The organism is Pseudomonas salicis, from assembly GCF_057128705.1.
This window is the reverse complement of sequence record NZ_JBSKHU010000003.1, coordinates 503331-618673: the sequence shown is the minus strand read 5'-3', so window position 1 is coordinate 618673 and position 115343 is coordinate 503331. Positions and strand designations below refer to the sequence as shown.

Below are 115343 nucleotides of genomic sequence, written 5' to 3'. Positions count from 1 at the left end.
CTGGTTGCCGATGTTGGCCAGCGGTGAGGCCATCGGCTGCTTCTGCCTGACCGAGCCCCAAGCCGGTTCGGAGGCGCACAACCTGCGGACCCGCGCCGAACTGCGCGATGGCCAGTGGGTGCTCAACGGCGCGAAGCAATTCGTCAGCAACGGCAAGCGTGCACAGCTGGCGATTGTGTTCGCCGTCACCGATCCGGAGCTGGGCAAGAAGGGGCTGTCGGCCTTTCTGGTGCCCACCGACAACCCCGGTTTCGTCGTGGACCGCAGCGAACACAAGATGGGCATCAAGGCTTCGGACACCTGCGCCGTGACGCTCAACAACTGCGCGATTCCCGAAGCCAATCTGCTCGGCCCACGGGGCAAAGGGCTGGCCATCGCCCTCTCCAACCTCGAAGGCGGCCGCATCGGCATCGCCGCGCAATCGTTGGGCATCGCCCGCGCCGCCTTCGAAGCAGCCCTCGCCTACGCCCGTGATCGCGTGCAGTTCGGCCAGGCGATCATCCAGCACCAAAGCATCGCCAACCTGCTCGCCGACATGCACACCCAACTCAACGCCGCCCGCCTGCTCATCCTGCACGCGGCACGGTTGAGAAGTGCTGGCGAGCCGTGTTTGACCGAAGCCTCCCAAGCCAAGCTGTTCGCGTCGGAGATGGCCGAGCGGGTGTGCTCCAAAGCCATTCAGATTCATGGGGGCTATGGCTACCTGGAAGACTATCCGGTGGAGAAGTACTACCGCGACGCGAGGATCACCCAGCTGTACGAAGGCACAAGCGAAGTGCAGCGGATGGTGATTGCCAACGCGCTGCAGCACTATGCGCTTTGACCGTGGGGCCTGCCGCCATAAGGGTTAGGGCAATCGAGCTGTGGAGGCTGTATCGCCCCTTCGCGAATGAATTCGCTCCCACAGGAGTGAGTGCCCAAGGCCAACACGTGTCCTCAGCATCGCGGCTACAGAGAGAGCCCGGCACTCACAATCTCGCGTCGTGCCCGTTACCTGTGGAAGCCCGGCGCTACACCTCCGCCTTGTACTGCTTCAACTTCTTGTAGAGCGTCGGCCGGGTGATGCCCAGGGCGGATGCCGTGCGGGTGACGTTGTTGTCGAACGCGCGCAGGGCGCCGACGATGGTGAGGCGTTCGGTTTCGGCGAGGCTGATGACGTTCGCGGCGCTGTCGGGCACAGCGGTCGGGGACACCACCGCGCTTTCATCGCCAAGCCAGCCCACCGGCATCTCCGCCACGTGGTCGCCATCGGTCATGTTGACCAGGCGCTCGATGACGTTCTGCAGTTGCCGCACATTGCCCGGCCAGCTGTAGTTGCGCAGGGTGTGAATCACGGCCGGACCGAGTTCGATCAGCGAGCGATGCAGCAAGGTGCAGGTCCGCTGAACGCATTGGTCGATCAGCATTTCGATGTCGTCGACGCGTTCGCGCAGGGACGGCAGGTCGATGCGCAGCACGTTGAGGCGATAGAACAGGTCATCGCGAAACGCCTTTTTGGCGACCATGTCGGTGAGGTCGCGGTTGGCCGCCGCAATCACCCGTACGTCGAGGGCGATGCTGGTGGCGCCGCCGATCCGGGTCACTTGCCGCTCTTGCAGCACCCGCAGCAACTTGGCCTGAACGTCGAGGGGCATTTCCGAGATTTCATCGAGGAAGATCGTGCCCCCCGCCGCGAGTTCGAACCGGCCCAGTCGTCCGGCTTTATCCGCGCCAGTGAAGCTCCCGGGGCTGTAGCCGAACAGCTCGCTTTCGATCAGGTCCCGGGGCAGTGCCGCGCAGTTCACGGCCACGAAGGACGCCCCCGCCCGCTTGCTCTCGTTGTGAATCGACTGCGCGAACACTTCCTTGCCCGTGCCACTCTCGCCGAACAGCAGGACGTTGGCATCGGAGTTCGCCGCCCGTTTGGCGATGGCCACGGCCTCGGTCAGCTTGGGCGAGCGCCCCGTGATGTCGGTGAAGTGATAACGCGCCAAATCCCCCGCCATACGATTGGAGAGCCGCTTGGCCCGGGCGATTTCGTGGAAGGTGTTGACGATGGAGACCACCGTGCCGTCTTCATCGATGATCGGCACGGCGGTGTCGAGAATGTGCAGATTGAGTCGACTGGAGCGGATCTCCAGCTCGCGGTCGACATAACCTTTTTTGGTGTCAAAAATCGGCGTGATGAAGGGCTCGAAATCGATGACCTTGCGCAGCTCGTGACCGATGCTTTTCTTCGGATCGATCCCCAGCATGCGCCCGCCCGGCGCGTTGAGGTAACGAAGCACCCCAAAACGGTCCAGCACCAGCAGGCCGTCGGACATGTTGTCCATGATCGCTTTCTGTTCGCGGAACAGCTGCTGCGATGCACTGGCCTGCTCCAGCAAATCGACCGTGCGGGCGACGAACCCGGAGCCCATGCGACACAGGCGTACCAGCACGTCTTCAGGCAACGGGTCCGCCGAGCACACCGCGAAAAACAGCGCCGCCTGCCCGGTTGCAGTGGGCATTTTCACCATCGCCAGCGTGCGACCGCTGCACTCGCCGATCACCGGCGTTTCCTCCACCGGACGCCGTGCGGCAGGCACTGCGGACGGAAAGGTGATCAGCCCGGCAGAATTCCGGAGGCGATAGCGGTCGTCGTAAATCGCCACGCTGACCATGGCCTCGGGGAACATCGAGCCGAACAAGTCGCACAGCTCACTGAGGTGGGCTACCAGCGGGTCTGCTTTGGCCATGTCCATTGCTATCGCACTCTCAAGAAATCGTTCGGATCGCTTGCCGTCATTGGCCGCGCCATCATTGCCCGCTCCATGGAATCACGGTGCCGTCATCCCTTCAAGATATGCATTCCGGATCTCCGGTTGCGAGGCCAACACCTCGGCATCACCGGCATGCACCACCCTGCCCGTCTGCAGCACGTAACCCCGGTCGGCAATCGACAACGCCATCGCTGCGTTCTGCTCGACCAGCAACACGGTAATGCCATCTTCCAGATTGATCTTCTGGATCGCATCGAAAATCAGGCGAATCACCAGCGGTGCCAGGCCCAGCGACGGCTCGTCCAGCAACAGCAGTCTGGGTCGCTGCATCAATGCCCGTCCGATGGCCAACATTTGCTGCTCACCACCGGACATCGTGCCCGCCCGCTGCCAACTGCGCTCTTCCAGACGAGGAAACAGCCGGAACACTTTCTTCAGGTCGTCCTGAAAATGCTTCGGATCGCTCAAGAACGCGCCAATCTGCAGGTTCTCCACCACCGTCATTTTGGGCATGATCCGCCGCCCTTCCGGCGAGTGGGCAATGCCCAGGTCCGCGACGTGATGGGACAGCAACCCCTTCAGCGGCTTTCCGCAGAACGCGATCGAACCGGTCTTCACCGCGGGCGCGCCGAAAATGGTCTTGAGCAACGTCGACTTGCCCGCCCCGTTCGCGCCCAGCAGCGTGACGATCTCGCCCTGCCGCACTTCCAGGTCGATGCCATGCAGTACCTGCACCGCGCCATAACTGGCGTGCAGGTTTTCCACCGCCAACACCGGCGGCGAGAACGTGGTCGGCACCCGGCCTTCACGGGGAAAGCGCTTCAACGTGGATGAACTGTCGCTTTGCCCCAGATAGGCCGCGATCACGCCCGGATGTTCCTTGATGTAGTCCGGCGTGCCCTCGGCCAGTTTCTTGCCGTATTCCAGCACGACGATACGGTCCGAGACGTTCATCACCACGCTCATGTCGTGTTCGATCAGCAGCACGCCGACGCCGTTTTCGGTCTTGAGCCGCTGCAAGTCTTCCCCCAGCTCACCTGACTCTCGGGGATTGAGGCCCGCCGCTGGTTCGTCGAGGCACAGGAAGCCGGGATCCAGGCACATCGCCCGGGCAATTTCCAGACGACGCTGCTGGCCGTAAGACAGATTGCCCGCCAGTTCGTCAGCCCGTGACGCGAGGTTCATGCGGCGTAGCCAGGTCATGGCCTTCTCGACGGCCGCTTCTTCCCTGTCGCGATAGGCCTTCAGGCCGAACAACCCGGCGATCTGCAACAGGCCCTTGCCGCTGAGCACGTTGTGCTGGGCCACCATCAGGTTTTCCAACGCGGTCATGCCCCGGAACAGACGGATGTTCTGAAAGGTCCGGGCGATCCCGGCTTGCGTCACGATCTGATGGCCGGACAAATGATCGACGCGAATCTGGCTATCGTTCCCCGCGATGGTGATCTTGCCCGAGGTGGGCCGGTAAAACCCGGTGACGCAGTTGAACGCCGTAGTCTTGCCCGCACCGTTGGGGCCGATGACCGCCGTGATCTCGCCGCTGGCCGCTTTGAAGTCCAGGCTTTCAATGGCCTTGATCCCGCCGAAATGCATGCTCAACCCTTCGACGGACAACAGCCTGGCACTCGTGGGCCGATTCATTGCAGTGACTCCGAAACATGAAGAGGGGGTGATTCAGCGGGCGCCAGAATGGAAGGCTTGCGTCCGGCGATCAGCCCTTGGGGTCGCCAGATCATGATGAACACCATCGCCAGGCCGAACAGCAGCATGCGGTATTCAGCGAACTCCCGCCCCAGCTCCGGCAGGCCCACCAGCACCACCGCAGCGAGGACCACGCCCAATTGGCTGCCCATGCCGCCCAGCACCACAATGGCGAGGATGATCGCGCTCTCGGTGAAGGTGAAACTCTCGGGGCTGATGAAACCTTGCCGAGCAGCGAAGAAACACCCGGCGAACCCGCCAAGCATCGCGCCCAGTGAGAAGGCCGTCAGCTTGACCGACGTCGGGTTGATGCCCACGGCCTGGCAGGCAGTCTCGTCCTCACGCAATGCTTCCCACGACCGGCCAATCGGCAGACGGCGCAGCCGCTCGGTGAACAGCAACGTCAGCGCCGCCAGCCCGAGGATGATGTAGTACAGCCACATGAAGCGGTGATCGGGCGAGAAATCCAGGTGGAAGAAATCCGCGAACGTGGTGGTGCCATCCGGCGCCGACGGGGCGAAGGGGTGACCGAAAAAGCTGGGACGTGAGATCCCCGCGATGCCGTTGGGGCCGCCCGTGATGTCGGTCAGGTTGATGATGAAGATGCGGATGATCTCACCGAACCCGAGGGTGACGATCGCCAGGTAATCCCCCCGCAGACGCAGCACCGGAAAGCCCAGCAGAAGGCCCAACGACGCCGAGACCAGACCGCACAACGGCAACGCCAGCCAGAAACTGACCCCGAAATTCACCGAGAGATAACCGAACGTGTAAGCCCCGGCGGCGTAGAACGCAACGTAGCCCAGGTCGAGCAAACCGGCCATGCCGACCACGATGTTCAGGCCCCAGCCGAGCATGACGTAAATCAGAAACGTGGTTGCCAGGTCCAGCTCGTAGCGGCTGGTGAACGGCAACAGGGGAAACACCAGCGCGACGATCCCGATCATCAGAAACAGGCGTGGCGAAACACCGGCAATGAACGCCGAGGCCCGTGACGGCCGACGTGGCGCAACGGGTCGAGACGGGTTTCGGTCGCGCAACAGCTGCACCAGACAGTGTCCGATGAACACGATCAGCGCGGGCACGATGACCCAAAGGGGCCGGATGTTCAGACCGTTTTTGCCGCCAAGGTCCTGAAGCTGCAGGCCCGCCAGTGGCAACGCCAGCAAGGCCGTTATCAGCGCGGGGAGCAGCGCGCCTTTAAGGGTGTAGGCGATTGTTCTTTTCATGGGCAGCCTCAGACTTTTTCGAGATGCGGACGACCGAAGAGTCCGGTTGGGCGGACCGTCAGCACCAGAATCAGCACGGCGAACACCGAGACATCCTTGTACGCGCCGGACACATAGCCGCCCCAATAAGCCTCGACCAGGCCGATAAGCAGGCCGCCGATCATGGCGCCCGGAATCGACCCGATGCCGCCCAGCACGGCGGCGGTAAAGGCTTTGACGCCCGCGAGAAACCCGATGAAGAAATCCACCGAACCGTAATACAGCGTGGTCATCAGCCCGGCGGCGGCCGCCAGCGCGGCCCCCACCATGAAGGTGATCGAAATGGTCCGGCCGACGTCGATCCCGGCCATCCCCGCCATCTCCATGTCCTGTTCACACGCCCGCTGGGAGCGGCCGAAACGTGTGCGCTCGACGGCATGAAAGAGCAGCGCCATCAGGCAGAAGGTCAGGACCACGATGGCAATCTGAATAATGGTGACCTGCACCGAAAAGCCGTCGGTTTCCCAGAGCGTGAAGCCACCGGACACCTGTTGCGGCAGCGTCCGGGTGCGCGCGCCCTGGAGGATCTGCACGTAGTTCTGCAGAAAGATCGACATGCCGATCGCCGAAATCAGCGGCGCCAGGCGAAACGAGCGACGCAGCGGACGATAAGCGATGCGCTCGACAGCCCAGCCATACATCGCGGTGAACAGCACGGCAATGACCAACACCAGCAGAATGGCCAGCGGCACCCACGTGATGCCCAGCAGACCCAGCACCGTGAACGCGATCAGCGAGATGAACGCGCCGATCATGTACACCTCGCCGTGGGCGAAGTTGATCATCCCGACGATGCCGTAGACCATCGTGTAGCCCAGCGCGACCAGCTCATAGATGGCACCCAGGGTCAGGCCGTTGATGGTTTGTTGCAGAAAATAGCCCATGACAGACTCCCCGATTCAGTTTTCGGAATCGGCCCGTGGCAGCGAGGCCACGAACCGGCGCTCACGGTTTTCTTATTTTTTGAGGGGTTTGTATTTGCCGTCTTCCCAGACGTAAATGATGAAAGGCTCGGTGCTCGGGTCGCCTTTCTTGTCGAACTTCACATCGCCCAACACGGTGTCGAACGTGCCGGTGTGCAGCGCGGTGGCGACTTTCGGGCCGTCTTCCGATTTGGCGTTGTTCGCCGCCGCGGCGAAGGCCTGAATCGCGGCGTAGGTGTACAGCGTGTACCCCTCGGGCTCGTAGCCGCCGTCGCGGAACTGTTTGACGATGCCAGCCGCTTTCGGGTTATCCCGTGGGTCCGGGTAGAACGTCATCAAAAAGCCGTTCGCCGCAGGCCCGGCGATGGTGGCGAATTCCGTCGAGGCAATCCCGTCACCGCCCATGAACGTGGCCTTGAGGCCCTGCTCCCTGGCCTGCCTGACGAGCAGGCCGCCCTCGGCGAAATAACCGCCGAAGAACACCAGGTCAACGTTTGCCTGCTTGAGTTTGGAAATCAGCGTCGAGAAGTCTTTCTCGCCCTGGGTCAGGGTGTCGAACACCACTTCCTGCAGACCGCCCGCATTCAGGCCTTTCTTGACGTTATCCGCCAGGCCCTGCCCGTAGGTGGATTTGTCATGAATGATCGCCACGCGCTTGAAATCCTTGTTAGCGAGGATGGCCTGATAGGCGATCACTGCCGACTTGTCATCCCGACCCGCCGTGCGAAACACGTTCTGCAAACCGCGTTCGGTGAGGGTCGGGTTGCTGGCGGCCGACGCGATCATCGGAATGCCCGAGTCCGCGTACACGTCGGATGCCGGTATCGCCGAGGACGAACAGAAGTGGCCGATCACGCCCGCCACTTTCTTGGCCGCGAGTTTGTTCGCTACCGCCACCGCCTGCTTCGGATCACAGGCGTCGTCTTGTATGTCCAGCACCAGCGTGTCGCCGTTTATCCCTCCCGCCGCGTTGATGGCTTCTGCTGCGGATTTCGCCCCATGGGTGATCTGATCGAAAAAGGATGCGTATTGGCCTGTGGCCGGTCCCGCGACACCCAGCACGACATCCTTGGCCTGGACCAGGGACGTGCTCATTGCCATGAGGACCGTTGACACTGTGAGAATTCGTTGGATTTTCATCTTACTGTTCCCCTTCTATTCGTGATTGCCGTCTATGCATCGTTAGGTTGGGTTCACTTTTTCCGGGTGATGAAACCTGCCACCCGCTCCGCCGCCCCCGGCTGACTGAACGCTTCGATCGTGACCTCCTGCTCCAACTCGACTGCCCGCCACAACGAAGCGCCCAGCCCTTGGTTGATGAGCGTTTTCAGACGGGAAACCGAGAACCGTGACTTCGCCGCAATCTTCTCCGCCAGCCCGAATGCGACGTCGTACGTTTCCTCCAGCGCGACGACCCGGTTCACCAGGCCATTGCGCAACAACTGCTCGGCGGATTGCCGCTCGCCCAGCAACAACAACTCCATGGCCCGCTGATAGCCGATGGACTGCGGCAACAAATGGGTCACGCCGCCCGTGACGAACTGGCCCCAGTCCATCTCGGGAAAAAACGCCACCAGGTTCTCGGCGGCAACGACGAGGTCGCAATTCAACAGCCACTCGAACCCGCCACCGACGGCATAGCCGTGCAGCGCACCGACCACGGGTTTGTCGCAGCCCATCAGCAGGTGGGTGATTTCCTGGATCGCGCTGATGTGCGCCTTGATCGAGGCGTCGTTCTTGCTCTGAATGTCGAACTCTTTGAGGTCATCACCGGAGCAAAACGCGCGGCCTTCGCCGTGCAGCAGAATGACGGCGGCCTCGGCATCGTCGATGGCGGCGTTCAGCGCGGCGGAGAACGCCGACAGCAACTCGCCGCTGATCGCATTCAGGCGCTCGGGACGGTTCAGGGTCACGATGCCAATGGCGCCCTGGCGCTTGTAGAGTGCATAACTCATGCGGGCTTCCTCTCGATCAGGGCGGTTTTGCCATCGGTGCGCGGCAGGCTGTCGATCGGCAAAATGGTCACTTCGGCCGTCGCGCCGGCGAAGGTGCGAATCGCCTCTTCAAGCGACCTGCGGGCGTACTCCCAGGACTCCTCGCCCACGCCCGCCGCCGCCTCGGCCTTGACCCGAATGCGGTCCCAGGGGCCTGCGCCTTCCAGCACGATGCGGAATTGACCGGACGCCAGATCGGGCCGACTGAAAATGGCCTTCTGCACCGCGCTCGGAAAAATGTTGATGCCGCGCACGTTGAACATGTCGTCGGTACGGCCCGTGACACGGAAACGGAACCCGGTGCGGCCGCAGTCGCAGGGCCCGGTGCCGGTCACGGTGATCACATCGCGGGTCTTGAAGCGGATCAGCGGCTGGCATTCTTTCGCCAGGTGGGTGCAGACCAGTTCGCCGGTGGTGCCTTCGCGAATCGGCTGGCTGCGGTTCTGTGCATCGAGGATCTCGATGAACAACGCATCGGCGCCGTGGAAGTGCAGGTCGTGGGTGTGATCGCACTGGCTGGCGAAGTTGCTGAGCACTTCAGACATGCCGTAATTCGCGTTGCGCACGCTGAAGCCCCAGACGTCTTCCATCGATTGACGGAATTCGATGTTGTCGAGCCCCGCTTCGCCACCGAAGAGGCCCACCCGCAACTTGAGGTCCCGTGGGTTCTTGCCTTCCGCGCGCAGGAGTTTTTCCAGCAGCGCCGGGTACGAAGGCGTGCAGGAGATGGCCGTGACGCCGAGGTCCTTGATGGTGTCCAGCAGCAGCCTGGTGTTGCCGACGCCGAACGGAACTACCGCTGCGCCCGCTTCTTCGAGGGTCATGTGGTCGGTGACGCCACCGGTCCACTGGCAGTAATTCAGGCAGTGCACGACGCGGTCGGAAGGTCGCAGGCCCGCGGAATATTGCGCACGGCCGCCGACGACGGAAATCAAGTCCACGTCGCGTCGACTGTTGGCCAGTTGCAATGGCTTGCCGGTGGTGCCGGACGTGCGATGGACGCGCACCACCTTATCGTTGCCACACGCGATGTACGTGCCGAACGGATAACTCAGTTCCTGGCTGCGGCGTACTTCTTCCTTTTCAGTAAACGGCAGACTTTCCAGGTCATCGAGTGTGAACGTGCGATCAACTAACGCGCCCAACTTCTCTTTATAAAAAGCCGAAGTATTGCGCACGTAGTTCCACTGATGTTTCCACAAGCCATCTTGCAAATGGCGAATGGCGTGATCGGGCAACGTTTCAAATTCCGGGTGCAGTAAATCGAGAGGCATGAAAGGCATCCTTATTATTGGATCGTGGAAGCGCCGCGTGCAGCGGCACGTGTTTCGATGGCGGAAAGATCAACGATGGCGCGAGCGTGCCTGCCCCGTCCGACCGGCCCGGCAGGGTCTTCGGACCAGACCTCGAACCAGAACAGTTTCCCTTCCTGCCCGGTGAAACGGGCGTGTGAGCGAAGTTTGGAACCCACGGGAGTCGGGGCCAGGTGTTCGAGGTGGACCGAGACGCCCACTGACACTTTGCCTTCGCCTAACAGCGGCGCCAGCATGTCGGCGGCCACGCGTTCCAGTTCGCTGATCAAAAACGGAGTGCTTAATACAGCGGGATAGTTCTCCCCCGGCCGGGTCGCGAAAGCACGGGCGGTCATGTTCGACGTCACGTGCGTGTCGACGCAGTGGGTCGAATCTTTTTCAATCGGCATGATTCACCTCTCTTGGTAATGTCATTGACAAAGAGCAAGGAGGATGCCAGTTGGTTTTAAGCTTATAACTGATTGAAAGTGCAGGATTATTTTGAGGCGAATGGGAATAGGACAGCAGCGTTTGTATTTATAATTAACGTTAATTTTATTGACAGTGTTTGGATTTTTTACAGCGAAAGTGGGCGGTTTTATTGCCGTATAGAAAATGAGGGCGCGCGAAGGTTGAGAACGCCGTACACGAAACGTGTAGAGCGAATTTATTCGCGAAAAGGGTTATGGCGCCGAGGGTGTAGGGGCTGTACGCCCCTTCGCGAATGAATTCGCTGCCACAGGAATGAGTGCTCGCAGGCGCAAACAGGTGCGTGACCTTAGCGGACTGCTTCAGGGGGAATGCAGCCCGGCACGGCATCATCCCTTACCAATCCCCTGCGAGCACACCTTTCAGCCCGGACAGATCGGAAAACTCATACAACGGCTTCGGCGTGAACTGGCCCAATGGATGGCCGTACCGATTGATCCAGGCCACCTGCATTCCCATCGGCATCGCGCCTTCCAGGTCGGCGAACTGCGACAGCGACACGTGCAGAATCTGATCCGCCGGTACGCCGAGCTTCTGGATTGCCCGCTGAAAAATGAACGCTGACGGCTTGAATGCCTTGGCTTCTTCCGCCGTGGTGACCTGAGCGAATTCGGACCGAAACGGGTTCAGATCGAACAGCCGATTGTCCATGTTGGTGATCGGCATCAGCGGGTATTTCTCTTTCAGCACCGCAATGATCGCAGGCACTTCAGGGTGTGGCCGTGCCTCCCCCGTCATCGTGCTCAGCAGCGTCTCAGTGAGTGCCGCCCAGCGCTCCGGTCCTGCATCGAAACCCAAGGGTTGCAACACGTCTTGCAGCCCCAGCAGTGCAAAGTCGAAATAAGGTCGCCACGTGCCCGACCGATAACGGCGTACGGTTGCATCGTCCCATTTGAAATACAGCTCTTTCGCCGTCATGCCGGGAGTGACGCCGCTTTGGGCAAGCACAGCCGCCACGCCCGCCTCGCCACTGGTGTCCACATCGACCAGCGTTCCCCAGAAGTCGAACGTGATTGCCTTGAATGTTCGCATGTCATTGACCCTTGTTATGAGTGTTCAACCGGATTTGTCATCGACGCCCGGACCCCAGGCGTTGCGTCCGGGCTGCAAGACAGGTGCCATTGCCCTAAGCGTCGAACAATCGCGCCGTAGCGCGCGGCAATCTCGCCACGGAGCGCAAAAATATGAACCCAGAGCCCGACTCAACCGTATTCATTTCTTACAGTGACAATTTTATTAACGTTCATTTTCTGTACAGGGACAGATCACGCCCACGGCGGATCACTGCGCCGCCGCGATGGCCTTGCCGAGCAGGTCCAGCCCCAGATCGATCTCGCTGTCGCTCACAGTCAAGGGCGGCGCAATACGGAACACCCCGCCCATGCCCGGCAGCTGCACGATGTTCATGCTCAACCCCAGCTTCATGCATTCCCGGGTGATGGCCGCGCCGAGGTCGGAGGCCGGCGATTTGCTCGTGCGGTCGCTGACGATTTCCATGCCGAGCAACAGGCCCCGGCCGCGCACGTCGCCTATGCAGTCGAAGCGCTCCTGCAAACGGCGCAGGCCTTTTTCCAGATAGGCGCCAGCCACCTTCGCCCGCTCGACCAGGCCGTCACGCTGCACCACTTCCAGCACTTTCAGGCCCACGGCAGCGGGCAGCGGATCGGAAACGTGGGTGGTGTAGAACAGGAAGCCGCGCTCGTGGCAAAGGTCTTCGATGGCGGGACTGGTAATGACCGCCGACAGTGGCAAACCCGCCCCCAAGGTTTTCGACAGCGTGAGAATGTCCGGCACCACGCCGTCACGCTCGAAGGCGTACATGAGGCCGGTGCGACCCACGCCGGTCTGTGCTTCGTCTAGGATCAGCAGCATGCCGCGCTCTTCGCACTTGCGCTTGAGCGCGGCCAGGTAGCCCAGCGGCAGGTCGATCAGGCCACCAGAGCTGAGGATCGGCTCGGCGATGAACGCGGCGAGGCTGCCGCTGGACTGGCGGTCGATCAGGTCGAAGCCGTAGTCGAGCTCGCCTTGCCAGTCGATCTCGCCATTCTTTTCGAAACGCGGGCGGTACGGGTATGGCGCCGGAATCGCCAGCGACCCCACGGCAGCCGGGCCGTAGCCCTTGCGACCGGCGCTGTAAGTCGCAGAAGCCGCGCCACCGGTCATGCCATGCCAGGATTGCGCGAAACCGACGATTTCATAGTTACCGGTGGCCAGCTTGGCCATTTTGATCGCGGCTTCGTTCGCCTCGCCGCCGGTGCTGAGGAACATGCTACGGGACAGGCTCGGCGGCAAGGTTTCGGACAGCGCGTGGGCCAGATCGACCACTGGACGGGTCAGCATGCCGCTGAACAGGTGGTCAAGGTTGCGGATGTGGTGTTGCACCACGTCGCAGATGTCCGGATGGCCGTGGCCCAGCAGCGAGCTCATCTGCCCTGATGTGAAATCCAGAATCGGCTGTTGGTCGGCGTCGTAGACGAAGCTGCCTTGTGCCCGCTCGATGATCCGCGACTCGAATGTGCCGCCGTAGCGGATCAAATGCCGCTGCGCTTTTTGCCAGAACGCTGTTTCCTGATTCTTCGACATGCCATATCTCCACTGAAATCGGCAGGACGAAGCGCCTGCCGTTGCGATGGAGTGAGTCTAGGAAGTTCGGGGTATCAATAAAAACGAATAGTGCTTATGGCAGCCTTCAGCGGCGCTTATATCAGGCGTAGATGGGTATCAGGCCCGTGCAGCGGCGACCAGTCGGTTGACTTCGGCGCGCACCATGTTGGCGTACTCGGGAGGTGACATGGCGTCGAGTTCGGAACGCACCCACTCCGACCACTTGCCCTTGCGTTTGGCGCGCTCACCCATCAACCGGGCGGCTTCGCCTTTGGCCTTGCCCAGATTGCTCTGCCACAAGTCGAAAAGACGGGATTTTTCGTCCTCGATTTCAGCGCGTTCGGCAAGGGTCTTGTTGGCCAGGTTGAAACTCATGACGGTTACCTCTGTGTTCAAAAACGGGAGCCGGACATTGGCTCAAAAAGCGTCAGCATCTTACACCCGCCACGGCCGGTGCCCGATCACATTCGTCGCACTTTTTGCGCCGCGCCGGAAATACGCTGCAACTTTTTCCGGCCCTCGCGACTCCATTGCTCACTGCCATCATCAACTGAAAGGAAATTTGCCATGGCTCGTAAAACTGCTGCCCAAAACGCCGCCGAACAGATCCAGGATCAAGCATTCAGCGAATTGGCGGCCCTTATTGAAGAGTCCGACAAACTGCTCAAGGACAGCGCTTCGCTGGTCGGCGAAGAGGCAGAAACCGTACGCGCTCAACTGAGCCTGAAACTCAAACAGGCCGTGGATTCCCTCGGCAGCGTTCGTGACAAGACCAAGCCTGCCGTGCAAGCGACCGAGACTTATATCGGTGGCCACCCGTGGCAGACCGTTGCCGTGTCTGCCGGTTTCGGCCTGGTGGTCGGCCTGCTGCTCGGTCGTCGCTAAGCCGCTGCGCAGTTTCGTAGGACGTAAATCGGGAGGGCGTAGACATTCGCCCTCTTCGCGGGCGCCAGATGGCTGGCGTCTGCGGTCAGCTCACGCCATGGAATTCACGGGCGCGTGTTGCAGCCCTCACTCTAACACTTCGACTTCCATGCCCACCTCAACAATACCCGGGCCATCGTTGACCATGTTCTGCCCGAACCACACCTCACCCTCTTTCTCGCGATAAGTCCTGAGCGTGCTCAGCGGCTCGCGGTCTTCGCTGCGCTCACCGGTGGCAGGATCGATGGTGGTCAGGATGCAGCGCGAGCAGCCTTTAAGCAGACGGAATTCCATGTCGCCGATGCGAATGCGCTTCCAGCCGTCTTCAGCAAAAGCCTCAGCGCCTTCCACGACAAGATTGGGACGAAAACGCAGCATTTCCTGCGGACGACCAATCTTGCTCGACAAGTCATCCAGGGACGCCTGACCGATCAGCAGCAGCGGGAAACCGTCGGCGAACCCGACCTTGTCATCGACCGTGCCATAGCCGGACGGCAGCCAGCGGGCGCGCTCCTTGGGAATGTGCACCATGCGTGTCGGCTTGCCGATGAACTCGCTGACCCACCGCGCCGCTTCGTCCCCCGCATCGGGCACGCGCAAGGTGTCGCGCCAGACTGTGACGCCGCGCAAGCTGTCCTCGACGTTGTCCGGCAAGGCGACGTCCAGCGCCTGGACACCCGGCGCTGACAGGGTGACTCCGCCCGCCTCGTTCCACAGCACCGAAAGCTGCGACATGTGCGGCAGCGCACGTTGAGTGAAGAATCGCCCACTGGCTTCGTCCACCAGCATCCAGCGTCGGTCCCCCGTCAGCCCCAATTCGTCGAAACCGGCCTGCTGCAACGGCTCGGCCTTGCAGGATTTGAGGGGGTAACGGTACAGCGCGCTGAGGTGCAGCATAAACGCGTCCTTATGACTGGGCGGGAAAGGCCTCACTTTATACGAGCCATCGCCTGCGCGAACCCTACAGATGCAAAAAAGCCCCTCCATACAGCAAGGGGCTGGAAAAGGGCCGAGACGCCGTCAGTTGTCGAGCATCAGCCGCTCGCGCACGACGTCCACCAGCTTGTCCGGCTGGAATTTGGAGAGGAAGTTGTCGCAGCCGACCTTCTTCACCATCGACTCGTTGAAACTGCCCGACAGCGACGTGTGCAACACGACATACAGGCCGCGCAGGCGCGGGTCGTTGCGGATTTCGGTGGTCAGCCGGTAGCCGTCCATTTCCGGCATTTCGGCGTCGGTGAACACCATCAGCAATTTGTCGGTCATGACCTCGCCAGTGTCCGCCCAGCCTTTGAGCATGTTCAGGGCCTTGAGACCGTCACTGGCGACGTGCATCTTCACACCGAGCTGGCCGAGGGTATCGCGCAACTGGGAGAGCGCGACGTTGGAGTCGTCCACCAGCAAGACTTCACGACCGCGTGCCCGGGCAAGCACCGGGTCTTCGAGCTTGTCGCGGGAGACCTTGGCGTTGTACGGCACGATCTCCGCGAGCACTTTCTCGACGTCGATGATTTCGACCAACTGGTCGTCGACCTTGCTGATGGCGGTCAGGTAATGCTGTCGACCCGCGCTGCTCGGGGGAGGCAGGATGGCTTCCCAGTTCATGTTGACGATGCGATCCACGCCGCCCACCAGAAAGGCCTGAACAGAGCGGTTGTATTCGGTGACGATGATGGTGCTCGATGGCCCCGGCACCAGCGGACGCATGCCGATGGCCTGGGACAGGTCGATCACGGGCAGCGTCTGCCCACGCAGGTTCACCACGCCGCAGACGAAAGGATGGCGCTGCGGCATCAGGGTCAGCTTGGGCAGTTGCAGCACTTCCTGCACCTTGAACACGTTGATCGCGAACAGTTGCCGACCGGCGAGGCGGAACATGAGAATTTCCAGGCGGTTCTCACCCACCAGCTGTGTACGTTGGTCTACCGTGTCGAGAATGCCAGCCATTCAATTGCTCCTGGAGCAGGGTTCAAATAAGTCCGCCTACCTTTTATCGGCAGCACCGAAGCAGACCTTAATCTTCATGTAAATGCCTGCCGACTTCATTGATATCACATTAACATCATGTTTTACTCTCGGGTATCCAGTGCGCTCAAATACTGACAAATAGTGGCTTTATGCCGCCAACCAAGTTAGCGCCTCGTCCTGCATCTAGGGGTATTCCCTAACCGACGTCAGGGCAAACCTGATATTCGCGGTATCTGATTGCCATTATTGTGACGCCATTCTCATTGAATGGAGTCGGTTACGTGGTTGCGCTTGTGGAATCTCTCGATCCCCCTGTCAATCCGGGGCTTGTGGACGTGACTGTCCTGAGCGTCGAATCGGCCCGTGCGCGCGACGCGGTCTCATCGGCGACAAAAAAATCAGAACATTCAGAAACGCCCTACAGACTTCTCATTGCCTTCAACATTAACTTTGCGCCACTCGCCCTGCGCGACCCTGGATCGCTATCCATGAAAAGTGGAGACTTCACATGCTGAATGGCAATGAATGGCAGCAACTGCACAGTGATTTCCTCAGTGATACCCCGCAGCTTCTGAGCCGCGCAGACGAATGTCTCAGCCATCTGGAGCTGATCAGCGACGACAGGGATGCCATTGAATGCCTGCTTGTCACCCTCCAACAGGTCGCCGGCAAAGCCGATAAGGCAGGCGTGTGCGGCGTCGGCAGCTTCGCCCGCCAACTTCGCTATCTGCTGTATTTCGCTGCGGCGTCGGGGCGTTTGCTGCCCAAGGCGCTGGCGTCCTTGCGCCAATGCCTGGCGCTGTTGTCCTGGCAGGTTGAGCTGGTCGACCCTTTCACCGGCGTCCTGTTGCTCGATGAGGACGAGCAACAGGCGTTGCTGGAACAATTCGGCTGCTGCTGCGGCATTGAACAGCCCGAAAGCAGCCCTGCCGAGTCCCTGGAGTGGCCTGCCCCGTTACCCCTCAATCCCCCGGACGTCGCCAGCGTCGACCGCGCTGATCGCCCAGGCACACTCTGACCGCATCCGTCCGGCTTTCTGTGCGGCGGCGGCAACATGCCTGATAACGACGAATCCACGCCCGAATGAGCCGATACTCGCCAAACGCGAGAGCCATGCGCGTTTCCTGTTGCATCGCAACTTGTCGATGGGCAGGCTGAACGTTAATGGGCGTTCTGCCGATAGACGATACAGCGCTGGCTAGCACTATCGTTCCAGAACTAAATCCTGACTAATCAGACAATTGTTGGCGGCACGTTATTTACAGTTAACGCTTAATAAAACCGGCGATTAAGGTAAGATCGTCGCCCGCTAATGATGACTTTAATCGCATTACCCTTATTGAACGTCGAACACTGGTTTCCGTATGCACGTAGAAGGTAGGTCGGCGCACGTCGTCGCGCCTGCTCCCTGACAAGTGACCTGAAAATGAATGTTCAGGTATCCGCAATCATTACTTGATGGCTTCATCCGCTATGCATGGCAGCAACAAGACTTTCAAGTTATGGCCTATGAGCCCGAACAAAGCGTGTGGATGGGTAGCGATATCAGGTCTGGTGATCATCGCGCTGAACACCCTCGTCTGGTGGGTCGACGGCAATGTGCCGTGGGCGCTGGTCAACGCCGCGACATTCCTGGGCTTCGGTTACGCCATGAGCCGCCCCAACCAGACCATCCAGTTTCAACCCCAGGAACTGGCCGACCATATGCTGCAAGTCCAGGAAACCGAACGCCATCGCTTGAGCCGCGAGTTGCACGACGACATCGGCCAGATGCTGACGGCGGCCAAACTGCAAAGCGACTGGCTGCAGCGACGGGCGACTGAAGACCTGCAGGCGCACTGCGTGATGCTCAAGAACATCCTCGATGAAACCCTGGCGAAAGTGCGCGACGTCTCGGCGATTCTCAACCCGCGGCAACTGGCGAGCCTGGGCCTGGAGGCCAGCTTGCGCGCGCATTTGTTGCGAACGCTGGCGGACACCCCTGTCCTCTGGAGCCTGGAATGCCAGCAGCGGCTGGCCGGTATTCCCGAGGAAATGGCGGTGGCGGCCTTTCGCATCACTCAGGAAGCCGTCACCAACATGCTGCGCCATGCTCAGGCGAAGAACCTGCTGATCCGCATCAAGCGCTGCCCCGACGGGCTATGTCTGAAAATCTCCGACGATGGCCAGGGGTTTTCACCTTCCCCCAACCCTGGCGAACAGGGCCAGCGCGGCATGGCCGGCATGGCCGAGCGCGTGGCCTTGCTGGGGGGGCACCTCACCGTTAAAAGCGAACCCGGACACGGCACTGACATCGAGGCCCTGTTCCCTTGGGCACCCCGTGCCCGTGAACGCGCTGACATAAGTAAACATTGATGACCTGCACTCTTCTCCTGGTCGATGACCACGCCTTGATTCGCGCTGGCGTTCGGGCCCTGGTGTCCGACATTCCCGGCTATCAGGTCATTGGCGAAGCCGCCAGTGGCGAGCACTTGCTGGAACTGACCCTTGAACTCAAACCGGACATCATCCTGCTCGACATTTCCATGAAGGACAGCAATGGCCTCGACGCGCTGGAGCGTCTGCACCGTACCCTGCCCGAGAGCAAGGTGCTGATCCTGTCGATGCACACCGATCCGCACATGATCATGCGGGCACTGGAAGGTGGTGCCCATGGCTACCTGCTCAAGGATGCCACCGCAACGGAAATCGAACAGGCGCTGGATGCCCTGCGCAATGGCGAACGCTACCTGAGCCCGGCCATCGCCCATACGGTCATCAACCAGGCTTTGGTCAGTGCCCAGTCCAGCAAAGCCGAACCCGCGGACAACCACAACCTCACCGCTCGACAGCTGGAAATCCTGCGCCTCATCGTGCGCGGAAAGTCCACACGGGAAATCGCGTCGGGGCTGAATCTCAGCGTGAAGACCGTCGAAACCCACCGCTCGCAGATCATGAAACGGCTACAGATCTACGACGTGGCGGGCCTGGTGCTGTTTTGCGTGCGAGAGCACATCATCAGCCTGGATGATTGAAAGAACGAATCTCGCAGCCACTTGTGGGAGCGAATTCATCGCCAAGGCTCGATCGGTCAGAAGACCTCCATGTGGAGCCTGATCCGCCTTCGCGAATAAATTCGCTCCCACAGTTGAGCTCGCGTGTACCGGAAGCTGCGTGGCGCCGCTGAATCCCTGTAGGAGCGAATTCATTCGCGAAGGATGGGCCAGGCGATGTTGATGTGGCGGCTGTACAAGCCCCTCGCGAATAAATTCGCTCCCACCGTTTAGCTCGCGTGTACCCGAAACTGCGTGGCGCCGCCGAATGCCTGAGCTGCTCCCCATCAGCCCCAGCTTTTCGCGGCGCCGCGCGATCCCTGTGGGAGCGAATTCATTCGCGAAGGTGGGTCAGGCGATGCCGATTGGACTGGCCACTCACTCGATCCGCTTCACCCCGCCCAGCAGCGGCGAATGCGCTGGCAGGTGAATATGCAGGGCGCCGGGGCGTGCTTCGAAACGCAGGTTTTCCCCGCGCAGCGGTTCGCCGTCCAGGTTGATGTCCAGCCCCTGCGCCGACTTCAGTTCCACCCACGGCAGTCGTGCCCGAACGAACAGGTTGTCGATGCCGAGCCCGCCTTCCAGCAGGCTTTTGAGGGTGCCGACCACTTCCTGCGGCGCAGGGAGAATGCTGATGTCCAGCAGGCCATCATCCGCCAGCGCATGGGGGCACAAAGGATGACCGCCGCCCGCTTGCCGACCGTTGCCGATTCCAAGCGCGAGCAGATCACCGCGCCAGTGGAAGTCAGGGCCGTTCAATTCGCCATAGGCCGCTTTCAATTCGCTGAAGCGCGACAAGCCGGTAAACAGATAGGCCGCGCCGCCCAGCACTTTTTTCAGGTCTTCGGAGGTGTTGGCCGTCACTTGGCTGCCGAAGCCGCCCGTCGCCATGTTGAGAAACAGCTGACCGTCCACCGAACCCATGTCCACCTTGCGCGCGGGCACGTCCAGCAGGTCCAGTGCCCGCTCGATCTCCAGCGGCACGCCCGCCGAGCGGGCAAAATCGTTGGCGGTGCCCAGTGGCAGAATCGTCAGATGGGCGTCGCTGTGGGCCAGTGCCAGTGCTTCGGCCACATCCCTTAGCGTGCCGTCACCGCCGCCTGCGATGATCTCGCGGTGCCCGGCATCCAGTGCTTCGGTCACCAGACGCTGTGCATCACCGCCCTCCCAGGTCACTCGCACGTCCAGTTCCCATCCATGCTTGCGCTTGCGTTGCACGGCCTGGCGAACGTCCTCGTTGAGCGCCTGTTTGCCGTGAAGAATCAATACTGCTCTGCGCTCCGTCATAAACCTTCCCTCTGTGCGTGCATTTCGTTGCGTGAGATGTTGACCTCAAGCCTGTCGGAAAAAGCCGTGTTGTAAAAAAAATTTTGCCCGCACCCGGAAAGGGCCAAAACCCCGCCGTCATTGGACTCCATGCTGCCTCTCCTCTCACACGATACGGATCCAAGACGCGCTTTTGGCCGATCCGAAGGCCTCATTGCCATGACACAGGTTGTTTCATGGGCTTTACTCTGGTCAGGCACTCGTTTGAGGGATTTGCCGATCCGCATTTGGGAGTAGTCCTACGCCACTTTGAGAATCAATGGGATTTTTTCTCATCGGCGGGATTGAAATGCAGATCGAGAGAGCGCCTAATCGACAAAATATTGGCTAATTTGGAATTATCGGTTCGAAAAGTCAGTATCTTGACTTTTATGGGTGGGACCGGTCAGATAAGCCAGTCATGGATTCACGGATTGAAGATGTGAGGACGTCTTATGCGACTGCAACCGGTCGACAGCCTTCTGCTGACACGCACAAGCCTGATCGAGTATTTCCTGTTCGCCGTCAGGTTGGTACACGGAGTCACATCCGTTCTGCCCGGCATCCTGATTTTTACCTTCTGGAAGACCGATACGCCCACACCACCGGAAAGTTACGTGATGGTGCAGGTGTTCTTTGGCGTAGTCTGCGTGCTGATGTTCCAGGCGCTGGGGGTGTATTCCGAGATCATCTTCAGCAACCGGTCACGCTTCAAAATGATCCTGTTCGTCTGGTCCTCCGCGTTCTGTGTGCTGCTGTTCATGCACAAGGCCATGGACCTGTTCGTCTACATCACTCAAGAGCAACTGATGGTCTGGTTCTTCGCCAGCCTGGTGATGTTTTGCGCCGAACGGTTGCTGCTGCTGATCATCTACAAGCGCCTGATGGCCCGTGGATTCTTCCTGCAAAGCGCCGTAATTCTCGGCGCGACAGAAAACGGCCAGCGGCTCGCCGAGTACATGCTGCAAAACCAGGACATTCGTTCGGGTGTATTGGGCTTCATCGACGACCGCATCGGTCGCCTGCCCAAAACCATGGCTAACCTCCCGCTCTTGGGTAATACCCGCGACCTGGAAACCCTGATTCGCGAAGAGAAAGTCACGCAAGTGCTGGTGGCCCTGCCCTGGTCCGCCGAAAACCGCATGGACTACATCATTCGTGAATTGCGTCGCCTGCCGGTGAATGTGTTGCTGGTGCCCGACATGGTCGCGTTCCGTCACGCCCACAACCGCATCACCGAAGTCGCCAGCCTGCCGATGTTCAACGCCTCGGACGTACCGTTGCGCGGATGGTCGCCCCTGTTCAAACGCATCGAAGACATGGTGCTGTCGAGCGTGGCGATTCTGCTGCTGTCGCCGGTCATGGCCGCCGTTGCCCTCGCCATCAAGCTGAACTCCCGTGGTCCCGTGTTGTTCTGGCAGAAACGCTACGGTTACAACAACCGCCTGATCACGGTGTGCAAATTCCGCTCGATGTACACCCATCAGGCCGACGCCACCGCCGAGCAACAGACCGTCAAGGGCGACGCCAGGGTCACTCGTGTCGGGCGCTTCATCCGCAAGACCAGCCTGGATGAGTTACCGCAACTGTTCAACGTGTTCGCGGGCAGCATGTCCATGGTGGGGCCGCGCCCACATGCCACGGCCACCAAGGCCGCGGGCATTTTGTTCGAGCAAGCTGTCAAGGAGTACACCTCGCGTCATCGAGTCAAGCCGGGCATCACCGGGCTGGCGCAGATCAACGGTTTTCGTGGTGAGACAGATACCGTGGAGAAGATCGAAAAGCGGGTCGAGTTCGATCTTGAATACATCGAAAACTGGTCCGTCTGGTTCGATCTATACATCCTTCTGCGCACTGTTCCGGCAGTGCTTTTCTCTCGCGAGGCTTACTGATGGGCACCCTGATTCCCTGCATTATCGCCGGCGGTGCCGGCACCCGTTTGTGGCCAGTCTCCCGTGAGGCGATGCCCAAACCTTTCATGCGTTTGCCCGACGGCGAAAGCCTGTTGCAAAAGACCTTCAACCGCGCCAGCAATTTGCCCGGCGTGCAGAGCTTACTGACCGTCACCAATCGGGAAGTCTATTTCCGCACCGTCGACGATTATCGGCTGCTGAACGACCATAAGCTGCACCTGGATTTCCTGCTGGAGCCGTTTGGTCGCAACACCGCACCGGCCATCGCAGCGGCGGCATTGCATGTGCAGGAATTGCACGGCGATGACGCACAGCTGTTGATTCTGCCAGCCGATCAATTGATCACCGACATCGCTGCGTTCACCACCGCTGTACAGGACGCGCAAAAACTGGCGGATGACGGCTGGTTGGTGACATTCGGGCTGATTCCGACCCGTGCAGAGACCGGCTACGGTTACATCGAAAAAGGCCAGGCCCTGAACGACAAGGGCTACCAAGTCGCCCGATTCGTGGAAAAACCGGACGCCAGCACTGCTCAGGAGTACCTCAAAGGTGGCTTACACCTGTGGAACGCCGGGATGTTCTGCCTGCGGATCGACGTGCTGCTGCGTGAACTGGAAACCCACGCGCCGGACGTGCTGGCGGCTGTGCGCCATTGCCTGAAGCAATGCAAGAGCAAGGAAGGCAGCAACGAACTGCAAATGGAGCTGGACGCCACCACCTTCGCTCAAGTGCCGGACATTTCCATCGATTACGCCTTGCTGGAACGTTCGCAAAAAGTTGCGGTGGTGCCCTGCGAGCTGGGCTGGAGCGACATCGGTTCGTGGCAAGCGATTCGCGAACTCGTGCCCGCCGACGTCAACGGCAACCAGTACAACGGGCAGGTGGTGCTGCACGACGTGACCAACTGCTACATCGACTCGAAGAAACGTCTGGTCGGCGCCGTGGGCCTGGACAACCTGATCATCATCGACACCCCTGACGCCCTGCTGATTGCCGATGCCGAGCGCACTCAAGAGGTCAAGCTGATCGCTCAGGAGCTCAAGCGCCAGGGCCATCCAGCGTATCTGCTGCACAACACCGTAACCCGCCCGTGGGGCACGTACACGGTGCTGGAGGAAGGCAAACGCTTCAAGATCAAACGCATCGTGGTCAAGCCGCAAGGGTCGCTGTCGCTGCAAATGCACCACCACCGCAGCGAACACTGGATCGTGGTCAGCGGCATGGCGCGGGTCACCAACAATGATCGCGAATTCATGCTCGACACCAACGAATCGACCTTCATCAAGCCAGGACACACCCACCGACTGGTCAATCCGGGGGTCATCGACCTGGTGATGATCGAGGTGCAGAGCGGCGAGTACCTCGGTGAAGACGACATCGTGCGTTTCACCGACATTTATGGCCGCGTGCCAGACGCTCCAAAAGTCTGACCCTCGCGACCACCCGACACAGGCCGCGCCCATCGCGGCCATTACCCCAACGAGACCGAACCCGACCCGACACCCAGCAACACCCGACATTGGACTTGGCAGTATCGCCGACATGATTGTTTTACCCGCAAGGGAGCCGTATTCATGCATGACAGGAGTTTTGGACCAATGAAAAACACGCTGTTGCTCGCCAGCGTCCTACTGCTGTGCGCGTGCAACACGCCGGCACGGATCGGCCTCCCTGAATCCCCCGAGATCAAGGCGGCCGAAGACGCCGGTAAAGCCCTCGCAGGCAAGCCATTGCCGCCGGAACGGATTCACGCCGGTGACACCCTGCGCATCGTGCGCAACACCGGTGAAGCGCCCTCGATTTCGGCGTTCACGGCCAACTCGATCTACGAGCTGACGCTGTTCCCGGTGCTCAATGACGGCACCTTTTCCTACCCCTATATCGGTTCGGTGAAAGCGGCGGGGCTTACGGTTCCGCAGTTGATCGACGTGCTGGAGGCCAAGCTGGCGCCGGTGTATCGGGAAACGGCGTTGACCATCAACATCAGCCAGGCACCCAGCAATGTGGTGTTCGTTGGCGGCGCGGTGCGCAACCCGTCCAACCTGCCGGTGCCCGTCGTGACCAATCTGGAGCAGGCTCTGGTGGGCGCGGGCGGGATCAACCCCGACGCCGACGCGACCAAGGTGGCGCTGCTGCGTCAGGGCGACGACGGCCTCTACAAGACCTATTTTTTCGATTACAGCAAGCTGCTGTACGCGAAGGGTGGCGGTCCAAGTGCGCCGGTGCTGTTGCAGCGCGGCGATGTCGTGTTCGTGCCCAAATCGACGGTGGGCAACCGGATCGATGGCGTAAACACGTATTTCAATCAGTTGATCCCCTTCTCGAAATCGTTGGGCTTCGGCGTGAATTACAACTTGCGCGACAGCAACTAATCGGAAGGGACTGCCGAACATGATCACGATCCGCTCATTCCGCGATCTGCTACGCCTGTTTTTCATCTTTCGGCGTGAAGTCCAGATCACCGTCATCGCGACGTTCGCCATTATCGTGCTGGGCGCGTTTCTGCTGCCCAGCCGTTACGAGTCCACGGCGCTGTTGCTGGTCAAGCCTGGCCGCGATACCAGCACCGTGCCGATCGAGCTGGCCGACCGCCAATCCATCGCCGTGCCCAGCGCCCTGCGTGACCCGCTTCTGGACGAGGAGCGGATGCTCACCGGGCGGCCAATCATCCGCCAGGTCGCCCATGAGTACATGGAGAAAATGGCCAACGCGCGACGCGAGTCAGGCTTCTTCGCCACGCTGAAAAACGCGCCCAACATCGCGTTCGAATGGCTGGTCAATGCGGCGCGCAGCACCCTGGAGTTCGTCGGTCTGGTGGCGGAGCGCTCGCAGGAAGACCGCATCGCCGAAGACATGGAGAAGAACTTCAAGGCCAGTCACGATCCGGGCTCTTCGGTCATGGAACTGACCTTCACCTGGGGCGATCCCGAGGTGGCTCAGGAAATCCTCAGAACCTGGGTCGACCGCTTCGAGGATGAGCGCACCCGTACACTGGGCCGCGTCAGCCTGTATGCGTTCTACGAGCAGGAAGTGAAGGACACCCAGGCCAATATTCTCGACCACAAACACCAGATTCAGACCCTGCTCAACAAGCTGGGCGCCGTCAGCATCAACCAGCGCCTGGCCGATGTTTCCCAAGGGCTTAACGACCTGCGCACCGAGCGCAACAACACCCTGCGCTCGATTGCAGCGACCAAGGCCGGGATCGACAAGATACAGGAGCAGATCAACAAGCAGACCCGGCTCATCAGCTCCGGCAAGGAACTGGCGCTGAACCCGACTCGCCAGGACCTGGAAAGCCGCATCAACGGCAAGGAAGTCGAACGGCAGGAACTGCTGCGCTCCTACAAGGAAAGCGCGCCGCCGGTCATTGCGCTGGATAACGAAATCAATAACCTCAAGGCGCTGTGGAAGAGCCACAGCACCACGGTTCAGCGCACCGAAAACATCGCCCCCAACCCGCTGTTCACCCGCTTGCAGAACATCCTGAATGACCAGCAGGCCAGCTACACCCGCCTGCTGGTGCAGCTCAAGCAACTGGATGCGCAGCTGGAGCAACTGGAGAAAGACCGGCAGGAAGCGCTGGACCTGGAACCGCAATTCGCGCGCCTGCAAAGCGAGCTGGAAGCCGAGGACAAGAACTACGCGCTGTACACCGTCAGCCTGGAGAAAGCGCGCATCGACCGCGAACTGGACAACAAACGCATCAGCAACATCGCCGTCATCGAACAGGCCACGCTCAACCCGAGCAAGGTCTTCCCGAAAAGCCTGGTGCTGTTGCTGGTGGCGATTCCACTGAGTATCGGCGTCGGTCTGCTGGCGATGTACCTGTTCTATCTGATCGATCAGCGCATCCACGATGCCGACAAGATCGAGGCGCAATTTGGCGTGCCGGTGTGGACCACTCTGCAAGACCTGGACGCCCCGAAAGGCCCGCCACGCAGCGCCTTCACGGCCAGCCTTTATCGCCTTTACAGCGTGCTGCCGCTCAAACAGGTGCCGGAACGTGGCTTGAGCATCGGCATCACGTCTGCCAATGCCGGGGAAGGCGTGACCTTTGTGATCGAACACCTGCGCGACCTGCTGATGGAGCTGGGTCACACCGTGCGGGTGGGCGATGGGCGCACCGCCGAAGCCGGAGAAATCCAGCTGATCGACGCCTCGGATTTCTACAGCAAGCAGGAAGCGTTCGTGCACCTGCGCGACGCCGACCTGATCGTGCTGGTGATCGAAGCCGAGAAGTCCACGGTGCCGAAACTGCAAAACGCACTGGCGACGCTGTCCACCGCGTTCAAGCACGTCGATGGCGTGATCCTCAACCGCCGTCGCTTCGAGATTCCGGAAAAAGTGCTGACCTGGATCGGCCGTTATCGGAGCCACCATTAAGATGCAGATCGCCCTCCTCGCCCCGCTGCCGCCAGAGCAGAACGGCATCGCCGATTACGCCGGACACCTCAAGCAGGCGCTGGAAGACCTCGGTGTGCGCGTCAGAACGCCGCTGCACGGCGTCGGCAACGACCCACAGGCCGCTCGACAACGGGTGGCCGAGGCCGACTGGCAAGGCATCGACCTGGTGCATGCGGAAATCGGTGGCGGCCGTCTCGCCGAGTTTCATGCCCTGCGCGCATTGCGCCAGCGCTTCGCGCACTTGCCGTTGACCGCCACCGTTCATGATCCGGAACGCCTGGTCTGGCGTCGACAACAGCTGCCATGGCCGCTGTCGATGATGTCGTCGCTGCGCTCGCCGTTGCCAGAAGTCGCCACGGTGCTGGCCGACCCGCTGTGCCTGCATGAAGAACGGCAGTTGGCGCAGCGCCTGACCCGGCTGATCACCCTGACCAAAGCGGGCAACCGCAGCCTCATGGAGCGCATGAAGTTGCAGCAGGCGCAGATGGCCGTCATCCCCCACGGCAATCTGCCCATTGCGCCGATGCCGCTGCCGCCGCTGCAACCGCTCAAGCTGCTGTATTTCGGGTTCATCTACCGGGGCAAAGGCATTGAGGACCTGCTCGAAGCGCTGGCCCGGCTGTTCGTTGAAAAGCCTGCGCTGCGGGCTCGCGTGCGACTCACGTTAGCGGGGGGCAGCGAACCGGAAATGGCGTTCGGGCCGTCCGGCAGCTACCTCGAACAACTGCGCCAGCGCATTCGTGAGCTAGGGTTGAATGACCTGATCGGCTGGCACCTGGACCTGCCGGCGGCGGACATCCCTCATGTGATTCAGGCCCACCACGTCATGGTCTTGCCGTACCGCGAATCGAGCAAGTTGAAGATCCTCGGCAAACTGCGCGGCACCAGCGGGGCGCTGTCCTGGGCGACAGCGTGCGGGCGCGGGGTGATCACCTCGGATGCCCGGTCGTTCGCCGAAGAGGTGTCCCATGGCAACGGCGAGATTTACCCGCAAGGCAATGTCCAGGCGCTGACCGACGCGCTGTCGAGGTTGTGCGAACAGCCGCAACTGGCACAGACCTGGGCTGACCGGGCCTCCGTTCTTGGCAGGGAGCGGGTCTGGAGCCTGACCGCCGAGCGATTCCGGCAAGTCTTCCAAACTGCATGCGAGGTGGCTGAATGACGGGAAAAGCGTTGCTGGCGATGGCCGTTTTAAGTGTCTGTGCGTTGACATCGATCAGCCCGGCCGTCGAGGCCGAGACGATCCTGCGGGCGCCCCGTCCGGTGGTCTGGAAAGACTTTTTGGGGGTCAACGTACAGTTCCAGTACTTCACCCCGGACATTTACCAGAAACAGATGAGTCGCCTCGATCAACTGGGCCTGGGCTGGATTCGCTGGACCCTGCATTGGCCGATCCTCGAACCGGCGCCGGGGCAATACAACCTGGAAGCGCTGGACGCGGCGATGAAGGCCGCCGACCCGCACCACTACAACACCGTCGCCTATCTGGTGGGTTCCGCCGCGTTCGACAGCAGCGCGCCCCAAGGCGCCAGCAACACCGACCAGTACCCGCCACGGGACGACACGATTTTCGCCGAGCGCATGACAGCCCTCGCCCAACGTTATCCGCAAGTCAGCCACTGGCAGGTGTGGAACGAGCCGAATATCGTCTGGCTGCCGCAGCCAGATCCCGAGGCGTACTACGACCTCCTGACCACCACGGCCAAGGCCATTCGCAGCGCACTGCCGAACAAACCCATCGTCACGGCGGGGGTGGCGTATTACGGGCAGATGCGCGGCTCGACGGGCTACATGCTGCAAGCGATGGTGGATCGGGGCCTCGCCAGCCAGAATATCGTCGCCGCGTACCACCCCTATTCCGAATACCCGGAAGGCGACTCAGTGGCGGACCGAGACTTTCTGGTTCGCGCCATCAACCTCAACAAAAGCCTGCACGATCAAGGGGTGAAACAGGTGTGGGCCACCGAATGGGGTTGGTCGAGCTACAGCGGCCCGGTGGAGATGCAGCACATCGTCGGGCTCGATGGCCAGGCCGACTACACCCTGCGTCGTCTCGCGTTGATGAGCACGCTGGATTACCAGCGCATTTTCCTGTTCAACCTCAGCGACCTGGACGAACGGGCCACACCCCGTGATCGCGGCTATGGCCTCCTCGACTTGAACGGCGAACCGAAACCGGTCTACACCGCGCTGAAGAATTTCTTTGACGTCACGGGCCCGACCCTGCAACCCGCCGATCCGCCGCCGGTCACCTCGGTGCCGGAAGACCTGTACGCCATCTCCTGGAACAAGCCGGACGGCACGCACTTGCTCATGGCGTGGAGCGCCAGCAGCGCGCACCTGACCTTTCCCGGCATCAAAACCGCGACGTTGTATGACCCGCTGACCGGCGCTCACAGCTCACTGGCCAACGCCAAAGGCGTGGACATGGCGCTGACCCCGACCCTGCAAATCCTGGCGTGGAAACCCTAGTCATGCGCATTCTCTGGACACTGCCCTACCTGCCCTGGCCCACCACCAGCGGCGGCAAGACACGGGAATATCACCTGCTGCGCAACCTGGCAGCGCGGGGGCATCGCATCACCCTGCTGGTGCAGTCGAAAACCGAGCTGGACGACGCCACTCGCGCCGCGCTGGAGCCGTGGCTTGAGCGTCTGATCGTGGTGCCCCGTCGGCCATTGCGCAGCGTGCGCACCCTGCTCGCCGTGGCCTTCGCCAAGCCGCCGATGCTGGCCAGCGCCAACGGCTTCTCCCCGCAGTTGGAGCATGAATTCGAGACCCTGCTGCAAGAGCCATGGGACGTGATCCAGATTCAGCACAGCTACGCGTTCCAGCCGTTCGAAGCGCCGCTCAGGCATTCCGGCAAGCCGTTCATTCTGGTGGAGCACAACATCGAATCCGGTCTGGGCGCTGCCAGCTATCTGGACTTTCCCGGTTGGGCCCGACCGTTCGTGCGCTTTGATCAGTGGCGCTACCGGCAGTGGGAAAAGCGCATCTTCCCGATGAGCAGCGAGCTGGTCGCGGTCACCGAAGACGACGCGAAAGGCTTGTCGCGCATGACCTCAAGGGCGACCCATCTGGTGGTCAACGGCGTCGACTGCGACTACTACGCCAAGGTCAGCCCGGACCGCTACAGCCGCCGCCTGCTGTTCATCGGCAATTACGAATACGGCCCCAACGTCGATGCCGTGCAATGGGCGCTGGACCACATCATGCCCAAGGTGTGGAACCTCGACCCGATGGTGCGCCTGACCATCGGCGGTTTCGCCCTGCCCCATGACTGGCAGCAGCGTTGGGCCGACCCGCGCATCGATTGGCTGGGCTACGTGCCGGACCTGCGCACGGTGCAGCGGGACGCGGCTATTTTCTTCGCTCCGTTGCGTGAGGGCGGTGGCTCGAAACTCAAAGTGCTGGAAGCCATGGCAGCGGGCCTTACCGTGGTCACCACCGAACAAGGCTGTTCAGGCCTGAACGTGGTCGATGGCACCCATTACCTGCGCTGCGACGACGCTGACGGCCTCGCGCGGTTGCTGGCCGAAGCCATCGAACAACCGGCCCGGCTGGCGAAGATCGGTGAAGCGGGTCGGGCGTATGTCCGTCAGCATCACGACTGGTCAGTGTCCGCCGCGCAACTGGAAGGCATCTATTCTCGGGTTCATCAGCAAGAGGACGCTCACGCATGCGCGTAGGACTGGATTACCGCCCTGCGACGGGCTTTCCCAACAGCGGCATCGGCCGGCAGAACATCGCCCTGGAAGAAGCGTTTCGCGCCCATCCCGACGTGCAATTGCAATTGTTCAGCGTCGGGCCGTACGACCACCCGATCCGGCGCATCGCCCACTGCCCGACCTGGGAAACGCCGCTCAACGGCATTCATCGCTTGCCCGAGCGTCTGCGGTTCGAAGCGCAATTTCTGCCGGGTGCCTTGAAAGAAGCGGAGATTGAAATCTACGTCGCCAACCTGAACATGGGCCTGCCCATCGGGCGTAAACCGGCGGGTATCCGTTACGTGTTGCAGCTGCATGACTTGTTCCAGCTGACCATGCAGAACAACCACGGCTCACGCCTCAAGGCCAAGGTTTATCGACTGACGGATCAGCTGTCCATCGGCCATTCACTCAAGGTGGCCGACCGGGTCTGGGTGCCCTCTCAGTACACCGCCGACGAAACCGTGCGGCTGTTCCCCGGCGCCCGCCACAAAATCCGGGTCATGCCCCATGTGGTCGAAGGCTTCAGCGTCGCGCCTGTCGAACTCGACACGCCATTGCCGGAACGCTACTGGCTGTGTGTGGGCACTCGCGAGCCGCGCAAGAACATCCCGTTCTTTTTCGAGGCCTGGCAGATCGCCCGCCGTCAGTTTCCGCGCACACCGGACCTGGTGCTGGTCGGCGGTGCCGACTGTCTCACCCAAGCGCAACGGGATACACCGGGCGTGCACCCTGTCAGCGGCATCAGCGACGCGCAATTGCACCACGTGTACCAGCGGGCCGAGCGTCTGTGGCAGCCGTCCTATGGCGAGGGTTTCGGCCTGCCGGTGGTCGAGGCCCTGAGCGTCGGCACCCCGGTCGCCGTGGCCACGGGGTCCTCGCTGGACGAGGTGACGCCTGACGACAGCCCGCGCTTTGCGCCGGACGACCTCGCCGGTCTGGTGCGACTGATGGGCGTGCTGTCCACCGCCGAACCCCACGACCCCGCCGCCCTGCGCGGGTGGGCCGGACGGTACGGCGTCGAAGCCTTCCGTCGTCGCTTCAATGACATGCTTGAGGAGCTGCGCTGATGCCACTGGCCGTGCCCGTTGGCGCCTTGCTCGCCCTGCTGTTCGGCGTGCTGATCCTGCTGCTGCCGCCGCTCAAGGTGCTGTTGGCGCTGGCCGGTGTCGCGGCGGCACTGGCCATCGTTCGTCGCCCATTGCGCGGCCTGTTGCTGTTTGGCGTGCTGGCCACGTTTCTGCCTTACGCCACGGTGCAGATCGGCATCCGCACCACGGTGTCGGAAGCCTTGCTGATGCTGATCTGGGCCAGCCTGCTCGCCCATCGCCTGTTCTCGCTCTACACCCCGCCGCTGCACCTGATGCGCACCGAGCGCTGGCTGATCGCCCTGATGATGTTCAGCGCGCTGCCGTTCGTGGTCGGTGAATTGAGCGTTCATGTCGAGGGCAACGGCCCGATCAACTGGGTGCGCTGGCTGTTCAACCTGTCGCCGTTGTTTCTGGTGCCACGCTTGCTCAACGACGAACAATCCCGGGAACGGATGACCATCGCGTTGCTGCTCGGCACGCTGTTGCTGTTGCTGCTGTCGATCCCGGTGTACCTGAAAAGCGGCAACTCGACGGCGATCATTTCCATCATCGGCGGTCTGGGCTACAGCAACCTGGACACACTCAATCAGGGCCTCAGCGGGTTGTCGACGCGCATGGGTACGCCCTGGACCCACCCCAACATCGCGGGGGGTGCGATGGCCATGCTCTTGCCGCTGGCGTTCTGCATCGGCGTCACCCGGGAAGGATCGGTGAAGGTGCTGGGCCTGGCCGTGGCGGTGCTGGCCCTGGCCGGTTTGCTGTTTACCGGTTCACGGGGCGCACTCGTCAGCCTGGTGGTGGTCATGTGCTGGATGGCCCGTCGGCGTGTGCCCTATGTCGGTCGCATGCTGATGACCGGCGTGCTGCTGGGCTGCCTGCTGCTGATGTTCTACCCGCCGTTGCAGGAACGGATCGCGGGCCTGTTCACCAGCGACGACGCCAGCACCGCCGTGCGTTTCGAGGAGTACTCACACTTCCCCGACGCCATGCGGGCCTTCCCGCTGGGCATCGGCTTCAAGGTCGACCCGCCGATTCCCGGCACCCGCCTCTGGGGCATTTCCAACCTGTGGCTGAATTACATCTACAAACTGGGCATCCCCGGCATGCTGCTGTTCGTGGCGGTGACGGTCAGTTGGTGGCGCGAAGCGAAACTGCCGCACAACCTGGTCAGTCTGAGTCGGGACACCGCGCTGTGGCTGGGCACCCGGGTGGGGGTGATGGCGGCGTTGTTCAGCGGCGTGTTCGACCACTATTTCAGCTTTACCACGGTGCTGATCGCGCTGTTCTGGCTGCTGCTCGGGGTCAACCTGCATGAAGCCAAACGCTTGCAACAGCGTGCGCAAGCCATCGAATCCGATCCGGGGGAACGACCATGAAGCACCGCATGATGCACTCGCACAATTTGCGTGAGGCCCTGCCGGAATACGCCCGCAAAATGGGGGTCAGCGCTGAAGAACTGGAAAGCACCTACGACTGGATGCTGGCAAACGAGGTGTGCTTCGAAACCCCGATGAGGGACAGGACCCTGTGTTTCATCAGCTACCTCGACATTCAGTCGCGCATCGAGCCGCCGCTGGCGCGGCGCTTCTATCGGTTGCTGTCCCATGAAACGGCGGGGGCGCTGATTCCCCTCTACGGCATCAACTGGCCGACCCTGCGCGACCGCATGCTGCGCACGTGGGAGCAGGCCTACAACATCCTCATCTGCAAGATTCCCAGCCACACCCTGCGCCTGTTCTGGCTGCGCATGGGCGGGGCGAAGATCGGCAAGGGCTCGACGGTGTGGCGCAACACGGAAATCCTCGGGGTCGATGGCCTGCGGATCGGCGACGACAGCACCGTCGGCTGGCATTGCCAGCTGGACGCACGGGGCGGGCTGTTCATCGGCAACCACGTCACCATCGCGTCCCATGTGCTGATCATTGCCGGTGGCCACGACCTCAAGGCCCCTGAATTCTGGGCGGTTGGCGGACCGGTGTACGTGCGGGATTACGCCTGGATCGCCAGTCGCGCGCTGCTGTCCTTCGGCGCTGACGTGGGTGAAGGTGCGGTGGTCGGCGGTGCCACGGTGGTGTCCAAACCCATTCCGCCCTACGCCATCGTCAGCGGCCCCAACGCCGAGATCAAAGGCGAACGCGCCCGTGGCCTCAACTACAAAGTGGGCGGCAAAGGCCTGTTCACTTTGTTCCACTGAGTCGGGCCGGTGTTCGGCTCGACGCTGTGGCTGACCCTTGCCACCCTCACCGGCCTGGCGGCAGGCTTCGCCCGCGAGTGGCTGTTGGTCGCGGCCTGGGGCGCGGGCGGGCGCAGCGATGCGTTCCTGGTGTCGTTGTTTCTCCCTGAAGCCCTGCGCATGGCATTGGCCGCCGGGTTACTGAGTGCCGCCGCGTTGCCGCTGTATCAGCAACGCGCTGCACAGGCGCAGCAGGACTGGCTGGGGGCGATGATCCCCCGCGTCTTGCTGTGCGGCCTCGGCGTCAGCGTGCTGTTGAGTCTGGGCGCGCCGTTCTGGGTACGCCTGATCGGGCCGGGGCTGGTGACTGACGGCTATGCACTCGCGGCCGGTTCACTGCAATGGCTCGCCTGGTCGGCGCCGGGGTTTCTGCTGCACGCCCTGCTCTGCGTGCCGCTGCAAGCCCGCTCGCGCTTCGTGCTGGCGGGCCTGGGTTCGCTGCTGTTCAACCTCCCTCCGGTGGTGTATCTGGCCGTGATGCGCCACGCCGCGACCCCGACAGGTCTGGCGTCCGCCTGCCTGCTCGGCAGTCTGTTGATGCCCGCAGCGCTGTTGCCGTCGCTCGTTCGCGAAGGCTGGCGGCCCTGGCATATCAGCCGTGCGCCGGGTGCCGGGCGCGAGCTGCTAAAGCGCATTGGCCCGTTGCTCAGCAGCAACCTCGCCAGCCAAGGCCTGGCCTTGCTGGAGCGAATGGTCGCCTCGTTGCTGGGAGAAGGCGCGGTGACGTGGGTCAACCTGGCGCGCAAGCTGATCAACCTGCCACTGATCGCATTGATGAGTCTGAACCAGGTGTTGCTGGGGTTGATGAGCGGCGCCGAGGGGCAACAGCGCATGGAGCTGCTGCGCAAAGGGCTGGGCAGCGCCACGCTGCTGACGGTTCCCGCCGTCGCTGGATTGATCGGCGCGGCGGGTGCGCTGGTCGCCTTGCTGCTGCCGAATCAGGCCGTCGACGGTCCGCTGCCGGGACTGCTGGCGTGGTTCGCCGTGCCACTGATGTTCGGCGCCTGGAACGCCCTGCTCGCCCGTTATGCCTATGCCGCTGGCGACACCCGTCTGCCACTGGCCTGCGAACTCATCGGCAGTCTGCTTAATGCCGTGTTGCTGGCGGTGCTGCCGTTTTTCTTCGGCCTGATTGGCATCGCCATGGCGGCGGTCTGCGGCGCGATCCTCACCGGCGTGCTGCTGATGCGGCGCCAAGGATTGCTCAGCGCGTTGCCCTGGCGCGAGCAATGGCTGTTAGGGGCCGGGGTGATGCTGCTGGCTGCCACCGTGCTGCACCCATTGAGCAATGTCTGGCTGCAATTGGGGCTAAGTTGCGCGTACGGGGCGGCGCTGCTGGTGGGGTTGGCGCTGTGGTTGAGGCCGTGGCGCAGCCTCAATCCTTGATCGGCATCACGCGGCCGGCCAGACCCCGGCGTTGCGCGCGTCCGCCGTGGTGCAGATTTGCTTTAAGGTCTGGCGTAACCAGCGGTGGGCCGGGTCCTTGTCGAAACGCGGGTGCCAAGCCTGAACCACGCTCACCGGTTCCAGCACCAGCGGAATCACGAAGGGGCGCATGCGCAGGCCCAATTCACGCAAGCCCCACAGCACGGGTTCCGGCAACGAGACGATCAAGTCGGACGCCGCGATGGAGAAGATCGCCGAGTGAAAATTCGGCGTGGTCAGGGTGACACGGCGAGACAGTTCGAGTGACGCCAACGCCGTATCGATAGGGCCATGGGGACGCCCACGCCGGGAGACGCTGACGTGATCGTAACGGGCGAAACGCTCCGGCGTGATGGGCGCCTCGAAGATGGGATGCGCTTCACGGGCCAGCGCGACGAACCGGGTGGTGAACAGTTGCTGCACCTTGATTTCCGGGCCGAAATTGCGCCGTGAGGTGACGTGCAGGTCGATCCGCCCTTCGCGCAAGGCATCGTCGTCGCCCTCGCCCTCGGGGCCGAACCTCAGCGAGCTGTCAGGCGCCTGTGTCCGCAAGACTTCCACCAGTTGGCCGCCGAATGCGCCAAAGAACACGTCGTTGGAGCGCAGATTGAAACGCCGCGCCAGGGTGCTCATGTCTACCTCATCACGGGCCTGGAACACCTCAGTCGCTTGCTCCACCAGACTGCGCACCTGCCCCTGCAACGCCAGCGCCCGAGGGGTCGGCACCAACCCCCGCCCCGCTCGCACCAGCACCGGATCGCCCAATGCTTCACGAATGCGCGTCAACGTCCGGCTCATCGCCGCCGGGCTCAAATGCATCCGCCTCGCCGCCGCCACGACACTGCCCTCTTCGAGCAAGGCATCGAGGGCGATCAGCAGATTCATGTCGGGCAAGGGCATGGGATCAAACCACCTCTGAGATCTCGATCAGGTTCAAATCCGGGTCGCGCACGTACACCGACCGGATCGGCCCCGTCGCCCCCGTGCGCATCACCGGCCCTTCGATGATCGGCCAGGGCGCGGCGTTGAGGCGGGCAATGACATCGTCCAGCGGGATCGACGCGATGAAGCACAGGTCCAGCGCGCCGGGGACCGGGACGTGGGCCTTGGGTTCGAACTCTTTGCCACGGATATGCAGGTTGATTTTTTGGTGGCCGAAGGTGAAGGCCATGCGTCCGGCGCCGAAGGTCTCCAGCGTCATGCCCAGCACGCGGGTGTAGAAATCCACCGTGGCGTCGGCATCCACGGCGGTCAGGACCAGATGGTCAAGGTGATCGATCATGTCGCGCTCCCAACACTGTTCAAATGAGGCCCCGCGCGCGCCACGCCGCGCGCTGTTCGGCGTCGATGCCCAACTCTGCGAGCACTTCATCGGTGTGTTGCCCGAGGGTCGGGGCCGGGCGACTCACACCGCCCGGTGTGGTACCCAGTTTCGGGACAATACCCGGCAGCATGACGGGCGTGCCGTCGTCGAGCTGGCTGTCGAGAAGCATGTCCCGCGCCTTGTAGTGAGGGTCGCTGGCGATGTCGGCGGCGTCATAGATCTTCCCGGCAGGAATCCGCGCCGCCGTGAGTTTGGCCAGCACGTCATCCAGATCAAGGCTCGCGGCCCAGGCGGAGATCGCCGCGTCGATCAGCTCGACCTGCTTCACCCGGCCATCGTTGTGCGCCAGCGCCGGGTCGGACGCCAGATCGGGCCGTTCGATCAACGCCATCAAGCGTTGATAAATACTGTCGCCATTGCCCGCGATCAGCGCGTAGCGACCATCGCGGCAGCGGTAGGCGTTGGACGGCGCGATGCCCGGCAGGCTGCTGCCCGCAGGCTGACGCACGGCGCCGAACACTGAATATTCGGGGATCAGGCTTTCCATCATGTTGAACACCGACTCGTACAGCGCGACGTCGATTTCCTGCCCCTCGCCGCCGTTCTGGTCGCGGTGCCGCAGGGCCAGCAACACGCCGATCACCCCGTGCAGCGCCGACAGCGAATCGCCTATCGAAACCCCGACGCGCACCGGCGTGCGTTCCGGTTCGCCTGACAAATGCCGCAGGCCACCCATGGCCTCCCCCACCACGCCGAAGCCGGGACGATCCCGATAAGGGCCGGTCTGGCCATAACCGGAAACCCGCAGCATCACCAGTTTCGGGTTCAGCGCGTGCAACTCTTTCCAGCCCAAGCCCCAGCCTTCCAGCGTGCCGGGGCGAAAGTTTTCGACCAGCACATCGGCTTCGGCGAGCAATTTGCGCACCACGTCCTGGCCTTCGGGCTCACGCAAATCGAGGGTCACCGAACGCTTGTTGCGCGACGACACCGCCCACCACACCGACGTGCCTTCGTGCAGCAGGCGCCATTTGCGCAGGGGGTCGCCGGTGCCTGGCGGCTCGACCTTGATCACATCGGCGCCGAATTCGCCGAGGATCTTCGCCGCGAACGGCCCGGCGATCAGCTGCCCGAGTTCGATGACCCGAATCCCTTGCAGTGGCTTTTGCATGACGTGCCCTTTCTTGTCTGAAAAAAGTCGCGTCATTGTCGGCTATCCGGCGCGGAAATCCAGCAGCGATTCGTCCTTCTTTCATTCACGCCAGGCGCCCGTCAACGTCCTCGTTCATCGCACGCTGACGCTGTCCTCGCCGTTCGACCGGGTGTCGATGCTCGCGTCCACCGACATGCCCACCCGCAACCGGCTCAACAAGGGTTGCTGACCGTCGAGCACGATTTTCACCGGCAAGCGTTGCACGACCTTGGTGAAGTTGCCCGTGGCATTGTCGGGCTTGATCGCCGCAAAGGTCACCCCCGTGGCCGGTGCAATGCTCTGCACCCGGCCCTTGAGAGTTTCCCCGGAGAACGTATCGACGCGCACCTGCACTGCCTGCCCCGGCGTCACGTGGGTGAGCTGGGTTTCCTGAAAGTGGCCGATCACATACACCTCATGGAGCGGCACCACCGACAGCAGGTGTGTGCCGGGCGTCACGTAGTTGCCGATGCGCACGCCCCGCTCGCCGACCATGCCGTCCATGGGCGCGACGATTCGCGTGTACGACAGCTGCAACTGCGCCTGATCGTGGGCCGCTTGCGCACGTCTCACCCCGGCTTCGGCGGCGTGTTGCCGGGCGATCAGAATGTCCACCTGCTTGCGGTCCGCCGCCAGCGACGCGGCGGCGCTGTTCTGCCGCGCCCGCGCGGTGTCGATCCGGCTGCGGGCCTGTTGCGCATTTTGCAAGGTGCCCGCGCCCATGCCTGCCAGACGCTCGTAACGCACCTGTTCCTGATCCGCGAAGGTCACCTCCGCCTTGCTTGCCGACAACGCCGCTTCGGTCTGGGCGATCACCGAGGTCTGACGCAGCAACACCGCGCTCGCCTGTTCGTATTGCGCCTTGGCGGTCAGCACTTCGGCTTCGGAGGCGATCAGGGCCGTCTGGAAATCCCGGTCGTCGATCACCGCCAGCAACTGCCCGGCCTTGACCTCCTGGTTGTCCTCCACCAGCACCTGGCTGATGAAACCCGCGACTTTCGGCGCCACGTTGGAGTAATCGGCGGCGATGTAAGCGTCATTGGTGCGCTGCCGCCCATCGTCGCTGGTGAAACCGTAGAGGCCAACGGCAGCCAGTGCGATCACCCCACCGCAGAGGGCCAGGGTTTGCTTTGAGGTCATGTTCATGAGAGGCGTCTCTAAAGGTGAAGAAATCAGCTGGGGGCCTGGGGTGGGTAAACACGGCTGGGCATCAGGGGAATAAGCAGGATCAACCCGGCGGCCACCCAGCCCATGCAGTAGTAGAGGTCGATGCTGGCGAGGGTCACGACCTGCTCGTGAATCCGATGGGCGAGCGACGCCACCGTGTCCTGAGCCGCCAGCTCCGGGCTGTTGCCGAGCCGGTCCACCAGCACGTTGGAATGGAAGTGCTGACGGGACGTGGTCAGCGCATCCAGCACCCCGGTTGCGATCACCGACGCAAGGCCGCGCACGGTGTTGAACCACGCCGACGCGAACGGACCATCGGCCGGCGCGATCCCGCCCGTGGCCTGCATCAGCAGCGGCAATACGGCCATGGGCTGGCCGATCACCTGCAGCAGTTGCAGCCCGTAGAAATGCTCGCGAATCCACTCCGGGCTCATCTGCGTCGCCGCAAAGCAATGCAACGACAGCAGGCCCAGCCCCACCGTCAGCACCCAGCGGCAATCCACGGCGCGCACGTTGCACAGTGCCGCCAACAGCGGCAAGACCAGGAGTTGCGGAAGGGCCACCAACAACATCATCGGCGCGGTCTGCAAAGGGCGGTAGCCGTGGACTTGCGCCAAGTACGCGGACGGAATGGAGCCGGTCGCCGTCAGCACCACCAGCACTCCTCCAAGCGTGAGCAACGCGTGGGACAGGTTCAGGTTGGAGAGCATCTGCAGCTTGAAGAACGGCACCGGAGTGAACCACTCATTGACCATAAACAGCACCAGCATCGCCGTCCCGCCCAAGAGCAACACCGTGATCAGCTCCGATTCGAACCAGTCCAGGCGGTTGCCCTGCAACAGCCCCGTGACCAGCATGCCGATCGCCGGAGCGCCCAACAGCACGCCCCGCCCGTTGAAAGCCTTGAAACGCTCCAGTCGCAGCGGGTCCTGAGGGATACCGTGGGCAATGGCAATAATCGCCACCAGACACGGGGTGATCACCTGCCAGAACGTCCACTGCCAGTTGAAATACTCAGTCCACAGCGCGGCCAGCGGCGTGCCAAGACTTGGCGCGAACGTGGCCGTCAACGCATAGCCCGCCAACCCATAAAGTTTGATGCCTGGCGGCAGAAACCGCAGGGCCACGGTCATCAGCATCGGCGGCAGGCACCCCGCTGCCAGCCCTTGCAGGGCGCGCAGGATCAGGAAGCTTGGGTAATTCGGCGCCAGCGGGCACAGCAGCGCCAGGACGATAAACACGCCGATGGCGCCCAAGGTGAACCGACGCAGCGAGAGCGTGACCGCGAACCAAGGCGCGAACGCGGTGGCCGTGAGCGAGGTGGCGGCATACAGCGACGTGACCCAGGTCCCTTCGTCGTAGCCGATAAACATTGCGCCGCGAATGTCATTCAGGGCAATGCGGGTCACACCTTCATTGACCCCCGCCACCAGCACCGCGAGCAACACACCCAGCAGACCCAGCACCGTTTGCAGGCCGAACGTGGCCGGGAGCGCAGCCTTGATCGCAGGCAACGGCGCGGCGGCGGTCATGGCGCCGCCCGCCGTCGAGCAGTAGGCAGGGAGGCTTGGGCAAGGTGAGACATGGGCGTATCACTCCGGAAACGGGCGTCGTTTCCGGCAGTGTAAAAAGCCTCAAGATGAAGAAAAATTTACATTTAGGCAGTGTATGAGTGCGTCAGACGCACGAATGGCGGCGCCACTGCTGATGCAGGGCGCAATCCGTCAGGCCAATCAAGCGTGTTCGCTGTCCCAAAAACGCTTGTACATTCCCAGCCGCCGCTTCAAAGGCCGCGACAACCGCGCCTCCTCCTTGCCCAGCTTGAACGCCAGCAGCTTAAGCCCGTTGCGCAAGAACGACGCCGGCCAGAGATACCAGCGTCGAGCGCCAAGGAAATCCAGCTCGGATTTCACGTAGCGAAACCCCTCTTTGCGGGCGCCGCCGAACCGGGCGTGAATCCACGATTCCCGGGCCTGAAACACGCCGATGTCGAAGTAACGCCGAAACTCTTCACGCAAGCTGTAGTTGTGGGAATGCCGACAGACTGCCGAGCCCTGGTAGGCGACTTTCCAGTGGGACAGCAACATGCGGGCCGCGACGTACATGTCTTCGGAGAGGATCACGTGTCGAGGAAACCCGCCCACGGCACGCAGCGCGTCACGCCGGTACGCCGCGAAGGAATTGGACATGAACGGCACCTTGATGCCCATTTCAGGCACGTCGGCGAGGGTCTTGATGCGTGACACCGGCGGGTAGTTGAACCAGCGGGCGTGTTGCGCCAGCACGGTGGCGTCGAGGTGCGGCAACTGGCGGCCACACACGGCGCCGACCAAGGGGTCTTCGAACGGCTGAATAATGTTTTCCACCGCGCGAGGGTCTTCGAGGTAGGCATCCTGAGTCAGGTAGACAAAGACGTCATAACGTGGGTGGGTCTCGGCCATCATCTGCCGTGTCCCGCCGTGGTTGAAGTCCTTGCTGGCGATCTGGACGACGTTCTCGCAGCGGGCGCGGGCCAGCTCCCATGTGCCATCGGTGGAGCTGGAATCGACGATCAGGGTGTCGAAAACGGCGGTCTGGGCAGAGAGCGAATCGAGCAGCCGCTCAAGCTCCCTGCGGCCGTTGTACGTCGGGATCACACACGCAACGCGCAAAGCCTGCATAACAATACTCCGGGGCAAAGACTGAATACCCATTTGTCATGACGCACTTTCAGCGTAGCTCAGCTTCTCGCGATTGGATCCCGCCGCCGGTCAGCCCATCACCTCGCTCAAGGGGATGAAATTCAGCAGATCACCTTCCGCCACCGTGGTGCCTTCCATGACCTCGATCAGCCCGTCGGCCCACGCTGCGCTGCGCAACACGCCGGAGCTTTGGTTGCGGTAGGCGATCAGGCGGCCCTGTTCCAGACGCCCGCGCAAGTATTCGCGACGGTTGCCGGGCTTGGTCCAGACGAAACCGGCGGGCACCTTGAACTGCAGCGGTTTGACCTCGGTCACGCCCAGGCGTCGCAGCAGATAAGGCCGCGCCAGCAAGGCGAACGTCACCAGGGTGGATGCCGGATTGCCGGGCAAACCGATCACCGGCACGCCGCGAAAATGGCCAAAGGTCAGGGGCTTGCCCGGTTTGATCGCCAGCTTCCACAGCGAGATTTCGCCCTCTTCACGCAGCGCGTGACCGAGAAAATCCGCTTCGCCCACAGAAACACCGCCCGTGGAGAGGATCAGGTCAACGTCACCCAAGGCCCCCAGCGCGGCGCGGGTTTTCTCCAGATCGTCCGCCAGTATCCCGGCATCGACGACCTCGCAGCCCAAGCGCCTGAGCCAACTGCACAGCAACACGCGGTTGCTGTTGTAGATCTGTCCCGGACCCAGCGGCTGGCCCGGTTCGATCAATTCATCGCCGGTTGAAAGCACCGCGACCCGCGGCCGCCGAATGACCTGCAACTCGCCCAGCCCCAGGGTCGCGGCCAGACCCAATTCGATGGGGGTCATGACAGTGCCTGCGTCCAGCACCTTGTCGCCTACGGTGGTTTCCTGGCCTTTGGGGCGGATGTTCAGGTCGATGCTCAGCGGTTCAAGGAAACGCACGCGCTCGTCGGGCTGGACCACGGCGTTTTCCTGCATTTCCACGCAGTCCGCACCTGCCGGCACCGGAGCACCGGTAAAAATCCGCGCGCAGGTGCCGCGTTGCAAGGGCAGCGGCGCCTGCCCGGCGAAAATCCGCTGGCTGACCGGCAATGGCTCGCCGGTCCAGTCGGCGACGCGCAAGGCGTAGCCGTCCATTGCGCTGTTGGGCCACGGCGGCAAGTCCAGGGTGGAAATCAGGTCATCGGCGAGGATGCGACCTTGGGCGTCGGCCAGCGTCACGGTTTCGCGCTCGGTGATCGGCGCCTCCGCGGCGAGGGCCATCAAGCGCTCCATGGCCTCCTCCACCGGGATCAGGCCACGGGGTTCAGAGTTGCTCATCGGTCATCACCCACGGGTTGCGCACGGCTCGGCTTTCTTCAGGTGCGGCACGAAATTGCAGGGGCGGAAGCTGTTGTTCAACTGATCGGCCAGAATCCCGTCCCAACCGGTGCGCACGGCATTGGTCGAACCCGGCAGGCAGCAGACCAGCGTGCCGTTGGCCAAGCCTGCCAGGGCGCGGGATTGAATGGTGGAGCTGCCGATGTCCGGCACCGAAATCTGCCGGAACAGCTCGCCGAAACCGTCGACCTGCTTGTCCAGCAGGCACGCCACGGCTTCAGGGGTGCTGTCGCGGCCGGTGAAGCCCGTGCCGCCGGTGATCAGCACCACTTGCACTTCATCGTCGGCAATCCAGGTGGCGACCTGGGCGCGAATCTTGTAGAGGTCGTCCTTGAGCAGCACGCGCTCGATCAAGCCATGACCGGCAGCGGTCAGGCGATCGACGAACATCTGCCCGGAGGTATCGTTTTCAAAGGTACGGGTGTCGCTCACGGTCAAAACGGCAATGTTCAGCGGCACGAAGGGGGTGTCAGCCTTGGATTTCATCGGCGTGGTCCGGTTGTAGGGAAAACAGTCCGGTGTTATATCACAGCACCCCTTTTTTCTCCGCTGGACGAGAGCACAATGACGCCTTCCGACACCCTGCCCCCTTGCTCGATCCTGCTGCTGGCCGGCGGTCAGGGCCAGCGCATGGGCGGCCGCGACAAGGGCCTGATCGAATGGCGCGGCGAGCCACTGATTCAACACTTGCATCGCCTGACCCGCCCGTTGACCGACGACCTGATCATTTCCTGCAACCGCAATCAGGACCGGTACGCGCCACTCGCCGACCGACTGGTTCAAGACGACGAAAGCGGGTTTCCCGGCCCTTACGCGGGAATTCGCGCAGGCATCGCCGTGGCGCGGCACGCCTATCTGCTGGTGATGCCCTGCGATCAGCCGCTGCTGGACCTCGCCCTGCTCAACGCGCTGCGCCGAAAAGCCGTCGAACACCCCGGCCAACCGGTGATGGTGCGGGAGGGCGATCAGTGGGAACCGCTGCTGTGCTGCATTCCGACCCTCCACGCCCCCGTCTTCGAGCAACATTGGCAACAGGGCCAGCGCAGCCCGCGCCGGACCATGGCCGAGCTGGGCGGCGTGGCGTTGCAATGTGACGAGGGCGACCCTCGCCTGGCGAATCTCAACACTCCGGATTTGCTGTCCGCCGTTGAGCGCTGATTCGATCAGACTGCAGGTGCCGGACAAGTTTCATGGAACTTTGCTCACAGCCCCCGCGTCAGAAACTTCACTACATAAAGAATGACCCTCGGAGACACAGTAATGAAACAACGGACTATTCCCGCAGCCTTCCTGCTCGCACTGGGCCTCGCCACCCTCGCCGGTTGCTCTTCGCCGACTGTGATCACTCTGAACGATGGCCGCGAAATCCAGGCCACTGACCAGCCGAAGTACGACGAAGAATCCGGTTTCTATGAATTCAAACAGCTGGACGGTAAAGAAACCCGCATCAACAAAGATCAGGTGCGTACCGTCAAAGAGCTGTGACGCCTGATGAGCGACACCTGATTCATCTGGTTTGAACGAGAGGCCCTGCGTCGAGAGATGCGGGGCTTTTTTGTGGCCGTTGGTTTGATTGCTATCAAGGCGCGGGTCTGATCGGTTATGGGGCGCCACGTCGTACACCTTACCCTCTCAAGCAGGACACAAACACCCGCCTCTGTAGTCCCTTTCTGAAAACTTCGCAGTCCTCCTTTTTTGTGTTTCAGCGCCCAGACAGCCGCGTTTTAACCCCCTAGATTCCCCGTTTTTCTCAGCGCGGATCAGGGAATGTCTGACGCCTTATGGGCTGCCCGTCAGGGCGATGCCCTCGCTCACACCTCAATGATGGCCGACGTGTTCGGCGGTGCCCTCGAAGTGGTGGCCACCGTGGCGGTCGGCGTCTTGGCGACCACAGCCATCGTCGCGGCGACGGGGCTGACCGTTGCCACGGGCGGGCTGGGCGCTTGTGTGTTGGGCGTGGTCGTTGGGGTGGCGGTGACCGTCGGCATGCAACTCACCGGGGCCGATAGGCAGCTCAGTGATTTCTGCCAGGGGCTGGCCAACGACCTGTTCCCGCCCACTGTTTGCGCGCACATCATCAGCGGTTCCCCCAACGTCTTCATCAACGGATTACCCGCTGCTCGCGCCGCTGGCGCGATATCAGAAGCGCCTTCCTCGCTGCCGGAAGATGCATCCTCCGAAGGCACCTTCCTCGACATGGCCGCCGGCTTTTTCTCCGAACTGTGGCGCCCCACCGTCGCCACGCCAGACCCCGGCGCCTCGCCACGGCCCAACGACCTGATCGCCTGCAACAAGCACCCCGGCACGCCCGGTCAATACCTCGCCGAAGGCTCAAGCACGGTATTCATCAACGGCCAGCCCGCCGTGCGCAGCGGGGATCGCAGCACCTGTGACGCGACGGTGGTGTCCTCCGGATTGATCTCACCCAACGTTCGCATCGGCGGCGGCACGGCGGTGGTGCGCACCATTCGCAGCGGCAAGACGCCGGGCGTGGGGCTGGCGGTGTCGGCGCTGATGATGTTGCGCGGTCGGCCTGTGAAATTCGTCAGCAACTTGCCGTGTCTGCTGATCGGCGGCGCTACGGGATATGTCGTCGGAGCGGTCGCGAGTGCTTTGGGTCGGGCGGTGTCCGGGTCGCCAAATCCGGTGCATGCGGCCACTGGCGCCAAGGTGTTGGGTGGGTCTGAAGAGCTGGATTTCGTCTTGCCGGGCGTGTTGCCGATCGAGTGGCAGCGGTTCTACAGCAGTCGCGATGAGCGGCGCGACGGGCTGTTGGGCGCGGGCTGGAGCGTGGGGTTCGAGGTCCGGATTGAGGTCGAGGCGCTCGCGGACGGTGGCGAGCGGCTGGTCTACATCGATGAGCAGGCCCGGCGCATTGACATGGGAGCGATTGCGCCGGGTGACGCGGTGTTCAGTCCCGGCGAAGGGCTGGCGGTCAAGCGGCATGCCGATGGCCGTGTGTTGATCGAGAGCGAGGACGGGATTTATCGGCTGTTCGAGCCGAATCTGGCTCATTCATCGCTGTTACGCCTGAGCCAGCTTGGCGACCGTAACGACAACCGGATTCATCTGGTGTACGACGCTGAGGGGCGACTGGCTCATCTGCATGACGGCCTTGATGTCGTGCGCGTGAGGTTGGTGTATTCGGCGCAATGGCCGGATCGTGTGGCGCGGATCGAGCGGGTGCTCGATGACGACGCGTCCAAGGCGCTGGTCAGCTACGCCTATGACGATTACGGCGACCTGCGTGAGGTGCGGGATGCGTTGGACAAGGTGCAGCGGCGCTTCACGTATGACGTCAATCGGCGGATGGTCGAGCACCAACGGCCCACCGGGCTGCGTTGTTTTTATGACTGGGCGCTGATCGACGGGCGCGAGTGGCGCGTGGTTCATCACTGGACCGACGCGGGGGATGAATACCACTTCGCTTACAACCTGAGCGCCGGTGTCTCTGTCATTACGGACGGCCTTAATCGCCGCAGCGTCCGACGCTGGAACCCTCAGCACCAGATCACCGACTGCACCGACGCCCTTGGCCAGACGTGGCAGTTTTTCTGGAACGACGAGCGTCAGTTGCTGGGTGCCATTGATCCTCAGCAGGGCCGGTGGACCTTTGCTTATGACGACGCAGGCAATCTGAGTTCGACTGAAGACCCCCTTGGACGCATCGACTGCACGCTGTGGCTGGAACATTGGTCGTTGCCGAAGGTGCAAACCGATGCAGCGGGCCATCACTGGCACTACCGCTACGACGCGCGGGGCAACCGCACCCACGAAGTTGATCCTCTGGGGCATGTCACGCGTTATCGCTTCGACGAACGGGGCCGGGTCGTCGAGATCATCGATGCCAGCGGCAAAAGCAAAACTCTGCGTTGGAACGCATTCGGCCAACTGACCGATTACATCGATTGCTCGGGTTACAAGACTGAATTCCGCTACGACCGGCGCGGCTTTCTCGACCAGAGCACTGATGCGCTCGGTGAGCGAACGGAATATGGGTATGACGGGCAAGGCCGGTTGCTACGACGCGACCTCCCCGTTGGGCGCCGCGAACATTTCCTGCGCGACGACAGCGGTGCACTGATCGGCTACGTCAACGCCGCCGGAGACATCTCGCGTTACGGCTACGACCGGTGCGGGCGGCTGGAGCGGCATCAAGACCCTCACGAGCGCACGGTGAAGTATCGCCACGACGCTTATGGCCGGCTGGACACGCTGACCAACGAGAACGGCGAACGCTACCGCTTTGCCTGGGACGCCGGGGATCGACTCTCGACTCAACAGGGTCTGGACGGCAGCCAGCGGCACTATCGATACGACTCGCTGGGTGATGTGGTGGGCGTCACGCACGTGTCGGGGCATGAGTCGATCACTCATGCCTTCGAGCACGATGCGGTTGGACGCTTGATCGCCAAAGTGACCGACGACGGTCGCACGGCCTACGCCTATGACCCGCTCGACAACCTGATCGACGCGACCTTCACCGGTCTGGACGGCACGCAGCACAGCGTAAGTTTCACCTACGACGCGCTGGGTCAGTTGCTCAGCGAAACCACCGACGCCGGCACCGTTCAGCATCGCTACGACGAACTCGGCCACCTGATCCAGACCCAAACTCCCGACGGGCGCTGGATCAATCGCCTGCTGTACGGCAGTGGCCATCTGCACCAACTCAACCTCGACGGCCAGGGCATCTGCGACGTCGAACGGGACCGGTTGCACCGCGAAGTGCTGCGCACCCAGGGCCAGGTCCACACCCGCAGCGCCTACGACCGCAGCGGTCGACTTCAATCACGCGCTCGCCGACACGACAGTCGCCCCCGGCCCTTGCCAGCGGACAGCACCAAAACCTACGAATACGACCTCACTGACAACCTGATTGGCCGGGTCGAGCAGCAACGCCATGGCGACCACCAGACCTGGCTCGGTTACGACAGCAGCAGCCGGATCCTCTGCGCCCAGGACAGCATCAGCCGAAGGGTGGAGCGATTTGCCTATGATCCCGCCGCCAACCTCGTGGTCGGTGAGTCCGGCAACGCGCGGGTGGCCCATAACCAACTGCTGACCTGGCAGGACAAACGCTATCGCTACGACCGCTACGGTCGCCTGATCGAAAAACGCAGCACCCGCCGCGGCCTCCAGCGTTTCAGCTACGACGCCGAAAGCCGCCTGATCGAAGTCAGAAACCCCGACCGCCACGTCGTGCGCATGACCTACGACCCGCTGGGCCGACGCACCCGCAAAACCCTGCACCACCCCGACGGCCACCTCCTCAACGACACCCGATTCACTTGGGACGGCCTGCGCCTGCTGCAAGAAGAGCAGAACGGCCTTTCCACCCTCTACCTCTATGTCGACGACAGCCACGAGCCGCTGGCCCGCGTCGATGGCCGAGGTGAACACCAGAAAATCCGCCACTACCACAACGACCTCAACGGCCTGCCCGAACAGCTCACCGAACCCGACGGCCACGTCGTCTGGCAGGCGCGTTACCAGGTCTGGGGCAGCACCACCGAAGAAACCCGCGAACCCTACTTCCTCGAACACCAGAACCTGCGCTTCCAGGGCCAATACCTTGATCGCGAGACCGGACTGCACTACAACACCTTCAGGTTCTACGACCCGGATATAGGGCGCTTCGCCACCCCCGATCCGATCGGGTTGGCGGGCGGGCTGAATTTATATCAGTACGCGCCGAACCCTGTGGGGTGGGTGGATCCTTGGGGGTGGAGTTGTACTCCCAACAAGAAGAGTTCGTATCAAGGGACGAGTCGGAGGGATGCGTTTAGGCAGGCACGTATGGATGCGGGTGTTCCGCTGAGCCAATCGCCGTATTCAGTGGTTCGCAACAAGCTGTTGGATGGATACGGAGGATATGTTTATAGAAATGGGAAAATTGCTCACACCAGAGACTATTATTTTTTGGATATCAAAGGTGCCCGATTGATTATTCAGGACCACAGCTATGGACATTTGAAAGCTGTACCATTTCGAGGAGCGGAGCCGCACTTTAACGTCAGGCCAATCATAAATCCTACAACTGGAAGCGTTAAAGGAACTCATGGACACTACAATTATTGACACCTCTGTTTTTTTAGAGTGCACAGGAAATAATCACTTTATTGAGGGGCTATATCCCAACGGATTTGGAGAAGTGCTCATAGGGCAATTCGGACTGGATTTGGGTCGATTCAGCATCAATGTCCATATTTTTGTTGAACCCGCTAAGAAAGTCCCTAAATGGGGTGTATGGGGTAAAGATTATAATGTCCTGGTTCTCGAGTTTTTAGGAGACAGGCTATCAGACATTAAAATTGACAACTGGAGCGAATTCAAGAAAGCGCAGCTTCAGTGTTATAAGAATGGAAATAAATTTGGCCTATGTCAAAAAGGAGTCGACTGGAGTTTTGAAATATTGTTTGGCATGTTGACCTTTCAAAGAAGCAGTACGTACATAGATGGCGATATAGATGACTGATATAGCATGATCAAAGATTCCAAACGCCACACAGCACACTGGGCATCGGCTGCCTTTGCCAGAAAAAGTTTGGCCTTCGTCGCTCAAAGTCCACGCACCGCTAAGGCCATGTGAGGTGTAAAGCTCTGCCCATGCATAGAGCAGAGCCGTACTTCAACGCTAGACCGTTTGACAAACCATAAGGCAACTACGTAGATCGGGGATACATGGATGACGGTCAACATGATCCCCAAAGAGCGTATATCTTTCTTCGGCACGCTCACCAACCAACCCCACCCTCCCCATCCCCCATCTCCCCCGCCACACTCCCTAGCAATTCAATAAACGACGTCTGCAACAACGTAGGCCGCCAATCGGTGCGGCGGGTCAGTGCGATGGTGCGCCAGAAGCCTTGTCCGGGGGAGCCGATTTCCACCAGTTGTCCCACCTGACTTTCCAGCCGGAACTGGTCTCGGGACATGAGGGTGAGCCAGTCGCCTTCCATCATGAGGCCGCGCTTGATGGTCAGCGATCCGCATTGCACGCGGAGCACCGGTGGGGTCTGGCCGCGCACCTGAAACATGCGTTCCCAGCTCACGCGCATGGGGGTGCCGGGCGCGGGCATGACCCAGTGGTGGTTCAGCAGGTCGGCGGTGTCCAGCGCGGTTTTTCCGTGCAGGGGATGCCCGGCGCGGCCGACGATGACCAGTTCGTCGTCGAACAATGCCTGTTGGACGACGTCCTGTTCGGGCACGGATTCGCGCTGGGAGCCGATCAACAGATCCACGTCGCCCTGACGCAAATGCGTCAGCAGTTCGGCGTACGGGCCTTCGAGGATGTCGACGGACGCCGCCGGCCAGCGGGTGCAGAACTCGGCGAGCACTTTGGGCAGAAACCACGCCCGCGCTACAGGCAGTACGCCGATGTGCAAAGTGCCGCCCAGCCCTTCGTCCCGGGTGGAGAGTTCGTCGATCCCGGCACGCAGTTCTGCCAGCATCAGTCGGACAAAATGCACCAGCCGTTCGGCGGGCACGGTGGCGCGTATCGCTCGTCCGGAGCGTTCCAGCAACGGGATGTCGATGATGTCCTGCAATTCGCGCATCGCCCGGTGCAACGATGGCTGCGACAGGCCCAGTTCGCTTGCCGCACGGGTGTAGCTGCCCACGCCCACCACCGACACCAGCGCCCGAAGCTGGCTCATGGTCACCCGCTGCTCAAGCCGTGGCAGTGTCGGCATGCCGTGGCTGCGGCGAATGTGCGCGACACCCCGGGCCAGAAAGGCCAGCGCTCGCTCGGTGCGGGGCACGAACTGGCTGCCTGCGGCGGTGATGGTCACGCCCCCCGATCGGCGCTCGAACAAGCGGGCATCCAGCAGACGCTCGATGCGGGAGATCGCCTGCGCCAATGCCGGCTGCGACAGGTTCACGGTTCTCGCCGCCAGGCTGATGTTGCAGGCCTGCGCGACTTCCAGCAGCGCGCCAAGGTGACGAAGATTGAATGACCAGACCTGATCCATTTTTCTGTTCTTTAGCCAAAACCAATGGCCGGAGCGTAATTCGAATTTCCCCTGTCGTATACATCCATGGATAGTTGCTCGGGAGCGGATACGTTAGCGAACGACAAAAAATTCAATTCAATAGCTAATCCGAATACCCGTCATTTCAAGAGTCGAGGCACTTGTGAAGCTGCTTGATACCCACACCCACGTCATTTCCCCGGACAGCGCCCGTTACCCCACCGATCCCATCGGCGGCCACCAATCGGAATGGTCCCGTGCCCGTCCGGTCGATGCCGAGGGCCTGCTGCGCGCCATGGACGCTGCCGACATCGAACAGGCCGTGGTGGTCCAGGCCTCGACGGTCTACGGCCACGACAACCGCTACGTTACTGAAACCGTGCGTGCCCATCGCGATCGTCTGGTGGGCGTGTACTCGCTGGATGCGCTGGCCCCCGATGCCGTCGACAAGATCGCTTACTGGCAAGATCAGGGCCTGTCGGGTTTTCGCCTGTTCACCACCGGCAGCACTATGCCGGGTCAGGGCGACTGGCTGGGGCACGCCGATTCCTATCCGGCGTGGGCGTATGCCGAAGCCCACGGCATTCCGGTCTGCCTGCAAATGACCATGGAAGGCATACCCGCCCTGCGCAGCCTGCTCGAACGTTTCCCGAAGGCCATCGTGTTGCTCGATCACTGCGCCCGGCCGGTGCTGAACGAAGGCGCGCCCTACGCAGCGTCCAAGGCGCTGCTCGACCTGGCGACCTTCCCCGGCGTGCACCTGAAACTCACCAACCGCACGCTTGCGGCGTCGGCGGAAGGCCAATCCACCCCCGTCGACTTCCTGCGCACAATCATTGCCGCCTTCGGCGCGGATCACATCGCCTGGGGTTCGAACTTCCCCGCCGCTGCTGGCACGCTGGCAGAACTGGCCGACACCGCCCGCTCCGTTCTGGGCGAGCTGTCATCCGACGAGCAACAGGCCATCGCCAGCGGAACCGCGCGACGCCTGTACCCGTTTCAGTCATCGGGAGCTCGCTGATGAAGCCCGTTGCGAGTCTGCGCACCGTCCTCGGTCGCTACCGCCACACCGAGGCACTGCATGCCAAGACGCTGACTAACCCTGCGGTGAATCTGGATTTCCAGGATTTTCCGGTGGTGCACAAAGCGTTCGCGCCGATGGTTCGCGATCAGGCGTATGACCTTTGCGAACTGGCCGTGGTGACGGCGCTGCAAGCCATTGCTTACGGCCGTCCGGTGGTCCTGCTGCCCGCGGTGGTCGCCTCGCGCTTTCAGCGTGGTTGCCTGATCGGTTACGGCCCCAACGGCGTGCCCGACGAAGCCGACCTGATCGGCCAGCGCATCGGCGTACGCGCCTACACCCAGACCACCGGCATGTGGGTGCGCGCCCATCTGGCCGAGGATCACGGGCTGGACATCGCCCGCGTGCACTGGATCACCCACGACCCGGCCCACGTCGAGCAGTACCATAACCCGGCCTTCGTCGAGCAGATTCCCGGCACCAAAGGCTCGCTGCAAATGCTCAAGGACGGGGACGTCCAGGCCGCGATCCTCGGCAATGACTTACCCTCGGGCGAGGAATTCGTGTCCTTGATCAAAGACGCCGCGAACCGCGACCTGGCCTGGTGGCGCACCCATCGTTTCATGCCGATCAACCACCTGGTGGTGGCCAGTGCGCGAGCTTGCGAAGATCAGCCCGACGCGATCAGGCGCGCCTATGAACTGCTGCGCGAGGCCGATCGCCAGATCCACGGTGTATTGCGCGACACTGAGCAACCCTGCCCGACGATATTTGGCTTCGACAGCCTGGCAGGGCCGCTGGAATTCACGATCGAAGCCTGTGTGAAACAGGGGCTGTTGCCCCGTCGCCTGACCTTACAAGAAGTGTTCGCCCCAGCGCGCAAGCTGTTGGGCAGCGACACCGAATAAGCGGCTCCCGGCCGCTTCACCCCTTATCGTGGAGTCCGTCATGACTCGTATCATTTCACCCGCTGCTGGCGCTGCCGCCCGGCGCAAGACCCGGTTCTACGAGGACCTGACCTTTCAAGTGCTGACCGGCATGGTCTTGGGCGTCGCCGTCGGCGCCCTCGCCCCCGACATTGGCCAGAGCCTCAAACCCTTGGGCGATGTGTTCATCCGCCTGATCCAGATGGTGGTCGGCCTGATCATCTTCTGCACCGTCACCCACGGCATCGCCAGTGTCAGGGACCTCGGCAAAGTGGGCAGGATTGCGATCAAAGCCATCGTTTATTTCGAGGTGATCACGACCCTGGCGCTGGTAATCGGCCTGGTCACCATCAACGTGCTCAAGCCCGGCGTGGGCATGAATATCGACCCGGAGCTGTTGCGCACCGCTGGCGAAGCCGTGCACCCCGCTGCGAACATGAGCCTCGGAGAGTTCATGCTCAACCTCGTGCCGAAGACCGCCACCGGCGCGTTTGCCGAAGGTGAAATCCTGCAAATCCTCGTGTTCTCGGTGCTGTTCGCCTGTGGCCTGGCGTCGTTGGGCGATAAAGCCCAGCCGGTGCTGAACGTCGTGGAAACGGTGTCGCAGGCGCTGTTCTGGGTCATTCGCCTGGCGATGAAGCTGGCGCCCATCGCCGCCTTTGGTGCCATCGCCTTCACCGTCGCGAAATTCGGGCTGAAGTCCCTTATCCCCTTGGCGGCGCTGGTGGGCGAGTTCTACCTGACCTGCGCGATCTTCTTCCTCATCGTGCTGGCACCGGTGGCTTGGTACGCCGGGTTCAGCCTGCTGAAACTCATGCGCTACATCCGCGAAGAGCTGATTCTGGTGATCGGCACCAACTCCTCGGAAAGTGTCTTCCCGCAACTGATCGCCAAGCTCAAGCGGCTGGGCGTGGAGGAATCCGTGGTCGGCCTGGTATTGCCCACCGGCTACAGCTTCAACCACGACGGCACCTGCCTGTACTTCGCGGCAGTCTCGGTGTTTCTCGCCCAGGCCACCGGCACGGCATTGGGATGGGAGCAACAACTGTCGCTGCTGTTCGTGTTGCTGGTCACCTCTAAAGGCGGCGCGGGCGTGGCGGGGTCGGCCATTGCGGTGCTGGCCATGACCCTGGCCGCCACCCACGCGATTCCCGTGGCCAGCATCGCGCTGATTCTGGGCGTGCATCGCATCCTCGCCTCGGCGTTTGTCTTCACCAACATCGCCGGTAATTGCGTGGCGACGCTGGTGGTCGGCAAATGGGAAAACGCCATCGACCGACCGCGTCTGCACAGCGAGCTGGATGCGGGCTACCGAGCCGCCTGACACCCGTCCCACCACAACAAAAACAATAACCACCACCGGATTGCGGGGGCGCAAGAGAGACGCGCACCCGACATTCGGCGAGGACACACGACTCATGAAAACAAAAACAACACAGATGCTGGCCCTTGGGGTCATGGTTTCGATGGCCCATGGCGTTGCACTGGCGGCCCCGTTGCCCGGTGCGGACAACCCTGGTTCGACCCGCCTGCCGGGCACGCCCGACGCGAGCGTCAGCGAATCCCCCGCCTCCACCGACGCCCCGCAAACCCGGCCCACGGGCATTGCGGGGGCACTCCGGGACCTGGCCGACCGAGGCATCTTTTTGCGCGCCAACCTGATCAACCAGTACGGCCGCAACACCACGGGCGCGGTTGCACAGGGCCACAGCAACGTCGGCCAGTTCAACCTTGGCGCAGACCTGAACCTGGACAAGCTGATCGGCACCACCGGCAGTAGCTTTCACTTCACGGTCTACAAGGATTATGGCTACGGGCTCAACCACGACATCACCGGCACGTTTCCCAAGCAGCAGCACATCTACAAAAACGAGTTCCCGCGCTGGCACCTGGGCACCTTCGCTTTCGAACAAAAGCTGCTGGACGACCGGCTCGACATCATCCTCGGGCGGCTGGGCACCACCAGCTACTACGCCAAGCTGAGCACCAACTGCCAGTTCCAGGCAGGCAACACCTGTGGCGTACCCCGGCTCATTAACTCCGAAGCAGGTTACAGCCTGCTGCCATCGGCGACCTGGGGCATCAACGCCCGCTACCGCACGACGCCCAACACCTACGTCGAAACCGGGGTCTACGAGGTCAACCCGACCACCTCCGCCAGCAACGGCATGGACTTCTCGATTGGCGAGGCCAACGGCGTGACGATTCCGCTGGAATGGGGCTGGGTGGAGAAAGGCGATTTCGAGGTCAAGGTCGGCGGGTACGTCAGCACCGCACCGCGCCCGGACCCGTACTACAACACCGCAGGCCGTTCCCTCGGACGTTTCGGGGGCACCGCCGAAACGGTCAATCAGGAACGCAAGGGCGTTTACCTGTTGGGGGACAAAGTGATCTGGCGACCGGACCCGAAATCCTCCCGCAACCTCACGGTGTTCGGCGGCGTCGTGCAGCAACTGGAAGACGAGGAAATCATGAAGCAGCAGTTCCTCGGCGGCTTCGTGCTCACCGGCCCGACCGCGTCCCGGCCCCAGGACACCATCGGGTTGTCGGCCTCGATGTTCAACCTCACCGACAAGGAGCGGGATTTCCTGCACGACTCTCGCGTCCGCGCCGGTGGCCACGGCAGCAACAACCCCCACGAATACTCGTTCGAACTCAACTACGGCTGGCACGTGATCCCCGGCGTGATCCTCATGCCCAACGTGCAATACATCATGAACCCGGACAACTCCGGCATCCCCAAAACCGCCACGCTGCCCAAGAACATGCTGGCATACGGGCTCAACGTTCAGTTGAGTTTCGGCGGCATGTTCGGCCTCGCTTCGCCGTCCGGCGGCGACTGAGCGTGATGACTGACACGGGGTTCGACTGCGGCCCCCGTCCTTTTTTTTGCAAGCAAGAGGATCGTCCAACATGAGCGCACCCACCAAAACCGCGCTGGTCGTCAGCGCCCACTCCGCCGATTTCGTCTGGCGCGCGGGCGGCGCCATCGCCCTGCACACCCTTCAGGGGTACGCCGTGCACATCGTCTGCCTGTCCTTCGGCGAGCGCGGTGAATCCGCCAAGCTCTGGCGCAAGGGCGAGATGAACGAAGAGAAAGTCAAAGCCGCCCGGCGCCAGGAAGCCCAGGCCGCAGCCGATGTGCTTGGCGCGAGCGTGGAGTTCTTCGACATGGGCGACTACCCGATGCGGGCGGACAAAGAGACGCTGTTTCGCCTCGCGGACGTGTTTCGTCGCGTCCAGCCCGAGTTCGTCCTCAGTCACTCGCCCAAAGACCCGTACAACTACGACCACCCGCTGGCCATGAACCTGACCCAGGAGGCGCGCATCATCGCCCAGGCCGAAGGCTACCGGCCAGGGGAGAAAATCGTCGGTGCGCCACCGGTGTACAGCTTCGAACCCCATCAGCCGGAACAGAGCGAGTGGCGTCCGGACGTGCTGCTCGACATCACTCAGGTCTGGGACAAGAAATACGCCGCCATCCAGTGCATGGCCGGTCAGGAACACCTCTGGGAGTACTACACCCGCGTGGCCCTGCAACGGGGCGTGCAGGCCAAACGCAACGTCGGTATCACCTCCAGTCGCGACATCGTCTACGCCGAGGGTTACCAAAGCGTCTTCCCGCGCGTCACGGAGAACCTGTCATGAGCCAATGGATCGGCAAGACCGGGGTCGTGGTGCGTCATGTCGAGCGCGCCGACGCCACGTTGATCGATGAGCTGCAACGCTTCGGCGTGGCGACCGTGCATGAAGCCCAAGGGCGCAAAGGCCTGTTGTCCACCTCGATCAGCCCGATTCAGTTCGGCACGACCATCAGCGGTTCGGCGGTCACGGTGCTGGTGTCCCCCGGTGACAACTGGATGTTCCATGTGGCGGTGGAACAGTGCCAACCCGGCGATATCCTGGTGGTCGCGCCCAGCTCGCCGTGCAGCGACGGCTATTTCGGTGACTTGCTGGCAACGTCCGTCAAGGCCCGGGGCGTGCGTGCGCTGATCATCGACGCGGGGGTGCGCGACACTCAGGCGCTGCGCGAGATGGGGTTCCCGGTCTGGTCGCGGGCGGTTTGCGCCCAAGGCACCATCAAGGAAACCCTCGGTTCCGTGAACGTGCCGCTGGTGTGCGGCGATCAGCTGGTCGAGCCCGGCGACGTGGTGGTGGCCGACGACGATGGGGTGGTTGTCGTGCGTCGCGGCGAAATCCAGCGCGTCGTCGAGGCCAGCCGGGCACGCGCTGACCTGGAAGCACAAAAAACGCTGCGCCTGGCCAGCGGTGAACTGGGCCTGGACATTTACGACATGCGGACACGCCTGGCCGAAAAAGGCTTGCGCTATGTCAATACTCTGGATGAACTCGACACCTAAGATCACGCCCCGTCAGCGGCCTGCCCCGCTGACATGGCGCATCCCGAAGGGTGTGCGGCGGCCCCTCCCGCTGCAGGCCCTTCGCGCCATTTTCACCATCATGGTGAAAGTGCTACCTGATTCCTCGCCTTTATGCAGTAAGCCTCGATCAGCGAAGATGCCGCCATACCCACTCAGCGCCCGCTTTCCGAGGATTCCCCCATGCACATCACGCCAGAACATCGCCAACCCAATCGCGCCCATCACCTTGCCAACGCCATCGGTGCGTGGCTCACCCTCGTCTGGGAAATGCAGACGCGCTTTCACTGGAGCGTTCATGGCATGACGCGGCGTTAAGGACGGCGCCGTCGTTCCCTTGCAAGAGTGTCGCGAGTGAAACCGCCTCAGGTTATCGTCCCTAAATAAGAAACAATGAGTCTCGTTTTAGCCTAATTGTTCCCGCTCTGTTCAGTCCGTACATTGAGTCCCAAGCCAGCCAATACGCAGCCAGACGCGTTGCACATGGCGACTCACGACTGACCATTTCGACATTGAAGGGAACACACCATGTCCACTCGCTCACTGACCCCGTTCAAGAAAGCCCTCACCGCCGCCGCACTGGCCCTGTCCATCGGCAATGCCTTCGCCGCCGAGACGGCCGTTCCAGAACATCAGACGCAGGCGTTCCTCAACGCACTGGCTGCGGGTGGTGGCAAGCCGATCGAACAGTTGAGCCCAAAGGATGCCCGTGCGGTCCTGACCGGCGCGCAAAACTCGGTGAAGGTGGACATGTCGGGGATTCAGGTCAGCGAGAAGACCCTTCAGGCCAACGGCCAGAGCATCAAGCTGACCATCGTGCGTCCAGCGGGCCTCAAGGGTGAGCTGCCGGTGTTCATGTACTTCCACGGCGGGGGCTGGGTGCTGGGCGATTACCCGACCCATGCCCGTCTGATCCGCGATCTGGTGGTGGGCTCGGGCGCCGTGGCGGTCTACGTGGATTACACGCCGTCGCCGGAAGCGCATTATCCGACGGCAATCAACCAGGCCTACGCAGCGACCCAGTGGGTGGCGCAACACGGCAAAGAGATCAACGTGGACAGCTCGCGTCTGGCCGTGGCCGGGAACAGCGTCGGCGGCAACATGGCGGCAGTAGTGGCCCTGAAAGCCAAGGAACAGGGCACACCGAAACTGCGCTTCCAATTGCTGCTGTGGCCGGTGACTGACGCCAACTTCGACACCGGGTCCTACCAGACCTACGCTGAGGGCCATTTCCTGACCAAGAACATGATGACCTGGTTCTGGGACAGCTATACCACTGACGCCAAACAACGCGCAGAGATCTATGCCTCGCCGCTGCGTGCGACCACCGAGCAATTGAAAGGTCTGCCACCTGCGCTGGTGCAGACGGCCGGTCTGGATGTGTTGCGTGACGAAGGCGAAGCCTACGCCCGCAAGCTGGACGCCGCCGGGGTAGACGTCACCGCCGTGCGCTACAACGGCATGGTCCACGACTATGGCCTGCTCAACCCGTTGAGCAACATCCCAGAGGTCAAGGCAGCGATGCGTCAGGCGGCCGGCGAGCTGAAAGCGCACCTGAACTGAGGATCGCCCGCCGCAACGGCAGAGGGTCAGGTGTCACATCGGCAACTGACCCGACGCTGTCGCGGCCGCACCGCCCCCTGATTCATGAACAACCGCACGCCCGTACTAGGCCTTAACCCTTTTCCGACCTTAACGTCATCACTGACCCCATCGAGGCCACTGACATGAGCCATTCCCTGAACACCTGGGGCCGCCAGCGCAGTTTCTGGGTCGCCGCCGCCGTGGTCGTCCATACCCTCTGGACCAGCGCCGCCCCGGCCATGATGTACCCGCTTTACGCCCACCAATGGCAACTGACGCCCACCGTCACCACGCTGATTTTCGCGGTGTTTCCGGTGTTCGTCGTCGCCACCCTGATTGCCCTCGGCGATCTCTCCGATTACATCGGCCGTCGCGCCGCCATGTTGCTGGGGCTGACCGCCTCGCTGATCGGCGTGCTGTTGTTTGCCGTCGCGCCCAACGTGATCTGGCTGTTGATCGGCCGTGCTTTCATGGGCATCGGGGTCGGCCTGTCCGCCGGGCCTTCAGCCGCAGCGGTGGTGGAATTCAGCGCACCCGGTAAGGCGAAACTGGCCGGTGCGATCACCACCGCGGCCCAGGCGTTCGGTCTGGCAGCGGCCTTGATCCTCGGCGGCGGGCTGATCCAATACGCGCCCTTCCCCACCCGCCTGAGTTTCTGGGTGTTGGTAATCGTGCTGCTGGCGACGCTGTACGGCGTCTGGCACTTGCCCCGGCACACCAAGGCAGAAAGCCGCCAACGCTGGACCTTGAAGCTGCCCCGGATTCATCCCCCGCTGCGCCGCACCTTTCTGGTGTCGGTGAGCGCCGTGCTGAGTGCGTACTCAGTGGGCGCGACGATGCTGTCGCTGGGTTCGCAGATCGCCCACGACCTGATCGGCTCCAACAACGCGCTGGTCAACGGCGGCGCGATATCGCTGTTTGCCATCGTGCTGGGCTTCACCGGTATCGTCGCCAAGCGGTTCACCTCGAAGCTGTCGATCATTGCGGGCGCGGGCTTTTCGATGGTCAGCCTGTTACTGCTGATGCTGGCGACGGCCACTCACGCGCTGCCGGTTTTCCTGCTGTCCAGCGCCGCCAGTGGCGCCGGTTACAGCCTGCTGTTCATGGGCGGGCTGAACCTGATCAATGCTCACGCGCCGATCCATCACCGGGCCGGAACATTGTCTGCGCTGTTTCTGGTGGCGTACCTGATGCAAGGGGTGGTTGCGATGCTGCTCGGTCGAGCCGCGACCACGTGGGGCCTGGACCTGGCGATTGACGTCGGCTCAGTGGCGCTGGCCGGGCTGAGCCTGGGGGCGATGCTGCTGGCGATCTATGTCCCACAACCGCAGGACACACTGAAGAAACCGCTCGATCAGGCCCCCGCCCCCTGAACCGATGACCCGACAAGGAGCTTTTCCATGCCCACACTCCACCGCTCCATGGCCCCGGCGCTCAGCTTTAACGGCGGTTTCGTCGACACCGTCGGCTTTCTCGCATTGCAGGGCCTGTTCACCGCGCATGTCACCGGCAACTTCGTGACCCTCGGCGTGAGCATCGTTCACGGCACGTCGGGGGCGCTGGCCAAACTGCTGGCGTTGCCTGTGTTCGCGCTGGTGGTGGGCCTGACCCACCTCGCGGCGGTCTCGATCCACCGTCGCGGGCTGACGCCGTTGCGTCCCTTGCTCATCCTGCACACGCTGTTGCTGGCGCTGTTCGGCGTGCTTGCCATTGGCCTGGGGCCGTTCAACGACGGCGACAGCAGCGCTGCGCTGATCACCGGCATGGTCGGCGTGGCGGCCATGGCGATCCAGAACGCCATCTCCCGCCAGCACCTCAACGGCGCTCCGCCCACCACGCTGATGACCGGCAACGTTACACAGGGTGCCATCGACGTGTTCGCCTTGATCGGCTTGCGTGACGAAACACAGCGGGCCGCGATCAAGCAGCGCTTGAAGCCGATTGGCTGGAATCTGCTGGGGTTCACGCTGGGCTGCATTGGCGCGGCGTTGCTGTACCTCGCCGTGGGGCTGTGGTGTCTGGGACTGCCGATTCTGGTGGCGATCTGGACCTGCGTACGGACCTTCGGCAGCAGCGATTCGGTGTAACGGAATGACGGAGCGCCCCGGTGACCGAGAACGTCGCCGGGGCGAATCGCGTCAGTCCCCGCCCAACACCTCGAACGAATACCGGTTGCGCCCCGCACTTTTGGCCCGGTACATCGCGTGGTCGGCGTGTTGAATCAATGTCCCGATGTCGTCGCCATCCCGTGGGAACAGGCTGACGCCCATGCTGGCGTGGATTTTTACCCGATGCCCCTCGATAAACAGCGGCAACTGGAAGCACTGGTGCAGTTTTTCCAGCAGCCCGATGATTTTCTGCGGGTCCTTGAGGTCGCTGAAACACATCACGAATTCATCACCGCCCAGACGCGCGACACAGTCCGCCCCCTCGCTGGATGAGGTCAGCAGTTTGGCCACGGCCTGCAACACCAGATCGCCAAAGCGGTGGCCGTGCTCGTCGTTGATTTCCTTGAAGTGGTCCAGATCGACGAACACCAGCGCCATTTTCCGGTCGTTCACCCGCGCCGCGACCAACGCCTGCTCCAGTTGCTCGAAACACATGCGCCGATTCGGCAGTTCAGTCAGGGGGTCATGCCGAGCCAAGTGTTCGAATGCCGCGCGGCTGCTGGTCAGGTCACCAAGCTGGGTGAGGATTTCCTGTTTCATCGCATGAAAACGGTGAGCCAACACGCCCAATTCGTCCGCCCGTGGCGGCAGTTCGCTGATCTTGCGCTCCCGGGAAAACAACTCCACGGCATCGGTCATACTGCGCAGCGGCCGGATCAAAGCCCGGGACGCAATCACCGCCGCCAACAGCGCCAGCACGCTGAACAGCAGCGCAATCTGCAGGATGCTGGTACCCGCCCGCGAGGTCTGTGCCAGCACGTGGCTCTGCGGCTGACCCAGCCCGAGCACCACAAAGGGGGCCGAGGCGGCATTGTCGGACAGCTTGACGAAGGCGGCGACCAGCTTGTCGCGCCGATCACCTTCCACGCTGCGACCGATCAACGCCGTCGGCCCGGTGTCAGCCAACAGACGGGACACTTCGGGAAACTCATCCTGCAAAAACAGACGACGCCCCTGATCGAAACCGAACGTGCGTCGATGGTCGGGATGCACCAGCAGATCGCCCCAACGGTTGCTCAGGTACACCTGGTATTCCTTCGGCAGATCGCCCTGCAACTGTGTGAATAACTGATCCAGATCGACGTTGATCACCAGCAGCGCAAACACCTTGCCGTCGGCGTTTGCCACCGGTGTCGACACATGCAACGTCGGCTTGCCGAGGCCCGAATGCGCGCCCTGCTCGTGGTTAATGACGATGGGGGAAATCCGCACCTCGCCCACCGGCATGTGCAGCGCCTCGAAAACGTAGCCGTAATGCCCCTTCTCTTGCAGGTCCGCGCCCTCGACCCTGACGATATTCAACCCGTCGCGGTCCTGCCGCACTATCTCAAGCCCGTGGTCGGTGGTGCTGATCAGACGAATCTGCATGTAGTCGGGGTGGGCCAGCAGCATCGCTCGGAACGACTCGGCCAGGTTGTCCTGCACGGTCGTGCGCAGTGCCGGGTCCTGGATCGCGTCCAGGTCATGAACCTGCGGGCCATTGGTCAACACCTGGGCGTCCAGCGAAATGTTACGCAGGCTGGCGTGCAAGTTGCGCCCCAGCACTTGTACCGAGGTCAGCAAGTCGCGCTCGGCCGCCTGCAGCAGCAGGTCCCGGCTGCTGTGGTAAATGTAATAACCCGCCAGCCCTGTCGGCAGCATGCCGAACAGCGCCATTAAACAACCCAGCTTGAACGCTATGCCGAACCTCATCGCGATTCCCCCAACGGCGGCCGTTCGCCGGACACGATGCGTTGCCATAACGCCGCTCGCCGCTGGTCGTCCTCTACCGGGCGCAGCCAGATGAGACGGTTCGACGGGCTGGCGTCCTTGGGTTCCTGCAAGGTATTGGAAAGGTCCTGACGCTCGGTGATGACGCGGCTGACCTCAGGTTCGAGCATGTAATTGATCCACGCCGCCGCCAGAACCGGGTCCCGCGACCCGCTGCTGATGGCCCAGCAATCGAGCCACGCCAGCGCGCCCTCGCGGGGCACGACGTAGCCGACATCGGCGCCGTCGTCGCGCAGCTGTTTGAGTTGCTGACGACCGTAATTGGCAAATATCAACGCCACGGAATGGCTGCGGAACAACTCGGCAGCCTCTTCCGGCAAGGCATAGAACGTCAGCACATTGCGGCGCAAGGCGATCAGTTTGTCGGTGACCCGCGGAAAATCTTCCGGTGAAATCTGAAAAGGGTCACCGCCCAAGGCCAGGCTCGCGATGGAGAAATTGTGATTACTGGTGTTGAACGCCAGCACTCGCCCCTGAAATCGCGGGTCCCACATGCTGGTGATCGAGTCCGGCGGCTGGCTGAATTGCTTGCGGTCGTAAATCAGCCCCATGTCAGACCACAGGTAGGGGATGGCATACGTCTGGCCCTTCACGATGATGTCGGGCAGCCGGGAATAATCTCGAAAACGCGGCAACTGACGCGCTGTGTTGGCGATCCGTTCCGGGTGCACGGGCTGCAGCAGGCCCAGATTCGCGTAGTTATGAATCTCGGCCGTGTTCGCCGCGATGACGTCAAAATCGCCGCCGTGGTTTTCCGCCAATTTGCTGCGCAGCACTTCGTCGCTGCCCACCAGCGTGACCTCGACCTTCACTTTGAAGCGCTTCTCGAACACGCTCACCAGATCGCTGTCGGCATAACCCGGCCAGGCCAGAACGCGCAGCGTTTGCTCGGCGCCGTTGGCGTGCAAGGACGCGAACAGGCAGCAGCACATCAACCACAAAGGGCACAGGAATTTCATGGACGATGCCCGGAAGCGGTGATAACGGCACTATACATATGGCAATGTGCCGTTGCTTGGCAACCTGTTTGCGCAAACACCGCTGTCTGTCGGAAAGTCGACGCTGGCCTGGCGCACCGATTGGGCTAGACTCGCCCCTCTTCAACCTTCAAGGAAGCAGGGTGTCATGCAGATTTCAGGGGCCATTCCGCTGTTGCGGATCTTTTCCGAAGAACAGGCCAAGGCGTTTTACGTCGACTTTCTCGGCTTTCAGATTGAATGGGAGCATCGCTTCGAAGACGACCTCCCGCTGTATGCCCAGGCACGTCGAGACGATCTGGTGATTCATCTGACCGGCCACCATGGCGACGCCACGCCGGGTTCGACGGTCTTTGTGCCGGTGAACGACATCCACAGCCTTCACGCCGAACTCAACGCCAAACGCTACAAACACGCCCGACCGGGCATTCAGGAACAAGGCTGGGGCAAAGTGATGGAAATCGCCGACCCGTTTGGCAATCGGCTGCGATTTTGCGAGTTGAGCGAAGACTGACGCCTTCCACCGTCGCAGCCCGGTTGCTTCAGGCCGGGCGCATCGACCGATACACCAGGCTCGGCGCCTGCCCCGGGACGTCGTCGAGGGTATCGATGCGCTGCATGCCAACCTTCTCCAGCACGCGGATCGACGCATGGTGCAGGGGTCTGACCACCGCGTAGACCTCGGGCACTCGTAGCTCAACGAACCCAAATGCCAGCGCCGCCTGACTGAGTTCGGTGGCGAACCCCTTCCCCCAGGCCTTGGGGCCGAAGCGGTAGCCCAGATTCAACCGCAGAACGTCGCCATAGCGACGGGCATCGAGGCCGCCGAAGCCGATCACTTCATCAGGAAACTCACACGTGCAGATCGCCCATTGCCCGTAGCCCTTTTCCTCCCAGTGAGCCAACCAACCGTCGAGCAGGGATTGCGCCTGATCAAGCTGGGTCAGAGGTCCGAAAGGGTTGAACTGGTGAGTCGCCGGGTCGCCGTAGATGGCGAACAGGCTGGCGAGGTCGTCGCGGGTGGGCGGTCTGAGGATCAAGCGTTCGGTGGTTCGTTGCATCGATGGGGCCTTTCTTGTTTTCAGTCGGTTGAACGCGCGCATCCCTGCTGTAGGGGCGGGTGCATTCTGGATGGCATTCCGATGATAGGCCGGTACAGGCGACACATCCCTGTCGCCTGAACGATTTTTCGCGAATGAATTCGCTCCTACAGGTGATCGCCGTTTAGCCAATAGCCATGCGGTGAATCAAACCGCCAACAACCGCTCACGCAATTTGGTGATTTCGTCGCGCATCTGTGCGGCGGCTTCGAATTCCAGGTCGCGGGCGAGCTGATACATCTTCTCTTCCAGCTGACGAATGCGTTTGGTGATTTCGCTCGGCGAGCGCAGTTCGGCCTCGTACCTGGCGTTTTCTTCGGCGGCCTTGGCCATGCCTTTGCGCTTCTTGCTGCGCGAGCCTGGCACGGTGGCGCCTTCCATGATGTCGGCGACGTCCTTGAACACGCCTTTCGGGGTGATGCCGTTGGCCAGGTTGAACGCGATCTGCTTGTCGCGACGGCGCTCGGTCTCGCCAATCGCCCGTTCCATGGAGCCAGTGATGTTGTCGGCGTAGAGAATCGCCCGGCCGTTGAGGTTCCGCGCCGCACGGCCAATGGTCTGAATCAGCGAGCGTTCGGAACGCAGGAAGCCTTCTTTGTCAGCGTCGAGAATGGCCACCAGCGACACTTCCGGCATGTCCAGGCCTTCGCGCAACAGGTTGATCCCCACCAACACGTCGAAAGTGCCCAAACGCAGGTCGCGGATGATCTCGACCCGCTCCACCGTGTCGATGTCCGAGTGCAGATAGCGCACACGCACGCCGTGGTCGGCCAGGTAATCGGTGAGGTCTTCGGACATGCGCTTGGTCAGCGTCGTGACCAGCACCCGCTCTTCCACCGCCACACGTTTGTGAATCTCGGACAGCAGATCGTCGACCTGAGTCAGCGCCGGGCGAATCTCGATCTGCGGGTCCACCAGACCGGTGGGGCGTACCACCTGCTCGACCGTCCGACCAGCGTGCTCGCCTTCGTAGGGACCGGGGGTCGCCGAGACGAAAATGGTCTGCGGACTGACACCTTCCCATTCATCGAAGCGCATGGGCCGGTTGTCCAGCGCCGACGGCAGTCGGAAGCCGTATTCCACCAGGGTTTCCTTGCGCGAACGGTCGCCTTTGTACATCGCGCCGACCTGAGGCACGCTGACGTGGGATTCGTCGATCACTAGCAGCGCGTCGGCCGGGAGGTAGTCGTAGAGGGTCGGCGGCGGCGCCCCGGCGGGACGGCCCGACAGGTAGCGCGAGTAGTTCTCGATGCCGTTGCAGTAGCCGAGTTCGAGGATCATTTCCAAGTCGAACCGAGTGCGCTGCTCCAGCCGCTGCGCTTCCACCAGCTTGTTCGCGCCGCGCAAATATTCCAGACGTTCCTGCAACTCGACCTTGATCCCTTCCATCGCGTCCAGCAGCGTTTCGCGCGGGGTCACGTAGTGGCTTTTGGGGTAGAAGGTGAAGCGCGGCAACTTGCGGATCACCTCGCCGGTCAATGGGTCGAAAGCCGACAGGCTCTCGACTTCATCGTCGAATAGCTCGATGCGGATGGCTTCCAGGTCCGATTCCGCCGGGAAGATATCAATCACGTCGCCGCGCACGCGGAAGGTCGCACGGGCAAAGTCCATGTCATTGCGGGTGTATTGCAAGTCGGCGAGACGGCGCAGCAAGGCGCGCTGGTCCATTTTGTCGCCGCGATCGACGTGCAGCACCATCCGCAAGTAAGTTTCCGGGCTGCCCAGGCCGTAGATGCACGACACCGTGGTGACGATGATCGCGTCCTTGCGCTCCAGCAGCGCCTTGGTCGCGGACAAACGCATCTGCTCGATGTGGTCGTTGATCGACGCATCCTTCTCGATGAAGGTGTCCGACGACGGCACGTAGGCTTCGGGCTGGTAGTAGTCGTAATAAGAGACGAAGTATTCGACGGCGTTATTCGGAAAAAACGCCTTGAACTCTCCATACAGCTGCGCAGCCAGGGTTTTGTTCGGCGCCAGCACCATGGTCGGGCGCTGCACTTGCTGAATCACGTTGGCGATACTGAAGGTCTTGCCTGAGCCGGTCACCCCGAGCAGGGTCTGGTGAGACAAACCGGCGTCGATGCCTTCTACCAACTGACGAATCGCCTCCGGTTGATCACCGGCCGGCTCAAAACGGGTAACGAGCTGAAACTCGGACATGACGTACCTCTGTGTTCGCCCTCGCTCGCAGGAAGATTCGGAGCCAAGGCGTAATGAGCGCGGACGACTGATCTCGCCAGGAGAAAAGACGTACATGAAGGTGTGTGATGGGACTACAAATGGAGTCGCCAACGCCAGCTTTCAAGCCATCATCAGGACATTAGTCCGCGTGACATGACTAATGGTCGAAAATAATCTGAAAAACCCGGAAAAAACCGCCCCCCGCCTGTCGCCCCCGTCCACGATGCTCTCTATACTGACTCCCCGTTTGCGCACCGCTCTAGTGCACTCGGCCGGAGCGATGCAATCCATTCACTCCCATTCAGAGCCCCTGCAAAAATGAGCCTGTTTTCCGCTGTCGAAATGGCACCACGCGATCCTATCCTGGGCCTCAACGAAGCATTCAACGCCGATACCCGTACCACCAAGGTCAACCTGGGTGTGGGCGTTTACAGCAACGAAGAAGGGAAAATTCCGCTGCTGCGTGCCGTTGCCGAAGCAGAGGAAATTCGCGTCGCTCAACACGTCCCGCGTGGCTACCTGCCGATTGACGGCATCGCCGCCTACGACAAGGCCGTGCAAACCCTGCTGTTCGGTGCCGAGTCGCCACTGCTGGCCTCGGGCCGTGTCGTGACCGTGCAGGCCGTCGGCGGCACGGGCGCCCTGAAAATCGGTGCTGACTTCCTCAAGCAATTGTCGCCGAACGCCGTTGTGGCCATCAGCGACCCGAGCTGGGAAAACCACCGCGCGCTGTTCGAAACCGCCGGTTTCCCGGTGCAGAACTACCGCTACTACGACGCCGCGACCCACGACGTGAACCGCGCGGGCATGCTGGAAGACCTGCAGAACCTGCCGTCCGGCTCCATCGTCGTGCTGCACGCCTGCTGCCACAACCCGACCGGCGTTGACCTGACCCTCGAAGACTGGAAAAAAGTCCTCGACGTGCTGAAAGCCAAGGGCCACGTGCCGTTCCTCGACATGGCCTATCAGGGCTTTGGCGACGGCATCGACGAAGACGCCGCCGCTGTGCGTCTGTTCGCCGATTCCGGCCTGACCTTCTTCGCCTCCAGCTCGTTCTCCAAGTCGTTCTCGCTGTACGGCGAGCGTGTCGGCGCGCTGTCCATCGTCACCGATTCGCAAGAAGAGACCTCGCGCGTACTGTCGCAGGTCAAGCGTGTCATCCGCACCAACTACTCCAACCCGCCGACCCACGGCGCGACCATCGTCGCTGCAGTGCTGAACAACCCTGAGTTGCGTCAGAAGTGGGAGGACGAGCTGGCTGAAATGCGTGTGCGGATCAAAGGCATGCGCGAAGAAATGACCCAACGTCTGGCGAACAACGCCGCGGGTCAGGACTTCAGCTTCGTGGCGCGCCAACGTGGCATGTTCTCGTACTCGGGCCTGACCACACCGCAAGTCCATCGTCTGCGCAATGAGTTCGGCATCTATGCGCTGGACACCGGTCGCATCTGCGTGGCGGCGTTGAACAAACGCAACATTGAAGCCGTGACCCAGGCGATTCTCGCGGTCATCTGATCGTGAAACGCCCCCTCTTTTAGCGGCCCGGCCGGGTGGCTAGAAGAGGGATTGGCGTGACGCTCCCCCATCACAACCGCTTGTAGCTTTCCTGATACATTCACGACAACCCGCCGACACCTCAGCCGCTCACCCTTCCGCCCCGCTCGCCTGCGAAGTAGCATGGCAGCGTCGTTACTCATTTCGCGGCCCTTCCCGGCGGCATCACATGGCGGCAGCAACATGCACACGACCCCTGACAGCAACACCGCCAACGCACCGGCTGAAGAGCGGCGCTGGAACACTCGCGCCCTGATCGTCGATGACGACGTGCCGATCCGCGAACTGCTGTGCGACTACCTCGCCCGCTTCAACATCCAGAGCACCGGTGTCACCGACGGCAACGCCATGCGTCAGGCGCTGGCTGAAGAAACCTACGACGTTGTGGTCCTTGACCTGATGCTTCCCGGTGAAGATGGCCTGTCCCTCTGCCGCTGGCTGCGCGGTTCGTCGGACATTCCGATCCTGATGCTGACCGCCCGTTGCGAACCCACCGACCGCATCATCGGCCTGGAACTGGGCGCCGACGACTACATGGCCAAGCCGTTCGAGCCCCGGGAACTGGTGGCGCGTATCCAGACCATCCTGCGCCGCGTCCGGGACGACCGCACTGAAGAGCGCACCACGTTGCGCTTCGACAACTGGCGCCTGAACAGCGTCCTGCGCCAACTGACGGCCCCTGATGGCCTTGTGGTGCCGCTGTCCAACGCCGAATTCCGCCTGCTGCGCGTGTTTCTTGAACGTCCGCGTCGGGTGCTCAATCGCGAGCAACTGCTGGACGCCGCCCGTGGCCGCTCCATCGAAGCGTTCGATCGCAGCATCGATTTGTTGGTATCGCGTCTGCGGCAGAAGCTCGGCGACGACCCGAAATCCCCGCAACTGATCAAGACCGTACGCGGCGAAGGCTATATGTTCGACGCCAGGGAGATTGGTTGATCCGCTCGGCTGACACCCTCTTCGCCCGGCTGTTCGGTGGCGCGGTGCTGGCGATCATCCTCGCGCACCTGTTGGCGTTCATCTGGTTTCATCATTACGGTCCGGCCATGCCGCCCCCGCCGTCGGCTTATCAGAACGCCCACCCTGCCGAACCGTCCGGGGAAAGCAGCGAATTGTCCTCGGCCCTTAACGCCCTGCGCCCGCCGCCTCCTCCTCCGGGACGCCCACCGTTTCTGGGCATTCCGCTGATTCCGCTGTTTTTTCAACTGGTGACGCTGGTGATTGCCGCGTGGTTCGGCGCCAAGGCCCTGAGTCGGCCGGTGCAGCGCATCAGCGACGCCGCCGAACGCCTGAGCGAAAACCTCGACAGCCCGCCGCTGACCATCACTGGTCCCCGCGAAGCCCGGCAGGCGGCTGCCACGTTCAATCTGATGCAGGAGCGGATTCGCGATCAGGTGCAGCAACGGGGCCGCATGCTGGCCGCGGTGTCCCACGATTTACGCACCCCCTTGGCGCGGCTGAAATTGCGGGTCGAGCAGATCGAAGAACCGAAGCTGCACGGTCAGATGACCCAAGACCTGAACGACATGATCGCCATGCTCGATGCGACGCTGACCTACCTCAACGAACAACGCACCAGCGAGGCCCTGCAATATTTCGACGTGCAGGCGCTGATCGAATCTTTGACCGAGAACGCGCAGGACAATGGCGATGATGTCGAGGCGAGCGGCACTTGCAAGCCGCTGAAGTCCCAACCGATGGCCCTGCGCTCGTGCCTGCACAACCTGATCGACAATGCCTTGCGCTACGCCGGCCATGCGCGGGTGGTGATCGAGGATTCCAGCGAACGGCTGCGGGTCCGGGTCGTCGATCAAGGGCCGGGCATTCCGGAAAACCTGCGCGAAGCCGTGTTCGAGCCGTTCTACCGCGTCGAAGGCTCGCGCAACCGCAACTCCGGCGGGGTTGGCATCGGCATGACCATCGCCCGCGAAGCCGCCCGACGCATGGGTGGCGACCTGCGCCTAGAAGAAACCCCCGGCGGTGGGCTGACGGCTGTCGTCGATCTGCCAAGGGTTTAAATTTTTAAGGCGATAGTTATTCCCCGTGGGAGCGAATTCATTCGCGAAAAATAGATCAGCCGATGAAGACATGTCGCCTGGCCAAACGCCTCGGAAAGTGCCCGATCACCACCCCCAGACCCAAGCCCGGCGGCGGTTTCGTTGAAATCTCAACACCTTACTTGGGTAACTGGCGAGACCGGCTGTCCGCCACCCAGTCCAGCAGCAGGCTATACGCCACGGCCAACAAGGTCGGCCCGATGAACAGGCCGATGAAGCCGAACGCCAGCAAGCCGCCGAACACGCCCAGAAGCACGATCACCAACGGCAGGTTGCCGCCTCGGCTGATCAAGTACGGCTTGAGCACGTTATCCACGCCACTGACGATGAACGTGCCCCACAGCCCAAGGAAAATCGCCATTCCGTATTCGCCCTTCCATGCCAGCCAGGCGGTGGCGGGAATCCAGATCAGTGGTGGCCCCATCGGCACAAGGCTCAGCAAGAACGTGCCGATCCCCAGCACCAACGCCCCCGGCACACCTGCGATGAGGAAGCCGATCAACGCCAGAATCGCCTGGGCCGCTGCCGTGCCGATCACCCCGTTGACCACCCGCTGCACCGTGCCCGCCACCAGATCGACATAATACTGCGCCTTGTCGCCGATCAGCCGCTCCAGCAGGCTCAACACGAACGCCGCCAATCGCGGGCCGTCGCGGTAGAAAAAGAACACAAAGACAATACTCAGCGTCAGTTCAAGAATGCCGCCGCCGATCTGCGCACTGCGGGCCAGCAGCCAATTGCCGACCTGCCCCAGATACGGCTTGATGCTCGCCAAGAGCGCCGCGCCCTGCTGATCGATGGTGTTCCAGTAACCGACCAGCCGTTCCCCCACGAACGGGACGCTGACCAGCCACGTCGGCGGATCGGGCAACCCGTCGACCTGCACATCCTTGATGAACACCGTCGCGTCGCGCACGTGATCGGCGAGGTTAAACCCCAGCCACACCAGCGGCGCGGCCACCAACAGCATCCAGCCGAGGGTCAAGATGGCTGCCGCCAGCGACTCGCGCCCCTTGAGCACACGGGTCAGCAGACGCATCAGCGGCCAACTGGCAAACGCCAGCACCGCGCCCCAGAACAGCGCCGACCAGAACGGCGCCATCACCCACAGGCAGGCGCCGAGCAGCGCCAGCAGCAGGATCTGCACCAACAGGCGATCATTATTGAGCATGGGTTCAGTCCATAGAAAAGAAGTCCGCAGACCAGAGCATAACGGCGAACCTCTTGGCCCGCCTCGTCATGGCGTCATGCCTGGGTGTAGAACGCGCTTCAGCGGATGAGTTCGAGGGTCAGCCCCTGAGTCGCTTTATTGCCAGCCTCCAGACGCGCCGCCCGTACGCCCTTGCCGACCAAGGCTTCGCGCCAGGCCTCGCCTTCGGGGCCGGAAATCGTCACACGCAACGTGCTGTCCAGGTTCAGGCCTCTGGACAGCAAGGTGATCCACGGCTCCTTCGGCGCATCGTTGAGCATCGGCAATTCGAGGTCGCCGGAGCTTTTCAGTTCGCGCAGCAATGTCGCGGAGGTCGGCAGCAACTCGCCCAATGGCGCACCGGCCTGAAATTCTTCGACATGGAGCATGGCCCGGCGATTGCCCCGGGTGATGCTGTACAGCGCGACGAGGGTGTCGCTGTCCGGCTTAAGGCGCAACAGCAGATAAGCCTGGCCATTGTCCGCGCCGTACAGTCGGGCATTGCCGAACACTTCATTGGCCCACAGGCTGCTTTCGCCGCAGTCCCGCGCCTGACACCAGAAGAGCAACTGAGCCCCCTGTTTTTGCAGCGCCTCGCGGGTTTCCGTGAACGCTTCGTCCGCAGAACGCTCGGCGGGGAGTTGATAGGTGACGGAGGCGGTCGTCCCACGCGCAGCGACCTGCCCGTCGAAACGCAGTTGACCGCTGATCTTGCGAATCGACCCCATGGGGAAGACACGCTCCAGCTCGGACGCCGGTTTGTAATCGACGATCTCGGCATCGGTGGGGCGAGGCAGATTCGGGAAATCCTGACTGCCCGCGACATCGGCAGCGTGGGCCATCGTCACAGGACCGCTCAGGCATAACAGCAACCCCAGCGCACGGGATAGACGCATAGGGGTTCTCATCGCAGGTGAATCGAAAGACAAACGAACGCCGCACAGGCGTGCGGCGGTGGGAAAGGTGAACGGGTCGAGCGTGAGCGGTGGTCCATCGTGCAGTCTCCTGTTTCAACCCGCCCAGCCTCGGCAGTTGCGGGTCGCAAGTCAAGAAACGGCGAAGAACCGATTGAAACAGTCTGCAACAGAGGTCGCGCCCTTGTCGTCATTGAGGTGCAGATGGTGGCCACCGGGCAGCACAGTCACCTCGAAAGGCACGCTTTCGAGCAAGGTTTTGTTTTGCGCGAGGATTCCCTCTTCGGCCACGATCAACTGCGCAGGACAGCGGATGGCGTTGACGAAAGACAATGCTTGCGCACGTGTCAGACGGATCGGCGACGCCAGGGTCAGGCGGCTGTCGCTGCGCCAGGTATACCCCCCGGGCACCGGCATCAAGCCACGTTGCGCCAACAGTTCGGCGGCTTCGCGAGTGACTGCCACTGCGCCTTTCATTCGCGCTTCGACGGCCCGGTCCATCTCGGCGTAGACCGGTTTGCGCTTGCTCGATTGCGTCAGCTGCGCCTGCAATGCCGCGCCCATGCGCTCGGCTGCGGCCTCGGGTTCGCCCAGTGGCGGGATCAGCCCGTCGATCAGCGCCAGTCGGTTGACCCGGTCCGGCAGAGAGCCCGCGACGATCACCGAGACGATGGCGCCCAACGAATGTCCCATCAGCGAGAAAGTGTCCCAGCCCATCTGCTGCGCGACCTGCAACACATCGTGGGCGTAATCCGGCAGGCCATAACCGGCGCCGGCCGGACGATGATCGGAGTGGCCATGGCCCGCCATGTCCAGCGCCAGAATGCGCAGGCCTTTGAGCTTTGGCGCCAGACGGGCGAAGCTGTTGGCGTTGTCCAGCCAGCCGTGCAGGGCGATGACCGGCTCGCCGTCCTGCGGGCCGAACAGGTGCGCCGCCAGTTCGATGTGCGGCAGGCTCAGACGGACTTCTTCGACAGAACAGGTCATGCGTGGGCCCGTTGACGAGAGGCCACGTCAAGGGCGGATTGTGCGCGGGCATCCCAGCGGAGAAACAGGCTCTTGAGCATCTGCGCGGTGTCCTCGGGGTGTTCCAGCGGAAACATATGCCCGCCGGGCACCGAAAGATACTCCCCTTCGCGCATGCTTTTCACCGACAACGCATGGTGACGGCGCACCACGTCGCTCTGCTCGCCGCGCACCATCGCCAGCGGCACCCGCAAATGCCGGGCGACGCCGGGGCTGGTGTGAGGCACGCTGCGGTAAATGCTCATCTCGATGGCCGGGTCGAAACGCAGCCGCAACTGCTCGCCATGGGGTTGCAGGCCATGAAGCAGGTAGGCCTCGAAACACTCGGGATCGAACCGACGAAACAGCGTCTTGCCCGAGAAATAATGGCGGGCGGCGTCGAGGTCGTTGAACACTTCACGACGCCCCAGCGTGCGGCCGGCCGGGGTAATGCGGTCGATGAAACCGAAGCGTTTGGCGGCGCGGATCATCCATTGGTCGAAGCGCGTGAGCACCGGCGAATCAAGCATCACCACCCCGCGATACAGCTCGGGATGGCGCAAGGCCGCGTGGTAGTGCAACACGCCGCCGAGGGAATGCCCCACGCCCCAGACCGGTTGCGACTGCGCCTGCAAATGGTGAATCAGCTCATCCACCAACGTCGTCCAGTTGTCGGTCACCGGAAAACGCGGGTCGTGGGCATGCTGCGCCAGATGGGTGATTTCATAGTCATCCCCCAGCGCGGCGAACAATTTGCCGTACGTGGCCGAAGGAAAGCCATTGGCGTGAGCGAAAAAAACGTGTTGGGCCATGCCCGCGCATCCCGTGAACCTTGATCAGGGGGCAATTGTGCGCACCGGCTTGCCGTCACAGCAATGACCGGAAGTGCCATCGGTGATGACAGTCCGGTCAACGACGCGGGATTCAGCGCGCGGGCGGCTGTTCGCCGAGGGGCACGACCGCGACGGTCAGCCGGGAGATGCAGCTGGCCTTGCCGTCGTCACTGGTCAGGCGGATGTCCCAGACATGGGTCATGCGCCCGATGTGCACCGGGTGGGCCACGGCGGTCACACGACCACTGCGCAGGCCACGGAGGTGGTTGGCGTTGACCTCGATGCCGACGCAGTAATATTTGCTCGTGTCGATGGCCAGGTAGCTCGCCGAAGAGCCGACGGTTTCCGCCAACACCACCGACGCGCCGCCATGAAGCAGGCCATAGGGCTGATGCGTGCGATGATCGACCGCCATGCTGGCCGTCAGGGAATGATCGTCGAACGCCTCGAAACGGATGTCCAGCACCTCACCAATGGTGTTTTTCTGCATGGCATTGAGGGCGTCGAGGTTAGGGGTTTCACGCCATAGGCTCATGATATTTCCTTATTATTGAGACGGTATTGAAGCGCACCACTAGGTTTCGACAGGCGCAATACCTGTGGGAGCGAATTCATTCGCTCCCACAGAATCATCCGCCGTCAGCACTATTCTGGGATTACCCCGGATGCCGAACACCCAGCAGGCTCATCGCCCCGGCCAGCGGAAAATCCCCGTCCAACTGAGCGAGACTAGCGGTATGCATCGGCTCGGCCTGCTGCAGATTGCCGTGCACCGCCAGACCAATCAACGATCCGACCAGGGGCTGATGACTGACCAGCAGCACGTCGTCCGACGCGTACAGATCCAGATTTTCCAAAACCTTGCGCGGGTCGCTGTCCGGCGTCAACCACGGCACGGTCACCACGGCGTCAGTGAAGCCCAACGCCTGACGCACCAGCTCGGCCGTCTGCTGAGCGCGGACATAAGGGCTGGCGATGATCCAGCGTAGCGGTTGACCCAATAAATGCGCGGCGCTGGTCAGGACTTCTTCACGGCCGTTGGCGGTCAATTCGCGTTCGGCATCCGTGCGCGCCCGGGACTGGGCCTCGCCGTGACGCAGAATCCACAGATTCATAGCTTGGGTTCCTCGTCTCGCACTGGATGGCTGGCTGCAGGCACGGTGTGCGGCGCTTCGCCTTCGGGCGCACGGGGCGCGGGCCAGTCAGCAAACGGCCAGGGTTTCTGGTCGGTGTGGAACGTGCCAAAGCGGCCGATCTGCGCCAGAAACTGGCTCAGGCTGTCGCCAAACGACATCAAGCTCAGGCTTGGCGCTCCGTAAAACAGGCGGTAAGCCAACTGCACCAGCACCACGACGGCGAGCACCAGCTCAGCGACTTGCCACACCACCAGAAACACCACCATCCAGAGGATGCGCAGCAGGATCGATTCGTGTTGCTTGAATTTGGATTCGTTCAAGGTGTTCTCCACGGGGCCAGAAGCGAAAGGCCGTTGAATCAGTTGAAACCGCTGGTCGAAATGAAATCGACGTCGGTCTTGGGTTCGGCGCGCATCAGCAGTTCGATGACCTGCTCCAGCGTGCGCCCTTCAAAGAGAATCGCATGCAGACCGGCGACCAGCGGCATGTACACCTGCACCTCCTGCGCCTTGGCCTTGAGCACTTTCAGCGTGTTCACGCCCTCGGCCACCTCGCCCAGACGGGTCACGGCCTCATCAAGGCTCAAGCCCTGCCCGAGCGCGAAACCCACCTGATAATTGCGACTTTTCGGCGACGAGCACGTCACGATCAGGTCACCGACCCCCGCCAGCCCCAGGAAGGTCATCGGGTTGGCCCCCTGGCTGACGGCAAACCGGGTCATCTCGGCCAGCGCGCGGGTGATCAACATGCTTTTGGTGTTTTCACCCATGCCAAGTGCGACCGCCATGCCGGAAATGATCGCGTAGACGTTTTTCAGCGCCCCGCCCAGTTCCACGCCAAAACGGTCGGCGCTCGCGTAGACACGGAAGGTGCGGCCGTGCAATGCGGCCTGAACCTGCTGGCAGAGGTCTTCGTCTTCACTCGCAACCACCGTGGCGGTCAGCGCATGCTCGGCGATCTCGCGGGCGAGGTTCGGCCCGGACAGCACGCCAATCCGCGACTTCGGCGCGATGTCTTCGAGGATTTCGCTCATCAATTTGAAGGTCTGCGCCTCGATGCCCTTGGTCAGGCTGACCAGCATCTTGCCGGTCAGCAACTCGACGTGAGGCGTCAACACGCTGCGCAAGGCGCTGGAAGGCAACGCCACGAACACCAACTGGCAGGCGCTCAGCACGCTCTTGAGGTCCGTCACCGGCTCCACCGCGTCGAGCACCTTGATGCCCTTGAGATAGCGCGGGTTCTCGCGATTGACGCGAATCGCCTCGGCCTGCTCAGGGTCACGCATCCACTGCAGAACCCGGTGGCCGTTCCCGGCCAGCAGATTGGCCACCGCCGTCCCGAAGCTGCCGCCACCCAGAACTGCGATCGGTTGCTGTTGGGTCATAAAAGCATCCATCTAGAGCCATCGAATCTGGCGATGCCAGCATTATACGGAGCGCGGTGTCGGCCACCAGCGGCAAAACACCACGGCGCATCACATAAGCCGATGCCCTACTCTTTATGAGGAAATCGCCTACGGCTCGTTTAAGATGCGCGCACCGGATGAAAATTCCACTGCGGCGCCGATGAGCTATCGTTAGGGCGCTTTCCGATGAGATCAGCCCATGACCCCACCCCATTTCCCGATCCCGGCTCCGAACATTCGATGGCGACACGCATGACCACAGGAGTCCGGCCGTGACCTCGCAACGTGGCTGGAACATCAGCACCCGCACGCAGATTCTCAGCCTCGGCCCTGCCCTGCTGCTGACCCTGCTGCTGATCAGCTTCTTTACCGTGGTTCGTATTCAGGACTTGCGACAGGAGCTGACCCACACCGGACAGTTGATTGCCAATCAGCTCGCCCCTGCGTCCGAGTACGGCGTGATCGTGGGCAACGATGACGTGCTCGAAAGCCTGATGAAAGCCACCATGAACACGCCCCATGTGCGCTTTCTCGAAGTTCAAGACAGCGCCGGGAAGGTGCTGGTGCACGTGGAGCAGGCGACCGAGACCCTTCACGCCCAGCAGATTGAAGTCTTTCAGGCGCCTATCCGGTTGCAGCGGATCAAGAACGAAAGCGATCGCCTCGACGATGCCGACGACCTCACCAGCGTCCCCGTCGAGGATTACCTCGGCCGCGTACTGGTGGGCATGTCCAGCGATGCGTTTAACGTACGCGAGCAGGAAATCCTTTTGAAAGCCGGCATCCTCGCGCTGTTCGCCCTGCTGTTTACCTACATCCTGGCGCGGCGCCTGTCACTGAGCCTGTCCCAGCCAATCAGTGCCATGAGCGACGCAGTAAAAGCCATTCAGCATGGCGAGTACACCGCGCCGTTGCCGGTGGCGGATGACGCCGAACTGGGCGATCTGGCGCGACACATCAACAATCTGGCGCTGGGGCTGGAAAAGGCCAGCCGCGAACAGAAAAAAGCCATGGACGAGTTGATCCGCACCCGGGAAGAAGCCGAGCGGGCCAACAGTGCGAAATCGGAATTTCTGGCCATGATGAGCCACGAACTGCGCACCCCCATGAATGGTGTGTTGGGCATGCTGCAACTGATGGAAACCACCAGGATGACCGAGGAGCAGGCCGAATACGCCTCCCTCGCCACCGAGTCCACGGAGCACCTGCTGCGGGTCATCAATGACATTCTCGATTTCTCTCGTTTCGAACGTGATGCCCTGGAATTGGAGAACATTTCCTTCGGTCTCGCCGACCTGATCGCCACCTCGGTGCAAGCGTTTGCCCACAACGCCCAACAGCGAGGACTGGCACTGGAGCTCGACTTGTCGTCGGGGCTTGATCTGTTACGGGTCAAGGGCGACCCCACCCGTATCCGGCAGATTCTGGTGAACCTGATCGGCAACGCCCTGAAATTCACCGAATTTGGCAGCGTGCGGATCGAGACCTCATGGCACGAGCAGGACAGCCAGCACATCCTCTTTACCTGCGCCGTGCGTGACAGTGGCATCGGTATTTCAGCGCAATTGCTGGAATCGATGTTCGATGCTTTTCAGCAAGCCGACAACTCGATCTCCCGACGCTACGGCGGCACCGGCCTGGGTCTGCCCATCGCGCGAAACCTGGCCGAGCGCATGGGCGGGTCGCTGGAGGCCGAAAGCAACGAAGGCATCGGCTCGGTGTTTACCCTGCAAATTCCGTTGCAGCGGGTGCATCAGGAAGAGCCACCCCCGCTGGCTGGCACCGTGGGCGACTTGCCTGCGGAGCGCGACGGCTGCGTCCTGCTGGTCGAAGACAACCCGGTCAATCGCACCGTGGTCGAAGCCATGTTGCGCAGCCTGGGCCTGGAGGTGAGTGTGGCCGGGGATGGCGCCGAAGCGGTCAGCATGGCCAGTAAGGAAAAATATGCGCTGATCCTGATGGATTGCCGCCTGCCCGTGATGGACGGCTATGAAGCGACACGACGGATTCGCGAACTTCCGGGCCTCGACACGCTGCCCATCATCGCGCTGACCGCCAATGCCCGGCACGGCGATCGGGACATTTGCCTGCAATCCGGTATGAACGATTACCTGGCCAAACCCTTCAAACGTGCTGATTTACAGCAGGTTTTACAGCGCTGGCTGACCATTAAGCCATCTGCGACTGGCGATAAATGATAAATTGCGGCAGTCTTGTGTGCCGTGATCGACCCGAGACAACGCACGGACGGACAATTTCAGTGCACAGGTGTACATTCATTTCGCCTGTGCTGTGACTTTCACCACAACGCAATAGTCTATGAGTAGGCTGCCAGCGGGGGATCAACCCTCATGGCCAGATTGGGTAAGAACTGCCACACCCTGCCGCACAGGATTATCGAGGAGCTCGCATGACCAAACAAAACGCCTTTACCCGGGAAGACTTGCTGCGCTGCAGTCGCGGTGAGCTGTTCGGCCCAGGTAACGCGCAACTGCCCGCCCCTAACATGCTGATGATGGACCGCATCGTTCATATCAGTGAAGAAGGCGGCAAGTTCGGCAAAGGTGAATTGGTCGCCGAACTGGATATCACTCCAGACTTGTGGTTCTTCGGCTGTCACTTCGAAGGCGATCCGGTGATGCCAGGCTGCCTGGGCCTCGACGCCATGTGGCAACTGGTCGGTTTCTTCCTGGGCTGGCAAGGCCTGCCGGGCCGCGGCCGTGCACTGGGCTCTGGCGAAGTGAAATTCTTCGGCCAGGTCCTGCCGACCGCCAAAAAGGTCACCTACAACATTCACATCAAGCGCGTCCTCAAAGGCAAGCTGAACCTGGCCATCGCCGACGGTTCGGTCAGTGTCGACGGCCGCGAAATCTACACAGCCGAAGGCCTTCGGGTCGGCGTGTTCACCTCCACTGACAATTTCTAAGGGTATTCGCATGCGCCGCGTCGTTATCACTGGTCTGGGCATTGTTTCCTGCTTGGGCAATGACAAAGACACCGTTTCCGCCAACCTGCGTGCAAGCCGCCCTGGCATCCGTTTCAACCCGGAATATGCCGAAATGGGCCTGCGCAGCCAGGTGTCCGGTTCCGTCGATCTGAACGTGCCAGGCGAAGAGCCGGTTTCGGTCGATAAAAACCTTGAGCGACTGATCGACCGCAAGGTCGTCCGCTTCGTCGGCCACGCTGCCGGCTACGCCTATCTGGCGATGCAGGACGCGATCAAGGACTCCGGTCTGAACGAAAAGCAAGTGTCCAACCCGCGCACCGGCCTGATCGCCGGTTCCGGTGGCGCTTCGACCCTGAACCAGATGGAAGCGCTGGACATCCTGCGCGAAAAAGGCGTCAAGCGCGTCGGTCCGTACCGCGTGACCCGCACCATGAGCAGCACCGTTTCGGCCTGCCTGGCGACGCCGTTCAAGATCAAGGGCCTGAACTACTCCATCGCGTCCGCCTGCGCCACCAGCGCGCATTGCATTGGCGCTGCCATGGAACAGATCCAGCTGGGCAAACAGGATGTCGTTTTCGCCGGTGGTGGTGAAGAAGAACACTGGAGCCAATCGTTCCTGTTCGACGCCATGGGCGCCCTGTCGACCAAGCGCAATGAAAGCCCTGAAAAGTCCTCCCGCGCCTACGATGCAGACCGTGACGGTTTTGTGATCGCGGGCGGTGGCGGCATGGTCGTGGTCGAGGAGCTGGAACACGCTCTGGCTCGCGGCGCGAAAATCTACGCGGAACTGGTCGGTTACGGCGCGACCTCCGACGGCTACGACATGGTCGCCCCAAGCGGCGAAGGCGCCATCCGCTGCATGCAGCAAGCGCTGGCCACTGTTGACGGCAAGATCGACTACCTGAACACCCACGGCACTTCGACTCCGGTCGGTGACGTCGCGGAAATGAAAGGTGTGCGTGAAGTGTTCGGCACCGACGCGCCGGCCATCAGCTCCACCAAGAGCCTGTCGGGTCACTCCCTGGGCGCCGCAGGCGTTCACGAAGCGATCTACTGCATGCTGATGATGGAAGGCAACTTCATGGCCGGCTCGGCAAACATCGACGAGCTGGACCCGGCTGTCGCTGACCTGCCGATCCTGACCAAGACCCGTGAAAACACGGAGCTGAACCTGGTCATGAGCAACAGCTTCGGCTTCGGCGGCACCAACGCTACGCTGGTGATGAAGCGCTGGACCGGCAAGTGATTCGAGCCGTTCCCCGCATGTGAACAAGGCGCCTTTCGAGGCGCCTTTTTCATGCGCAAGCGCTTCTGCCGAAGCACAGACGATCCAGACGCCACGGTTTATGCTGCGTACTCTGTTGCCACGTTCATCGAGAGCCCTGACATGTTGACCATCACACCCCGCGCAGAAGACGTCGAAGGCCAGCCAATCCTCCGCCCCCTGCCCTCTGCGCAATGCCGCAGCGTCGGCCCCTTCGTGTTTTTTGATCACATGCTGGAAACGACCTACGCGCCCGGCACCGGCATGGACATCCGCCAGCACCCTCACATTGGCTTGTCGACCCTGACTTACCTCTTCGAGGGCGAGGTTCATCACAAGGACAGCCTTGGCAGCGATCAACACGTGAAGCCCGGCGATGTCAGCTGGATGACGGCAGGTCGCGCCATCGCCCACATCGAACGCACCCCGCAGGCGCTGCACGACAGCGGCTCACGCCTGCACGGGCTGCAAGTCTGGCTCGCCTCGCCCAAAGAACATGAGCAGGGTACCGGCCATTACAGCCATCATCCCGCCGATAGCCTGCCCGTCAGCGACGGCATGGGCATCGCCATCCGGATGATTGCGGGCTCCGGTTTCTGCCTGACCTCGCCCGTACCCGTACTGTCACCGACGCTGTATGCCGAACTGACCATGCAGACGGCCACGACCGTGCTGATCCCGGCCGAACATGAGCAGCGCGCGTTGTACGTGATTGAAGGGGACATGGCGCTGGACGGCGAACCGGTGGCGCCTCACACGCTGGTGGTGCTGGAGCCCGGGACCGAGCCGACCCTGTGCGCGAACAGTGAATCTCACGCTGTGCTGATCGGCGGCGCGCCGCTGGATGGGCCAAGGCGAATCAACTGGAACTTCGTCGCCAGCGACCCGGCGCTGATCGATCAGGCGCGGGCGAAATGGGCGGCGGGAGATTGGCCAACCGTGCCAGGTGAAGTGGCGCGGATCGAGCTTCCCAAGGGCAGATAAAGGGAGCTGGGAGCTGGGAGCTGGGAGCTGCAAGCTGCAAGCTGCAAGTCGGAGCGGCGCGCATCTGACTTGCAGCTTGAAGCTTAAGGCTGCTGTTGGAAGACTTCATCCAGCAGGTTGTGCATCGCGATAAACGCGCGCTTCGACACGGTCGGGTTGTACATCTGGACGCCCGGGTTGTTAGCGTGCGGATCGGTGAACGAGTGGAACGCGCCGCCGTAACTCAGCAATTGCCAGTCGACGTTGGCCGCATTCATTTCCGCTTCGAAGGCAGGCAACTGCTCTTTCGGCACCAATGGGTCGGACGCGCCGTGCAGCACCAGCACTTTGCCTTTGATGTTCTTGGCATCAGCCGGGTTGGTGGTGTCCAGCGTGCCGTGGAACGACACCGCAGCCTTCAACGGAGCGCCAGTGCGCGCCAGTTCCAGCGCACAGCAACCGCCGAAGCAGAAGCCGAAGGTCGCCAGACGGCCCGTGTCCACGGCAGCCGTGGATTGAGCGGTCAATTGATCCAACGCGGCCTGCATGCGCTTGTTCAACAGCGTGCGATCAGTCTTCAGCGGTCCCATCGCGGCGATCGCCTGATCGGCATTGGTCGGACGCACGCCCTGCCCGTACAGGTCAGCCAACAACACCACATAACCCTTACTGGCCACTTGCTTGGCGATCTGCTCGGCGTCTTCGCTGATGCCCATCCAGTTTGGCGCCATGACCAAACCCGGAGCCGCTTTTGCGCCCTCGCTGAACACCAGACGACTTTCGTAATTCTGGCCGTCAATCTGATACACCACGGACTGCACAGTAACGTTGCTCATTGCTGACTCCTGCTTTTGAGAATGTGGGGGAATCAAATGACAAAACCCGCCGAAGCGGGTTTTGACGGGTTTCGACGTTATACCGAAAGCTCGACCAACAGCTTGTTCAAACGGCGCACGTACGCCGCCGGGTCTTTCAAGCTGTCACCCGCCGCCAGCGCAGCCTGATCGAACAGGATGTGCGACAACTCGCTGAAGCGGTCTTCGTTCTGTTCGTTGTCCAGCTTGCCGATCAATGGATGAGTCGGGTTGAATTCGAAGATTGGCTTGGAGTCCGGCACTTTCTGGCCGCTGGCTTCCAGGATCTGGCGCATCTGCAGGCCAAGGTCCTGCTCGCCAATGGCCAGAATCGCAGGCGAATCGGTCAGGCGGTGAGAAACGCGCACCTCGCTGACGGCATCACCCAAGGCGGCTTTCAGGCGCTCGATCAAACCTTCCTTGTCCTTGGCGACTTCTTCCTGAGCCTTCTTGTCCTCTTCCGAGTCCAGCTTGCCCAGGTCCAGATCGCCACGGGCGACGTCGACAAAACCCTTGCCGTCGAAGTCGCTCAGGTAGCTCATCAGCCACTCGTCGATGCGGTCGGTCAGCAGCAGCACTTCGATGCCTTTCTTGCGGAAGACTTCCAGGTGCGGGCTGTTCTTGACCTGCGCATAGCTTTCGCCAGTGAGGTAATAGATCTTGTCCTGACCTTCCTTGGCGCGCGCCAGATAGTCAGCCAGCGACACGCTCTGCTCGCCAGTCTCGTCGGAGGTCGCGGCGAAACGCAGCAGGCCGGCGATCTTCTCTTTGTTGGCGAAGTCTTCGGCCGGGCCTTCTTTCATCACCTGACCGAAGTTTTTCCAGAAGCCTTTGTATTCTTCCGGCTGGTTCTTCGCCAGTTTTTCCAGCATGTCCAGCACGCGCTTGGTCAGTGCGGACTTCATCGAATCGATGATCGGGTCTTTCTGCAGTATTTCGCGAGACACGTTCAGCGACAGGTCGTTGGAGTCCACCACACCCTTGATGAAGCGCAGGTACAGCGGCAGGAACGACTCGGCCTGATCCATGACGAACACGCGCTGCACGTACAACTTCAGACCACGCGGCGCTTCACGCTGATACAGGTCGAACGGCGCACGGGCCGGGACGTACAGCAGCGAGTTGTACTCAAGCTTGCCTTCGACCTTGTTGTGGCTCCAGCTCAGCGGATTCTCGAAGTCGTGGGCGATGTGCTTGTAGAACTCCTGGTATTCCTCGTCCTTCACCTCGGTGCGAGGACGGGTCCACAGGGCACTGGCGCGGTTGACGGTTTCCCACTCTTCCGCTGGCGCAGGCTCGCCTTCCACGGCGTTCTGCTCTTTCGGCAATTCGATCGGCAGGGCGATGTGGTCGGAGTACTTCTTGATGATGTTGCGCAGACGATAGCCGTCGGCGAATTCATTCTCGGCAGCCTTGAGGTGCAGCACGATACGGGTGCCACGATCGGCCTTCTCGACGGTGGCCACTTCAAAGTCGCCCTCGCCTTTCGACGACCAGTGCACGCCTTCGCTGGCAGGTGTGCCGGCACGACGGCTGTACACGTCCACCTTGTCGGCGACGATGAAGGCCGAATAGAAGCCCACGCCGAACTGACCGATCAGGTGCGAGTCCTTCTTCTGATCGCCGGTGAGGTTCTTCATGAAATCAGCAGTGCCGGATTTGGCGATGGTGCCCAGGTGGGTGATCACATCGTCGCGGTTCATGCCGATGCCGTTGTCTTCGAGGGTGACGGTTTGCGCGTCCTTGTCGAAGCTCACACGGATTTTCAGCTCGGCGCCACCTTCCAGCAACTCCGGACTGGACAGCGCTTCGAAGCGCAGCTTGTCCACGGCGTCGGAGGCGTTGGAAATCAGCTCGCGGAGGAAGATCTCCTTGTTCGAGTACAACGAATGGATCATGAGGTGCAGCAGCTGCTTCACCTCGGTCTGGAAGCCCAGGGTTTCCTTTTGAGTTTCCACACTCATGGTCATCAAACTCCAATCAGTCCATACAAATAGGGGTGGCCGTCCAGAGCATCTGCCGGGGCTGGACGACGGGTTGTCATCAAGGTGGGGGCTGGGTGGGGGATTTCAAGAGCCTGTGAGGCAGGGAATCACAATCTTCATGTGTCTTGAGTGAATGGGTTTCTGTGTGGAGCGCCGGGAATAACGCAGCAAAAACGATTAACCCGCGTGGTGTAGACGCGCCGTAACGTGGCTGAAACAGGCACTCATTAATCCTGCTCAATTATGGAACTAACGTTATAAGCGTGCGTTCGAAGGCTCGTAGATATTCAATAAGGAGAAACACCCCATGCGTAAGACTTTAGCCATTGCCCTCATGCTTTCTGCCACCTTGGGCCTCGCCGCCTGCGACAAAAAATCCGAGGATAAACAACAGGATGCCAACAAGGCAGCCCAGCAGTCTCAAGAGTCGATGCAGAAGGCTCAGGACAAAGTGAACGACGCCGCCAAAGAAAGTCAGGAAGCTGCGCAGAAGAATGCCGAAGCCGCTCAAGAGCGCGCCAAAGAGACCAACCAGCAAACGCCTGCACCAACTAAGCCGTAAGTTCCAAAGTTTCCAAAAAATAAAGCCCGCATCTAGCGGGCTTTATTTTTATTTCGAGAAAGTGGGCAACCCGGCGGCTCTGCGCCTGTGCCGCCCTACCCTTTACGCCAGCGCTTCGCTGCGCTTGCCGAGCACACGATCGATCACGAACGCACCGAACAACGTGATCAGCGATGGAATCAACCACGCCAACCCCTGCTCGCTCAACGGCAGATGCGCCACCGCGTCAGGCAGGTAGTTACCCAGTCCCGACCCCTTGATCGCATCGATCATCCCGAACAACAACGACACCAACATCACCGGCGCAACGACACGCCCCTGCGCCTGCCAGAAATCCTTGCAGAAGCTCAAGGCTACCAGTGCGATGCACGGTGGATAGATCGCCGTGAGAACCGGGATGGAGAACTGGATCAGTTTGGTCAGGCCGAGGTTCGACACGAGCAGCGAGAACGCGGCCAGCAGGATCACCAGGGTTTTGTAAGACAGCGGCAACACGCGACTGAAATACTCGGCGCAGGCACAGGTCAGCCCCACCGCCGTGACCAGACAGGCCAGCGAAATCAGTACCGCCAGGAAACCACTGCCCAGCGAACCGAAGGTGTGCTGAACGTAAGCGTGGAGCACCGCGGCGCCGTTGGTGGCCGTCGCGGCGACGGCATGACTGCCGGAGCCCAGACGAAACAGGCTGATGTACACCAGCGCCAGCCCTACCCCGGCGATCAACCCCGCGATGATCGCGTAGCGGGTGATCAGCCGTGGCGATTCGACGCCACGGGAGCGGATCGCGTTGACGATGACGATGCCAAAGACCAGCGCACCGAGGGTGTCCATGGTCAGGTAACCATTGATGAACCCCTGGGAGAACGGCGCCGCCACATACGCAGGCTGGGCCGTCCCGACCTCACCCGCAGGCAAGGCGAACGCAGCGATGCCCAGCACGGCCAGTGCGATGATTTTCAACGGCGCCAGAAAACGCCCGACGGTGTCCAGCAAACGGCCGGGGTACAGCGAGACCCAGAACACCAGCAGGAAATACACGAGGCTATAAAGGAAGAGCGCCAGCGGGCTTTCGCCGGTCAACGGCGCCAGCCCCACTTCGAACGACACTGTCGCGGTGCGCGGGGTGGCGAACAAAGGACCCACCGACAGATAACAGACCGCCGCCAGAATCGTCCCGGCCACTTTGCCGATGGGACTGCTCAGCGCATCCATCGCGCCGCCCACCTTGGCCAGCGCAATCACCGTGACCACTGGCAGGCCGACAGCCGTGACGAGAAAGCCCAGTGCCGCCATCCACACATGAGGACCGGCCTGCAAGCCAACGATAGGGGGGAAAATGATATTGCCAGCGCCCACGAACAACGCAAACGTCATGAAACCCAGTGCCAGGATGTCCTGACCTTTCAACACTTTCATCAAAGAAACCACACTGCTGAATCGGAATTAAGAAGAGGATTTCCCAAAGGGTCGAGGGAAATGCGGCCCATCCTTCTGAGACAGACCCGCCGCATGCCATGGCCCCTTATGAGGGCCAGACCTGCAAAATGGCGCGTAGCCTACCCTATTTGCCGCACTAATACAGGGCAGAGCGACCGCTGAACGTACGTTCGCGTCGCATTTCGGAAATGTCCTACAGCGAAGTCTTTTTTCTGGGATGAAGCAGTCGACGCGTAGGCAAGCACAGGCCTCGACCTGTGGGAGCGAATTCATTCGCGAATCGGGAGGACGACGATGCATCTCTGTCGCCCGACCATTTTTCGCGAATAAATTCGCTCCCACAGGGAAATTCAAGTGCGTCACAAAAATCTGCAAACCTGCGAAGAGCGTTAGCTCCAGCCTGATGCCGTTGCTCTTCGAACACGGAAGATCAGACACCGCCGAACGCGACTTGGGTGCAGGCCGAACGCAGGCGGCGCGGAGTGGGTCGAGCGGCATGGATGCCGCGAGAGCGCCGCAAGGACATGGATGTCCGTTCGGCGCGGGCCCACGGAGCGTCGCCGGAGTGAGGGAACCCTGACGAAGTCAGGGCCAAGCCAGGAGCAAATGGTTTTGGTTACTTTTCCCGAAAGAAAAGTGACCCGCTGTAAGAGCGGAACCGATATCAGCAACTCCACCGCGAATGGATATTCACTTAAACCTCAGCCACCAGAAACACAAAAGCCACCCGAAGGTGGCTTTTGTCGATCAGTCAGCGATCAAAGGCAATCAGGCCTTCTTCACTTCCCAACCGGTCAGCTCAGCCAAAGCCTTGCCGATGTCTGCCAGCGAACGCACGGTTTTCACGCCTGCGTCTTGCAGCGCAGCGAATTTCTCGTCTGCAGTGCCTTTACCGCCGGAGATGATTGCACCTGCGTGGCCCATGCGCTTGCCCGGAGGAGCAGTCACACCCGCGATGTAGGAAACAACCGGCTTGGTCACGTTTGCCTTGATGTAGGCAGCCGCTTCTTCTTCAGCCGAACCGCCGATCTCACCGATCATCACGATCGCTTCGGTCTTCGGGTCTTCCTGGAACAGCTTCAGGATGTCGATGAAGTTCGAGCCTGGGATCGGGTCACCACCGATACCCACGCAAGTCGACTGACCGAAACCGGCGTCAGTGGTCTGCTTCACAGCTTCGTAAGTCAGGGTGCCGGAACGCGACACGATACCGACTTTACCTGGCAAGTGAATGTGACCTGGCATGATGCCGATCTTGCACTCGCCCGGAGTGATCACGCCTGGGCAGTTAGGGCCGATCAGGGTAACACCCAGCTCGTCGCACTTGACCTTGGCATCCAGCATGTCGAGGGTAGGGATACCTTCGGTGATGCAGATGATCAGCTTGATGCCGCCGAACGCTGCTTCCAGGATCGAGTCCTTGCAGAATGCAGCCGGTACGTAGATAACGCTGGCGGTGGCGCCAGTGGTTTCTACGGCTTCACGAACGGTGTTGAACACTGGCAGGTTCAGGTGAGTGGTGCCACCTTTGCCCGGGGTCACGCCGCCAACCATCTTGGTGCCGTAGGCGATGGCTTGTTCGGAGTGGAAAGTACCTTGGGAGCCGGTGAAGCCCTGGCAGATAACTTTGGTGTCTTTATTGATCAGGACGCTCATTATTTGCCCTCCGCAGCTTTGACAACTTGTTGAGCAGCGTCGGTCAAGCTGGTTGCAGCGATGATGTTCAAGCCGCTTTCCGCCAGTACTTTAGCGCCCAGGTCAGCGTTGTTGCCTTCCAGACGAACAACAACCGGGATTTTCACGCCAACTTCTTTCACTGCACCGATGATGCCTTCGGCAATCATGTCGCAACGAACGATGCCGCCGAAGATGTTGACCAGTACTGCAGCGACGTTGGTGTCGGACAGAATGATCTTGAACGCTTCGGTCACGCGCTCTTTGGTAGCGCCACCACCTACGTCGAGGAAGTTGGCTGGCTTGCCGCCGTGCAGGTTGACGATGTCCATGGTACCCATGGCCAGGCCAGCACCGTTGACCATGCAGCCGATGTTGCCTTCCAGTGCGACATAGTTCAGTTCGAACTTGGCAGCATGGGCTTCACGCGGGTCATCTTGCGATGGGTCGTGGAAAGTCTTCAGCTTTGGCTGGCGATACATGGCGTTGGCGTCGATGTTGATCTTGGCATCGAGGCAGTGCAGATCGCCGTCAGCCTTGATCACCAGCGGGTTCACTTCCAGCAGGGCCAGGTCGTGGTCCTGGAACAGCTTGCCCAGGCCGACGAAGATCTTGGCAAACTGCGCAACCTGCTTGCCTTCCAGGCCCAGCTGGAATGCCAGCTCGCGACCCTGGAATGGCTGAGCGCCAACCAGTGGGTCGATGGTTGCTTTGAGAATCTTCTCAGGCGTGTCGTGAGCGATTTTCTCGATGTCCACGCCACCTTCGGTGGAAGCCATGAACACGATACGACGGCTCGAACGATCGACTACAGCGCCCAGGTACAGCTCTTTGGCGATGTCAGTGCAGGATTCAACCAGGATCTTGGTGACTGGCTGACCGTTGGCATCAGTCTGGTAAGTGACCAGACGCTTGCCCAACCACTGTTGAGCGAACGCAGCTGCGTCTTCTTTGCTCTTGACGAGCTTTACGCCGCCCGCTTTACCGCGACCACCTGCGTGAACCTGGGCTTTGACAACCCACTCGGTTCCGCCGATCTTGTCGCACGCTTCTGCTGCTGCTTCCGGGGTGTCTACTGCAAAGCCCTTGGATACTGGCAGGCCATATTCAGCAAACAGCTGCTTACCCTGATACTCGTGAAGATTCATGCTTATTACCGTCTTCGTTAGGTACTGCGCTTCGGTGCTGCTCGTCTATGCGTGCCGCACCACCTGTGACCGCTTCTCCCGGAAGGTCGCACGCCTGCATGTGAACGCAGGAGTGAAATCCGCCGGGAGTTCGAGTCCGACCGACCTTCCGCGGCAGACCCTGCGAACAAGGCCTGCGACGGGCGGTCCGTCGTGGTTTTTCTTAGCGTCTTTTGTTAGCGCTTTTTCTTGTTCTGGATGTGGATGGCGTGGCCATTCACTGCCAGAGCAGCTTCGTGCAAGGCTTCGGACAGCGTTGGGTGCGAGAACACCATCATGCCGATGTCTTCGGCACTGGTGCCGAATTCCATGCCGATCGCACCCTGCTGAACCAGTTCTGCTGCGCCTGGACCAATGACGTGTACACCCAGTACACGGTCAGTCTTGGCATCAGCGATGACTTTGACAAAACCGCCAGTGTCGTTCGCTGCCATGGCACGGCCGCTGGCCGCGAATGGGAACTGACCGACGTTAACCTCGACACCTTCGGCCTTCAAGGTCTGTTCGGTTTTACCGACCCACGCGATTTCCGGGTGAGTGTAGATAACCGACGGGATCAGGTCGTAGTTCATCTGGGTCTTGTGACCCTTGATGCGCTCGACGACCATGATGCCTTCTTCCGACGCCTTGTGCGCCAGCATCAGACCGCGAACCACGTCACCGATCGCGTAGACGCCAGGAACGCTGGTCTCGCACTGATCGTTGACGAAGATGAAACCGCGCTCGTCGATGTCGACGCCGCTGTCGGAGGCCAACAGGTCGGTGGTCACCGGACGGCGGCCCACGGCCACGATCAGGCGATCGAAGGTGATGTTCTGCTCACCGTCTTTGTCGGTGTAGTTGACGACCACTTCGTTGCCGTTGACTTTCGAACCGGTCACGCGAGCGCCCAGTTTGATGTCCAGACCCTGCTTGGTGAACGTCTTCTGCGCTTCCTTGGAAACGGCTTCGTCAGCGGCCGGCAGGAACTTCTCCAGCGCTTCCAGAACGGTGACCTTGGAACCCAGACGCGACCACACCGAACCCAGTTCCAGGCCGATGACGCCAGCACCGATCACGCCCAGACGCTCAGGCACGGTCTGGAATTCCAGGGCGCCGGTGGAGTCGACGATAACGTTCTGGTCGACCGGAGCCGGTGGAATGTCGATCGGACGCGAGCCGGACGCCAGGATGATGTTGTCGGCTTCGATGACTTCAGTGGTGCCGTCAGGCTTGGTCAGCTCGACTTTCTTGCCGGCCAGCAGCTTGCCGTGACCTTGCAGGGAAGTGACGCCGTTTGCCTTGAACAGGCTGGCGACGCCGCCGGTCAGGCCTTTGACGATCTGGGACTTGCGACCAACCATCGCGGCCACGTCCATTTGCACGTCGCCGGAAATCGAGATGCCATGAACGTTGAACTGGTTCTTGGCTTCGTAGAATTTCCAGGAGCTGTCCAGCAGCGCCTTGGACGGGATGCAACCTACGTTCAGGCAGGTACCGCCGAGGGCCAGTTTGCCCTCTTTATCCTGATACTTCTCGATGCAGGCAGTCTTGAGACCAAGTTGCGCAGCCTTGATGGCTGCCACATAACCGCCAGGGCCTGCGCCAATCACTACCACGTCGAATTTCTGGGACATAACAAAGTTCCTTTAGCTACAAGCTTTAAGCTGCAAGCTGCAAGCTGATCTGCGTTGATCTGCAGATTCAACTCGCGACCTGTACATAAGGGCAATCCAAGCTCCCCGAGCCACACGCCGCTCTGCTTCTGACTTGAAGCGTGCAGCTTGCAACTCGGGGCTGCTTTTTAGATGTCCAGCAACAGACGAGCCGGATCTTCCAGCAGGTTCTTGATGGTCACCAGGAAGGTCACAGCTTCTTTACCGTCGATCAAGCGGTGATCGTAGGACAGCGCCAGGTACATCATCGGACGGATGACAACCTGACCATTGATCGCCATAGGGCGCTGCAGGATGTTGTGCATGCCCAGGATGGCCGCTTGTGGCGGGTTGACGATCGGGGTCGACATCATCGAACCGAAAGTACCACCGTTGGTGATGGTGAAGGTACCACCGGTCATCTCGTCGATGGACAGTTTGCCGTCACGGGCTTTCTTGCCGAAGGTGGCGATGCCGCCTTCGATTTCAGCCAGGCTCATGTGCTCGGCGTTACGCAGCACCGGTACCACCAGGCCACGGTCGCTGGAGACCGCAACGCCGACGTCGGCATAACCGTGGTAGACGATGTCGGTGCCGTCGATCGACGCATTGACAGCCGGGAAGCGTTTCAGCGCTTCGGTAGCCGCCTTGACGAAGAACGACATGAAGCCCAGGCGCACGCCGTTGTGGGACTTCTCGAACAGGTCTTTGTACTTCGAACGCAGGGCCATGACTTCAGTCATGTCGACTTCGTTGAAGGTGGTCAGCATGGCCATGTTCGACTGGGCTTCGACCAGACGCTTGGCGACGGTGGCACGAACACGAGTCATCGGAACGCGCTTCTCGGTGCGGTCGCCAGCGGCGAACACAGGAGCAGCAGGCGCTGCGGCAGGCTTGGCAGCCGGTGCAGCAGCCGGAGCGGATTTCTTCGCTTCAATGGCAGCGACCACGTCTTCCTTGGTCACGCGGCCATCTTTGCCAGTGCCTTTGACGCTGGACAGGTTGATGCCGTTTTCTTCGGCCAGTTTGCGGGCAGCCGGAGCGCCGATGGCGTCTTCGTCGCCAGCAGCCGGAGCCGGAGCAGCGGCTGGAGCGGCGGCAGGTGCAGCAGCCGGTGCAGCAGCGGGAGCCGGAGCAGCCGATGCAGTGGCGCCTGCGTCCAGAGTAGCGATCAGTTCGTTGGACAGGACGGTGTCGCCCTCGCCTTTCACGATGGAAGCCAGAACGCCGTCGGCTTCGGCCAGCACTTCGAGCACGACTTTGTCGGTTTCGATGTCGACCAGCAGCTCGTCACGTTTTACCGCTTCGCCCGGCTGTTTGTGCCATTTGGAAATGGTGCCGTCGGCAACGGATTCCGGGAAAGAGGGGGCTTTGATCTCAATAGCCATTGTCTGTAATTCCTTAATTCGGTTTCTAGTGCGCGAAGGCGTTAAACAGTGAACGCGTCTTGCAGCAGTTTTTCCTGCTGTTCGGCGTGCATCGAAGCGTAGCCACAAGCAGGCGCGGCAGAAGCATCACGACCGGCATACTCAAGAACGAGGTTGCGGTTGTGGTTGCCAATGCTGCGGCGCAAGTGATGCTGGCTGCTGTACCAGGCGCCCTGGTTCATCGGCTCTTCCTGACACCAGACCACGTTGGTCAGGTTGGTGTAAGGCGCGATGGCCTCCATCAGGTCGTCTTCCGGGAACGGGTAGAGCTGCTCGATACGCACGATGGCGATATCTTCGCGGCCTTCGGCACGGCGTTTTTCCAGCAGGTCGTAGTAGACCTTGCCACTGCACAGAACCAGGCGAGTCACCTTGGCCGGATCGAGGGTGTCGATTTCCGGGATGACCGTCTGGAACGAACCTTCGGCGAGATCCTCAAGGGTCGAAATGGCCAGCTTGTGGCGCAGCAGCGACTTCGGCGTCAGCACGATCAGCGGTTTGCGCAGCGGACGAATCACCTGACGGCGCAACAGGTGGTAGATCTGGGCCGGGGTGGTCGGCATGCACACCTGAATGTTGTGCTCGGCGCACAGCTGCAGGTAACGCTCCAGACGCGCCGAAGAGTGCTCCGGACCCTGACCTTCGTAGCCGTGAGGCAACAGCATGGTCAGACCGCACAGACGGCCCCACTTGTGCTCACCGCTGGTGATGAACTGGTCGATCACGACCTGTGCACCGTTGGCGAAGTCACCGAACTGGGCTTCCCAGATCACCAGCGCATTTGGCTGGGTGGTCGAGTAGCCGTATTCGAATGCCAGTACCGCTTCTTCCGACAGGAACGAGTCGTACAGGTCAAAGCGAGGCTGACCGGCATACAGGTTCTGCAGAGGCACGTAGGTAGCGGCGTCTTTCTGGTTGTGCAGCACGGCGTGACGGTGCGAGAACGTACCGCGACCAACGTCCTGACCGGTGATACGCACCGGGTGACCTTCGAACGCCAGCGTGGCGTAGGCCATGGTTTCGGCATAACCCCAGTTGATCGGCAGGCCACCGGCTTGCATCTTCTGGCGGTCTTCGTAGATCTTCTGGACCTGACGCTGAACCACGAAGCCTTCCGGCAGTTCCATCAGCTTGGCCGACAGTTCCTGCAGGGTCTTCAGGTCGAAACGGGTGTCGTGACGTGCGGTCCAGGCGTGGCCTAGGTATGGACGCCAATCGACGAACAGTTCCTTGTTAGGCTCTTTGACCAGGCTCTTCACAACGTGCATGCCGTTGTCCAGCGCGTTGCGAAACTCGTCGACCTTAGTCTGAGCCGCTTCGGCCGCGAGGATGCCACCGGCAGCCAGTGCATCGGCATACAGCTCACGGGTGGTGCGCTGTTTGGCGATCTGCTGGTACATCAGTGGCTGGGTGCCGCTTGGCTCATCCGCTTCGTTGTGGCCGCGACGACGGTAGCAGACCAGGTCGATCACCACGTCACGCTTGAACTGCATGCGGTAGTCGATGGCCAGCTGGGTCACGAACAGAACAGCTTCAGGGTCATCGCCATTCACATGGAGAATCGGTGCCTGAATCATCTTGGCAACGTCGGTCGCGTACTCAGTGGAGCGCGAGTCTTCCTGGTTGCTGATGGTGAAGCCGACCTGGTTGTTGATCACGATGTGAATCGTGCCACCGGTCTTGAAGCCACGGGTCTGCGACATCTGGAAGGTTTCCAGAACCACGCCCTGGCCTGCGAACGCAGCGTCACCATGGATGGAAATCGGCAGAACCTTCTCACCCGTGGTGTCGTTGCGGCGGTCTTGACGCGCGCGCACGGAACCTTCGACCACCGGAGAAACGATCTCCAGGTGGGACGGGTTGAACGCCATGGCCAGGTGAACTTCGCCACCGGTGGTCATCACGTTGGACGAGAAGCCCTGGTGGTATTTCACGTCACCGGAACCCAGCTCGACCTTCTTCTTGCCTTCGAACTCGTCGAACAGCTCGCGCGGGTTCTTGCCGAAGGTGTTGACCAGCACGTTCAGACGGCCACGGTGGGCCATGCCGATAACGATTTCCTTGGTGCCGTAGGAACCGGAACGCTGGATCAGTTCGTCCAGCATCGGGATAAGGCTTTCGCCCCCTTCCAGACCGAAACGCTTAGTGCCCGGGTATTTGGTGCCCAGGTATTTTTCCAGCCCCTCAGCCGCGGTGACGCGCTCGAGCAGATGGCTCTGAATGTCGGCGGAGTATGCTGGACGGCCACGCACGCTTTCGAGGCGCTGCATGAACCAGTTGCGCTGGTTCGAATCCACGATATGCGTGAACTCGGCACCGATGGTGCGGCAATATGTCTTCTGCAAGGCTTCGACGATTTCGCGTAGGCTCGCCTCCTCCTTGCCGATGAACAGGTCGCCGGCACGGAAGGTGGTATCGAGGTCAGCGTTGGTCAAGCCGTAATGGTTGATCGACAGGTCAGCTGGCGCAGTACGCTTCCACAAACCCAGAGGATCGAGTTGCGCACCCTGATGGCCGCGCATACGGAATGCCTGGATCAGTCGCAGGACTTCGACTTGCTTCTTCTCGTGCTCGCTGCTCACGCTACCGGCGGAGACCGGTTGGGCGCGGCGCTGGTTTTTGCCCAGCAACACGAAATGATCGCGAACCGTAGAGTGCGATACATCGTTGGCAGTGCCACCTTCTGCAGGCAGCGTCTGAAAGTAGGTGCGCCACTCTTCTGGCACAGCGTTAGGGTCGTGCAGGTAAAGCTCATAGAGCTCTTCCACATAGGCAGCGTTACCACCGGAAAGGTGGGCGCTGTTCCACATGCGCTGCATCACGCTTTCTTGCATGCTTGGTCACCCTCGGTTAGGGGACACCATCGACGTCGACACCAAGGCAAACTCACACGGCGGTTCAGCGAATGTATCAATTCGCCGACTGCACCGAGTCGCCAGGGATCACGCAGATAGTCCGGGTACCAGCCCGGATGCCCCTGCTGGTCTCATTTCTTCAAAATAAGAGCCGCGGCCATATGACCGCTGCTCAGGTTAAAACTACAGCGCCGGTTGAAGCCTGCGCCGTAGCGTTTACGGGTACAACATTTCAAATACTGCCATGCATCTGTTGCGTGCATCGATGCCACAAGGTGCAACGAACCGGCCCGTAACGCTTCACGCTTACGGGCCGGAACATCAGATACCGCTGGTGAGAAGCATGCTGCGTACGTGACCGATAGCCTTGGTTGGGTTCAGGCCTTTCGGGCAAACGTTCACGCAGTTCATGATTCCGCGGCAACGGAATACGCTGAACGGATCGTCCAGCGATGCGAGGCGCTCCTGGGTCTTGGTGTCACGGCTGTCAGCCAGGAAACGATAGGCTTGCAGCAGTGCTGCTGGACCGAGGAACTTGTCGGGGTTCCACCAGAACGAAGGGCAGGAAGTCGAGCAGCAAGCGCACAGGATGCACTCGTACAGACCGTCCAGCTTCTCACGCTCTTCAGGCGACTGCAGACGCTCGATGGCCGGAGCCGGCGTGTCGTTCTGCAGGAATGGCTTCACCTTCTCGTACTGCTTGTAGAAGATGCTCATGTCGACGACCAGGTCACGAATGACCGGCAAACCAGGGAGCGGACGCACCACCAGCTTGTTGTTTTTCACCACGGCAGACAGCGGCGTGATGCACGCCAGGCCGTTCTTGCCGTTGATGTTCATGCCGTCGGAACCGCAAACACCTTCACGGCAGGAACGACGGTACGAGAAACCTTCGTCCTGCTCTTTGATGAGTGCCAGTACGTCCAGCACCATCAGGTCTTTGCCACCGGTATCGACTTCGAACACCTGGGTTTTAGGCGCCGAGTCGCTGTCGGGGTTGTAACGATAAACTTCGACTTTCAACATAGCGGCCACCCTTAGTAAGTCCGTACTTTTGGTTCGAACGCCGGAACGGTCTTCGGCGCAAAGTTGACTGCACGTTTGGCAACCCGCTTTTCACCCGGGTAGTACAGGGTGTGGCACAGCCAGTTGACGTCATCACGGTCTTCGAAGTCTTCACGGGCGTGAGCGCCGCGGGATTCGGTACGCGTGTCGGCAGCGATTGCCGTGGCTTCAGCGACTTCCAGCAGGTTCTGCAACTCCAGCGCTTCGATACGCGCGGTGTTGAAGCCCTGGGATTTGTCGTTGATCTTGACGTTGGCGATGCGCGCACGCAGATCAGCCAATTGCTCGATGCCCTTCTTCATGTATTCGCCGGTACGGAATACGCCGAAGTAGTTCTGCATGCAGCTTTGCAGCTCGCGACGCAGGGTAGCGACGTCTTCGCCATCGGTACGCTCGTTCAGTGCATTCAGACGGCTCAGCGCGAGGTCGATATCGGCCTGGGTCGCTTCATCGTACTCAATGCCGTCGGTCAGCGCTTTTTCAAGGTGCAGGCCAGCAGCGCGGCCGAACACGACCAGGTCGAGCAGCGAGTTGCCGCCCAGACGGTTGGCACCGTGAACCGATACGCACGCCACTTCACCGACAGCGAACAGACCAGGGATGATCGCGTCCTTGCCTTCGGCGTCCATTGTCATGGCCTGACCATGGATGTTGGTGGCAACGCCGCCCATCATGTAATGGCAGGTTGGAACGACGGGGACTGGCGCGACAACCGGGTCAACGTGCGCGAAAGTCTTGGACAGCTCACAGATACCTGGCAGGCGGCTGTGCAGCACTTCCTCACCCAGGTGGTCCAGCTTCAACATCACGTGGTCGCCGTTAGGACCGCAACCGTTGCCAGCGATGATTTCTTTAACCATCGAACGGGCCACAACGTCACGACCTGCAAGGTCCTTGGCGTTAGGCGCGTAGCGCTCCATGAAACGCTCGCCGTGCTTGTTGATCAGGTAACCGCCTTCACCACGGCAACCTTCGGTGACCAGTACACCTGCGCCGGCGATGCCGGTGGGGTGGAACTGCCACATTTCGATGTCCTGAACCGGAACGCCTGCACGCAGCGCCATGCCGATACCGTCACCGGTGTTGATCAGGGCGTTGGTGGTGGATGCGTAGATACGACCCGCGCCGCCGGTGGCCAGTACTGTGGCCTTGGCCTTGATGTACATGGTTTCGCCGGTTTCGATGCAGATGGCGATCACGCCGACGAATGCGCCTTCAGCGTTCTTCACGAGGTCTACAGCGTAGTACTCGTTCAGGAACGTGGTGCCGGCTTTCAGGTTGCCCTGGTACAGGGTGTGCAGCAGTGCGTGACCGGTACGGTCCGACGCTGCGCAGGTACGAGCAGCCTGGCCGCCCTTGCCGAAGTCCTTCGACTGACCACCGAACGGGCGCTGGTAGATACGACCTTGTTCGGTACGCGAGAACGGCATACCCATGTGGTCCAGCTCGTAAACGGCTGCCGGACCTTCCTGACACATGTATTCGATCGCGTCCTGGTCGCCGATGTAGTCGGAACCCTTGACGGTGTCGTACATGTGCCAGCGCCAGTCATCGTTCGGGTCGGCCGAGGCGATGGCGCAGGTGATGCCACCCTGTGCGGATACGGTGTGGGAGCGGGTCGGGAAGACCTTGGTGACGACAGCGGTCTTGTGACCACCCTGCGCCAGCTGCAACGCAGCGCGCATGCCCGCACCGCCGCCACCAATGATGATGGCGTCGAATGAAAGTGTATTGATGTTAGCCATGAATCAGATACCCCAAAGAATCTGCACACCCCAGACGAAGTACGCGAACATCACGACGCCGCATACCGCCTGGAACAGGAAACGCACGGTCAACGCGGACTTGCCGAAACTCATGGGAGTCAGGTAGTCGGTCGCGATGGTCCACATGCCGACCCAGGCGTGAGCGCCCAGGGCAACCAGGGCCAGCAGACTGAAAATGCGCATTCCGTTATGGGAGAACAGACCGTGCCACGTGGCATAGTCGATGCCAGGGTGCGCGACCAGGTATCCGATCAGGAAAATGAAATAAGCCGCGAGCACTACAGCGGAGACGCGTTGCGCCATCCAGTCGTAGAGGCCCGAACGAGACAGGTTCGTAACGCTGGTTACCATATCCAAACTCCCGCCAGAACGATCAGCACCACGGAGATGGCGATGACGATTTTCGAGCCCAGCTTGCCGCCTTCCAGCGTCTCACCGACACCCGTGTCCATGATCAGGTGACGAACACCTGCCACAAGGTGATACAGCAGGGCGGACAGAAGCCCCCATGCGATGAACTTGGCCAGAGGGCTGGTCAAGGTCGCCTTCATGTCGGCAAAGCCTTCTTCAGAACCCAGCGACTTGCTCAATGCGTAGAGCATGAAGACAAGGCCGATGAAGAGGATGATGCCGGAGATGCGGTGAAGGATCGACGTGATCGCAGTGATGGGGAGTTTGATGGTCCTTAGGTCTAGGTTTACAGGTCGTTGGCTTTTCACGGCTTTTTTTCACACTGAAGAGCCCCTAACAATCAGGGCAAGTTGTTGGGAAGTGCACTGGTCAGGTACCCACTACCCAGGAAGTGACGACACCCAGAAAAACGGGCCTGCAAGCCCCTGGCGGTCGGGTGCCGAGTATAGACAGTTAGCCCGCTAATGACAACGCACAGACCCGCCCCTAATGGCGGATTGCTTTAGCGCGATAAAAGGCGTAAATGGCAGGGAAATTCGAGGAAAACCTTGGGTTAAAGCCTTCTGCCACAACGCTTTTGGCAAATTGACTTTAGAATTTATCTCACTATAGTGATGCGGGCCCTGCGTGGGGGGCCTGTCTGATGATTTGAAGCATTAATAGGAGGCCACATGGCTGACAAAAAAGCGCAGTTGATCATCGAGGGCGCAGCCCCCGTCGAGCTGCCCATTCTGACCGGCACCGTTGGTCCCGATGTAATCGACGTACGCGGCCTGACCGCCACCGGACGCTTCACATTCGACCCAGGCTTCATGTCGACCGCCTCATGCGAATCCAAGATCACCTATATCGACGGTGATAACGGCATTCTGCTGCATCGTGGCTACCCGATCGAGCAGTTGGCCGAACAGTCGGACTACCTGGAAACCTGCTACCTGCTGCTGAACGGCGAACTGCCAACCGCCGAGCAAAAGGCCCAATTCGTCGTCACCGTGAAGAATCACACCATGGTGCACGAACAGCTGAAAACCTTCTTCAACGGTTTCCGTCGCGACGCTCACCCGATGGCTGTCATGTGCGGTGTAGTCGGCGCCCTCTCGGCGTTCTACCACGACTCGCTGGACATCAATAACCCGCAGCACCGCGAAATTTCCGCAATCCGCCTGGTCGCCAAGATGCCGACCCTGGCCGCAATGGTCTACAAGTACTCCATGGGTCAACCCATGATGTACCCGCGCAATGACCTGAGCTACGCGGAAAACTTCCTGCACATGATGTTCAACACGCCGTGCGAGATCAAACCGATCAGCCCGACGCTGGCGAAGGCCATGGACCGGATTTTCATCCTCCATGCCGACCACGAACAGAACGCTTCGACCTCCACCGTCCGCATGGCGGGCTCCTCGGGCGCCAACCCGTTCGCCTGTATCGCTGCCGGTATCGCTGCATTGTGGGGCCCTGCCCACGGCGGCGCCAACGAAGCCGTGCTGACCATGCTCGATGAGATCGGCGATGTCTCGAACATCGACAAATTCATCGCCAAGGCCAAGGACAAGAACGATCCGTTCAAGCTGATGGGCTTCGGTCACCGCGTTTACAAGAACCGCGACCCGCGCGCCACCGTGATGAAACAGACCTGCGACGAAGTTCTGCGCGAGCTGGGCATCACCAACGACCCGCAGCTGGAACTGGCCATGCGCCTCGAAGAGATCGCCCTGACCGATCCGTACTTCATCGAGCGCTCGCTGTACCCGAACGTCGACTTCTACTCAGGCATCATCCTGAAAGCGATCGGCATTCCTACCAGCATGTTCACCGTGATCTTCGCCCTGGCACGCACCGTCGGCTGGATCTCGCACTGGAAGGAAATGCTCTCCAGCCCGTACAAGATTGGCCGTCCACGCCAGCTGTACACCGGCGAGGTCTCCCGCGACATCGTTGCCCTGGCCGACCGCAAGTAAGCGCAAACGCCAGCAAGCGACATCCCATAAAAAAGGCTGCCAGTGGCAGCCTTTTTTATTCCCGCAAAAACTGTATCGGTCAGACGATCACTTCGCAGCACGCTCACGCAGCGCTTTCAGCGTATTGAACGGCGCGTCCACGACAAACTTGTTGGCCAGCCACGACGGCACGCTACCACCGGGCTCGGTGTGTACCTGATAGGTCACTTCTGTCTCGTTCGGGCCTTTGGGGACCAGCTTCCAGTAACCCTCGACCTGAGTAACCCGCACGAAGCCTTTTTCTTCCGGAATGTAGTTGGGTTGACCCAGCAAGTTGCGCGTCAGGCTGCCATCAGCGCCTTCGACCGTGGTGATCTGCAACACCGAATCCCGAGGGGTCACGGGCCATGGCGTATTGAACTGTGTGTAGGTCCAAGTCTTGTCGCCTTCGTGCTTGAGAATTTTCTGCGCCTTGCACTCATGCACCCATGCACAGGCACCGGCGACGTCTTCCTGAAGACTGCGCAGCTTCGCCACACTTGCCTTGATAGTGGCGATGCCCTGATAGGCCTTGTACTGCGAGCCTGGGACATCACTGAGCGACACTTTGATGCCGTCTTCTTGCTTGGCGACTTTCCAGTCCTCGGCTTGGGCCATGCCCGCCACCAGTACAGTCATTCCAAGTCCAAGCGCGATCCGGTACAGCGAACCCATATCTTATTCCTTCTTGTCTGTAGTTCAGGTGCATTCAGCATCGTGCACTGCCGTTGTTACATCTGCTCTGCTCATCAGGCGACCGAGGTGGCCTGCTCCCACCAGCCAATCAACCGCACCGCCTCCTCAGAATCGCTGCCGCAGACTTCCGGGTCCGCCGAAAACTGGCTGCAGACTGCAGGGCGTTCAGGGTGGCCGAATATCAGGCACAGCAGGTCGGTAGAGAGCTGCACACAGCGCTCTCCCGCTGGCTTGCCATTGGGCATGCCAGGAATCGGCGACGAGATTGAAGGCGCGACGCAACAAGCACCGCAGCCCGGACGGCATTCCATGGAAACATCCTCACACGAGGCGATGAACGAAGGGGATCTTAAACGCTTAAACGCACGTTTGAAAACGCGCGCACGGGTCAAATAGTCGAGAGCGTCATTGCTTGAATTTGAAATCCAGGGCCGCGCCCTCCACTTCCTTGCGCGATTCATTGCGCAGTTGAAGCTGCATTTCATTGCTCAGGAGACGCCCCTGAAGCTGAAAATCAGGATCGCTGTTGGCGTCAGGAAACATCTTGGGCAGCAGCGGCTTGGCCCCGCCGTTCGGGGCTTTGGGCTTATTGGCCGCAGTGATCACGCCGGGAGGCGGCGCGAGCTGCTTGACCATATCGGGAGGCAAACTCAAGTCCAGGGCAGCCTTGGGCAGACGCGTCTCTTTCACCACCTGCGCTGGCGATTTGCTCTTGCTCGCCACCGGCGCACGGTTAGCCACCTCGGCGTTATCCGCTTTAACCTTGGCGGATTTGGCATTCGCGCTGGGAGTCTTCTGTTCGACCGCGGCAGCCTTGGCGGGCGTGGTGACTTTCGCCGCGGCTTCCGAGCGGGCGCCATCCGATTTGCTAGTCGCCACGACAGGCACGACACCGACATTCGGTTTCAGCTCATGAACCGGCGTCGGCGCCGTCGCTGCCTTGGCATCGGGCGCTTTGTCTGCATCAACAGCCGCCGCAACGGACACAGGCGCAGGAGGCGCCGGTACTTCAGGCGCTGCGGGGGTTTGAACGGCAACTTTCGGGGGAGGCGCGGGGGGTTTATCAGCATCACAGGCACTGACCAACACCACCAGCAGCAAACCGATACAACGCAGTGATTTCATAATCGGACGGCAAAAAATAGGCAGAAGCCATATGCTGGCTCTTTGCAGGGCCGGTGACAAGTGAATGACCTGTCAGCCAGCCCCATGAAGCTGTGGCAAATGTAAGGCGCTGTAAGTTCACCAGGCCTGACCGGTGTCCTCGCACAACTGCTTGGCAAGCATTCCCACCGTCATGAGCGCCCTCTCCGCTTCACGATTCCACGGCAGGCCACAGTTCAGACGAATGCAGTGGTTGAACTGCTCTGTGTTGCTGAAGATCAAGCCTGGCGCGATGCTGATCCCCTGCTCCAGCGCACGGACGTGCAATTCTTGCGTGTTCACCCGCCCCGGCAGGCTGATCCACAGGATAAAGCCCCCGGCGGGCCGACTGATCTGGGTGCCCTCAGGAAACATCTGCTGTACGGCAAGCTGAAACGCGCTCAGATTTTTCCGATGCTCCTGACGGATGTAGCGCAAATGACGATCGTAACCACCATTTTCGAGGTAGGACGCCACGGCCATCTGCGTCACGCTGCACGCGGAATGAGTGCTGAAAGTCTGCAATCGCTGAATTTCCGCCTGATATTTGCCGGCAATCATCCAGCCGATCCGCACACCCGGCGACAATGTCTTGGAAAAACTGGAGCAATAAATGACCCGACCCAACCGGTCGAACGCTTTCAGCGCTTTGGTTTTGTTTTGCTCGTACATCAGCTCGCCGTAGATGTCGTCTTCGATGACCTGAATGTCGAAGTCCGACGCCAGTCGCAGCAGGTGTTTCTGCCGCTCCTCGGGCATCGTACTGCCAAGCGGGTTGCTCAGCCGCGAGGTCATCACGAGCGCCTTGATCGACCACTGGTTGGCCGCGAGTTGCAACGCTTCCAGGCTGATCCCTGTATTCGGGTCACTGGGAATCTCGATAACCTTCAAACCCAGCAAATCCGCCAGTTGAAGCAGCCCGTAATAGGTGGGCGATTCTGCAGCGATCAGGTCACCAGGGCTCGTCAGCACACGTAGTGACATTTGCAGCGCATCGACACAGCCGTGGGTGATCACCACTTCCGACGGGTCGACGACCACGCCCGCATCGCGCATGCGGATCGCCACCTGACGCCGCAGCGGCTCGAAACCGGGGCTGAACATGTAATTGAACGCGCGAGGGCTTTGGAAACGCGTGACTTTGGCCAGTTGCTGATGCAGCGCCCGTAACGGCAAGTAATCAATGTGCGGCACTGCCGCGCCAAAGGCGAACACGCCTTCGCGACGCGCCTCCACCAGCACCTGTTGGATGATGCTGGCGCGCGTGACCAGCCCGGGCCGCTCAACCCGCGCAATGTCAGGCGTCGGCGCCGTCAGCGCCGGGGTCTGGTGAACGTAATAACCGGATTGGGGACGGGCACGAATCAGCCCCTGATCTTCAAGATTCGCGTAGGCCTGCAACACGGTTGCATGGCTGACATTGAGCTGCGAACTCATCTTACGAACGGAGGGTACGCGCTCGCCGGGCTGATAAACGCCCCGCCGAATGTCTTCAGCCAACTGCTGAGCGATGCGTTGATACAGCAGGAGATTGGTCATTTCGCGTCCCTCGATTACACGTTTTCGAAGCCATTCAGCGTCTATGCCGACCTTCGCACTCGGGCGATCACCGGAACAGTTGAGAAGTGTACGGGGACAGTTAACCCGTCGGCTAGTCCTAGTTAGGTTTGATGGAAAATTTAATGTGACGTATGCGCCAAATGCCCGGCCGTTTTTCATAAAAAAGCCCGACTTTCGCAAAAAAAGTCGGGCTGGATCACACTTATTTTTTAGCGGGCAGCGCTGAGCTTGCCTTTTTCGTCTGAAAAGACGATTTCAACACGGCGATTTTGCGCGCGACCGCGCTCAGAGGTGTTCACATCGACCGGGAATTGATCGCCATAACCTTCCACCTGAATGCGCTCATCCTCAATGCCAAGATCCGACAGCACATCAGCCACCGCCTGCGCACGATCGCGGGACAGTTGCAGATTTTCCTGAGCATCGCCCGTGCTATCGGTGTAGCCCTCGATCCGCACGACACGCTTGGGGTTGAACTGGAGAAACTGTACGACCTTCAGTACCGTTCGATTGGCCGAGGTTTTCAGCTCGGCACGCCCGGTGTCGAACAGCATGTCGCCCAATGTCATGACCAAACCGCGTTCGTTTTGCTGGGTGGACAGGCTGATGACCTGATCTTCTGCCCACTTGCCCTGCTGCTGCGCGCCCGACAGCTTGGCCTCACGCAGCGCCAATTGCAGGCGCTGGCGCTCCAGCTCCAGACGGGCCAGTTTTTCCTGATTGAGCAATAACTGACTGTGTTCTGCTGCGATGGCGCTGTAACGGCTGCTCAAGTACGCGTAATGGCTGACGTCGTCCGAACTGCCTACATAACTGGACAGGCGCTCGGCACGACCCAATAGTTCGCCCGCGCGGATTACGTCCTTCGGTGCGCTGCGCAATACATTGGTGTCGCCTTTCACTTTCTGAAAATCAGCGCTGGCAGTCTGCAACGCTTTTTCACTGTTCTGATGACCGGCACAGCCGTACAAACCGGCGCTACCCAACAACAGGCACACACTCAACATACGAGGAAGGCGGTTCATTGGGCCGCTCCCAGCTGTTTGCGCAGGCGATCCAGTCGCGTGTTCACTTGCGTCAGTTGTTCGTCGCTCTTTTCAGTCAGCACCTTGGCTTCGGCCAGCCGCGCATCGAGCTCAGCCTGCTCAGCTTGCATCCGGGCCTGTTTATAGGATTTGTCCGCCACGCTGGCCTGCGCCTGAGCGAGCTTGCTCTGGGCGGTGGCCATGTCCGGCTCATCGTCCGTCGCGCCAACCGCCGTGGCTTGGGCAACGGCCTGCTCGGTGAGTTTCAGTTGCTCGGTAGGGGCGGGATCGTTGGCACAGCCAAACAGGGAGGTGATCGCGACGGCTGCAAATAAAGGTCGAATTCTCAAAAAAACGCTCAAAAAAACATTCCTACTGGGTGACGGCGGCGCTGGCCGGCTGCTGCAACTGTGCCTTCCACACTTCAAGGTTGCGGGAGATGGCGTCAGCAGAACGGCCCGAAGCCGTCAATTCTGTCATTTTTTTCGCCAACTGTCCGCGCAACCAAGGCTCGTTGCAGGCCGAGTTGAACGAAAGCGCGAGGTACAGACCCGGGCGATCCAGCGGCAGAGGCTGTGAAACCAAGTCCTTGGACATCCCTAACGTCTGGGTCAGCGCCATGCCCGCGTAGCGGCCCGCGAGCACGAACTCGGCCTGGCCCAGCATCAGTTTCTGAAATGCCTGAGTGAGGTTGGGCTGTTTTTCGAGGGTCAGGTGCTCTTTCACGGCGAGGTCGAACCCGGGCGTGATTCGGGTCTTTTCGGAGATGACACCCGGGTGGCCATGCAGGTCGGCCAATGAATTGAAGGGCTGTGCATGGCCGGTTCGCGTCCAGACCATGATTTCATTCTGGGTGATCGCCGGATGAATGAAATCCAGTGATTCAAGTTCGTTGCTGTTCAGCGGCGTGTCGGCCAGTAGGTCCATGCGTCCCGTGCGCACTTCTTCCAACGCCTGGCTGCGTTTACCCGCATACAACAGCTCGACCTTGATGCCCATTTGCGTCGCGGCTTCCTTGAGCAGGTCCGCATTGGCGCCCATCAGGTGCTTGGGGTCCTGCGGATCACGCCACATATAAGGAGGCGCATCAGGGCTGCCGGTCACCACCAGCCGCTCACATTTGCCCGCTGCCAGCACAGCCATCGATGGCACCAGCAACAATCCTGCAACCAGCGATGTCAGCGTCCGCTTCGGCAACGACATGGCGACGTCCTTTTTCCGATCCAATAAAAAACCCGCTCATTCGAGGCTGTGGAAAGCGCACATCATCGGTTTCTTCCGATGGTTGACGTTCTCGAACAGCCCGAAACGAACGGGTTCTCTTTATAAGTCAGGCGGCTGGATTAGACCAGCTTCTCCAACTCAGGCACGGCTTCGAACAGGTCAGCGACCAGGCCGTAGTCGGCCACCTGGAAGATCGGCGCTTCTTCGTCCTTGTTGATCGCAACGATCACTTTGGAGTCTTTCATGCCGGCCAGGTGCTGGATCGCGCCGGAAATACCGACCGCGATGTACAGCTGTGGCGCAACGATCTTGCCGGTCTGACCGACCTGCATGTCGTTCGGCACGAAACCGGCGTCGACGGCGGCGCGGGAAGCACCCACGGCAGCGCCCAGCTTGTCGGCCAACGCGTACAGGTGTTTGAAGTTGTCGCCGTTCTGCATGCCGCGACCGCCGGAAACGACGATTTTGGCAGCCGTGAGCTCAGGACGGTCGGACTTGGCCAGCTCTTCGCTGACGAAGGACGATTTACCTGCGTCGTGGGCTGCGCTCACGGCCTCAACAGCGGCAGAACCGCCTTCAGCGGCGACAGCGTCGAAACCGGTCGCACGAACGGTGATGACCTTGATGGCCGCCGACGACTGAACGGTCGCAATGGCGTTACCGGCGTAGATCGGGCGCTTGAAGGTGTCAGCCGATTCAACCGAGATGATCTCGGAGATCTGGTCGACGTCCAGCTGTGCAGCCACGCGCGGCAGGATGTTCTTGCCGTTGGAGGTAGCAGCAGCCAACACATGGCTGTAACCGGAAGCCAGTTCGGCCACCAGCGGGGCGACGTTTTCCGGCAGTTGATGCGCGTAGGCCGCGTTGTCAGCGACCAGCACTTTGGCAACCCCGGCGATTTTCGCAGCGGCTTCACCGACAGCGCCAACGTTCTGGCCAGCGACCAGCACGTGAATGTCGCCACCAATCTTGGCGGCAGCGGCAACGGTGTTCAGGGTGGCGGGAGCGATCGCGCCGTTTTCGTGTTCAGCGATTACCAGGGTAGTCATCAGATCACCTTCGCTTCGTTTTTCAGTTTCTCGACCAGCTCTGCAACCGACTTGACCTTGATGCCAGCGCTGCGAGCAGCCGGGGCTTCGACTTTCAGGGTCTTGTTGGTGGAGGACGTGGACACACCCAAAGCGTCAGGCGTCAGCACTTCGAGAGGCTTCTTCTTGGCTTTCATGATGTTCGGCAGCGACGCGTAGCGCGGCTCGTTGAGGCGCAGGTCGGTGGTGACGATGGCAGGCAGCTTCAGGGAAACGGTCTGAGCACCGGCATCGATTTCGCGGGTAACGCTGACGCTGTCGCCAGAGACTTCAACCTTGGAGGCGAAGGTGCCTTGGGCGTAACCGCTCAGGGCCGCCAGCATCTGGCCTGTCTGGTTGTTGTCACTGTCGATCGCTTGCTTGCCGAGAATGACCAGCTGCGGCTGCTCTTTATCGACAACAGCCTTGAGCAGCTTGGCCACGGCCAAAGAGGTCAGCTCGTCAGCGGATTCAACGAGGATGGCGCGATCAGCACCCAGTGCCAACGCAGTGCGCAGTTGCTCCTGGGCAGTGGTCGGGCCAATGGAAACGACGACGATCTCGGTCGCGACGCCCTTCTCTTTCAGGCGTACGGCTTCTTCCACGGCGATTTCGCAGAAGGGGTTCATCGACATTTTTACGTTAGCGAGATCGACGCCGGAGTTGTCCGCTTTGACGCGAACCTTGACGTTGTAGTCGACCACTCGTTTGACAGCTACAAGAACCTTCATGGATTCCTCGTTACTCTCCGGTGAAAAGAAATCGCCAGGCCCGGCCCGGCGATGGGTACACGTCAGTGTAAAGAACACCTTTGAAAACAGCGTATTCGTCGTTACTTAACGGTGAGTTCAGCAAAAAACGCTGACACCTCCGCTCCAGGCCAAGTCATAGGCAGGCCGGGCGTGTAAACTGCTCTCCGCTTGCACATTCCCCGGGGGGATGGAGCGGTTTTGCCGCGCGGTACTGGCACTGCTTTCAGAGGCGTTCGCTTGCCAACGGTCAGCCTACGGCGAGCGCAAAACCGCCCGTATCTTGACCGGAACGCCTATTCCGGTCAATACGACAAAAACGCCAGTCGCAAGCCGTCTCCCTATGTTTTATCAGGGTTTCAGCTGATTCAAACAAACGTTTGTATTGGACCTGAGAGGTGGTGTAGATATAATGCGCCCCTTTGAAGATGACGCTGGGATGACACCGTCGCCGAGCGTGGATTGATCACAACTTATAAAAAAATACCGTTGAGCCTTTGATCAGGAGATAGCCAGTGGAACGCGAATTTATGGAATTCGACGTCGTCATCGTCGGAGCCGGTCCAGCCGGGCTCTCCGCCGCATGCCGTCTGAAACAAAAGGCCGCCGAAGCTGGCCAGGAGATCAGCGTCTGCGTCGTTGAAAAAGGCTCCGAAGTTGGCGCGCACATTCTCTCCGGGGCGGTGTTCGAACCCCGCGCCCTGAACGAGCTGTTCCCTGACTGGAAAGCACTCGGCGCACCGCTGAACACGCCGGTCAAAGGCGATGACATTTATGTGCTGACCAGTGCCGACGCTGGCACAAAAGTGCCGGGCGCGTTCGTGCCGAAGACCATGCACAACGAAGGCAACTACATTATTTCCCTGGGCAACTTGTGCCGCTGGCTGGCGCAGCAGGCCGAGAACCTGGGCGTTGAAATTTACCCGGGCTTCGCCGCTCAGGAAGCGCTGATCGACGAGAACGGCGTGGTACGCGGGATTCTCACCGGCGACATGGGCGTCGATCGCGAAGGCAACCCGAAGGACGGCATGTACACCCCCGGCATGGAGCTGCGCGGCAAGTACACGCTATTCGCCGAGGGCTGCCGTGGCCACATTGGCAAGCAGTTGATCAAGCGCTTCAATCTGGACAGCGAATCCGACGCCCAGCATTACGGCATCGGCCTTAAGGAAATCTGGGAAATCGACCCGGCCAAGCATCAGCCAGGCCTGGTGGTGCACACCGCTGGCTGGCCGCTGGACGTGATGGGCACCGAGAACACTGGCGGCTCCTTCCTTTATCACCTGGAAAACAACCAGGTGGTGGTCGGCCTGATCGTCGATCTGTCCTACGCCAACCCGTTCCTGTCGCCGTTCGACGAGTTCCAGCGCCTCAAGCATCACCCGATCCTCAAGCAGTACCTGGAAGGCGGCAAGCGCGTCAGCTACGGCGCCCGCGCCATCTGCAAAGGCGGCCTGAACTCGCTGCCGAAAATGGTCTTCCCCGGTGGCGCGCTGATCGGTTGCGACCTCGGCACCCTGAACTTCGCCAAGATCAAGGGCAGCCACACAGCCATGAAGTCCGGCATGCTGGCAGCGGAATCCGTGGCTGATGCGCTGTTGGCGGGCAATGAAGGCGGCGATGCGCTGAACACCTACGTCCAGGCCTTCAAAGGCAGCTGGCTGCATGAAGAACTGTTCGCCAGCCGTAACTTCGGTCCGGCGATTCACAAGTTCGGCCCGATCCTGGGTGGCGCGTTCAACTTCATCGACCAGAACCTGTTCGGCGGCAAGATCCCGTTCACCCTGCACGACAACAAGCCGGACTATGCGTGCATGAAGCTGGCCGCCGACTCCAAGCGGATCGACTACCCGAAACCGGACGGCAAGCTGAGCTTCGACAAACTGAGTTCGGTGTTCATCTCGGGCACTAACCACGAAGAAGAGCAGCCGTGCCACCTGAAGCTGAAGGACCCCAACATCCCGATCAGCGTCAACCTGCCGAAATACGACGAGCCCGCGCAGCGCTACTGCCCGGCGGGTGTCTATGAGGTGGTGACACAGGAAGACGGCAGCAAGCGCTTCCAGATCAACGCGCAGAACTGCGTGCACTGCAAGACCTGTGACATCAAGGACCCTTCGCAGAACATCACATGGGTCACGCCGGAAGGTGCGGGTGGGCCGACCTATCCAAATATGTAAAACCAGCGGCAAGCTTTAAGCTGCAAGCGGTAAGAGAAAGGCGCCGATCATGGCGCCTTTTTTGTGGGCTACAACCTGCCACCGGCTCAGCGGATTGCCCCGACTCCTGTGGGAGCGAATTCATTCGCGAGGGGTCAGTACGGACGAAGCGTTTCTATCGCCTGAACCACCGCTTCGCGAATGAGTTCGCTCCCACAGGGACGAGTCAGCAGCAGTTCCTCATGCCGAAACCCTCAACAACGCCCCCTCTTCTCCCGGATTGCGCTCAAAGTAACGTTTGTATTCGCGGCTGAATTGCGACGTGCTTTGATACCCCACCTTGTGCGCCACTTGCGCCACCCCCATGCCTTCGCCGATCAGCATTTGCTGGGCCTTGAGCAGACGCAGGCGTTTAAGGTACTGCACCGGTGACAGCATCGTGCTGCGCTTGAAATGCTCATGAAAGGTCGACGCGCTCATGTTGGCGCGCCGGGCCAGTTCGTCGACGCTCAAGGCTTCATTGTAATGGTCGCGCAGGTGCTGTAACGCCGCAGCAATTCGGGCGAAGTGCCCCTGCTGTTCGACCAGCGCACGCAACACACCGGCTTGAGGCCCGCGCAACGCCGCGTACAAAACCTCCCTCACCCGCGCCGCGCCCATGACCTGGGCGTCCAGGGGGTCGTGCAGGCAATGCAACAGACGCTCCACGCTTTCGCGCATTGACGTGTCCAGTTCGGCTGAGCTCATCGACTCGGGCGTCTGCGCCTTGACCGTCACACCGGGTGCTTGTCCCATGGCCTGCACCAATTCGCCCAGCACCGTTCGATCAATCGACACGGCAACGCCATACAAGGGCTCTTCCTGAGTGGCAAAGGTCTCGCACATGAACGGCACCGACAGCGCCTGCACGAGGTAATGGCCCGCGCCGTATTCCAGCGTCCTCGATCCGAGGCGCGCCAATTTGCTGCCTTGGGCGAGGATCACCAGGCTCGGCTCGTAGATTTGCGGGCTGCTGGCGACGTAGTGACTCCAGGACATGGCTTGCACACCCGGCACGCGGGTATCGACGAAGCCAGGGCAAGGCGCCAGCGGTTTGATCAAGGACACCAGCGTGGCGTTGGCGTCGGAATGAAGGGTCAGTGACATGGGCAACCGGACAGAGGATTAGACACTCGCATCATCGCAGATTCGCCGCACAACGCAGCCCCTTATGAGGCAGGTCCGGAGGAATAGGCATGACACGCGGAGGAATGGTCATGGCCGGTGTCGGCTTCGCTGCGCAGAATGCACGGCCTCAACCGTCATCGTTTTTAGCGAGGTTTCACATGTACACAGCCATCGGTTATGCCGCTCAATCCGCCACGACCCCCCTCGCCCCCATGACCTTCAACCGCCGCAGCCCGCGCCCGGACGACGTGGCCATCGAGATATTGTATTGCGGCGTCTGCCACTCCGACATCCACCAGGCACGCAACGAATGGGGCATCGCGGTCTACCCGCTGATGCCGGGCCACGAGATCGTCGGCAAGGTCACCGAAGTCGGCACCAAGGTCACGAAGCATAAAGTCGGCGATCTGGTCGGCGTCGGGTGCATGGTCGACTCCTGCCGTCATTGCGAGGCCTGCGCTGCAGATCTGGAGCAGTATTGCCTGGAAGGCCCGACCCTGACTTACGCCGCGCCGGACCGCGTCGATGGCAGCAACACCATGGGCGGCTACTCCACCAGCATCGTGGTCAGCGAGCACTTCGTGGTGCGCATCCCGGAGAAACTGAACCTGGCCGCTGCCGCGCCGATTCTTTGCGCGGGCATCACCACCTACTCGCCGCTCAAGCACTACGGCGTCAAGGCGGGCGACAAAGTGGGCGTGCTGGGCATGGGCGGTCTGGGCCACATGGGTATCAAGTTCGCCAAGGCGATGGGGGCGGAAGTGACGCTGTTTACCCGTTCGGCGAGCAAGGCCGAAGAAGCCCGTCGTCAGGGCGCGGACCATGTGATCGTGTCCACCGATGCGGAGCAGATGAAAGCCGCTGCCGGCCACTTCAACTTCCTGCTGGACACCATTCCGGTTCAACACGATTTGAACCCGTACCTCGACACCCTGCGTTTCGACGGCGTGCACATTCTGGTGGGCCTGATCGAACCGATCGACCCCGCTGTGCATGCCGCCAACCTGGTGATGAAACGTCGTGTGTTGGCAGGTTCGTTGATCGGCGGTATCGCGGAAACTCAGGAAGTGCTGGACTTCTGCGCCGAGCACGACATCAGCTGTGACATCGAGATGCTCGACATCAAGAACATCAACGAGGCATACAGCCGCATGATTGCAGGCGACGTTAAATATCGTTTTGTGATTGATATGGCGACGTTGAAGGCGTAACGCTCCACATGATCGTTCCCCGCGCGCTGCGTGGGAACAATCATACGACGCGATCACTGTAGGAGTGAGCTTGCTCGCGATAGCGGTGTAACAGTCGCCTATTGAGGCGAATGGAAGGCCGCTATCGCGAGCAAGCTCACTCCCACAGGTCAGGCGTTGCGTCAGACAGGTCGATTACCCACCCAACTCCGCCGACAACCGTGCCGCCACTTCCTTGATCACCGGCACCAACTCGGCCATCTTTTCCAGTGGCATGTACGGCACAGTGCTGGCGATGCTGATCCCGGCAACAATGTGTTTACTGGCATCGCGAACCGGTGCAGCCACACAACGAATCGACGGTTCGTTGTCTTCAAGATCGAACGCATACCCGCCCTTCACGTATTCGTGCATCCGTTCGCGCACCTGCACCCAGGTCTGTTCCTGATGCGCGGGCCACAGCGGGTTCTTCGCCACCTCCGGCACACTGACGTCGTACAGCCGCTGCCACTCGCTTTCCGGACTGTCCAGCAGCAACGCCTTGCCGATGCCCGTGCGCGCCAGCGGCATGCGATGCCCTACCCGCGAACGCATTTCAGGACCATTGCGGCCGGGATTCTTGTGCAGGTACAGCACCTCGTCGCCTTCGCGGATCGCCAAGTGCACGGTGTCACCGGTCAGCGCCGACAGCTCATCCAGAAAGGGTCGCGCCAACGCAGGCAATGGCAGCTCTTCCCGCGCCTGAAACCCCAGCTCTATCAGCTTTGGCCCTAACACATAACCCATTTGCGGCAAGACCCGCAGATAGCGTTCTTCCACCAGGCAACTGGCCAGGCGGTGAGTCGTGCTGCGGGTGGTGCCGATCAGCCGGGCAATTTCCTTGAGGTCGCGCGCGCCGCTGGCCACGGCCTGCACCACGCCCAACCCGCGCAACAGGGTTTGCGTGCCGGTGGGGGCGGCGTCTTTGCCAGCCGCGCCCGCTGTGTCGGAAGAGTCGTGCATATCGCGCCTTATCGAATCGGAGAGCTGGCGGCATTATCGTCGCCAGCGCAGGTCAGTCCAAGGGTTACAGCTCGATCCGCTCGACCTTGCCCACCAACAGGATGTAGGACAACGCCCCCAGCAACGCCAGCACGGCGATGTAGGTGATCGCCGGGGCGAACGAATCGCCCGACGCGAGGAAGCCGATCACGATGGGTGTCGCAATGGCTGCCAGGTTGCCGATCAGATTGAACGTGCCGCCGGTCAAGCCCAGCAAGCGAGCCGGGGCCAAGGTTGAAACCAGCGACCACGTGATCGACGCCAGACCATTGCCGAAAAACGCCAACGCCAGAAACGCGATGACCAGTGGCGTCGATTCAACGTAGTTGGCGCCTATGATCGAGGTGGAGATCAGCAAGCCGGCGATGATTGGCAGCTTCCGGGCAAAGCCCACGGTGTGGCCGCGACGGATCAGCCAGTCCGAAAAGAACCCTGAGCACAGCACACCTACGAATGCCGCAAGAAACGGCAGCGAGGCCAGCAGGCCGGACTTGATGAAGTCCATGCCACGGTATTTCACCAGGTAGGTCGGGAACCAGGTGAGGAAGAACCACAGGGTCGAGTTGAGGCAGAACTGCCCCAGGTAAATGCCCCACAGTTTGCGTTTGCTGAGGACGATGCCAAGGTCGCTCCAACTGAAACCGCTTCTGGCTTTATCGGTGTCGGTCTGAATGTCCACCAGACCACCGCCCTCTTTGATCAGGTCGATTTCGCCCTGATTCACGCCTTTGAAATCGCGAGGTTCGCGATAGACCATGTACCAGATCGCCGCCCAGATCACGCCCACGCCACCGGTCGCGACAAACACCATGTGCCAACCAAACGTGGCTTGCAGCCAGGCCAGTACCGGGGTCAGGAACGCCAAGCCGACGAACTGGCCGGAGGTGTAGAAGCCAACCGCTGTGGCGCGTTCTTTTTCAGGAAACCATGCGGTGACCACGCGGCTGTTGATCGGATAAGCCGGGGCTTCCAGCGCGCCCACGGCCATGCGCAGCACGAACAGGCCGACGAAGCTGCCAACGAAACCGAGGAAAATGGTGGCGACGGACCACAGGGCCAGCGCCACGGTATAGAGAATGCGCGGCGGCACCCGGTCCACCAGCCAGCCGCCGGGCAATTGCATGGCCGCGTAGGTCCAACCGAAGGCCGAGAACACCAGACCGACGTGGACCGGATCGATGCCCAGTTCGCTGGTCAGTGCAGGGGCGGCGATGGACAGGTTGCTGCGGTCGAGGTAATTGATCACCACGGTGATGAACAGCAGCACCATGATGAAAAAGCGTTTGCGGGTCGGCGTGGCCGTGATCGCCCGCGCCTCCGGCAAGGTCTGTGTGCGCATGGGGAGTGCCTCTTTTTATGGTTGTCTGAGGTCGTGTGTTTTTTTGGAACAGATCGTTCCCACGCGCTGCGGGGGA

General features: G+C 61.2%; 101 protein-coding genes and 3 pseudogenes (1 of these 104 only partly in view). 43 read left to right on the top strand and 61 right to left on the bottom strand.

Annotation, left to right across the window (positions count from 1 at the left end):
• On the top strand, positions 1-823 hold the 3' portion of the coding sequence (locus ACWKWE_RS13500) for an acyl-CoA dehydrogenase family protein (RefSeq protein ID WP_483850793.1). 329 nt of this gene lie to the left of the window's left edge; only the last 823 of its 1152 coding nucleotides appear in the window; its start codon lies off the left edge, out of view; it ends in the stop codon at positions 821-823.
• Positions 824-1010: 187 nt separating this feature from the next.
• On the opposite strand, the gene ACWKWE_RS13495 is transcribed toward ACWKWE_RS13500, so the two are convergent.
• The 12 genes and pseudogenes from ACWKWE_RS13495 to ACWKWE_RS13440 form a co-directional block, all read right to left on the bottom strand.
• Positions 1011-2717: a sigma-54 interaction domain-containing protein gene (locus tag ACWKWE_RS13495; RefSeq protein ID WP_218576418.1), complete on the bottom strand. Its 1707-nt coding sequence runs from the start codon at positions 2715-2717 to the stop codon at positions 1011-1013.
• A gap of 81 nt (positions 2718-2798) precedes the next feature.
• Positions 2799-3515 carry an ABC transporter ATP-binding protein gene (locus ACWKWE_RS13490; protein ID WP_483850969.1) on the bottom strand — a complete coding sequence of 239 codons (717 nt, stop codon included), beginning with the start codon at positions 3513-3515 and terminating at the stop codon, positions 2799-2801.
• Between the two features lie 75 nt (positions 3516-3590).
• A pseudogene (locus ACWKWE_RS13485) lies at positions 3591-4334 on the bottom strand (ABC transporter ATP-binding protein); the annotation flags it as partial.
• Positions 4335-4378: 44 nt separating this feature from the next.
• Positions 4379-5659 carry a high-affinity branched-chain amino acid ABC transporter permease LivM gene (livM, locus tag ACWKWE_RS13480; RefSeq protein ID WP_483850968.1) on the bottom strand — a complete coding sequence of 427 codons (1281 nt, stop codon included), beginning with the start codon at positions 5657-5659 and terminating at the stop codon, positions 4379-4381.
• A 20-nt stretch (positions 5660-5679) separates the two neighbouring features.
• Positions 5680-6594: an ABC transporter permease subunit gene (locus tag ACWKWE_RS13475; RefSeq protein WP_483850792.1), complete on the bottom strand. Its 915-nt coding sequence runs from the start codon at positions 6592-6594 to the stop codon at positions 5680-5682.
• 72 nt (positions 6595-6666) lie between these two features.
• Positions 6667-7773: a branched-chain amino acid ABC transporter substrate-binding protein gene (locus ACWKWE_RS13470; RefSeq protein WP_483850791.1), complete on the bottom strand. Its 1107-nt coding sequence runs from the start codon at positions 7771-7773 to the stop codon at positions 6667-6669.
• A 53-nt stretch (positions 7774-7826) separates the two neighbouring features.
• Complete coding sequence (locus tag ACWKWE_RS13465) at positions 7827-8588, bottom strand: enoyl-CoA hydratase/isomerase family protein (protein ID WP_166598248.1); 762 nt, start codon at positions 8586-8588, stop codon at positions 7827-7829.
• On the bottom strand, positions 8585-9901 hold the full coding sequence (locus tag ACWKWE_RS13460; protein ID WP_483850790.1) for a phenylacetate--CoA ligase family protein: 1317 nt from the start codon (positions 9899-9901) through the stop codon (positions 8585-8587). Before ACWKWE_RS13460 ends, ACWKWE_RS13465 begins: the two co-directional genes overlap by 4 nt.
• A 14-nt stretch (positions 9902-9915) precedes the next feature.
• Positions 9916-10329, bottom strand: a complete 414-nt coding sequence (locus ACWKWE_RS13455; protein WP_483850789.1) for a thioesterase family protein — start codon at positions 10327-10329, stop codon at positions 9916-9918.
• A gap of 415 nt (positions 10330-10744) precedes the next feature.
• Positions 10745-11440, bottom strand: a complete 696-nt coding sequence (locus ACWKWE_RS13450) for an HAD family hydrolase (RefSeq protein ID WP_483850788.1) — start codon at positions 11438-11440, stop codon at positions 10745-10747.
• Between the two features lie 249 nt (positions 11441-11689).
• Positions 11690-12991, bottom strand: a complete 1302-nt coding sequence (locus ACWKWE_RS13445; RefSeq protein ID WP_483850787.1) for an aspartate aminotransferase family protein — start codon at positions 12989-12991, stop codon at positions 11690-11692.
• A 138-nt stretch (positions 12992-13129) separates the two neighbouring features.
• Positions 13130-13387 carry a hypothetical protein gene (locus tag ACWKWE_RS13440; RefSeq protein ID WP_341958718.1) on the bottom strand — a complete coding sequence of 86 codons (258 nt, stop codon included), beginning with the start codon at positions 13385-13387 and terminating at the stop codon, positions 13130-13132.
• A gap of 192 nt (positions 13388-13579) precedes the next feature.
• On the opposite strand from ACWKWE_RS13440, the gene ACWKWE_RS13435 reads away from it, so the two are divergent.
• Positions 13580-13897 (top strand): ElaB/YgaM/YqjD family protein, encoded by a 318-nt coding sequence (locus ACWKWE_RS13435; protein WP_166598242.1) that lies wholly within the window; start codon positions 13580-13582, stop codon positions 13895-13897.
• A 126-nt stretch (positions 13898-14023) separates the two neighbouring features.
• Here ACWKWE_RS13435 and ACWKWE_RS13430 read toward each other — a convergent pair whose 3' ends face one another.
• Both ACWKWE_RS13430 and ACWKWE_RS13425 read right to left on the bottom strand, forming a co-directional pair.
• The gene (locus tag ACWKWE_RS13430; protein WP_483850786.1) at positions 14024-14833 is read right to left on the bottom strand and encodes an MOSC domain-containing protein; all 810 of its coding nucleotides are present in this window, start codon (positions 14831-14833) and stop codon (positions 14024-14026) included.
• Positions 14834-14956: 123 nt separating this feature from the next.
• Positions 14957-15883 carry a chemotaxis protein CheV gene (locus ACWKWE_RS13425; RefSeq protein WP_166598240.1) on the bottom strand — a complete coding sequence of 309 codons (927 nt, stop codon included), beginning with the start codon at positions 15881-15883 and terminating at the stop codon, positions 14957-14959.
• Positions 15884-16412: 529 nt separating this feature from the next.
• Between ACWKWE_RS13425 and ACWKWE_RS13420 the strand changes: the two genes are divergently transcribed.
• The 3 genes from ACWKWE_RS13420 (at position 16413) to ACWKWE_RS13410 (ending at position 18918) form a co-directional block, all read left to right on the top strand.
• Positions 16413-16922 carry a hypothetical protein gene (locus ACWKWE_RS13420; protein ID WP_178115767.1) on the top strand — a complete coding sequence of 170 codons (510 nt, stop codon included), beginning with the start codon at positions 16413-16415 and terminating at the stop codon, positions 16920-16922.
• Positions 16923-17377: 455 nt separating this feature from the next.
• Positions 17378-18259 (top strand): sensor histidine kinase, encoded by an 882-nt coding sequence (locus ACWKWE_RS13415; protein ID WP_341964576.1) that lies wholly within the window; start codon positions 17378-17380, stop codon positions 18257-18259.
• A complete protein-coding gene (locus ACWKWE_RS13410; protein WP_166598239.1) occupies positions 18259-18918 on the top strand; it encodes a response regulator in 660 nt (219 codons plus the stop codon). The genes ACWKWE_RS13415 and ACWKWE_RS13410 overlap by 1 nt, the downstream gene beginning before the upstream one ends.
• A gap of 396 nt (positions 18919-19314) precedes the next feature.
• Here the strand turns inward: ACWKWE_RS13410 and yegS are convergent, their stop codons facing one another.
• The gene (gene yegS, locus ACWKWE_RS13405; RefSeq protein WP_166598238.1) at positions 19315-20223 is read right to left on the bottom strand and encodes a lipid kinase YegS; all 909 of its coding nucleotides are present in this window, start codon (positions 20221-20223) and stop codon (positions 19315-19317) included.
• Complete coding sequence (locus tag ACWKWE_RS13400; RefSeq protein WP_256665395.1) at positions 20220-20354, bottom strand: hypothetical protein; 135 nt, start codon at positions 20352-20354, stop codon at positions 20220-20222. The genes yegS and ACWKWE_RS13400 overlap by 4 nt, the downstream gene beginning before the upstream one ends.
• Positions 20355-20696: 342 nt before the next feature.
• On the opposite strand from ACWKWE_RS13400, the gene ACWKWE_RS13395 reads away from it, so the two are divergent.
• The 11 genes from ACWKWE_RS13395 (at position 20697) to ACWKWE_RS13345 (ending at position 34981) form a co-directional block, all read left to right on the top strand.
• A complete protein-coding gene (locus tag ACWKWE_RS13395) occupies positions 20697-22133 on the top strand; it encodes an undecaprenyl-phosphate glucose phosphotransferase (protein ID WP_166598237.1) in 1437 nt (478 codons plus the stop codon).
• Positions 22133-23587, top strand: coding sequence for a mannose-1-phosphate guanylyltransferase/mannose-6-phosphate isomerase (locus tag ACWKWE_RS13390; protein ID WP_166598236.1), 1455 nt, complete (start codon positions 22133-22135; stop codon positions 23585-23587). Before ACWKWE_RS13395 ends, ACWKWE_RS13390 begins: the two co-directional genes overlap by 1 nt.
• Before the next feature lie 168 nt (positions 23588-23755).
• Complete coding sequence (locus ACWKWE_RS13385) at positions 23756-24529, top strand: polysaccharide biosynthesis/export family protein (protein ID WP_341958723.1); 774 nt, start codon at positions 23756-23758, stop codon at positions 24527-24529.
• A 19-nt stretch (positions 24530-24548) separates the two neighbouring features.
• The gene (locus ACWKWE_RS13380) at positions 24549-26543 is read left to right on the top strand and encodes an exopolysaccharide transport family protein (RefSeq protein ID WP_483850785.1); all 1995 of its coding nucleotides are present in this window, start codon (positions 24549-24551) and stop codon (positions 26541-26543) included.
• Position 26544: 1 nt separating this feature from the next.
• The gene (locus ACWKWE_RS13375; protein WP_483850784.1) at positions 26545-27726 is read left to right on the top strand and encodes a glycosyltransferase; all 1182 of its coding nucleotides are present in this window, start codon (positions 26545-26547) and stop codon (positions 27724-27726) included.
• Entirely contained in the window at positions 27723-29036 is a 1314-nt protein-coding gene (locus ACWKWE_RS13370) for a cellulase family glycosylhydrolase (RefSeq protein WP_483850783.1), read from the top strand. The genes ACWKWE_RS13375 and ACWKWE_RS13370 overlap by 4 nt, the downstream gene beginning before the upstream one ends.
• A 2-nt stretch (positions 29037-29038) precedes the next feature.
• Positions 29039-30253 carry a glycosyltransferase family 4 protein gene (locus tag ACWKWE_RS13365; protein WP_483850782.1) on the top strand — a complete coding sequence of 405 codons (1215 nt, stop codon included), beginning with the start codon at positions 29039-29041 and terminating at the stop codon, positions 30251-30253.
• Positions 30244-31341 carry a glycosyltransferase family 4 protein gene (locus ACWKWE_RS13360; protein ID WP_166598230.1) on the top strand — a complete coding sequence of 366 codons (1098 nt, stop codon included), beginning with the start codon at positions 30244-30246 and terminating at the stop codon, positions 31339-31341. The genes ACWKWE_RS13365 and ACWKWE_RS13360 overlap by 10 nt, the downstream gene beginning before the upstream one ends.
• On the top strand, positions 31341-32738 hold the full coding sequence (locus tag ACWKWE_RS13355) for an O-antigen ligase family protein (RefSeq protein WP_483850781.1): 1398 nt from the start codon (positions 31341-31343) through the stop codon (positions 32736-32738). The genes ACWKWE_RS13360 and ACWKWE_RS13355 overlap by 1 nt, the downstream gene beginning before the upstream one ends.
• A complete protein-coding gene (locus tag ACWKWE_RS13350) occupies positions 32735-33556 on the top strand; it encodes an acyltransferase (RefSeq protein ID WP_166598228.1) in 822 nt (273 codons plus the stop codon). The genes ACWKWE_RS13355 and ACWKWE_RS13350 overlap by 4 nt, the downstream gene beginning before the upstream one ends.
• A 9-nt stretch (positions 33557-33565) precedes the next feature.
• A complete protein-coding gene (locus tag ACWKWE_RS13345) occupies positions 33566-34981 on the top strand; it encodes a lipid II flippase MurJ (RefSeq protein ID WP_483850780.1) in 1416 nt (471 codons plus the stop codon).
• A gap of 6 nt (positions 34982-34987) precedes the next feature.
• Here the strand turns inward: ACWKWE_RS13345 and ACWKWE_RS13340 are convergent, their stop codons facing one another.
• From ACWKWE_RS13340 to moaB, 8 genes are all read right to left on the bottom strand, one after another.
• Complete coding sequence (locus ACWKWE_RS13340; RefSeq protein ID WP_483850779.1) at positions 34988-35920, bottom strand: LysR family transcriptional regulator; 933 nt, start codon at positions 35918-35920, stop codon at positions 34988-34990.
• Between the two features lie 4 nt (positions 35921-35924).
• Positions 35925-36302 (bottom strand): VOC family protein, encoded by a 378-nt coding sequence (locus tag ACWKWE_RS13335; protein WP_166598225.1) that lies wholly within the window; start codon positions 36300-36302, stop codon positions 35925-35927.
• Between the two features lie 19 nt (positions 36303-36321).
• Positions 36322-37512, bottom strand: coding sequence for a CaiB/BaiF CoA transferase family protein (locus tag ACWKWE_RS13330; protein WP_483850778.1), 1191 nt, complete (start codon positions 37510-37512; stop codon positions 36322-36324).
• 114 nt (positions 37513-37626) lie between these two features.
• Positions 37627-38673: an HlyD family secretion protein gene (locus ACWKWE_RS13325; RefSeq protein WP_483850967.1), complete on the bottom strand. Its 1047-nt coding sequence runs from the start codon at positions 38671-38673 to the stop codon at positions 37627-37629.
• Positions 38674-38705: 32 nt separating this feature from the next.
• Positions 38706-40232 (bottom strand): MFS transporter, encoded by a 1527-nt coding sequence (locus ACWKWE_RS13320; protein WP_483850777.1) that lies wholly within the window; start codon positions 40230-40232, stop codon positions 38706-38708.
• Positions 40233-40433: 201 nt separating this feature from the next.
• Positions 40434-41360 carry a glycosyltransferase family 2 protein gene (locus ACWKWE_RS13315; protein ID WP_483850776.1) on the bottom strand — a complete coding sequence of 309 codons (927 nt, stop codon included), beginning with the start codon at positions 41358-41360 and terminating at the stop codon, positions 40434-40436.
• A gap of 90 nt (positions 41361-41450) precedes the next feature.
• The gene (locus ACWKWE_RS13310) at positions 41451-42665 is read right to left on the bottom strand and encodes a molybdopterin molybdotransferase MoeA (protein WP_483850775.1); all 1215 of its coding nucleotides are present in this window, start codon (positions 42663-42665) and stop codon (positions 41451-41453) included.
• A gap of 6 nt (positions 42666-42671) precedes the next feature.
• Positions 42672-43211 (bottom strand): molybdenum cofactor biosynthesis protein B, encoded by a 540-nt coding sequence (gene moaB / locus ACWKWE_RS13305; RefSeq protein WP_166598220.1) that lies wholly within the window; start codon positions 43209-43211, stop codon positions 42672-42674.
• Positions 43212-43289: 78 nt separating this feature from the next.
• Between moaB and mobA the strand changes: the two genes are divergently transcribed.
• From mobA to ACWKWE_RS13285, 4 genes are all read left to right on the top strand, one after another.
• The gene (gene mobA / locus ACWKWE_RS13300) at positions 43290-43883 is read left to right on the top strand and encodes a molybdenum cofactor guanylyltransferase MobA (RefSeq protein ID WP_483850774.1); all 594 of its coding nucleotides are present in this window, start codon (positions 43290-43292) and stop codon (positions 43881-43883) included.
• A 102-nt stretch (positions 43884-43985) separates the two neighbouring features.
• Entirely contained in the window at positions 43986-44210 is a 225-nt protein-coding gene (locus tag ACWKWE_RS13295; protein WP_166598218.1) for a YgdI/YgdR family lipoprotein, read from the top strand.
• Positions 44211-44492: 282 nt separating this feature from the next.
• Positions 44493-48806, top strand: a complete 4314-nt coding sequence (locus ACWKWE_RS13290) for an RHS repeat-associated core domain-containing protein (RefSeq protein ID WP_483850773.1) — start codon at positions 44493-44495, stop codon at positions 48804-48806.
• Positions 48787-49203 carry a hypothetical protein gene (locus ACWKWE_RS13285; protein WP_483850772.1) on the top strand — a complete coding sequence of 139 codons (417 nt, stop codon included), beginning with the start codon at positions 48787-48789 and terminating at the stop codon, positions 49201-49203. Before ACWKWE_RS13290 ends, ACWKWE_RS13285 begins: the two co-directional genes overlap by 20 nt.
• 259 nt (positions 49204-49462) lie before the next feature.
• On the opposite strand, the gene ACWKWE_RS13280 is transcribed toward ACWKWE_RS13285, so the two are convergent.
• A complete protein-coding gene (locus ACWKWE_RS13280) occupies positions 49463-50698 on the bottom strand; it encodes a LysR family transcriptional regulator (RefSeq protein ID WP_483850771.1) in 1236 nt (411 codons plus the stop codon).
• Positions 50699-50861: 163 nt separating this feature from the next.
• Here ACWKWE_RS13280 and ACWKWE_RS13275 point away from each other — a divergent pair, with 163 nt between their 5' ends.
• The 10 genes from ACWKWE_RS13275 (at position 50862) to ACWKWE_RS13230 (ending at position 60695) form a co-directional block, all read left to right on the top strand.
• Entirely contained in the window at positions 50862-51719 is an 858-nt protein-coding gene (locus ACWKWE_RS13275) for an amidohydrolase family protein (protein WP_483850770.1), read from the top strand.
• Entirely contained in the window at positions 51719-52627 is a 909-nt protein-coding gene (locus ACWKWE_RS13270) for a substrate-binding domain-containing protein (protein WP_483850769.1), read from the top strand. Before ACWKWE_RS13275 ends, ACWKWE_RS13270 begins: the two co-directional genes overlap by 1 nt.
• Positions 52628-52667: 40 nt before the next feature.
• A complete protein-coding gene (gene dctA, locus ACWKWE_RS13265; protein ID WP_483850768.1) occupies positions 52668-53969 on the top strand; it encodes a C4-dicarboxylate transporter DctA in 1302 nt (433 codons plus the stop codon).
• A 94-nt stretch (positions 53970-54063) separates the two neighbouring features.
• Complete coding sequence (locus ACWKWE_RS13260; protein ID WP_483850767.1) at positions 54064-55488, top strand: carbohydrate porin; 1425 nt, start codon at positions 54064-54066, stop codon at positions 55486-55488.
• A 70-nt stretch (positions 55489-55558) separates the two neighbouring features.
• Entirely contained in the window at positions 55559-56293 is a 735-nt protein-coding gene (galB, locus tag ACWKWE_RS13255) for a 4-oxalmesaconate hydratase (protein WP_483850766.1), read from the top strand.
• Positions 56290-57006, top strand: coding sequence for a 4-carboxy-4-hydroxy-2-oxoadipate aldolase/oxaloacetate decarboxylase (locus tag ACWKWE_RS13250; RefSeq protein WP_483850765.1), 717 nt, complete (start codon positions 56290-56292; stop codon positions 57004-57006). Before galB ends, ACWKWE_RS13250 begins: the two co-directional genes overlap by 4 nt.
• A 201-nt stretch (positions 57007-57207) precedes the next feature.
• A complete protein-coding gene (locus tag ACWKWE_RS13245) occupies positions 57208-57342 on the top strand; it encodes a hypothetical protein (RefSeq protein ID WP_483850764.1) in 135 nt (44 codons plus the stop codon).
• 210 nt (positions 57343-57552) lie between these two features.
• The gene (locus tag ACWKWE_RS13240) at positions 57553-58587 is read left to right on the top strand and encodes an alpha/beta hydrolase (RefSeq protein ID WP_483850763.1); all 1035 of its coding nucleotides are present in this window, start codon (positions 57553-57555) and stop codon (positions 58585-58587) included.
• Positions 58588-58751: 164 nt separating this feature from the next.
• Positions 58752-59981, top strand: a complete 1230-nt coding sequence (locus ACWKWE_RS13235) for an MFS transporter (RefSeq protein WP_483850762.1) — start codon at positions 58752-58754, stop codon at positions 59979-59981.
• 27 nt (positions 59982-60008) lie between these two features.
• Positions 60009-60695 carry a YoaK family protein gene (locus ACWKWE_RS13230; protein ID WP_483850761.1) on the top strand — a complete coding sequence of 229 codons (687 nt, stop codon included), beginning with the start codon at positions 60009-60011 and terminating at the stop codon, positions 60693-60695.
• A gap of 51 nt (positions 60696-60746) precedes the next feature.
• Here the strand turns inward: ACWKWE_RS13230 and ACWKWE_RS13225 are convergent, their stop codons facing one another.
• Together ACWKWE_RS13225 and ACWKWE_RS13220 are read right to left on the bottom strand one after the other, a co-directional pair.
• Positions 60747-62468: a diguanylate cyclase domain-containing protein gene (locus ACWKWE_RS13225; RefSeq protein WP_483850760.1), complete on the bottom strand. Its 1722-nt coding sequence runs from the start codon at positions 62466-62468 to the stop codon at positions 60747-60749.
• Entirely contained in the window at positions 62465-63505 is a 1041-nt protein-coding gene (locus tag ACWKWE_RS13220; protein ID WP_483850759.1) for an ABC transporter substrate-binding protein, read from the bottom strand. The genes ACWKWE_RS13225 and ACWKWE_RS13220 overlap by 4 nt, the downstream gene beginning before the upstream one ends.
• 166 nt (positions 63506-63671) lie before the next feature.
• Here ACWKWE_RS13220 and ACWKWE_RS13215 point away from each other — a divergent pair, with 166 nt between their 5' ends.
• The gene (locus ACWKWE_RS13215) at positions 63672-64037 is read left to right on the top strand and encodes a glyoxalase superfamily protein (RefSeq protein ID WP_483850758.1); all 366 of its coding nucleotides are present in this window, start codon (positions 63672-63674) and stop codon (positions 64035-64037) included.
• 28 nt (positions 64038-64065) lie between these two features.
• Here the strand turns inward: ACWKWE_RS13215 and ACWKWE_RS13210 are convergent, their stop codons facing one another.
• Positions 64066-64584 (bottom strand): GNAT family N-acetyltransferase, encoded by a 519-nt coding sequence (locus ACWKWE_RS13210; protein WP_166598579.1) that lies wholly within the window; start codon positions 64582-64584, stop codon positions 64066-64068.
• Between the two features lie 186 nt (positions 64585-64770).
• Positions 64771-66786: an excinuclease ABC subunit UvrB gene (gene uvrB, locus ACWKWE_RS13205; protein ID WP_166598580.1), complete on the bottom strand. Its 2016-nt coding sequence runs from the start codon at positions 66784-66786 to the stop codon at positions 64771-64773.
• 339 nt (positions 66787-67125) lie between these two features.
• Here uvrB and ACWKWE_RS13200 point away from each other — a divergent pair, with 339 nt between their 5' ends.
• The 3 genes from ACWKWE_RS13200 to ACWKWE_RS13190 all read left to right on the top strand — a co-directional run bounded on the left by ACWKWE_RS13200 (position 67126) and on the right by ACWKWE_RS13190 (position 70376).
• Positions 67126-68322, top strand: coding sequence for an amino acid aminotransferase (locus tag ACWKWE_RS13200; protein ID WP_483850757.1), 1197 nt, complete (start codon positions 67126-67128; stop codon positions 68320-68322).
• Positions 68323-68544: 222 nt separating this feature from the next.
• Positions 68545-69297, top strand: coding sequence for a response regulator (locus ACWKWE_RS13195; protein WP_483850756.1), 753 nt, complete (start codon positions 68545-68547; stop codon positions 69295-69297).
• Positions 69294-70376 carry a sensor histidine kinase gene (locus ACWKWE_RS13190; RefSeq protein ID WP_483850755.1) on the top strand — a complete coding sequence of 361 codons (1083 nt, stop codon included), beginning with the start codon at positions 69294-69296 and terminating at the stop codon, positions 70374-70376. The genes ACWKWE_RS13195 and ACWKWE_RS13190 overlap by 4 nt, the downstream gene beginning before the upstream one ends.
• A 157-nt stretch (positions 70377-70533) precedes the next feature.
• Here the strand turns inward: ACWKWE_RS13190 and ACWKWE_RS13185 are convergent, their stop codons facing one another.
• The 8 genes from ACWKWE_RS13185 to ACWKWE_RS13150 form a co-directional block, all read right to left on the bottom strand.
• Entirely contained in the window at positions 70534-71586 is a 1053-nt protein-coding gene (locus ACWKWE_RS13185) for an AI-2E family transporter (protein WP_341958760.1), read from the bottom strand.
• Between the two features lie 98 nt (positions 71587-71684).
• On the bottom strand, positions 71685-72500 hold the full coding sequence (locus tag ACWKWE_RS13180; protein WP_483850754.1) for a DUF4892 domain-containing protein: 816 nt from the start codon (positions 72498-72500) through the stop codon (positions 71685-71687).
• A 150-nt stretch (positions 72501-72650) separates the two neighbouring features.
• Positions 72651-73505, bottom strand: a complete 855-nt coding sequence (locus tag ACWKWE_RS13175) for an alpha/beta fold hydrolase (protein ID WP_166598586.1) — start codon at positions 73503-73505, stop codon at positions 72651-72653.
• A complete protein-coding gene (locus ACWKWE_RS13170; protein WP_483850753.1) occupies positions 73502-74335 on the bottom strand; it encodes an alpha/beta fold hydrolase in 834 nt (277 codons plus the stop codon). Before ACWKWE_RS13170 ends, ACWKWE_RS13175 begins: the two co-directional genes overlap by 4 nt.
• Positions 74336-74447: 112 nt before the next feature.
• Positions 74448-74891: a hotdog fold thioesterase gene (locus ACWKWE_RS13165; protein ID WP_166598588.1), complete on the bottom strand. Its 444-nt coding sequence runs from the start codon at positions 74889-74891 to the stop codon at positions 74448-74450.
• A gap of 121 nt (positions 74892-75012) precedes the next feature.
• Entirely contained in the window at positions 75013-75471 is a 459-nt protein-coding gene (sixA, locus tag ACWKWE_RS13160) for a phosphohistidine phosphatase SixA (protein WP_341958765.1), read from the bottom strand.
• Positions 75468-75812 carry a DUF4389 domain-containing protein gene (locus ACWKWE_RS13155; protein ID WP_166598590.1) on the bottom strand — a complete coding sequence of 115 codons (345 nt, stop codon included), beginning with the start codon at positions 75810-75812 and terminating at the stop codon, positions 75468-75470. The genes sixA and ACWKWE_RS13155 overlap by 4 nt, the downstream gene beginning before the upstream one ends.
• Before the next feature lie 38 nt (positions 75813-75850).
• The gene (locus tag ACWKWE_RS13150) at positions 75851-76876 is read right to left on the bottom strand and encodes an NAD(P)H-dependent glycerol-3-phosphate dehydrogenase (protein WP_483850752.1); all 1026 of its coding nucleotides are present in this window, start codon (positions 76874-76876) and stop codon (positions 75851-75853) included.
• A 293-nt stretch (positions 76877-77169) separates the two neighbouring features.
• Between ACWKWE_RS13150 and ACWKWE_RS13145 the strand changes: the two are divergent.
• The 5 genes and pseudogenes from ACWKWE_RS13145 to ACWKWE_RS13125 all read left to right on the top strand — a co-directional run.
• Positions 77170-78646 (top strand): annotated as a pseudogene (locus ACWKWE_RS13145) (ATP-binding protein); the annotation flags it as partial.
• Between the two features lie 65 nt (positions 78647-78711).
• Positions 78712-79095, top strand: a pseudogene (locus ACWKWE_RS13140) (response regulator); the annotation flags it as partial.
• 212 nt (positions 79096-79307) lie between these two features.
• Complete coding sequence (gene fabA / locus ACWKWE_RS13135; protein ID WP_166598593.1) at positions 79308-79823, top strand: 3-hydroxyacyl-[acyl-carrier-protein] dehydratase FabA; 516 nt, start codon at positions 79308-79310, stop codon at positions 79821-79823.
• 10 nt (positions 79824-79833) lie between these two features.
• On the top strand, positions 79834-81090 hold the full coding sequence (fabB, locus tag ACWKWE_RS13130; protein WP_483850751.1) for a beta-ketoacyl-ACP synthase I: 1257 nt from the start codon (positions 79834-79836) through the stop codon (positions 81088-81090).
• Positions 81091-81231: 141 nt separating this feature from the next.
• On the top strand, positions 81232-82092 hold the full coding sequence (locus tag ACWKWE_RS13125; protein WP_483850750.1) for a pirin family protein: 861 nt from the start codon (positions 81232-81234) through the stop codon (positions 82090-82092).
• An 83-nt stretch (positions 82093-82175) separates the two neighbouring features.
• Here ACWKWE_RS13125 and ACWKWE_RS13120 read toward each other — a convergent pair whose 3' ends face one another.
• Positions 82176-82907 carry a dienelactone hydrolase family protein gene (locus ACWKWE_RS13120; RefSeq protein WP_483850749.1) on the bottom strand — a complete coding sequence of 244 codons (732 nt, stop codon included), beginning with the start codon at positions 82905-82907 and terminating at the stop codon, positions 82176-82178.
• A gap of 77 nt (positions 82908-82984) precedes the next feature.
• The gene (gene htpG / locus ACWKWE_RS13115; RefSeq protein ID WP_483850748.1) at positions 82985-84889 is read right to left on the bottom strand and encodes a molecular chaperone HtpG; all 1905 of its coding nucleotides are present in this window, start codon (positions 84887-84889) and stop codon (positions 82985-82987) included.
• A gap of 328 nt (positions 84890-85217) precedes the next feature.
• Between htpG and ACWKWE_RS13110 the strand changes: the two genes are divergently transcribed.
• Complete coding sequence (locus ACWKWE_RS13110) at positions 85218-85472, top strand: hypothetical protein (protein WP_166598597.1); 255 nt, start codon at positions 85218-85220, stop codon at positions 85470-85472.
• 102 nt (positions 85473-85574) lie between these two features.
• On the opposite strand, the gene brnQ is transcribed toward ACWKWE_RS13110, so the two are convergent.
• The 10 genes from brnQ to sdhC all read right to left on the bottom strand — a co-directional run bounded on the left by brnQ (position 85575) and on the right by sdhC (position 99236).
• Positions 85575-86888, bottom strand: coding sequence for a branched-chain amino acid transport system II carrier protein (brnQ, locus tag ACWKWE_RS13105; protein WP_483850747.1), 1314 nt, complete (start codon positions 86886-86888; stop codon positions 85575-85577).
• 789 nt (positions 86889-87677) lie between these two features.
• On the bottom strand, positions 87678-88565 hold the full coding sequence (sucD, locus tag ACWKWE_RS13100; protein WP_166598542.1) for a succinate--CoA ligase subunit alpha: 888 nt from the start codon (positions 88563-88565) through the stop codon (positions 87678-87680).
• Positions 88565-89731, bottom strand: a complete 1167-nt coding sequence (gene sucC, locus ACWKWE_RS13095) for an ADP-forming succinate--CoA ligase subunit beta (protein ID WP_166598541.1) — start codon at positions 89729-89731, stop codon at positions 88565-88567. The genes sucD and sucC overlap by 1 nt, the downstream gene beginning before the upstream one ends.
• A gap of 215 nt (positions 89732-89946) precedes the next feature.
• Positions 89947-91386: a dihydrolipoyl dehydrogenase gene (lpdA, locus tag ACWKWE_RS13090; RefSeq protein ID WP_166598540.1), complete on the bottom strand. Its 1440-nt coding sequence runs from the start codon at positions 91384-91386 to the stop codon at positions 89947-89949.
• A 167-nt stretch (positions 91387-91553) separates the two neighbouring features.
• Positions 91554-92792, bottom strand: a complete 1239-nt coding sequence (odhB, locus tag ACWKWE_RS13085; RefSeq protein ID WP_483850746.1) for a 2-oxoglutarate dehydrogenase complex dihydrolipoyllysine-residue succinyltransferase — start codon at positions 92790-92792, stop codon at positions 91554-91556.
• Positions 92793-92833: 41 nt separating this feature from the next.
• On the bottom strand, positions 92834-95665 hold the full coding sequence (locus tag ACWKWE_RS13080) for a 2-oxoglutarate dehydrogenase E1 component (protein WP_483850745.1): 2832 nt from the start codon (positions 95663-95665) through the stop codon (positions 92834-92836).
• Positions 95666-96007: 342 nt separating this feature from the next.
• Positions 96008-96712, bottom strand: a complete 705-nt coding sequence (locus ACWKWE_RS13075; protein WP_166598537.1) for a succinate dehydrogenase iron-sulfur subunit — start codon at positions 96710-96712, stop codon at positions 96008-96010.
• An 11-nt stretch (positions 96713-96723) separates the two neighbouring features.
• On the bottom strand, positions 96724-98496 hold the full coding sequence (sdhA, locus tag ACWKWE_RS13070) for a succinate dehydrogenase flavoprotein subunit (RefSeq protein ID WP_166598536.1): 1773 nt from the start codon (positions 98494-98496) through the stop codon (positions 96724-96726).
• 3 nt (positions 98497-98499) lie between these two features.
• A complete protein-coding gene (gene sdhD, locus ACWKWE_RS13065; RefSeq protein ID WP_166598535.1) occupies positions 98500-98868 on the bottom strand; it encodes a succinate dehydrogenase, hydrophobic membrane anchor protein in 369 nt (122 codons plus the stop codon).
• On the bottom strand, positions 98862-99236 hold the full coding sequence (sdhC, locus tag ACWKWE_RS13060; protein ID WP_166598534.1) for a succinate dehydrogenase, cytochrome b556 subunit: 375 nt from the start codon (positions 99234-99236) through the stop codon (positions 98862-98864). Before sdhC ends, sdhD begins: the two co-directional genes overlap by 7 nt.
• 363 nt (positions 99237-99599) lie before the next feature.
• On the opposite strand from sdhC, the gene gltA reads away from it, so the two are divergent.
• Complete coding sequence (gene gltA, locus ACWKWE_RS13055) at positions 99600-100889, top strand: citrate synthase (protein ID WP_166598533.1); 1290 nt, start codon at positions 99600-99602, stop codon at positions 100887-100889.
• Between the two features lie 87 nt (positions 100890-100976).
• Here the strand turns inward: gltA and ACWKWE_RS13050 are convergent, their stop codons facing one another.
• From ACWKWE_RS13050 to ACWKWE_RS13010, 9 genes are all read right to left on the bottom strand, one after another.
• Positions 100977-101582: an START domain-containing protein gene (locus ACWKWE_RS13050; protein ID WP_166598532.1), complete on the bottom strand. Its 606-nt coding sequence runs from the start codon at positions 101580-101582 to the stop codon at positions 100977-100979.
• A gap of 74 nt (positions 101583-101656) precedes the next feature.
• Positions 101657-101914 (bottom strand): YkgJ family cysteine cluster protein, encoded by a 258-nt coding sequence (locus ACWKWE_RS13045; RefSeq protein ID WP_483850744.1) that lies wholly within the window; start codon positions 101912-101914, stop codon positions 101657-101659.
• Positions 101915-102008: 94 nt separating this feature from the next.
• Positions 102009-102788: a translation initiation factor 2 gene (locus ACWKWE_RS13040; RefSeq protein ID WP_483850743.1), complete on the bottom strand. Its 780-nt coding sequence runs from the start codon at positions 102786-102788 to the stop codon at positions 102009-102011.
• 57 nt (positions 102789-102845) lie between these two features.
• Positions 102846-104285, bottom strand: coding sequence for an aminotransferase-like domain-containing protein (locus ACWKWE_RS13035; RefSeq protein ID WP_401151582.1), 1440 nt, complete (start codon positions 104283-104285; stop codon positions 102846-102848).
• Positions 104286-104515: 230 nt separating this feature from the next.
• A complete protein-coding gene (locus tag ACWKWE_RS13030; RefSeq protein ID WP_166598529.1) occupies positions 104516-105331 on the bottom strand; it encodes an OmpA family protein in 816 nt (271 codons plus the stop codon).
• A complete protein-coding gene (locus ACWKWE_RS13025; RefSeq protein ID WP_166598543.1) occupies positions 105328-105681 on the bottom strand; it encodes a DUF4398 domain-containing protein in 354 nt (117 codons plus the stop codon). Before ACWKWE_RS13025 ends, ACWKWE_RS13030 begins: the two co-directional genes overlap by 4 nt.
• A gap of 22 nt (positions 105682-105703) precedes the next feature.
• Positions 105704-106534: a substrate-binding periplasmic protein gene (locus ACWKWE_RS13020; RefSeq protein ID WP_483850742.1), complete on the bottom strand. Its 831-nt coding sequence runs from the start codon at positions 106532-106534 to the stop codon at positions 105704-105706.
• A gap of 140 nt (positions 106535-106674) precedes the next feature.
• On the bottom strand, positions 106675-107604 hold the full coding sequence (locus tag ACWKWE_RS13015; RefSeq protein ID WP_166598527.1) for an electron transfer flavoprotein subunit alpha/FixB family protein: 930 nt from the start codon (positions 107602-107604) through the stop codon (positions 106675-106677).
• On the bottom strand, positions 107604-108353 hold the full coding sequence (locus tag ACWKWE_RS13010; protein ID WP_166598526.1) for an electron transfer flavoprotein subunit beta/FixA family protein: 750 nt from the start codon (positions 108351-108353) through the stop codon (positions 107604-107606). Before ACWKWE_RS13010 ends, ACWKWE_RS13015 begins: the two co-directional genes overlap by 1 nt.
• Positions 108354-108886: 533 nt before the next feature.
• Here ACWKWE_RS13010 and ACWKWE_RS13005 point away from each other — a divergent pair.
• Positions 108887-110551, top strand: coding sequence for an electron transfer flavoprotein-ubiquinone oxidoreductase (locus tag ACWKWE_RS13005; protein WP_166598525.1), 1665 nt, complete (start codon positions 108887-108889; stop codon positions 110549-110551).
• A gap of 219 nt (positions 110552-110770) precedes the next feature.
• Here the strand turns inward: ACWKWE_RS13005 and ACWKWE_RS13000 are convergent, their stop codons facing one another.
• A complete protein-coding gene (locus ACWKWE_RS13000; RefSeq protein WP_483850741.1) occupies positions 110771-111676 on the bottom strand; it encodes an AraC family transcriptional regulator in 906 nt (301 codons plus the stop codon).
• Between the two features lie 179 nt (positions 111677-111855).
• Here ACWKWE_RS13000 and ACWKWE_RS12995 point away from each other — a divergent pair, with 179 nt between their 5' ends.
• A complete protein-coding gene (locus ACWKWE_RS12995) occupies positions 111856-112908 on the top strand; it encodes an NAD(P)-dependent alcohol dehydrogenase (protein ID WP_483850740.1) in 1053 nt (350 codons plus the stop codon).
• Between the two features lie 174 nt (positions 112909-113082).
• Here the strand turns inward: ACWKWE_RS12995 and ACWKWE_RS12990 are convergent, their stop codons facing one another.
• Together ACWKWE_RS12990 and ACWKWE_RS12985 are read right to left on the bottom strand one after the other, a co-directional pair.
• Positions 113083-113889, bottom strand: coding sequence for an IclR family transcriptional regulator (locus ACWKWE_RS12990; protein ID WP_166598522.1), 807 nt, complete (start codon positions 113887-113889; stop codon positions 113083-113085).
• A gap of 64 nt (positions 113890-113953) precedes the next feature.
• On the bottom strand, positions 113954-115267 hold the full coding sequence (locus ACWKWE_RS12985) for an MFS transporter (protein ID WP_483850739.1): 1314 nt from the start codon (positions 115265-115267) through the stop codon (positions 113954-113956).
• Positions 115268-115343: the final 76 nt, after the last annotated feature.

What these genes read in the sequence shown, in the direction of transcription:
- ACWKWE_RS13295 (WP_166598218.1), top strand. Translation starts at nt 43,986, where the DNA reads ATGAAACAACGGACTATTCCCGCAGCCTTCCTGCTCGCACTGGGCCTC.
- ACWKWE_RS13375 (WP_483850784.1), top strand. Translation starts at nt 26,545, where the DNA reads ATGCAGATCGCCCTCCTCGCCCCGCTGCCGCCAGAGCAGAACGGCATC.
- ACWKWE_RS13185 (WP_341958760.1), bottom strand. Translation starts at nt 71,586, where the DNA reads ATGCTCAATAATGATCGCCTGTTGGTGCAGATCCTGCTGCTGGCGCTG.
- yegS (WP_166598238.1), bottom strand. Translation starts at nt 20,223, where the DNA reads ATGACGGAGCGCAGAGCAGTATTGATTCTTCACGGCAAACAGGCGCTC.
- lpdA (WP_166598540.1), bottom strand. Translation starts at nt 91,386, where the DNA reads ATGTCCCAGAAATTCGACGTGGTAGTGATTGGCGCAGGCCCTGGCGGT.
- ACWKWE_RS13225 (WP_483850760.1), bottom strand. Translation starts at nt 62,468, where the DNA reads ATGAGGTTCGGCATAGCGTTCAAGCTGGGTTGTTTAATGGCGCTGTTC.
- ACWKWE_RS13280 (WP_483850771.1), bottom strand. Translation starts at nt 50,698, where the DNA reads ATGGATCAGGTCTGGTCATTCAATCTTCGTCACCTTGGCGCGCTGCTG.
- ACWKWE_RS13235 (WP_483850762.1), top strand. Translation starts at nt 58,752, where the DNA reads ATGAGCCATTCCCTGAACACCTGGGGCCGCCAGCGCAGTTTCTGGGTC.
- ACWKWE_RS13215 (WP_483850758.1), top strand. Translation starts at nt 63,672, where the DNA reads ATGCAGATTTCAGGGGCCATTCCGCTGTTGCGGATCTTTTCCGAAGAA.
- ACWKWE_RS13175 (WP_166598586.1), bottom strand. Translation starts at nt 73,505, where the DNA reads ATGACCTGTTCTGTCGAAGAAGTCCGTCTGAGCCTGCCGCACATCGAA.
- ACWKWE_RS13315 (WP_483850776.1), bottom strand. Translation starts at nt 41,360, where the DNA reads ATGCAGGCTTTGCGCGTTGCGTGTGTGATCCCGACGTACAACGGCCGC.
- ACWKWE_RS13110 (WP_166598597.1), top strand. Translation starts at nt 85,218, where the DNA reads ATGCGTAAGACTTTAGCCATTGCCCTCATGCTTTCTGCCACCTTGGGC.
- ACWKWE_RS13150 (WP_483850752.1), bottom strand. Translation starts at nt 76,876, where the DNA reads ATGACCCAACAGCAACCGATCGCAGTTCTGGGTGGCGGCAGCTTCGGG.
- ACWKWE_RS13120 (WP_483850749.1), bottom strand. Translation starts at nt 82,907, where the DNA reads ATGAGCAACGTTACTGTGCAGTCCGTGGTGTATCAGATTGACGGCCAG.
- ACWKWE_RS13435 (WP_166598242.1), top strand. Translation starts at nt 13,580, where the DNA reads ATGGCTCGTAAAACTGCTGCCCAAAACGCCGCCGAACAGATCCAGGAT.
- odhB (WP_483850746.1), bottom strand. Translation starts at nt 92,792, where the DNA reads ATGGCTATTGAGATCAAAGCCCCCTCTTTCCCGGAATCCGTTGCCGAC.
- sucC (WP_166598541.1), bottom strand. Translation starts at nt 89,731, where the DNA reads ATGAATCTTCACGAGTATCAGGGTAAGCAGCTGTTTGCTGAATATGGC.
- ACWKWE_RS13015 (WP_166598527.1), bottom strand. Translation starts at nt 107,604, where the DNA reads ATGACTACCCTGGTAATCGCTGAACACGAAAACGGCGCGATCGCTCCC.
- ACWKWE_RS13270 (WP_483850769.1), top strand. Translation starts at nt 51,719, where the DNA reads ATGAAGCCCGTTGCGAGTCTGCGCACCGTCCTCGGTCGCTACCGCCAC.
- ACWKWE_RS13250 (WP_483850765.1), top strand. Translation starts at nt 56,290, where the DNA reads ATGAGCCAATGGATCGGCAAGACCGGGGTCGTGGTGCGTCATGTCGAG.
- ACWKWE_RS13355 (WP_483850781.1), top strand. Translation starts at nt 31,341, where the DNA reads ATGCCACTGGCCGTGCCCGTTGGCGCCTTGCTCGCCCTGCTGTTCGGC.
- ACWKWE_RS13400 (WP_256665395.1), bottom strand. Translation starts at nt 20,354, where the DNA reads ATGGAGTCCAATGACGGCGGGGTTTTGGCCCTTTCCGGGTGCGGGCAA.
- ACWKWE_RS13325 (WP_483850967.1), bottom strand. Translation starts at nt 38,673, where the DNA reads ATGACCTCAAAGCAAACCCTGGCCCTCTGCGGTGGGGTGATCGCACTG.
- ACWKWE_RS13075 (WP_166598537.1), bottom strand. Translation starts at nt 96,712, where the DNA reads ATGTTGAAAGTCGAAGTTTATCGTTACAACCCCGACAGCGACTCGGCG.
- ACWKWE_RS13460 (WP_483850790.1), bottom strand. Translation starts at nt 9,901, where the DNA reads ATGCCTCTCGATTTACTGCACCCGGAATTTGAAACGTTGCCCGATCAC.
- ACWKWE_RS13340 (WP_483850779.1), bottom strand. Translation starts at nt 35,920, where the DNA reads ATGCCCTTGCCCGACATGAATCTGCTGATCGCCCTCGATGCCTTGCTC.
- ACWKWE_RS13245 (WP_483850764.1), top strand. Translation starts at nt 57,208, where the DNA reads ATGCACATCACGCCAGAACATCGCCAACCCAATCGCGCCCATCACCTT.
- ACWKWE_RS13010 (WP_166598526.1), bottom strand. Translation starts at nt 108,353, where the DNA reads ATGAAGGTTCTTGTAGCTGTCAAACGAGTGGTCGACTACAACGTCAAG.
- ACWKWE_RS13045 (WP_483850744.1), bottom strand. Translation starts at nt 101,914, where the DNA reads ATGGAATGCCGTCCGGGCTGCGGTGCTTGTTGCGTCGCGCCTTCAATC.
- fabB (WP_483850751.1), top strand. Translation starts at nt 79,834, where the DNA reads ATGCGCCGCGTCGTTATCACTGGTCTGGGCATTGTTTCCTGCTTGGGC.
- htpG (WP_483850748.1), bottom strand. Translation starts at nt 84,889, where the DNA reads ATGAGTGTGGAAACTCAAAAGGAAACCCTGGGCTTCCAGACCGAGGTG.
- ACWKWE_RS13330 (WP_483850778.1), bottom strand. Translation starts at nt 37,512, where the DNA reads ATGCAAAAGCCACTGCAAGGGATTCGGGTCATCGAACTCGGGCAGCTG.
- ACWKWE_RS13195 (WP_483850756.1), top strand. Translation starts at nt 68,545, where the DNA reads ATGCACACGACCCCTGACAGCAACACCGCCAACGCACCGGCTGAAGAG.
- ACWKWE_RS13020 (WP_483850742.1), bottom strand. Translation starts at nt 106,534, where the DNA reads ATGTCGTTGCCGAAGCGGACGCTGACATCGCTGGTTGCAGGATTGTTG.
- ACWKWE_RS13180 (WP_483850754.1), bottom strand. Translation starts at nt 72,500, where the DNA reads ATGCGTCTATCCCGTGCGCTGGGGTTGCTGTTATGCCTGAGCGGTCCT.
- ACWKWE_RS13495 (WP_218576418.1), bottom strand. Translation starts at nt 2,717, where the DNA reads ATGGCCAAAGCAGACCCGCTGGTAGCCCACCTCAGTGAGCTGTGCGAC.
- ACWKWE_RS12985 (WP_483850739.1), bottom strand. Translation starts at nt 115,267, where the DNA reads ATGCGCACACAGACCTTGCCGGAGGCGCGGGCGATCACGGCCACGCCG.
- ACWKWE_RS12995 (WP_483850740.1), top strand. Translation starts at nt 111,856, where the DNA reads ATGTACACAGCCATCGGTTATGCCGCTCAATCCGCCACGACCCCCCTC.
- ACWKWE_RS13470 (WP_483850791.1), bottom strand. Translation starts at nt 7,773, where the DNA reads ATGAAAATCCAACGAATTCTCACAGTGTCAACGGTCCTCATGGCAATG.
- gltA (WP_166598533.1), top strand. Translation starts at nt 99,600, where the DNA reads ATGGCTGACAAAAAAGCGCAGTTGATCATCGAGGGCGCAGCCCCCGTC.
- sdhA (WP_166598536.1), bottom strand. Translation starts at nt 98,496, where the DNA reads ATGGCTAACATCAATACACTTTCATTCGACGCCATCATCATTGGTGGC.
- ACWKWE_RS13420 (WP_178115767.1), top strand. Translation starts at nt 16,413, where the DNA reads ATGCTGAATGGCAATGAATGGCAGCAACTGCACAGTGATTTCCTCAGT.
- brnQ (WP_483850747.1), bottom strand. Translation starts at nt 86,888, where the DNA reads ATGAAAGTGTTGAAAGGTCAGGACATCCTGGCACTGGGTTTCATGACG.
- ACWKWE_RS13050 (WP_166598532.1), bottom strand. Translation starts at nt 101,582, where the DNA reads ATGGGTTCGCTGTACCGGATCGCGCTTGGACTTGGAATGACTGTACTG.
- ACWKWE_RS13395 (WP_166598237.1), top strand. Translation starts at nt 20,697, where the DNA reads ATGCGACTGCAACCGGTCGACAGCCTTCTGCTGACACGCACAAGCCTG.
- ACWKWE_RS13165 (WP_166598588.1), bottom strand. Translation starts at nt 74,891, where the DNA reads ATGAGCCTATGGCGTGAAACCCCTAACCTCGACGCCCTCAATGCCATG.
- ACWKWE_RS13035 (WP_401151582.1), bottom strand. Translation starts at nt 104,285, where the DNA reads ATGACCAATCTCCTGCTGTATCAACGCATCGCTCAGCAGTTGGCTGAA.
- ACWKWE_RS13380 (WP_483850785.1), top strand. Translation starts at nt 24,549, where the DNA reads ATGATCACGATCCGCTCATTCCGCGATCTGCTACGCCTGTTTTTCATC.
- uvrB (WP_166598580.1), bottom strand. Translation starts at nt 66,786, where the DNA reads ATGTCCGAGTTTCAGCTCGTTACCCGTTTTGAGCCGGCCGGTGATCAA.
- ACWKWE_RS13440 (WP_341958718.1), bottom strand. Translation starts at nt 13,387, where the DNA reads ATGAGTTTCAACCTGGCCAACAAGACCCTTGCCGAACGCGCTGAAATC.
- sdhD (WP_166598535.1), bottom strand. Translation starts at nt 98,868, where the DNA reads ATGGTAACCAGCGTTACGAACCTGTCTCGTTCGGGCCTCTACGACTGG.
- ACWKWE_RS13125 (WP_483850750.1), top strand. Translation starts at nt 81,232, where the DNA reads ATGTTGACCATCACACCCCGCGCAGAAGACGTCGAAGGCCAGCCAATC.
- ACWKWE_RS13455 (WP_483850789.1), bottom strand. Translation starts at nt 10,329, where the DNA reads ATGCCGATTGAAAAAGATTCGACCCACTGCGTCGACACGCACGTGACG.
- ACWKWE_RS13430 (WP_483850786.1), bottom strand. Translation starts at nt 14,833, where the DNA reads ATGCTGCACCTCAGCGCGCTGTACCGTTACCCCCTCAAATCCTGCAAG.
- ACWKWE_RS13240 (WP_483850763.1), top strand. Translation starts at nt 57,553, where the DNA reads ATGTCCACTCGCTCACTGACCCCGTTCAAGAAAGCCCTCACCGCCGCC.
- ACWKWE_RS13260 (WP_483850767.1), top strand. Translation starts at nt 54,064, where the DNA reads ATGAAAACAAAAACAACACAGATGCTGGCCCTTGGGGTCATGGTTTCG.
- ACWKWE_RS13390 (WP_166598236.1), top strand. Translation starts at nt 22,133, where the DNA reads ATGGGCACCCTGATTCCCTGCATTATCGCCGGCGGTGCCGGCACCCGT.
- ACWKWE_RS13080 (WP_483850745.1), bottom strand. Translation starts at nt 95,665, where the DNA reads ATGCAAGAAAGCGTGATGCAGCGCATGTGGAACAGCGCCCACCTTTCC.
- ACWKWE_RS13350 (WP_166598228.1), top strand. Translation starts at nt 32,735, where the DNA reads ATGAAGCACCGCATGATGCACTCGCACAATTTGCGTGAGGCCCTGCCG.
- dctA (WP_483850768.1), top strand. Translation starts at nt 52,668, where the DNA reads ATGACTCGTATCATTTCACCCGCTGCTGGCGCTGCCGCCCGGCGCAAG.
- ACWKWE_RS13415 (WP_341964576.1), top strand. Translation starts at nt 17,378, where the DNA reads ATGCATGGCAGCAACAAGACTTTCAAGTTATGGCCTATGAGCCCGAAC.
- fabA (WP_166598593.1), top strand. Translation starts at nt 79,308, where the DNA reads ATGACCAAACAAAACGCCTTTACCCGGGAAGACTTGCTGCGCTGCAGT.
- ACWKWE_RS13365 (WP_483850782.1), top strand. Translation starts at nt 29,039, where the DNA reads ATGCGCATTCTCTGGACACTGCCCTACCTGCCCTGGCCCACCACCAGC.
- ACWKWE_RS13285 (WP_483850772.1), top strand. Translation starts at nt 48,787, where the DNA reads ATGGACACTACAATTATTGACACCTCTGTTTTTTTAGAGTGCACAGGA.
- ACWKWE_RS13230 (WP_483850761.1), top strand. Translation starts at nt 60,009, where the DNA reads ATGCCCACACTCCACCGCTCCATGGCCCCGGCGCTCAGCTTTAACGGC.
- ACWKWE_RS13450 (WP_483850788.1), bottom strand. Translation starts at nt 11,440, where the DNA reads ATGCGAACATTCAAGGCAATCACGTTCGACTTCTGGGGAACGCTGGTC.
- ACWKWE_RS13425 (WP_166598240.1), bottom strand. Translation starts at nt 15,883, where the DNA reads ATGGCTGGCATTCTCGACACGGTAGACCAACGTACACAGCTGGTGGGT.
- ACWKWE_RS13445 (WP_483850787.1), bottom strand. Translation starts at nt 12,991, where the DNA reads ATGTCGAAGAATCAGGAAACAGCGTTCTGGCAAAAAGCGCAGCGGCAT.
- ACWKWE_RS13320 (WP_483850777.1), bottom strand. Translation starts at nt 40,232, where the DNA reads ATGACCGCCGCCGCGCCGTTGCCTGCGATCAAGGCTGCGCTCCCGGCC.
- sucD (WP_166598542.1), bottom strand. Translation starts at nt 88,565, where the DNA reads ATGAGCGTCCTGATCAATAAAGACACCAAAGTTATCTGCCAGGGCTTC.
- ACWKWE_RS13370 (WP_483850783.1), top strand. Translation starts at nt 27,723, where the DNA reads ATGACGGGAAAAGCGTTGCTGGCGATGGCCGTTTTAAGTGTCTGTGCG.
- mobA (WP_483850774.1), top strand. Translation starts at nt 43,290, where the DNA reads ATGACGCCTTCCGACACCCTGCCCCCTTGCTCGATCCTGCTGCTGGCC.
- ACWKWE_RS13030 (WP_166598529.1), bottom strand. Translation starts at nt 105,331, where the DNA reads ATGAACCGCCTTCCTCGTATGTTGAGTGTGTGCCTGTTGTTGGGTAGC.
- ACWKWE_RS13360 (WP_166598230.1), top strand. Translation starts at nt 30,244, where the DNA reads ATGCGCGTAGGACTGGATTACCGCCCTGCGACGGGCTTTCCCAACAGC.
- ACWKWE_RS13335 (WP_166598225.1), bottom strand. Translation starts at nt 36,302, where the DNA reads ATGATCGATCACCTTGACCATCTGGTCCTGACCGCCGTGGATGCCGAC.
- ACWKWE_RS13210 (WP_166598579.1), bottom strand. Translation starts at nt 64,584, where the DNA reads ATGCAACGAACCACCGAACGCTTGATCCTCAGACCGCCCACCCGCGAC.
- ACWKWE_RS13465 (WP_166598248.1), bottom strand. Translation starts at nt 8,588, where the DNA reads ATGAGTTATGCACTCTACAAGCGCCAGGGCGCCATTGGCATCGTGACC.
- ACWKWE_RS13000 (WP_483850741.1), bottom strand. Translation starts at nt 111,676, where the DNA reads ATGTCACTGACCCTTCATTCCGACGCCAACGCCACGCTGGTGTCCTTG.
- galB (WP_483850766.1), top strand. Translation starts at nt 55,559, where the DNA reads ATGAGCGCACCCACCAAAACCGCGCTGGTCGTCAGCGCCCACTCCGCC.
- ACWKWE_RS13310 (WP_483850775.1), bottom strand. Translation starts at nt 42,665, where the DNA reads ATGAGCAACTCTGAACCCCGTGGCCTGATCCCGGTGGAGGAGGCCATG.
- ACWKWE_RS13385 (WP_341958723.1), top strand. Translation starts at nt 23,756, where the DNA reads ATGAAAAACACGCTGTTGCTCGCCAGCGTCCTACTGCTGTGCGCGTGC.
- ACWKWE_RS12990 (WP_166598522.1), bottom strand. Translation starts at nt 113,889, where the DNA reads ATGCACGACTCTTCCGACACAGCGGGCGCGGCTGGCAAAGACGCCGCC.
- ACWKWE_RS13475 (WP_483850792.1), bottom strand. Translation starts at nt 6,594, where the DNA reads ATGGGCTATTTTCTGCAACAAACCATCAACGGCCTGACCCTGGGTGCC.
- ACWKWE_RS13410 (WP_166598239.1), top strand. Translation starts at nt 18,259, where the DNA reads ATGACCTGCACTCTTCTCCTGGTCGATGACCACGCCTTGATTCGCGCT.
- ACWKWE_RS13290 (WP_483850773.1), top strand. Translation starts at nt 44,493, where the DNA reads ATGTCTGACGCCTTATGGGCTGCCCGTCAGGGCGATGCCCTCGCTCAC.
- moaB (WP_166598220.1), bottom strand. Translation starts at nt 43,211, where the DNA reads ATGAAATCCAAGGCTGACACCCCCTTCGTGCCGCTGAACATTGCCGTT.
- ACWKWE_RS13200 (WP_483850757.1), top strand. Translation starts at nt 67,126, where the DNA reads ATGAGCCTGTTTTCCGCTGTCGAAATGGCACCACGCGATCCTATCCTG.
- sixA (WP_341958765.1), bottom strand. Translation starts at nt 75,471, where the DNA reads ATGAATCTGTGGATTCTGCGTCACGGCGAGGCCCAGTCCCGGGCGCGC.
- ACWKWE_RS13220 (WP_483850759.1), bottom strand. Translation starts at nt 63,505, where the DNA reads ATGAAATTCCTGTGCCCTTTGTGGTTGATGTGCTGCTGCCTGTTCGCG.
- ACWKWE_RS13170 (WP_483850753.1), bottom strand. Translation starts at nt 74,335, where the DNA reads ATGGCCCAACACGTTTTTTTCGCTCACGCCAATGGCTTTCCTTCGGCC.